The sequence below is a fragment of the Streptomyces sp. NPDC014734 genome (assembly GCF_043083325.1).
In the GTDB taxonomy this organism is placed as follows: Bacteria; Actinomycetota; Actinomycetes; order Streptomycetales; family Streptomycetaceae; genus Streptomyces.
On sequence record NZ_JBIBYN010000008.1, the window covers coordinates 70841 to 186183 of the forward strand.

Annotated in this window: 97 protein-coding genes, 1 tRNA gene and 1 pseudogene (1 of these 99 cut by a window edge); 40 read left to right on the forward strand and 59 right to left on the reverse strand. The window is 71.4% G+C overall.

Annotated elements, in window-relative coordinates:
* Nucleotides 1–51 precede the first annotated feature (51 nt).
* Nucleotides 52–1263 carry a PucR family transcriptional regulator gene (locus ACF1CT_RS15235; RefSeq protein ID WP_391784488.1) on the reverse strand — a complete coding sequence of 404 codons (1212 nt, stop codon included), beginning with the start codon at nucleotides 1261–1263 and terminating at the stop codon, nucleotides 52–54.
* A gap of 186 nt (nucleotides 1264–1449) precedes the next feature.
* On the opposite strand from ACF1CT_RS15235, the gene ACF1CT_RS15240 reads away from it, so the two are divergent.
* The 3 genes from ACF1CT_RS15240 to ACF1CT_RS15250 are packed head-to-tail and all read left to right on the forward strand — an operon-like array spanning nucleotide 1450 to nucleotide 5482.
* Nucleotides 1450–2349 (forward strand): SGNH/GDSL hydrolase family protein, encoded by a 900-nt coding sequence (locus ACF1CT_RS15240; protein ID WP_391784284.1) that lies wholly within the window; start codon nucleotides 1450–1452, stop codon nucleotides 2347–2349.
* A gap of 6 nt (nucleotides 2350–2355) precedes the next feature.
* Nucleotides 2356–4344, forward strand: a complete 1989-nt coding sequence (locus ACF1CT_RS15245; protein ID WP_391784285.1) for a hypothetical protein — start codon at nucleotides 2356–2358, stop codon at nucleotides 4342–4344.
* A 40-nt stretch (nucleotides 4345–4384) separates the two neighbouring features.
* Complete coding sequence (locus tag ACF1CT_RS15250) at nucleotides 4385–5482, forward strand: tyrosine-protein phosphatase (RefSeq protein WP_391784286.1); 1098 nt, start codon at nucleotides 4385–4387, stop codon at nucleotides 5480–5482.
* Between the two features lie 51 nt (nucleotides 5483–5533).
* On the opposite strand, the gene ACF1CT_RS15255 is transcribed toward ACF1CT_RS15250, so the two are convergent.
* Nucleotides 5534–6652, reverse strand: coding sequence for an ADP-ribosylglycohydrolase family protein (locus tag ACF1CT_RS15255; protein ID WP_391784287.1), 1119 nt, complete (start codon nucleotides 6650–6652; stop codon nucleotides 5534–5536).
* Between the two features lie 86 nt (nucleotides 6653–6738).
* On the opposite strand from ACF1CT_RS15255, the gene ACF1CT_RS15260 reads away from it, so the two are divergent.
* Nucleotides 6739–7044, forward strand: a complete 306-nt coding sequence (locus ACF1CT_RS15260) for a DUF6343 family protein (protein ID WP_391784288.1) — start codon at nucleotides 6739–6741, stop codon at nucleotides 7042–7044.
* A 38-nt stretch (nucleotides 7045–7082) separates the two neighbouring features.
* Here ACF1CT_RS15260 and ACF1CT_RS15265 read toward each other — a convergent pair whose 3' ends face one another.
* From ACF1CT_RS15265 to ACF1CT_RS15275, 3 genes are all read right to left on the reverse strand, one after another.
* A complete protein-coding gene (locus ACF1CT_RS15265) occupies nucleotides 7083–7451 on the reverse strand; it encodes a tetratricopeptide repeat protein (RefSeq protein WP_391784289.1) in 369 nt (122 codons plus the stop codon).
* 100 nt (nucleotides 7452–7551) lie between these two features.
* Nucleotides 7552–8157: a dephospho-CoA kinase gene (gene coaE / locus ACF1CT_RS15270; protein WP_391784290.1), complete on the reverse strand. Its 606-nt coding sequence runs from the start codon at nucleotides 8155–8157 to the stop codon at nucleotides 7552–7554.
* Nucleotides 8158–9096 (reverse strand): PAC2 family protein, encoded by a 939-nt coding sequence (locus tag ACF1CT_RS15275; protein ID WP_391784291.1) that lies wholly within the window; start codon nucleotides 9094–9096, stop codon nucleotides 8158–8160.
* Nucleotides 9097–9680: 584 nt separating this feature from the next.
* Here ACF1CT_RS15275 and ACF1CT_RS15280 point away from each other — a divergent pair.
* Nucleotides 9681–10664, forward strand: a complete 984-nt coding sequence (locus tag ACF1CT_RS15280) for a right-handed parallel beta-helix repeat-containing protein (protein ID WP_391784292.1) — start codon at nucleotides 9681–9683, stop codon at nucleotides 10662–10664.
* A gap of 159 nt (nucleotides 10665–10823) precedes the next feature.
* Here the strand turns inward: ACF1CT_RS15280 and rpsA are convergent, their stop codons facing one another.
* Nucleotides 10824–12332, reverse strand: coding sequence for a 30S ribosomal protein S1 (gene rpsA / locus ACF1CT_RS15285; protein ID WP_073788681.1), 1509 nt, complete (start codon nucleotides 12330–12332; stop codon nucleotides 10824–10826).
* A 412-nt stretch (nucleotides 12333–12744) separates the two neighbouring features.
* Here rpsA and ACF1CT_RS15290 point away from each other — a divergent pair, with 412 nt between their 5' ends.
* Nucleotides 12745–13545, forward strand: a complete 801-nt coding sequence (locus ACF1CT_RS15290; RefSeq protein WP_391784489.1) for a class I SAM-dependent methyltransferase — start codon at nucleotides 12745–12747, stop codon at nucleotides 13543–13545.
* A 120-nt stretch (nucleotides 13546–13665) separates the two neighbouring features.
* Complete coding sequence (hrpB, locus tag ACF1CT_RS15295; RefSeq protein ID WP_391784293.1) at nucleotides 13666–16158, forward strand: ATP-dependent helicase HrpB; 2493 nt, start codon at nucleotides 13666–13668, stop codon at nucleotides 16156–16158.
* A 58-nt stretch (nucleotides 16159–16216) separates the two neighbouring features.
* Here hrpB and ACF1CT_RS15300 read toward each other — a convergent pair whose 3' ends face one another.
* The 3 genes from ACF1CT_RS15300 to ACF1CT_RS15310 form a co-directional block, all read right to left on the reverse strand.
* On the reverse strand, nucleotides 16217–17227 hold the full coding sequence (locus ACF1CT_RS15300; RefSeq protein ID WP_391784294.1) for a DUF3068 domain-containing protein: 1011 nt from the start codon (nucleotides 17225–17227) through the stop codon (nucleotides 16217–16219).
* A 67-nt stretch (nucleotides 17228–17294) separates the two neighbouring features.
* Complete coding sequence (locus ACF1CT_RS15305) at nucleotides 17295–17435, reverse strand: SPW_0924 family protein (RefSeq protein ID WP_391784490.1); 141 nt, start codon at nucleotides 17433–17435, stop codon at nucleotides 17295–17297.
* A gap of 134 nt (nucleotides 17436–17569) precedes the next feature.
* Nucleotides 17570–19243: a lytic murein transglycosylase gene (locus tag ACF1CT_RS15310; protein WP_391784295.1), complete on the reverse strand. Its 1674-nt coding sequence runs from the start codon at nucleotides 19241–19243 to the stop codon at nucleotides 17570–17572.
* A gap of 318 nt (nucleotides 19244–19561) precedes the next feature.
* On the opposite strand from ACF1CT_RS15310, the gene ACF1CT_RS15315 reads away from it, so the two are divergent.
* On the forward strand, nucleotides 19562–20470 hold the full coding sequence (locus ACF1CT_RS15315; RefSeq protein WP_391784296.1) for a DUF4184 family protein: 909 nt from the start codon (nucleotides 19562–19564) through the stop codon (nucleotides 20468–20470).
* A gap of 92 nt (nucleotides 20471–20562) precedes the next feature.
* On the opposite strand, the gene polA is transcribed toward ACF1CT_RS15315, so the two are convergent.
* Nucleotides 20563–23274: a DNA polymerase I gene (gene polA, locus ACF1CT_RS15320; protein ID WP_391784297.1), complete on the reverse strand. Its 2712-nt coding sequence runs from the start codon at nucleotides 23272–23274 to the stop codon at nucleotides 20563–20565.
* Between the two features lie 183 nt (nucleotides 23275–23457).
* Between polA and ACF1CT_RS15325 the strand changes: the two genes are divergently transcribed.
* From ACF1CT_RS15325 to ACF1CT_RS15360, 8 genes are all read left to right on the forward strand, one after another.
* Nucleotides 23458–25734, forward strand: a complete 2277-nt coding sequence (locus ACF1CT_RS15325; protein WP_391784298.1) for an FdhF/YdeP family oxidoreductase — start codon at nucleotides 23458–23460, stop codon at nucleotides 25732–25734.
* A gap of 116 nt (nucleotides 25735–25850) precedes the next feature.
* On the forward strand, nucleotides 25851–26708 hold the full coding sequence (locus ACF1CT_RS15330) for a class I SAM-dependent methyltransferase (protein WP_391784299.1): 858 nt from the start codon (nucleotides 25851–25853) through the stop codon (nucleotides 26706–26708).
* Nucleotides 26709–26976: 268 nt separating this feature from the next.
* Nucleotides 26977–27447, forward strand: a complete 471-nt coding sequence (locus ACF1CT_RS15335; protein ID WP_376239163.1) for a PaaI family thioesterase — start codon at nucleotides 26977–26979, stop codon at nucleotides 27445–27447.
* 676 nt (nucleotides 27448–28123) lie between these two features.
* A complete protein-coding gene (locus ACF1CT_RS15340; RefSeq protein ID WP_391784491.1) occupies nucleotides 28124–29338 on the forward strand; it encodes a branched-chain amino acid ABC transporter substrate-binding protein in 1215 nt (404 codons plus the stop codon).
* 111 nt (nucleotides 29339–29449) lie between these two features.
* Entirely contained in the window at nucleotides 29450–30379 is a 930-nt protein-coding gene (locus tag ACF1CT_RS15345) for a branched-chain amino acid ABC transporter permease (protein WP_391784300.1), read from the forward strand.
* 5 nt (nucleotides 30380–30384) lie between these two features.
* Nucleotides 30385–32181 (forward strand): branched-chain amino acid ABC transporter permease, encoded by a 1797-nt coding sequence (locus ACF1CT_RS15350; protein WP_391784301.1) that lies wholly within the window; start codon nucleotides 30385–30387, stop codon nucleotides 32179–32181.
* Nucleotides 32182–32186: 5 nt separating this feature from the next.
* Nucleotides 32187–33125, forward strand: a complete 939-nt coding sequence (locus ACF1CT_RS15355) for an ABC transporter ATP-binding protein (RefSeq protein ID WP_391784492.1) — start codon at nucleotides 32187–32189, stop codon at nucleotides 33123–33125.
* Nucleotides 33122–33838 carry an ABC transporter ATP-binding protein gene (locus ACF1CT_RS15360; RefSeq protein ID WP_391784302.1) on the forward strand — a complete coding sequence of 239 codons (717 nt, stop codon included), beginning with the start codon at nucleotides 33122–33124 and terminating at the stop codon, nucleotides 33836–33838. Before ACF1CT_RS15355 ends, ACF1CT_RS15360 begins: the two co-directional genes overlap by 4 nt.
* A gap of 106 nt (nucleotides 33839–33944) precedes the next feature.
* Here the strand turns inward: ACF1CT_RS15360 and ACF1CT_RS15365 are convergent, their stop codons facing one another.
* Nucleotides 33945–34604 (reverse strand): ANTAR domain-containing response regulator, encoded by a 660-nt coding sequence (locus ACF1CT_RS15365; RefSeq protein ID WP_391784303.1) that lies wholly within the window; start codon nucleotides 34602–34604, stop codon nucleotides 33945–33947.
* 98 nt (nucleotides 34605–34702) lie between these two features.
* Between ACF1CT_RS15365 and ACF1CT_RS15370 the strand changes: the two genes are divergently transcribed.
* Nucleotides 34703–34777, forward strand: a tRNA-Leu gene (locus ACF1CT_RS15370).
* Between the two features lie 109 nt (nucleotides 34778–34886).
* On the forward strand, nucleotides 34887–35651 hold the full coding sequence (locus tag ACF1CT_RS15375) for a transcriptional regulator (protein ID WP_391784304.1): 765 nt from the start codon (nucleotides 34887–34889) through the stop codon (nucleotides 35649–35651).
* A 7-nt stretch (nucleotides 35652–35658) separates the two neighbouring features.
* On the opposite strand, the gene pyk is transcribed toward ACF1CT_RS15375, so the two are convergent.
* Both pyk and ACF1CT_RS15385 read right to left on the reverse strand, forming a co-directional pair.
* Entirely contained in the window at nucleotides 35659–37092 is a 1434-nt protein-coding gene (gene pyk, locus ACF1CT_RS15380) for a pyruvate kinase (RefSeq protein ID WP_391784305.1), read from the reverse strand.
* Between the two features lie 128 nt (nucleotides 37093–37220).
* A complete protein-coding gene (locus ACF1CT_RS15385; RefSeq protein WP_391784306.1) occupies nucleotides 37221–37922 on the reverse strand; it encodes an SIMPL domain-containing protein in 702 nt (233 codons plus the stop codon).
* Nucleotides 37923–38121: 199 nt separating this feature from the next.
* Here ACF1CT_RS15385 and ACF1CT_RS15390 point away from each other — a divergent pair, with 199 nt between their 5' ends.
* A complete protein-coding gene (locus tag ACF1CT_RS15390; RefSeq protein WP_391784307.1) occupies nucleotides 38122–39933 on the forward strand; it encodes a bifunctional metallophosphatase/5'-nucleotidase in 1812 nt (603 codons plus the stop codon).
* Between the two features lie 215 nt (nucleotides 39934–40148).
* Here ACF1CT_RS15390 and ACF1CT_RS15395 read toward each other — a convergent pair whose 3' ends face one another.
* The 5 genes from ACF1CT_RS15395 to ACF1CT_RS15415 form a co-directional block, all read right to left on the reverse strand.
* Entirely contained in the window at nucleotides 40149–41567 is a 1419-nt protein-coding gene (locus ACF1CT_RS15395) for a lysine N(6)-hydroxylase/L-ornithine N(5)-oxygenase family protein (RefSeq protein WP_391784308.1), read from the reverse strand.
* Nucleotides 41564–42964: a pyridoxal phosphate-dependent decarboxylase family protein gene (locus tag ACF1CT_RS15400; RefSeq protein ID WP_391784309.1), complete on the reverse strand. Its 1401-nt coding sequence runs from the start codon at nucleotides 42962–42964 to the stop codon at nucleotides 41564–41566. Before ACF1CT_RS15400 ends, ACF1CT_RS15395 begins: the two co-directional genes overlap by 4 nt.
* A gap of 254 nt (nucleotides 42965–43218) precedes the next feature.
* The gene (gene pepN / locus ACF1CT_RS15405; RefSeq protein WP_391784310.1) at nucleotides 43219–45741 is read right to left on the reverse strand and encodes an aminopeptidase N; all 2523 of its coding nucleotides are present in this window, start codon (nucleotides 45739–45741) and stop codon (nucleotides 43219–43221) included.
* Nucleotides 45742–45936: 195 nt separating this feature from the next.
* Nucleotides 45937–46257, reverse strand: coding sequence for a hypothetical protein (locus ACF1CT_RS15410; protein ID WP_391784311.1), 321 nt, complete (start codon nucleotides 46255–46257; stop codon nucleotides 45937–45939).
* On the reverse strand, nucleotides 46254–46451 hold the full coding sequence (locus tag ACF1CT_RS15415; RefSeq protein WP_391784312.1) for a hypothetical protein: 198 nt from the start codon (nucleotides 46449–46451) through the stop codon (nucleotides 46254–46256). The genes ACF1CT_RS15410 and ACF1CT_RS15415 overlap by 4 nt, the downstream gene beginning before the upstream one ends.
* Before the next feature lie 211 nt (nucleotides 46452–46662).
* Between ACF1CT_RS15415 and ACF1CT_RS15420 the strand changes: the two genes are divergently transcribed.
* Nucleotides 46663–46914 (forward strand): hypothetical protein, encoded by a 252-nt coding sequence (locus ACF1CT_RS15420; RefSeq protein WP_391784313.1) that lies wholly within the window; start codon nucleotides 46663–46665, stop codon nucleotides 46912–46914.
* Nucleotides 46915–47070: 156 nt separating this feature from the next.
* Nucleotides 47071–47526 (forward strand): GNAT family N-acetyltransferase, encoded by a 456-nt coding sequence (locus tag ACF1CT_RS15425; protein ID WP_391784314.1) that lies wholly within the window; start codon nucleotides 47071–47073, stop codon nucleotides 47524–47526.
* A 693-nt stretch (nucleotides 47527–48219) separates the two neighbouring features.
* On the opposite strand, the gene ACF1CT_RS15430 is transcribed toward ACF1CT_RS15425, so the two are convergent.
* Nucleotides 48220–48651: a hypothetical protein gene (locus tag ACF1CT_RS15430; protein WP_391784315.1), complete on the reverse strand. Its 432-nt coding sequence runs from the start codon at nucleotides 48649–48651 to the stop codon at nucleotides 48220–48222.
* A gap of 514 nt (nucleotides 48652–49165) precedes the next feature.
* A complete protein-coding gene (locus ACF1CT_RS15435) occupies nucleotides 49166–50350 on the reverse strand; it encodes a transcriptional regulator (protein WP_391784316.1) in 1185 nt (394 codons plus the stop codon).
* 134 nt (nucleotides 50351–50484) lie between these two features.
* Between ACF1CT_RS15435 and ACF1CT_RS15440 the strand changes: the two genes are divergently transcribed.
* Nucleotides 50485–51042: a flavoprotein gene (locus ACF1CT_RS15440; protein ID WP_391784317.1), complete on the forward strand. Its 558-nt coding sequence runs from the start codon at nucleotides 50485–50487 to the stop codon at nucleotides 51040–51042.
* 174 nt (nucleotides 51043–51216) lie between these two features.
* Here the strand turns inward: ACF1CT_RS15440 and ACF1CT_RS15445 are convergent, their stop codons facing one another.
* Together ACF1CT_RS15445 and ACF1CT_RS15450 are read right to left on the reverse strand one after the other, a co-directional pair.
* A complete protein-coding gene (locus tag ACF1CT_RS15445; RefSeq protein WP_391784318.1) occupies nucleotides 51217–51543 on the reverse strand; it encodes a chorismate mutase in 327 nt (108 codons plus the stop codon).
* A gap of 57 nt (nucleotides 51544–51600) precedes the next feature.
* Nucleotides 51601–52494, reverse strand: a complete 894-nt coding sequence (locus ACF1CT_RS15450; RefSeq protein WP_391784319.1) for a helix-turn-helix domain-containing protein — start codon at nucleotides 52492–52494, stop codon at nucleotides 51601–51603.
* 281 nt (nucleotides 52495–52775) lie between these two features.
* On the opposite strand from ACF1CT_RS15450, the gene ACF1CT_RS15455 reads away from it, so the two are divergent.
* The gene (locus tag ACF1CT_RS15455; protein WP_391784320.1) at nucleotides 52776–54590 is read left to right on the forward strand and encodes a beta-galactosidase family protein; all 1815 of its coding nucleotides are present in this window, start codon (nucleotides 52776–52778) and stop codon (nucleotides 54588–54590) included.
* 122 nt (nucleotides 54591–54712) lie between these two features.
* Here ACF1CT_RS15455 and ACF1CT_RS15460 read toward each other — a convergent pair whose 3' ends face one another.
* Complete coding sequence (locus ACF1CT_RS15460) at nucleotides 54713–55489, reverse strand: S1 family peptidase (RefSeq protein ID WP_391784321.1); 777 nt, start codon at nucleotides 55487–55489, stop codon at nucleotides 54713–54715.
* Nucleotides 55490–55744: 255 nt separating this feature from the next.
* Between ACF1CT_RS15460 and ACF1CT_RS15465 the strand changes: the two genes are divergently transcribed.
* Entirely contained in the window at nucleotides 55745–56671 is a 927-nt protein-coding gene (locus tag ACF1CT_RS15465) for a hypothetical protein (RefSeq protein WP_391784322.1), read from the forward strand.
* A 262-nt stretch (nucleotides 56672–56933) separates the two neighbouring features.
* Here the strand turns inward: ACF1CT_RS15465 and ACF1CT_RS15470 are convergent, their stop codons facing one another.
* The 6 genes from ACF1CT_RS15470 to ACF1CT_RS15495 all read right to left on the reverse strand — a co-directional run bounded on the left by ACF1CT_RS15470 (nucleotide 56934) and on the right by ACF1CT_RS15495 (nucleotide 64066).
* Nucleotides 56934–58508 carry an NADH:flavin oxidoreductase gene (locus ACF1CT_RS15470; RefSeq protein WP_391784323.1) on the reverse strand — a complete coding sequence of 525 codons (1575 nt, stop codon included), beginning with the start codon at nucleotides 58506–58508 and terminating at the stop codon, nucleotides 56934–56936.
* Nucleotides 58509–59279: 771 nt separating this feature from the next.
* A complete protein-coding gene (locus ACF1CT_RS15475; RefSeq protein ID WP_391784324.1) occupies nucleotides 59280–61004 on the reverse strand; it encodes a DEAD/DEAH box helicase in 1725 nt (574 codons plus the stop codon).
* A 294-nt stretch (nucleotides 61005–61298) separates the two neighbouring features.
* Complete coding sequence (locus tag ACF1CT_RS15480) at nucleotides 61299–61502, reverse strand: cold-shock protein (RefSeq protein WP_376239248.1); 204 nt, start codon at nucleotides 61500–61502, stop codon at nucleotides 61299–61301.
* 414 nt (nucleotides 61503–61916) lie between these two features.
* Nucleotides 61917–62528 (reverse strand): TetR/AcrR family transcriptional regulator, encoded by a 612-nt coding sequence (locus tag ACF1CT_RS15485; protein WP_391784325.1) that lies wholly within the window; start codon nucleotides 62526–62528, stop codon nucleotides 61917–61919.
* A gap of 114 nt (nucleotides 62529–62642) precedes the next feature.
* A complete protein-coding gene (locus ACF1CT_RS15490) occupies nucleotides 62643–63188 on the reverse strand; it encodes a pyridoxamine 5'-phosphate oxidase family protein (RefSeq protein WP_391784326.1) in 546 nt (181 codons plus the stop codon).
* 131 nt (nucleotides 63189–63319) lie between these two features.
* Nucleotides 63320–64066, reverse strand: a complete 747-nt coding sequence (locus ACF1CT_RS15495; RefSeq protein WP_391784327.1) for a vWA domain-containing protein — start codon at nucleotides 64064–64066, stop codon at nucleotides 63320–63322.
* Nucleotides 64067–64261: 195 nt separating this feature from the next.
* Here ACF1CT_RS15495 and ACF1CT_RS15500 point away from each other — a divergent pair, with 195 nt between their 5' ends.
* Nucleotides 64262–65185 carry a rhomboid family intramembrane serine protease gene (locus ACF1CT_RS15500; RefSeq protein ID WP_391784328.1) on the forward strand — a complete coding sequence of 308 codons (924 nt, stop codon included), beginning with the start codon at nucleotides 64262–64264 and terminating at the stop codon, nucleotides 65183–65185.
* A 162-nt stretch (nucleotides 65186–65347) separates the two neighbouring features.
* On the opposite strand, the gene ACF1CT_RS15505 is transcribed toward ACF1CT_RS15500, so the two are convergent.
* From ACF1CT_RS15505 to ACF1CT_RS15515, 3 genes are all read right to left on the reverse strand, one after another.
* Nucleotides 65348–66877 (reverse strand): glutamate synthase subunit beta, encoded by a 1530-nt coding sequence (locus tag ACF1CT_RS15505; protein ID WP_391784329.1) that lies wholly within the window; start codon nucleotides 66875–66877, stop codon nucleotides 65348–65350.
* On the reverse strand, nucleotides 66870–71438 hold the full coding sequence (gene gltB / locus ACF1CT_RS15510; protein ID WP_391784330.1) for a glutamate synthase large subunit: 4569 nt from the start codon (nucleotides 71436–71438) through the stop codon (nucleotides 66870–66872). The genes ACF1CT_RS15505 and gltB overlap by 8 nt, the downstream gene beginning before the upstream one ends.
* 539 nt (nucleotides 71439–71977) lie before the next feature.
* The gene (locus tag ACF1CT_RS15515) at nucleotides 71978–72712 is read right to left on the reverse strand and encodes a VIT1/CCC1 transporter family protein (protein ID WP_391784331.1); all 735 of its coding nucleotides are present in this window, start codon (nucleotides 72710–72712) and stop codon (nucleotides 71978–71980) included.
* 263 nt (nucleotides 72713–72975) lie between these two features.
* Here ACF1CT_RS15515 and ACF1CT_RS15520 point away from each other — a divergent pair.
* From ACF1CT_RS15520 to ACF1CT_RS15540, 5 genes and pseudogenes are all read left to right on the forward strand, one after another.
* Nucleotides 72976–74014, forward strand: a pseudogene (locus tag ACF1CT_RS15520) (ADP-ribosylglycohydrolase family protein); the annotation flags it as partial.
* A gap of 83 nt (nucleotides 74015–74097) precedes the next feature.
* Entirely contained in the window at nucleotides 74098–75423 is a 1326-nt protein-coding gene (locus ACF1CT_RS15525) for an ADP-ribosylglycohydrolase family protein (protein WP_391784493.1), read from the forward strand.
* Between the two features lie 174 nt (nucleotides 75424–75597).
* Nucleotides 75598–76482 (forward strand): ribokinase, encoded by an 885-nt coding sequence (gene rbsK, locus ACF1CT_RS15530; RefSeq protein ID WP_391784332.1) that lies wholly within the window; start codon nucleotides 75598–75600, stop codon nucleotides 76480–76482.
* Nucleotides 76479–77678 (forward strand): CaiB/BaiF CoA transferase family protein, encoded by a 1200-nt coding sequence (locus ACF1CT_RS15535; RefSeq protein WP_391784333.1) that lies wholly within the window; start codon nucleotides 76479–76481, stop codon nucleotides 77676–77678. Before rbsK ends, ACF1CT_RS15535 begins: the two co-directional genes overlap by 4 nt.
* Nucleotides 77675–78487, forward strand: coding sequence for an HpcH/HpaI aldolase/citrate lyase family protein (locus ACF1CT_RS15540; RefSeq protein ID WP_391784334.1), 813 nt, complete (start codon nucleotides 77675–77677; stop codon nucleotides 78485–78487). Before ACF1CT_RS15535 ends, ACF1CT_RS15540 begins: the two co-directional genes overlap by 4 nt.
* 126 nt (nucleotides 78488–78613) lie before the next feature.
* Here the strand turns inward: ACF1CT_RS15540 and lgt are convergent, their stop codons facing one another.
* From lgt to hisI, 11 genes are all read right to left on the reverse strand, one after another.
* Complete coding sequence (gene lgt, locus ACF1CT_RS15545) at nucleotides 78614–79648, reverse strand: prolipoprotein diacylglyceryl transferase (protein ID WP_391784335.1); 1035 nt, start codon at nucleotides 79646–79648, stop codon at nucleotides 78614–78616.
* 133 nt (nucleotides 79649–79781) lie between these two features.
* Nucleotides 79782–80753, reverse strand: a complete 972-nt coding sequence (locus ACF1CT_RS15550) for a thioredoxin domain-containing protein (protein ID WP_391784336.1) — start codon at nucleotides 80751–80753, stop codon at nucleotides 79782–79784.
* A 73-nt stretch (nucleotides 80754–80826) separates the two neighbouring features.
* Nucleotides 80827–81639 carry a tryptophan synthase subunit alpha gene (trpA, locus tag ACF1CT_RS15555; RefSeq protein WP_391784337.1) on the reverse strand — a complete coding sequence of 271 codons (813 nt, stop codon included), beginning with the start codon at nucleotides 81637–81639 and terminating at the stop codon, nucleotides 80827–80829.
* Nucleotides 81636–82916: a tryptophan synthase subunit beta gene (trpB, locus tag ACF1CT_RS15560; protein ID WP_391784338.1), complete on the reverse strand. Its 1281-nt coding sequence runs from the start codon at nucleotides 82914–82916 to the stop codon at nucleotides 81636–81638. Before trpB ends, trpA begins: the two co-directional genes overlap by 4 nt.
* A gap of 136 nt (nucleotides 82917–83052) precedes the next feature.
* A complete protein-coding gene (gene trpM / locus ACF1CT_RS15565; RefSeq protein ID WP_391784339.1) occupies nucleotides 83053–83271 on the reverse strand; it encodes a tryptophan biosynthesis modulator TrpM in 219 nt (72 codons plus the stop codon).
* 7 nt (nucleotides 83272–83278) lie between these two features.
* The gene (gene trpC, locus ACF1CT_RS15570) at nucleotides 83279–84088 is read right to left on the reverse strand and encodes an indole-3-glycerol phosphate synthase TrpC (RefSeq protein ID WP_391784340.1); all 810 of its coding nucleotides are present in this window, start codon (nucleotides 84086–84088) and stop codon (nucleotides 83279–83281) included.
* Nucleotides 84089–84203: 115 nt separating this feature from the next.
* Nucleotides 84204–84686, reverse strand: coding sequence for a DUF2752 domain-containing protein (locus ACF1CT_RS15575; protein ID WP_391784341.1), 483 nt, complete (start codon nucleotides 84684–84686; stop codon nucleotides 84204–84206).
* Between the two features lie 70 nt (nucleotides 84687–84756).
* Nucleotides 84757–85005, reverse strand: coding sequence for an HGxxPAAW family protein (locus ACF1CT_RS15580; RefSeq protein WP_391784342.1), 249 nt, complete (start codon nucleotides 85003–85005; stop codon nucleotides 84757–84759).
* Between the two features lie 127 nt (nucleotides 85006–85132).
* Nucleotides 85133–85792, reverse strand: coding sequence for a TIGR02234 family membrane protein (locus ACF1CT_RS15585; RefSeq protein WP_391784343.1), 660 nt, complete (start codon nucleotides 85790–85792; stop codon nucleotides 85133–85135).
* Nucleotides 85793–85911: 119 nt separating this feature from the next.
* Nucleotides 85912–87405 carry an anthranilate synthase component I gene (locus ACF1CT_RS15590; RefSeq protein WP_391784344.1) on the reverse strand — a complete coding sequence of 498 codons (1494 nt, stop codon included), beginning with the start codon at nucleotides 87403–87405 and terminating at the stop codon, nucleotides 85912–85914.
* Between the two features lie 11 nt (nucleotides 87406–87416).
* Nucleotides 87417–87800: a phosphoribosyl-AMP cyclohydrolase gene (hisI, locus tag ACF1CT_RS15595; protein WP_391784345.1), complete on the reverse strand. Its 384-nt coding sequence runs from the start codon at nucleotides 87798–87800 to the stop codon at nucleotides 87417–87419.
* An 84-nt stretch (nucleotides 87801–87884) separates the two neighbouring features.
* Between hisI and ACF1CT_RS15600 the strand changes: the two genes are divergently transcribed.
* A complete protein-coding gene (locus ACF1CT_RS15600; RefSeq protein ID WP_391784346.1) occupies nucleotides 87885–88517 on the forward strand; it encodes a TIGR03085 family metal-binding protein in 633 nt (210 codons plus the stop codon).
* A gap of 289 nt (nucleotides 88518–88806) precedes the next feature.
* On the opposite strand, the gene hisF is transcribed toward ACF1CT_RS15600, so the two are convergent.
* The 8 genes from hisF to hisD are packed head-to-tail and all read right to left on the reverse strand — an operon-like array spanning nucleotide 88807 to nucleotide 94556.
* Complete coding sequence (gene hisF, locus ACF1CT_RS15605) at nucleotides 88807–89562, reverse strand: imidazole glycerol phosphate synthase subunit HisF (protein WP_391784347.1); 756 nt, start codon at nucleotides 89560–89562, stop codon at nucleotides 88807–88809.
* Nucleotides 89559–89957, reverse strand: coding sequence for a RidA family protein (locus ACF1CT_RS15610; RefSeq protein ID WP_391784348.1), 399 nt, complete (start codon nucleotides 89955–89957; stop codon nucleotides 89559–89561). The genes hisF and ACF1CT_RS15610 overlap by 4 nt, the downstream gene beginning before the upstream one ends.
* Nucleotides 89954–90679, reverse strand: coding sequence for a bifunctional 1-(5-phosphoribosyl)-5-((5-phosphoribosylamino)methylideneamino)imidazole-4-carboxamide isomerase/phosphoribosylanthranilate isomerase PriA (priA, locus tag ACF1CT_RS15615; protein ID WP_391784349.1), 726 nt, complete (start codon nucleotides 90677–90679; stop codon nucleotides 89954–89956). The genes ACF1CT_RS15610 and priA overlap by 4 nt, the downstream gene beginning before the upstream one ends.
* Entirely contained in the window at nucleotides 90679–91335 is a 657-nt protein-coding gene (gene hisH, locus ACF1CT_RS15620; protein WP_391784350.1) for an imidazole glycerol phosphate synthase subunit HisH, read from the reverse strand. The genes priA and hisH overlap by 1 nt, the downstream gene beginning before the upstream one ends.
* Nucleotides 91336–91346: 11 nt before the next feature.
* Nucleotides 91347–91514: a hypothetical protein gene (locus ACF1CT_RS15625; RefSeq protein WP_391784351.1), complete on the reverse strand. Its 168-nt coding sequence runs from the start codon at nucleotides 91512–91514 to the stop codon at nucleotides 91347–91349.
* Complete coding sequence (gene hisB / locus ACF1CT_RS15630) at nucleotides 91511–92113, reverse strand: imidazoleglycerol-phosphate dehydratase HisB (protein WP_391784352.1); 603 nt, start codon at nucleotides 92111–92113, stop codon at nucleotides 91511–91513. Before hisB ends, ACF1CT_RS15625 begins: the two co-directional genes overlap by 4 nt.
* Nucleotides 92110–93237: a histidinol-phosphate transaminase gene (locus tag ACF1CT_RS15635; protein WP_391784353.1), complete on the reverse strand. Its 1128-nt coding sequence runs from the start codon at nucleotides 93235–93237 to the stop codon at nucleotides 92110–92112. The genes hisB and ACF1CT_RS15635 overlap by 4 nt, the downstream gene beginning before the upstream one ends.
* Nucleotides 93234–94556 (reverse strand): histidinol dehydrogenase, encoded by a 1323-nt coding sequence (hisD, locus tag ACF1CT_RS15640; protein ID WP_391784354.1) that lies wholly within the window; start codon nucleotides 94554–94556, stop codon nucleotides 93234–93236. The genes ACF1CT_RS15635 and hisD overlap by 4 nt, the downstream gene beginning before the upstream one ends.
* A gap of 138 nt (nucleotides 94557–94694) precedes the next feature.
* Here hisD and ACF1CT_RS15645 point away from each other — a divergent pair, with 138 nt between their 5' ends.
* From ACF1CT_RS15645 to ybaK, 4 genes are all read left to right on the forward strand, one after another.
* Complete coding sequence (locus ACF1CT_RS15645; protein WP_391784355.1) at nucleotides 94695–96296, forward strand: oxidoreductase; 1602 nt, start codon at nucleotides 94695–94697, stop codon at nucleotides 96294–96296.
* A gap of 268 nt (nucleotides 96297–96564) precedes the next feature.
* Nucleotides 96565–97611 (forward strand): hypothetical protein, encoded by a 1047-nt coding sequence (locus tag ACF1CT_RS15650; RefSeq protein ID WP_391784356.1) that lies wholly within the window; start codon nucleotides 96565–96567, stop codon nucleotides 97609–97611.
* A gap of 5 nt (nucleotides 97612–97616) precedes the next feature.
* On the forward strand, nucleotides 97617–98360 hold the full coding sequence (locus tag ACF1CT_RS15655) for an LON peptidase substrate-binding domain-containing protein (RefSeq protein ID WP_391784357.1): 744 nt from the start codon (nucleotides 97617–97619) through the stop codon (nucleotides 98358–98360).
* Nucleotides 98361–98393: 33 nt separating this feature from the next.
* Nucleotides 98394–98897 carry a Cys-tRNA(Pro) deacylase gene (gene ybaK / locus ACF1CT_RS15660; protein ID WP_391784358.1) on the forward strand — a complete coding sequence of 168 codons (504 nt, stop codon included), beginning with the start codon at nucleotides 98394–98396 and terminating at the stop codon, nucleotides 98895–98897.
* Between the two features lie 340 nt (nucleotides 98898–99237).
* On the opposite strand, the gene ACF1CT_RS15665 is transcribed toward ybaK, so the two are convergent.
* From ACF1CT_RS15665 to ACF1CT_RS15680, 4 genes are all read right to left on the reverse strand, one after another.
* Nucleotides 99238–99978 carry an ABC transporter permease gene (locus ACF1CT_RS15665; RefSeq protein WP_391784359.1) on the reverse strand — a complete coding sequence of 247 codons (741 nt, stop codon included), beginning with the start codon at nucleotides 99976–99978 and terminating at the stop codon, nucleotides 99238–99240.
* A 34-nt stretch (nucleotides 99979–100012) separates the two neighbouring features.
* Nucleotides 100013–100765, reverse strand: a complete 753-nt coding sequence (locus ACF1CT_RS15670) for an ABC transporter permease (RefSeq protein ID WP_391784494.1) — start codon at nucleotides 100763–100765, stop codon at nucleotides 100013–100015.
* Between the two features lie 175 nt (nucleotides 100766–100940).
* On the reverse strand, nucleotides 100941–101915 hold the full coding sequence (locus tag ACF1CT_RS15675; protein WP_391784495.1) for an ABC transporter ATP-binding protein: 975 nt from the start codon (nucleotides 101913–101915) through the stop codon (nucleotides 100941–100943).
* A gap of 156 nt (nucleotides 101916–102071) precedes the next feature.
* Nucleotides 102072–103343, reverse strand: a complete 1272-nt coding sequence (locus tag ACF1CT_RS15680) for an NYN domain-containing protein (protein WP_391784496.1) — start codon at nucleotides 103341–103343, stop codon at nucleotides 102072–102074.
* A gap of 224 nt (nucleotides 103344–103567) precedes the next feature.
* Here ACF1CT_RS15680 and ACF1CT_RS15685 point away from each other — a divergent pair, with 224 nt between their 5' ends.
* A complete protein-coding gene (locus ACF1CT_RS15685; protein WP_391784360.1) occupies nucleotides 103568–103747 on the forward strand; it encodes a hypothetical protein in 180 nt (59 codons plus the stop codon).
* A gap of 100 nt (nucleotides 103748–103847) precedes the next feature.
* Here the strand turns inward: ACF1CT_RS15685 and dnaE are convergent, their stop codons facing one another.
* Nucleotides 103848–107387 carry a DNA polymerase III subunit alpha gene (dnaE, locus tag ACF1CT_RS15690; RefSeq protein ID WP_391784361.1) on the reverse strand — a complete coding sequence of 1180 codons (3540 nt, stop codon included), beginning with the start codon at nucleotides 107385–107387 and terminating at the stop codon, nucleotides 103848–103850.
* Nucleotides 107388–107557: 170 nt separating this feature from the next.
* Between dnaE and ACF1CT_RS15695 the strand changes: the two genes are divergently transcribed.
* The 4 genes from ACF1CT_RS15695 (at nucleotide 107558) to ACF1CT_RS15710 (ending at nucleotide 112368) form a co-directional block, all read left to right on the forward strand.
* Nucleotides 107558–108883, forward strand: coding sequence for a DUF2252 domain-containing protein (locus ACF1CT_RS15695; RefSeq protein ID WP_391784362.1), 1326 nt, complete (start codon nucleotides 107558–107560; stop codon nucleotides 108881–108883).
* A gap of 101 nt (nucleotides 108884–108984) precedes the next feature.
* Nucleotides 108985–109707: a hypothetical protein gene (locus ACF1CT_RS15700; protein WP_391784363.1), complete on the forward strand. Its 723-nt coding sequence runs from the start codon at nucleotides 108985–108987 to the stop codon at nucleotides 109705–109707.
* 49 nt (nucleotides 109708–109756) lie between these two features.
* Complete coding sequence (locus ACF1CT_RS15705) at nucleotides 109757–110572, forward strand: DsbA family protein (RefSeq protein ID WP_391784364.1); 816 nt, start codon at nucleotides 109757–109759, stop codon at nucleotides 110570–110572.
* 134 nt (nucleotides 110573–110706) lie between these two features.
* A complete protein-coding gene (locus ACF1CT_RS15710; protein ID WP_391784365.1) occupies nucleotides 110707–112368 on the forward strand; it encodes an alkaline phosphatase D family protein in 1662 nt (553 codons plus the stop codon).
* A 60-nt stretch (nucleotides 112369–112428) separates the two neighbouring features.
* Here the strand turns inward: ACF1CT_RS15710 and ACF1CT_RS15715 are convergent, their stop codons facing one another.
* The 3 genes from ACF1CT_RS15715 to ACF1CT_RS15725 all read right to left on the reverse strand — a co-directional run.
* On the reverse strand, nucleotides 112429–112998 hold the full coding sequence (locus ACF1CT_RS15715) for a dienelactone hydrolase family protein (protein WP_391784366.1): 570 nt from the start codon (nucleotides 112996–112998) through the stop codon (nucleotides 112429–112431).
* A gap of 84 nt (nucleotides 112999–113082) precedes the next feature.
* Nucleotides 113083–114669 (reverse strand): Na+/H+ antiporter, encoded by a 1587-nt coding sequence (locus tag ACF1CT_RS15720; protein WP_391784367.1) that lies wholly within the window; start codon nucleotides 114667–114669, stop codon nucleotides 113083–113085.
* Between the two features lie 323 nt (nucleotides 114670–114992).
* Nucleotides 114993–115343 carry the 3' portion of a GNAT family N-acetyltransferase gene (locus ACF1CT_RS15725; RefSeq protein ID WP_391784368.1) on the reverse strand. Its footprint extends 126 nt past the window's final position, so 351 of the gene's 477 nt are visible here — the last part of the coding sequence; its start codon lies off the right edge, out of view — the gene reads right to left on this strand; it ends in the stop codon at nucleotides 114993–114995.

A 115343-nucleotide genomic window follows, 5' to 3' on the forward strand; every position in this document is an offset into this window, starting at 1 on the left:
TACGGCCCAACGAACCACTCTCCGTGCCCGTTCCCGCACGCGCACCGATCGTCACAACGAGTGACGGGCGACCAGTGCCGCGCTGATGTGCTGCAGATCGGCCGGACGAGACGGGGAGAGGCCCGTCAGCCGGTCGATGCGACGGATGCGGTAGTCGACGGTGTTGGGGTGGATGTGCAGGGCCGCCGCGGTGGTCCGCCGGTCCAGGCCGAGCTCCAGATACGTCTCCAGCGTCTGCAGCAGTTCGGGTTTCGCCTCCAGCGGCGCCAGTAACTGCGCCAGCCCGTGCAACGCCTCGCTGGGCCGGCTGAGCTGGTATTCCAGCAGGACGTCGGCAAGCCGGTACAGGCCGGGCGGCCGGCCGGTGCGGGCCACCAGGTCCACGATCTCGGTGTTCCGGGCCACGGCGGCCGGAACTGCCTCCGGCTCGGCGGTCTCCGCCGCGGCGGAGACGGGAACCCCCGCGGCACGGGCCGCCTCGTCGACAAGGGCGCACAGACCGTCCGGGCCGTGCCACGGCAGCGGTTCGGGGGCGGGCAGCAGCACCGTACCGCCGGACGTGTCGAGGGCGGTGAGCACCGGCGCACCGGCGAATCGGTCGAGGACGGAACGGACCCGGCGGATCTTGCGGCGGGCCGCGACACCGGCGCCCGGCCCCGGCGACTGCCCCTGTTCGTCCGGGTGCGGCGCCAGGGCCAGCGTCAGCGCGAGGTAGCGCGCGGCCGGCCGGGGCCCGGTGGCGCGGGTGAAGCGGTCCAGCGACTCACCGGCCAGCAGGGCGGACAGCAGGGCGTGCCGTCCGTCGTGTTCCTGGCTGTCGAGGATCCGGTGGGCCTCCAGATAGGCGTTGCTGACGGCGGACGTCAACTGGCGCTGGAGCACCATGATGCGCTCCATGATCTCCAGCACCGCGGGGAGGTCACCGGGCAGTGCCCCCTTCGCCGTCTCCTGCCAGCACATGGCCGTGCCGACCTGATAGGCCGTGAGGATCGCGTCGAGCGGGACGCCCTCCTCGGCACGCTGCGCGGCGGAGTCACGCTGCTGGGCGAGTTCGGCCTCGGTGGCGGGACGGCGGTACTCGACGACATCGGCGAAGAGCCGCAGGTTGTGCTGGACGATGTCGGCGATGTCGCCGGAGATCTCCTCACGGGGCAGATCGGCGTAGACGGGCAGATCGGCGAGGAGCCTGGCGACGACCCTGCCCGTCAGGGCGGGGACGCGGGCGCGCAGGTACGGGGCGACCGGCCGTCCCGCGATGGCCAGTGGCCCGGGCACCGGCCGTCCGCAGTCACCCCGCTCGTCCGCCCCGACCGGCCGCCGATTGTCACGCGTCACAAGTTCCCCCGCGGAAGTCTGCGTTACCCACCAGTTAAACGACGGCACCTGAGTCTGCATGATGACCGGCGTCACACGCCATGCCACACCTCCCCCCCACCGCCGGAGGATTCTGTGAACCAGCAGCAGAACAAGGCTTTCCGTCGCCCCGTCAGAACAGTGTTGGGCGCGCTCGCCCTGGCCGGACTGGCCCTGGGGACCGGCGCGGTTCCCGCGTCCGCCGCCGCCGATGACACCATTTCCTATGTGGCGCTCGGCGATTCGATGGCCTCCGGGCCGCTCATCCCGGGCATCACCGGGCCGGTGGCCTGCGGACGGTCGACGCACAACTACCCGCACGAACTCGCCGATCGGCTGGGCGCGTCGCTCACCGACGTCACGTGCAGCGGCGCCGCGTCGAAGCACATGACCGAGAAGCAGTCGCTCTCGCTGCTCGACATCCCGATGGGTTCGGCCCCGCCCCAGTTCGACGCGCTCCGCCCGGACACCGACCTGGTGACGCTGACCATCGGCGGCAACGACGCAGGTCTGGTCGGCATCGCGCAGAAGTGCAGCACCCTCGACCCGAACGCCACCCCGTGCAAGGAGAAGTACAACGAGGGCGGCGTGGACCAGGTGGCGCAGCGCATCGCGGAGTTCGCGCCGAAGCTGGGGGCCGTGCTGGACACCATCCACCAGCGTTCGCCGCAGGCCCGGGTGGTCGTGACGGGCTACGGCCTCTACATCAAGCCCGGCGGCTGCTGGCCGGCGCAGCCGGTGCTCCCGGTGGACGCCGACTTCCTGCAGGGCAGCGTCGACCGGATGAACACGACGATCGCCGAGCAGAGCGCCGCGCACGGCGCCGAGTACATCGACCTGGCCACGCCCAGCAAGGGCCACGACTCCTGCCAGGCACCGTCGGACAAGTGGGTCGAGGGGTACGTCCCGACCTCGGTCGCCGCCCCGCTGCACCCCAACCGGGACGGCGAGGCGAACTACGCGGCCATCATCGGCGCGCACATCCAGGGGAGCTGAACCCCGTTGCGGCAGCGACTGCTGCACGGGCTGGCGGCGGCGCTCTGCGCCGCCGCCGTGCTCGTCCCGTCCGCGCCCCCGGCCCGGGCCGCCGCACCGCACACGCCGGGCTGCGACCCGCTGGCAGCGGCCGAATGCCTGCTGCCGTTCCCGAACGACTGGTACACCCGGCCCGACCCCGGCACCGACACCGGCCGCCGGGTCGCCTTCGGCACCACCGACCTCCCGCGCGCCACGACCGGCGGCGCCATCGATCCGACGGCCTGGAACCGGTCCGACGGCTTCTCCCCCGGCTCCACCCTGATCGCCCAGGTACCCGGCATCGACCCGGTGGCGACCGGCGCGGCCCCGCTCACCGACATCGGCCGCTCCCTCGCGCCGGACGCGCCCGTCGTCCTCCTCGACACCGGGACCGGTGAGCGCTGGCCGTACTGGGCCGAACTCGACGCCAACGCCACCGATCCGGCCCGCCGGGCGCTGCTCATCCACCCCGCCCGCAACTTCCGCGACGGTCACCACTACGCCGTGGCCCTGCGGCGGCCGAAGGACAGTGCGGGACACACGATCCCGGCCGCCGCACCGTTCGCCGCCGTCGCCGGGAAGCCGCTCCCGCCCGGTCATCCGCTGCACGCCCGCCAGCGCCAACTGCGCCCGGCGCTCGCCGCGCTGCGCGGGGCCGGGGTGCGGTCCGAGGGCCTGTACCTCGCCTGGGACTTCACCGTCGCGAGCACCCGCAGCCTCACCGGCGATCTCCTCGCCCTCCGCGACGACGCGTTCCGCCGTCTCGGTGACCGTGCTCCCGATGTCGACATCACCGACGTCACGGACCTCACCGCCGAACAGGACCCGAGGATCGCCCGGGAGGTGACCGGCCGGATCCGCGTGCCCGGCTACCTGGACCGGCCCGGCGGCCCGCCCGGGTCGGTCCTGCACCGGGGACGCGACGGAACACCCCGGCGGCTCCCGCGGAACACCCAAATCGCGACGTTCCGCTGCGAGATACCGCGCGCCGCGTTCCGTACCCCCTCCCGGCCCTCCCTCTACGGGCACGGCCTCCTCGGCCGACGCTCCGAGGTCGGCGCGGGCAACGTCAGGGCGATGGCGGCGGAAGGCGACTTCACCTTCTGCGCGACGGACTGGATCGGGATGGCCGAGGAGGACATCCCCGTGGTGCTCGGCGCGCTCGCGGACCCGAACCTCTTCCCCGCCGTCCCGGAACGCACCGAACAGGGCATGCTGAACGCCCTCTTCCTCGCCCGCGCCCTGATCCACCCCCGCGGGCTGACCGCCGACGCCGCCTTCCGCGACGACACCGGACGCCCGCTCCTCGACGTCCGGCACGGCGTCGCGTACGACGGGAACAGCCAGGGCGGAATCCTGGGCGGCGCCCTGCTGGCCGTCTCGCCCGACATCCGGCGCGGGGTCCTCGGCGTCACCGGCATGAACTACGGCCTGCTCCTCAACCGCAGCGCCGACTTCGCGCCGTTCCAGCAGGTCCTTGACCAGTCCTACCCGGACCGGCTGCGGCAGCAGATCGTCCTCCAGCTCTTCCAGATGGTGTGGGACCGCGGCGAGACCGACGGATACGCGAACCACCTCACCGACCACCACCAGGTGCTGATGCACATCGCGTACGGGGACCACCAGGTCGCGAACGCGGCGGCCGACGTGGAGGCACGCACCATCGGCGCCCGGCTGCTCACCCCCGCCCTCGCCCCGGGCCGCAGCCCGGACACCGTCCCGTACTGGGGCATCCGGCCTCTCGCGCGCGGCCAACTCCCCCACAGAGGCTCCGCGATGACGGTGTGGGACAGCGGCACCCCGTCCCCGCCGACCACCAACACCGCGCCCACCGAACCGGAGTACGGCCACGACCCGCACTCCGACCCCCGCAACTCGTCGGCCGCACGTCAGCAGAAGGTCACCTTCCTGACGACCGGTCGTGTCATCAATGTCTGCGGCAACACGCCGTGCACCGCCGTCCCCACCTCCTGACACCCCCCCACCCCCGACAGGGATGCAGACAAGGAGCACCATGCGTACGCACCGCATCGTCCAGGCAGCCGTCGCGGCCGCCCTCCTCGCCGGTACGGTCCTCGCCCCTCCCGCCCTCGCCGCCGCCCCGGCGGGCGCTCCGGCGACGATCGCCGAGGCCGGCGCGCGGGCCGCCGCCGTGCCGTTCACCGCGGCCACCGCCCAGCGCGCCGCCGACGGCGGCTACACCCTCTCCTGGTCGTCCGCGGCCGGTTCGGTGACCGTCACCGCCGTCACCTCCCCCGACGCCACCACCGGCACCCCGGTGGGCAGCGGCCCCGGTACCGGTTCGCTGAACGTTCCCGCGACCGCTCTCTCCGAGGCCGGACGCTGGTACTTCCGGCTGACACCGGACAGCGGCTCGCCCCTCGTCGTCGCCGAACGCTCGCTCGGCATCGACTCCGCCCGCAACTTCCGGGACGTCGGCGGCTACCGCACCACCGACGGCCGCTGGGTGCGGCCGGGCCTGGTCTACCGCTCCAACAAGCTCGACAAACTGACCGACGCCGAGCAGCAGCGCCTGCTCTCCCAGCGGCTCACCCTCGACGTGGACCTGCGCAACGCGGTGGAACGGCACGACGACCCCGACCGGGTACCGGCCGGGGTGACGTACCAGGTCGCCGACGTGGTGTCGCTCAGCCACGGCATCCGCTTCCACGACCCGGCACTGATGACACTGGCCGAGGCCATCGCCGCCGGCCTGTTCTCCGGATCGTCCAACCTCGGCCAGTCCATCGGCTACCCGTTCATGGTCAACTTCGTCGGTGCCGACTACGCGTTCCGGGACCTGCTCACGGCCGTCGCGACGAACGACTCGGGCGCCACGGTCTTCCACTGCAGCTCCGGCAAGGACCGCACCGGGTGGGGCACGGCCGTCCTGCTCACCCTGCTCGGCGTCCCGCGCGAGACCGTCGAGGCGGACTACCTCGCCAGCAACCAGTACACCGGCAACCCGAAGGCCGTCGAACTGAGCTGGCTGCGCGCGGCGTTCGCGGAGGTGGACCACCTCTACGGAGATTTCGGCACCTATGTGCGCGAGGGTCTGAGGCTCGACGACGCGACGGTGGCCGCGCTGCGCGCCAAGCTGCTGACCGACTGACGGCCCGTCACCACCGGTCCGTGCCGCCGACGGCCGGCCGGCCACCGCCCGTCAGCACATCGGGTACCGGTCGTCCGGCCAGTCCACCGCGTGCGCGAACTCCAGGCACAGGTCGTCGGCCACCTCGGTGATCACGCCCCGGCCCTCGGTCGCCACCAGCCAGGACGGCGGAAGGCGCACGTCACCGTGGCGGACACCGACCAGGTTGCCGCAGATCGCACCGGTCGAGTCGCTGTCGCCGGAGTGGTTGACCGAGAGCAGCAGCGCCCCGTCCACCTGGTCGGCGCCCGGCAGCGCCAGGGCGCAGTACACGGCGATGGCCAGGGCCTCCTCGGCGACCCAGCCCGCCCCCAGCGTCTCCACCTTCTCGGCCGTGGGCCGCCCGTCGGCGGCCAGATCGACGGCCGCGCGCAGCGCCGCGGTGGTCTCCTCGTGGCCCGGGTGCCGCCCCAGCAGGTCCATGGCGCGCAGGACCGCGCCCGCCGTCGAGTCGCCCTCCAGGAGGTGGGTGATGATCGCGGCGAGTGCCCCGGCCGCGTACCCGCCGGTCGGATGACCGTGGGTGATCTGCGCGCACCAGTAGGCGAGCCGGAAGCCCTCCTCGGCGTCCCGCCCCACGAGTCCGAACGGGGCGGACCTCATCACGGTGCCGCAGCCCTTGGAGCCGGTGTTCACGGGACCGGGAGCTCCGAGCCGCCCCACCGGTTCCGGGACGTGACCGGTCGCGAGGCCGGTCAGGCAGGCATTGCCGGGGGCCCGGCGCGCGTACAGCCAGGGCTGCCGCCGGAGCCAGCCGGTCCGCACCTGGTCGTCGCCACCGCGCACCGGCGGGGCGGGGTGGTTCTGCGTGTCCAGCCAGCGCAGATAGGCATTGCGCACGATCCCGGTCTCGGCGCCGCCGATCCCCTTCGCCGCCGCCCGGGCATGGGCCCTGATCAGCCCTTCGGCCGTGAACAGGGTCATCTGGGTGTCGTCGGTGACCCGGCCGACGACCCCCTGGTCGTCCGGGAGCAGTCCCCGCACCCCGTACTCCCCCTGCGCGCGCCGGATACCGGCGAGCGAGAGGAACTCCACCGGATTGCCCAGGGCATCCCCGATCGCCCCGCCCAGCAGACAACCCCGCACCCGCGCCCTGCGGTCTGTGCGGTCCTCCCACGATGCGCCGTTCACGTACGATCCCCTCGACTCGATGTCGACATGTACCCATGTCCCCAAAACACCGTCGTGGGTCCATCCTGGTAGGTGAGGCGATCGCCATGCGTACCGGTAACGAACCGACGACGGCCCGCAGTCCCCTGCGACTGCGGCTCTGCCTGAGTCTATGGGGGCTGGCCTGGGCGGTCTTCGGCCTGACGGTCTTCACCCTGACCGACCACCCCGGCTGGGCCGCCGCCTGCGGGCTGCTCCTCCTGCTGGCCCTCGTGGACCTCGCGGTGATCATCCACCACATCCACCAGGGCCCGCACTACCAGCCGGGCCGCGACATCCCACCGTACGAACCCGATCACGGCGGACACGACGGGTACGGCAGGTATGACAGATACGGCAGGTACGGCCACTGATCCGGCCCGTGCCGATCCGCGGACGACCCCGGAAGCGGTCAGTCCGCCGCGCGGAAGCGGGCCGCCCTCAGATACTCCGGCTTCGGGTCGAGGGCGGCGGCCAGCCGGAAGTGGCGAGAGGCCCGATCGGAACGGCCGGAGCGCTCGAAGGTGCGGGCGAGCGCGAAGTGCGCGAAGGCGTTGTCCGGTTCACGCTCCAGAACGAGTTCGAACTCAAGCTCGGCGGGACGCAGTTGGGCGGCGGCGAAGAACGCGCGGGCACGCAGCAGACGGGCCGCGGTGTTCTCCGGATGGGCCGCGATCACCGAATCCAGCAGTTTGACCGCGCCCCGTGGGTCGCGTGCGGCCAGCAGACGTTCCGCGGCACGGAAGTCGATCACATTCGTTTCCGGGGATCTCTCGGACACGTGGCACCTTCCCTTCGCCTCCGGAGCGTCAACACGGGGCAGCGGCCCGGTATTCCGGCGCCCGGAGCCCGCGCCCGGATTCCATCGGGCGGACGGTCCGTCAGCGGCGGGCCCCGGCCCGCCGTGTCAGTTCCGCCCACACCGCGCGCACCTGCGGTTCCAGTTCCGCCAACGGGCCGTCGTTGTCGACGATCAGATCGGCCACGGCACGCCGCTCCTCCCGGGTCGCCTGTGCCGACATCCGGGCACGGGCCTCGGACTCGGTCATGCCGCGCAGCCGGACGAGCCGGTCGAGCTGGGTCCCCGGACCGGCGTCGACCACGACGACCAGGTCGTAGAGCGGTGCGAGGCCGTTCTCGGTGAGGAGGGGCACGTCGTGGACGACGATCGCGTCCTCGCCCGCGGCCCGTTCGAGTTCGGCGGAACGGGCACCGACCAGCGGATGCACGATCGCATTGAGGACGGCGAGCCGCTCGGGGTCGGAGAAGACGATCGAGCCGAGTTTCGGCCGGTCCAGAGCTCCCTCGGCGGTGAGGACATCGGTGCCGAACGCCTCGACGACGGCCGCGAGCCCGGGCGTGCCCGGCTCGACGACCTCGCGCGCGATCCGGTCCGCGTCGATCAGCACGGCCCCGTGACCGACGAGCAGCCGTGACACTTCGCTCTTGCCGGCGCCGATCCCACCGGTCAGCCCCACCTTCAGCATTCAGACATCTCCCTCGCGCTCCGCGAGGAACCGCTCGAATTCGAGGCCGATCTCGTCGGCGGACGGCAGGTCGACCGGCTCGGCGACCAGGTTGCCCCGGGTCTCGGAGCCCGCGACCGCGTCGTACTGGTGCTCAAGCCCCTCGACGAGCGAGACGAGCTCCTCGTCCCCCTGGCCGATCTGCCGCTCGATCTCGGTCTGGGTGCGATGGGCCTCCGTGCGCAGGGTGTGGGCGACGGCCGGCAGGACCAGGCCGGTCGCGGCCGTGACCGCCTCCAGAGCGGTGAGCGCCGCGTCCGGGTAGGCGGAGCGGGCGACGTAGTGCGGCACATGGGCGGCGACTCCGAGGACGTCGTGTCCCGCCTCCATCAGCCGGTATTCGACAAGCGCCGCCGCGGAGCCCGGAACCTGCGCCTCGTCGAACGGGCTGCGGTGCCCGGGCATCAGGTCCGTACGGTTGCCGTGCGGGGTGATGCCGACGGGTCGGGTGTGCGGGACGCCCATCGGAATGCCGTGGAAGTTGACCGCGAGGCGGACACCGAGGCGCTCGACGATCTGCTCGACGGCGGCGGCGAAACGCTCCCACTCCACGTCCGGCTCCGGCCCGGAGAGCAGCAGGAAGGGGGCTCCCGTGGCGTCCTGGACGACCCGGACCTCCAGCGCCGGGGTCTCGTAGGCCGTCCAGCGGTCGCGGCGGAAGGTCAGCAGCGGACGCCGCGCGCGGTAGTCCACCAGCCGGTCGTGGTCGAATCGGGCGACGACCTGGTGCGGCAGCGTTCCCAGCAGGCCGTCGACGATCTGCTCGCCGGTCTCGCCCGCGTCGATGTATCCGTCGAAGTGGTAGAGCATGACCAGGCCGGCCGACTCCTGGGCCAGCGCCATGTCGACGACGGCCAGCCCCTTCGGCTCCCATTCGTACAAACTCTGCGGATCAGGCACGGTTACCGCTCCTCCTCGTGTTCCTGCACAAGAACGTCCGGCGGGGCACGGGCATTCCCGGAACGTGCCCCCACGCCCGACGGTTCATGCCAGCAACCTATGCGAGAGGGCGGGCCCACGGGGCCGTCCCGCTCTGCGCGCCGGGGCGAACCCCGCACCGCACCGCCGGAACATGCGCGCGACGACGGGACGGTGATCACCACGTTGACCTCGCGTCGACGAACTCGCCTGCTCGAATGCCGAGTTCACGGGTTGCCCGGCGCCCCGTGGACCGGACCCGGCGGCGAGGGGTACGCATGTCCCGCCACTTCCCCCCGCCCGCGTGGGGACTTGGGCGGCGGACGCGGGCCGCCGTTCCTTCACCGCCAGGCCGGTCGGCTCCGTTCCCGCCCGTCCCGGCCGTCGACGCACATCCCGCCCCGCGCACTGGTCCGTACCTTGACACGCTCGCGGGGCGTCCCTACCGTCACTCGGCAGCGAGTTCAGGGACTCGCCCCCGTTCACGTACGAGAACACCGCTGTTCAGGTACGGGAGCGTCACGAACCGGGCGTCTCCCGAACTCCTCCGACGGGAAAGGCCCCCCATGCGCATCCGCGCCCTGCTCCCCGCGCTGCTGACCTCCGCACTCCTCACCACCGGCGGCCCCGCCCTCGTCCCCGCCACCGCCGCCCCGGCCGACGCCGCCGTGATCGGCGCCACCGTGATCGATGTGAGCACCGCCGCCCAGCTCAAGTCCGCCCTCGCCGCCGCGGCGCCGGGGGACACGATCCGGCTCGCCGACGGCAGCTACCGCGGCAACTTCAAGGCGACCGTGCCCGGCACCGCGTCCGCCAGGATCACCCTCACCGGCTCCGCCGACGCTGTGCTGACCGCCGGTGGGGGCTACGGTCTGCATCTCGACGGCGCCTCCTACTGGACCGTCCTGGGCATCACCGTCACCGGCGGCCAGAAGGGCATCATGGCCGACGCCGCCACCCATGTCGTGATCGATTCCGTGACCGTGCACGACCTGGACATGGAGGGCGTCCACTTCCGCAGGTCCAGCAGGGACGGCGTCATCAGGAACTCACGGATCCACGACACCGGACACAACGGCCGCGGCATGGGCGAAGGCGTCTACGTCGGCACGGCCGGTGACCTCTCCGACCGGAGCGACGGGGTCCAGATCGTGAACAACACGATAGGTCCGGGGGTAGGCGGCGAGAACGTCGACATCAAGGAGGGCACCACCGGGGCGAGGATCATCGGCAACACCTTCGACGGCAGCGGACTGACCGGCGCCAATTACGACGACTCCTGGGTCGATGTGAAGGGCAACGACGTCCTGGTCGAGGGCAACAGGGGCTCCCGCACGACGAACAACGGCTACGAGACGCACACCCAGCAGAACGGCTGGGGCTGCGGCACCGTCTTCCGCGACAACGCCTCGGACCTGACGGGTTCCACGGGCGACAAGCGGATCGCCATCAACGTCACGAACTTCGCCGCCGACTGTCCGACCACGGTCCACAGCAGCAACACCGTCACCGGCGGCAAGGGGCTGACCAACATCGCGATCACGCCGTAGCACACCCCCGCGAACCGGCCGCGTACGCACATCCGCGGACACGGGTTCGCGGACACGGGTTCGCGGACACGCATGAGGCCCGCCCCCCGAAGGGGACGGGCCTCACCGTCGTCAGCTACTCCGGTCGGTCACCGACCGGCGCCGCGGAGGGGCAGAGCCTCAGCTCTGGCCACCCGCCAGCTTCTCACGCAGGGCGGCCAGGGCCTCGTCCGACGCCAGGGCGCCGGAGTTGTCCGCGGACTCCGAGGAGTACGAGCCACCGCTGCCGCCGGAGGCGGCCGGGGCACCGCCGGCCGGGGCGGCAGCGCCCTCGGCAGCAGCGGCCTCGTCGGCCTCGCGGGACTTGATGACCTGGGCCTGGTGCTGCTCGAAGCGCTGCTGCGCCTCGGCGTACTGCGTCTCCCACGCCTCGCGCTGAGCCTCGTAGCCCTCGAGCCAGTCGTTGGTCTCGGGGTCGAAGCCCTCGGGGTAGATGTAGTTGCCCTGGTCGTCGTACGACGCGGCCATGCCGTACAGGGTCGGGTCGAACTCGACCGAGGCCGGGTCGGCACCGAACGACTCGTTGGCCTGCTTCAGCGAGAGGCTGATGCGGCGGCGCTCCAGGTCGATGTCGATGACCTTGACGAAGATCTCGTCGTTGACCTGGACGACCTGCTCCGGGATCTCCACGTGGCGCTCGGCCAGCTCGGAGATGTGGACCAGGCCCTCGATGCCCTCGTCGACGCGGACGAACGCACCGAACGGAACGAGCTTGGTGACCTTACCGGGAACGACCTGCCCGATCTGGTGCGTGCGGGCGAACTGCTGCCACGGGTCTTCCTGCGTCGCCTTGAGCGACAGGGAGACGCGCTCGCGGTCCATGTCGACGTCGAGGACCTCGACAGTGACCTCCTGGCCGACCTCGACAACCTCGGAGGGGTGGTCGATGTGCTTCCAGGACAGCTCGGAGACGTGCACGAGGCCGTCGACGCCGCCGAGGTCCACGAACGCACCGAAGTTGACGATCGAGGAGACGACGCCGGAGCGGACCTGACCCTTCTGCAGGGTCGTGAGGAACGTCTGGCGGACCTCGCTCTGGGTCTGCTCCAGCCAGGCACGGCGGGACAGGACCACGTTGTTGCGGTTCTTGTCCAGCTCGATGATCTTGGCCTCGAGCTCCTTGCCCACGTAGGGCTGGAGGTCACGGACACGGCGCATCTCGACGAGGGAGGCCGGCAGGAAGCCACGGAGGCCGATGTCGAGGATGAGACCACCCTTGACGACCTCGATGACGGTACCGGTGACGATGCCGTCCTCTTCCTTGATCTTCTCGATCGTGCCCCAGGCACGCTCGTACTGAGCGCGCTTCTTGGACAGGATCAGGCGGCCTTCCTTGTCCTCCTTCTGGAGAACCAGGGCCTCGATCTCGTCGCCGACCTTGACGACCTCGTTGGGGTCGACGTCGTGCTTGATCGAGAGCTCGCGGGAGGGGATGACGCCTTCGGTCTTGTAACCGATGTCGAGCAGGACCTCGTCCCGGTCGACCTTCACGATGACGCCGTCGACGATGTCGCCGTCGTTGAAGTACTTGATCGTCTCGTCGATCGCGGCGAGGAAGGCTTCCTCGTTACCGATGTCGTTGACCGCTACCTGCGGGGTGGTGGCGGTGGTCTCGGTGCTGCTCGTCATGTGGGAAAGGGCTCCGGTACGGACAGTGAGTCGTAGGTACTGCTACGCCAGGAGCCCGTATCGCCTCTGCAGAAGCCGGACAGCCCGGGAAGCACCGGACCCGCCGAACGGGAGGCGCCTCGTGAACCGAGGGGACATACATGCAGATGCGAGCGCGACCTGCTAGGTCTGAGGCGCGCAGGCTCGCAGCGCAACTTGTAGCATACGGGGGCGGCCGGGCACGGTCAATGCGCGAAGGCACACACCAAGGGCGCACCGGGCCATATCCGGCACATTTCGTGCTCTCCGAGGCCGTGTCGGCCGGGCGAGAGCCTCCGTGAACACGGAACCCCGCCGACGGACGACCCCTTGGTACGCACCGCGTGCGACGGGGTGAAGGCAAACTACAACGACGGACCCGATGAGCCAAGAGATGTACACGCCCGAGCCCGAGGCGACGCGCCGCGAGGCCTCGGAGACCGAGAGCAGCCGGGCCAGTCGCGGCTGGTGGGACCGGAACGCCGACGAGTACCAGGGCGACCACGGCACCTTCCTCGGCGACGACCGCTTCGTCTGGGGCCCCGAGGGGCTCGACGAGGCCGAGGCCGGCCTGCTGGGCCCGGCCGGGTCGCTGAGGGGACTGGACGTCCTGGAGATCGGCGCGGGTGCCGCGCAGTGCTCGCGCTGGCTGGCCGCCCGGGGCGCCCGCCCGGTCGCCCTGGATCTGTCGCACCGGCAGTTGCAGCACGCGCTGCGGATCGGCGGCGACGTCCCGCTGGTGGAGGCGGACGCCGGGGTGCTGCCGTTCCGGGACGGGTCGTTCGACCTGGCCTGCTCGGCCTACGGCGCGGTGCCGTTCGTCGCCGAGCCCGTGCGGGTGTTCCGCGAGGTCCACCGGGTGCTGCGGCCGGGCGGGCGCTGGGTCTTCTCGGTGACGCATCCGGTGCGCTGGGCCTTCCCGGACGAGCCGGGTCCCGAGGGTCTGTCGGTCGCGGCGTCCTACTTCGACCGCACTCCCTACGTCGAGCAGGACGAACGGGGCGAGGCCGTGTACGTCGAGCACCACCGCACGCTGGGCGACCGGGTGCGGGACATGGTGGCGGGCGGGTTCCGGCTGGTCGACCTGGTCGAACCGGAGTGGCCCGCCTGGAACCACCAGGAGTGGGGCGGCTGGTCCCCGCTGCGCGGCAATCTGATCCCGGGCACGGCGATCTTCGTCTGCGTACGGGACTGAACTCGGCTAACGGACTGAGACTCCGCGTGCGGGACCGAACCGTGCGCCGGAGGCCGGTCCCCGGGACCGGGACCGGTCCCGGAGTGCGGCCGTCGCGGCGCCTCGTACGAGACTGGGGGCGTGATCCGTACCGACGCCCTGCGACGACTGCCCGTACGCACCGCCCTGCCCGCCCTGGAGCACGCCCTCGACGGGCAGGGGACCGCGGTGCTGTGCGCACCGCCCGGCACCGGCAAGACCACTCTCGTACCGCTGGTCCTGGCCGGCCTGACCGGTGACGGCCCGGCGCGCCGGGTTCTGGTCGCCGAACCGCGACGGATCGCGGCGCGGGCGGCGGCCCGGCGGATGGCCTGGCTCCTCGGTGAGGGCGTCGGCGAACGGGTGGGGTTCACCGTCCGCGGGGAGCGGGTGGTGGGACGCGGGACCGTCGTGGAGGTGGTCACCACCGGAGTGCTGCTCCAGCAGCTCCAGCGCGACCAGGAGCTGGCCGGGGTCGACGCGGTGATCGTCGACGAGTGCCACGAACGGCACCTGGACGCGGACACGGCCGCCGCGTTCCTCCTGGACGTGCGCGAGACGCTCCGGCCCGATCTGCGGCTGGTCGCCGCCTCGGCGACGACGGACGCGGCGGGCTGGGCCCGGTTGCTGGGCGACGCCCCGGTGGTGGAGGCGCGCGGCGTCTCGCATCCGGTGGAGGTGGTGTGGGCGCCGCCCACCGGGACGGTGCGTCCGCCGCACGGAATGCGTGTCGATCCGGCGCTGCTGGGACATGTCGCCGCCACGGTGCGCCGCGCGCTCGACGAGCGGGAGGGCGACGTGCTGTGCTTCCTGCCCGGTGTCGGCGAGATCGGCAGGGTGGCGGGGATGCTGGCGGGCGTGGACGCCGACGTGCTCCAGGTGCACGGACGGGCTCCGGCGGCGGTGCAGGACGCCGTGCTGGCCGGGTCGTCCGACGGCCGGCGGGTGGTGCTGGCGACGTCGGTCGCGGAGTCGTCGCTGACGGTGCCCGGGGTGCGCGTGGTGGTGGACTCGGGGCTGGCAAGGGAGCCGCGCACGGATCACGCACGGGGGCTGGGCGCGCTGACGACCGTACGGGCCTCGCAGGCGGCGGGGAGGCAACGGGCGGGACGGGCCGGGCGCGAGGCGCCCGGGGTGGTGTACCGCTGCTGGCAGCAGGCGGAGGACGGGCGGCTCGCGCGGTTCCCGTCCCCGGAGATCGCGGTCGCCGATCTGACGGCGTTCGCCCTGCAGGCGGCCTGCTGGGGCGATCCGGACGCGTCGCGGCTGGCGCTGCTCGATCCTCCGCCCGCCGGCGCGATGGCGGCGGCGCGCGAGGTGCTGGCGGCGGTCGGTGCGGTGGACGCCCGGGGGCGGGCCACCGAGCGGGGCGTGCGGATGTCCCGGCTGGGTCTGCATCCGCGACTGGCCCGGGCGCTGCTGGACGGCGCCGCCGAGGTGGGCGGGCGGCGGGCTGCCGAGGTGGTGGCGCTGCTGAGCGAGGAGCCGCCGCGCGCGTACGGGGACGATCTGGCCGCGGCGCTGCGTACCGCACGGCGCGGCGGGGACGGCTATGCGGCGCGCTGGCGGCAGGAGGTCCGGCGGCTCTCCTCGTCGGTCGACGGGACCGCCGGGGGCGCCCCGGCCGACGATGCCGCGGTGGGTCTGGTGGCCGCGCTGGCGTTCCCCGAGCGGGTGGCGCGGGCGCGGGGGGCGGGCACGTTCCTGATGGCGTCGGGGACGGGTGCGCAGGTGGGCGAGGGGTCCGGGCTGCACCGTGCGTCATGGCTGGCGGTCGCGGTCGCCGACCGGCCCGCCCACGCGGCGTCCGCGCGGGTGCGGCTCGCCGCCGTGATCGACGAGGACACCGCCCGCACGGCCGCCGGGCATGTGCGGGTCACGGGCGAGGAGGTCCGCTGGGCGGACGGCGATGTGGTGGCCCGTCGGGTGGAACGGCTGGGCGCGATCGAGTTGTCGGTGCGTCCGTTGCGCGATCCGGCGCCCGCCGCGGTGCGCGAGGCGCTGGCCGACGGGATGCGGCGCGAGGGGCTGGGGCTGCTGCGCTGGACGCGGGAGGCGGAGCAGTTGCGGGAGCGGCTCGCGTTTCTGCGGCGGACGAGGGGGGCGCCCTGGCCTGATGTGTCGGACGACGCCCTGGCGGCACGTACCGGGGAGTGGCTGGAGCCCGAGTTGTCGCGGGCCCGGCGGCGTTCGGATCTGGCGCGGATCGACGCGGGGCAGGCGCTGCGCAGGCTGCTGCCGTGGGCGACGGGCGAGGCGGCCCGGCTGGACGAGCTGGCGCCGGACCGGATCGAGGTGCCGAGCGGTTCCCGGATCAGGGTGGACTACGGGGGGACGCAACCGGTGCTCGCGGTGAAGGTCCAGGAGTTGTTCGGCCTGCGGGAGACGCCGTCCGTGGCCGGGGTGCCGGTGCTGGTCCATCTCCTCTCCCCCGCGGGCCGGCCCGCGGCGGTCACCGCGGACCTGGCGTCGTTCTGGCGGGAGGGGTACCGGGCGGTGCGGGCGGAACTGCGCGGCCGCTATCCGAAGCATCCGTGGCCGGAGGATCCCACGACGGCGGAGGCGACGCGGTTCACGAAGAGGGCGGGGCGGTAGGCGGGGCGGGTGGAGGGGTCCGGTGACGTCCGGATCGGGCTTCCTCCGGCGCCCCTGCTCAGACGGGGGCGGGCGCCGGGCCGGGAGCGCCCCCGGGTGCGTCGTCGGGGCGTTCCGCGTCAGGCCGGCGTGAGCGCGCCTCCAGCCACAGGGCGAGGACGAGCAGCAGCGCACCGAGCGCCAGGAAGCCCCACGGCAGGTACGAGGTGAGCAGCAGGACCAGTACCCGCTGGGACTTGACGAGGGCGACGGTCGAGTCGATGTAGTCCGCGCGCATCTTCACGTGCCCGGCGAACACGGTGACGGTGTCCTGCGGCAGGCCCATCGCCTTGGCGTTGCGCAGTTCCTCGCGGTGGACCTCCTCGCCGTTGACGGGTGCTCCGGTGACCGGGTCGACCCAGAACATCCGCTTGGTGGTGTACCAGCGGGTCATGCCGGTCTTCGCGATCTGGTCCGGGGTGAGGCCCTTGACGGGCATCTTCTTCGGCATCGGGACCTTGGTCCACGGGACGGTCTGTTCGAAGTAGTAGACCTCCATGCCGTGGAAGGTGCGGGTGCCCCGGTAGTGGATGGGCGAGGTGGTGCGGGCCTGGGCGTCGAAATACTCGTAGTCGCGTTTCTCGGTGAGGAAGGGCCACTTGAACTCGATGCCCTCGCGCCTGACCGGGTCGCCGTCGACCATTTCGCCGGTGGCGTGGACGGGTGCCTGGCTGTGGGCGTCGAAGATGTAGCGCTCGGGGATCTCGGAGACCATCTTGCCGTCCGGGCCGGCCACGAAGCTGAGGGCGTCCCAGACGACGACGTCGCGCCCGGCGTCGCGTTCGATCTTCTCGGACTCCTCCACGTTGCCCTTGAGGGTCTGCACGATGGTGACCCGGGGCACCTGCTTGACCTTCATGTTGTCGTTGTAGTCGAGGAGGGTGGCGGGCTTCGCCTCCAGCACCATCTCCTGGTACTGGCTGGGCGGGATCTTCGCCAGCCTCGGGAAGGCGTACCAGCGCAGCAGGGGCGCCATGGCGGTGAAGAAGACGGCGAGGGCCAGGAGTACGAGGCTGGCTCGGCGGCGCATGGTGGTGCCCTCCTTCTGCTTCGTGCTTCTGCGGCTTCGCCGCTTTCGTGGTGCCGACGGCTCGCGGTCACGGGTTCCCGGGGCTCGGGACGGTGGTCAGCAGGGGTTTGGGCGAGGTCTTTCCGGCCGGGGCGCCGATCGCGCTGACGGTGAGGACGAGCGCGAGGGCCGCGGCGAGTCCGATCGCGGCGGCGACGAGGGCACGCATGTCGGTCCTCCCGGTGAGCACGAATCTGATGGTGCGTCAGGATTGGGGCACCGTAGCAACACGGGCGCGAGAGGGGAACACGTGGAGCGGCCCCTCTGCCGGGTGGCGGAGGGGCCGCGGTGGTACGGGGGCCGTCAGGCGGCGGGGGCCTCGACCGTGAGCTCGATGATCAGCGTGGCGCCGCCCTCGGTGGTGAGGCGCAGCTTGTACGTGCCCTCGGTGCCGTCGGCGTGGATCGTCGGGAGTTTCAGCACGCCGTGCTCGTCCGTCCTCAGGTCGGCGAGGGTGCGGACCGCCTTGCCGTCCGCGTCCTCGAAGTACGGACCCTTGTCGTTCTCGACCGGCTCGTCGGCGTCGGTGATCATGGTGGCGGTGACCGCGACACCGGTGGCGGCCGCGTCCTTGTAGGTGGCCGCGACCTCGACGGTGTCGGCGAACTCCGTGCCGGGTGCGGCGGTCAGGACCTTGTCGTCGGTCCTGGTCAGCGCGTCGGCCCGGCGGGCGGTGACGGTCGCGGCGTAGGTGACGGCGGGCAGCGAGCGGCCGGTGGCGACGGCCCGCACGGTGAACGTGCCGGTCTTCTCGCCCGCCTTCAGCACCGGGGCGGTGACCGTCCCGTCGGCTCCGGTGAGGAGGGTGACCGCGGTCTTCCCGCCGGTGAAGGCGGCGTCCGTGTCACCGGTGACCGTGAAGGTGACGGATACCTTGGCGAGTGGGCCGCCGAGGGTGTTCTCGGCCCGCACCTTGATCCGCTCGGCGAACGCGTCGCCCGCGGTGGCGGACAGGGGGCCGGTACCCGCGTTCTCCACCTTGGCGAGGGTCTGGGACGGGGTCGGGGTCGGGGTCGGAGTGGGGGTCGGCGACGGGCCGGTGGTGCCGCCACCTGGCTTCGACGGGTCGGGGCTCGGCTTCGGTTTCGGCTTCGGCTTGGTGCTTCCGGACGGCGAGGGGGACGGGCTCGTGGTGCCGGGGCCCGGGTCCGAGCCGCCGCCGAGGCCGGGAGGTACCGTGCCGGTGCCGTCGGGGATCTCGTGGGTGCCGCGCTTGTAGTAGTCGAACCAGGAACGGACCGTGCGCAGGTACGCGTTCGAGTGGTTGTAGCTCAGCACCGCCCGGTCGAGGTCCGTGGCGAGGGACAGGTCGCGCGAACCCGCGCAGAGGTAGCGGCCGGCGGCGAGTGCCGCGTCGTAGATGTTGTTGGGGTCCCTGCGGCCGTCACCGTTGCCGTCCTGGCCCCAGTTCGCCCAGGTGGACGGGATGAACTGCATCGGGCCGACGGCGCGGTCGTGCGTCGCGTCCCCGTCGTACTCCCCGTTGTCGGTGTCCTTGATCAGGGCGAAGCCCCGGCCGTCGAGCACCGGGCCGAGAATCGGGGAGAACGTGGTGCCGTTCGCGTCGACGCGTCCTCCGCGGGCGTGGCCGGACTCGACCTTGCCGATCGCGGCGAGCAGCTGCCACGGCAGCCGACAGGCGGCGTCGCTGTCGGCAAGGATCTGTTCCGCCTTCTTGTAGGCGGCCAGAACCGAGGCCGGTATGCCGGATTCCGAGCCACCGGTGAGGGGGGACTCGGTCGTGGTACTCGGCCTGTCGGACGTGTTCAGCGGCGGCAGCTCCGTGTAGTAGGGCGAGTTGCCGGTGGCCACGCTGTCGTCCGGCGGGGGCGTCGTGCCCGCCGACTGCGGGTCACCGTCGGCGCTGACCAGCGGTGTTCCGGGTGCCCCCGAGGCGGACAGCGCCGCCACGGCGATGGCGGCCACGGCGGTGGTGGTCGCCCCCTTGCGAAGTCGGCGACCGAACTGCGCTGCCATACCCGTGGTCCCTCCCCGTAGTCGGCTGCCCGCGCTCCCCGGCGCCAGGACTCAGGCGACCCTACGGCAACTCGTACGGCCGGGGCACTGTGTACTGACCGGTTCTTACCTGTTTTTCACGTTCCGGTCGCCAAGTTGTACAGCGGTGGTGCGGTGGCGGACGCCGACTCCGCCCGGTGGGCGACGGCTCTGGGCAGTGGGCGACGGCTCCGGGCAGTGGGCGACGGCTCCGGGCAGTGGGCGACGGCTCCGGGCGACGGGCGACGGGCGACGGGCGACGGGCGACGGGCGACGGGCGACTCGCGCATACTTGCCGCCATGCCGTTCACACTCAGTCATGCCGCGGCCGTGCTACCGGGGATGCGACGCGACGGCACGGGGCGCGGCCCGCTCCTCGCGTCGGCCCTCATCGCGGGCTCGTTCGCCCCCGACCTGACGTACTTCGCGGACTCGGTGATCCCCGGCGCCATGGAGTTCGGGCAGGTCACGCATGCGGTGTGGGGCGTGTTCACGGTCGATGTGCTGATCACCGCGGCGGCGGTGGCACTGTGGCTGCTGGTGCGCGAACCACTGGTGGCGTTGTTGCCGAGGACCTGGCAGGGGCGGGTCCACACGTTCCTCCGGGGGCGTGCCGCGAGCGGCCCTGAGACCCGGAACGGCCGGTCCGGCCCATGGGTCCGGGAAGACGCGTGGGTCCGGGAGGGCGCATGGGTCCGGGAAGCGGCGTGGTTCGCGCTGTCGGCGGTGATCGGGGCCGCCACCCACGTCGCCTGGGACGCCTTCACGCATCACGGCCGCCGGGGTGTGCGGTTGGTCCCGGGGCTCGACGCGAGCGTCGCCGGATACCCGGTGTTCCAGTTGGTGCAGTACGGCAGTTCGGCGGTGGCCCTGGGCGTGCTCGCCTGGTTCACGGCGTCGGGACTGCGGCGCACCGGGCCGCGTCCGGCCCCGCCGGGCGTCCCGGTGCTGAGCCGACGCGGCCGCCGGGCGGCGGGGACGCTGCTGGGCGTCTGCGTACTGCTCGGCCTCGCGCACCGGTGCGCGCGCTGGTACGCGTACTTCGGGCACATCGACACCCCGCTGGATATCATCCCGACCGCCTGCTTCGGTGCCGGGGCGGGACTGGCCGGGGGGCTGGTGCTGTACGGGACGTGGATGCGGCTGCGACGACCGCGCACGCCCGCACCCACCTCCCCCAGCACCGAACGGGCCCGCTCGCCCCGCTGACCCCCGGCCTGCGGCACCCCGGGCCCGGAACAACCGGTGCCGGGCGGGCCGCTTCCGCCCCCGCCCGGCTCCCGCCCCACCGGGCACGCCCGTCAGTGCGCGGCGGACTCCCAGTCCGTCCCCACACCGACCGACACGTCCAGCGGGGCGCGCAACTGCACGGCCGTGGACATCTCGTGGCGGACGATCTCCTCCACCCGTTCCCGCTCGCCCCGGGCGATCTCCAGCACGATTTCGTCATGGACCTGGAGCAGCATCCGGGACTTCAGCCCCGCCTCCGTCAACGCCCGGTCGACCTGGAGCATGGCGACCTTGACGATGTCCGCCGCCGTGCCCTGGATCGGCGCGTTGAGCGCCATCCGCTCGGCCATCTCACGACGCTGGCGATTGTCGCTGTTGAGATCCGGGAGGTACCGGCGACGGCCGAAGACCGTCTCGGTGTAGCCGGTGGCCCTGGCCTCCTCCACCACCCGGTGCAGATAGTCGCGCACCCCGCCGAACCGCTCGAAGTAGGTGTCCATCAGGCCGCGCGCCTCACCCGCCTCGATGTTCAGCTGCTGGGAGAGACCGAACGCCGAGAGCCCGTACGCCAGCCCGTAACTCATCGCCTTGATCTTGCGGCGCATCTCCGGGTCGACCGCCGGCTTGTCGACCCCGAACACCTGGGAGGCGACCGTGGTGTGCAGGTCCTCGCCGGAGGTGAACGCCTCGATCAGACCCGCGTCCTCGGAGAGGTGCGCCATCACCCGCAGTTCGATCTGGCTGTAGTCGGCCGTCATCAGCGACTCGAAGCCCTCGCCGACGACGAAGCCCCGGCGGATGGCCCGGCCCTCGTCCGTACGGACCGGGATGTTCTGCAGGTTGGGGTCGGTGGAGGAGAGCCGGCCGGTCGCCGCCACCGTCTGGTTGAACGTGGTGTGGATACGGCCGTCCGCCGCGATCGTCTTGATCAGACCCTCGACGGTGACCCGCAGCTTCGCCTGCTCGCGGTGGCGCAGCATGATGACCGGCAGCTCGTGCTCCGTCTGCCCGGCGAGCCAGGCCAGGGCATCGGCGTCCGTCGTGTACCCGGTCTTGGTCTTCTTCGTCTTCGGCAGCCCCAGCTCACCGAAGAGGACCTCCTGCAACTGCTTGGGCGACCCGAGGTTGAACTCCCGGCCGACCGCCGCGTGCGCCTCCTTCACCGCCTGCTGCACCGCGCCCGCGAACTGCTGCTCCATGCCCTCCAGATGGGACCGGTAGGCGGCGATGCCATGCCGCTCCAGGCGGGCCAGCAGCACGGACGTCGGCAGTTCCATGTCGTGCAGCAGCTCGGCCGCCCCGACCTCCGCGAGCCGGATACCGAAGGCCTCGCCCAGATCCAGCACCGCCCGGGCCTGCGCCATCAGGGCATCGGCCTCGGCCCGGTCGTCCGCGCCGAAGGCCAACTGGCCGTCGGGCGCCGACGCGGGTACCAGCTCCCGGCCCAGGTACTCCACCGCCAACGCGTCGAGCGCGAAGGAGCGGCGGCCGGGCTTGACCAGATAGGCGGCCAGGGCGGTGTCCATCGTGACACCGCCGACCCGCCAGCCGTGCTCCGGGAAGACCCGCATGGCGTTCTTCGCGTTGTGCATGACCTTCGGCCGCCGAGCGTCGGCGATCCACGCGGCGAACGCCCGCTCGTCACCCTCGTCGAGCTCCGCGGGATCGAACCAGGCGGCGGCGCCACCGGCCGCGGCGAGCGCCACCTCGGTGACCGTGCCGGCGCCCAGCGACCAGGTGTCGACGGTGGCGACCCCCAGCGGCTCCCCGCCGTGCTCGGCGAGCCACGGCGCCAGCTCGCCCGCGCCCAGCACCGAACCGTCCAGCTCGACACCCGCCGCGGGCGCCGGGGACTCGTCCTCGGCCGCGCCCGGATCGACGGCCAGCAACCGCTCGCGCAGACTCGGATTGCGGATCTCCAGCACATCCAGCACCCCCGTCACCGCCGTGCGGTCGTACGGGGCCCGCTCCAGGTCCTGCGCGGTCTTCGGCAGCTCCACGTCACGGACCATCTCCGTCAGCCGACGGTTCAGCCGCACCGCGTCCAGATGGTCCCGGAAGTTCTGCCCGGCCTTGCCCTTGACCTCCTCCGCACGCTCCACCAGCTCCGCGAAGGAACCGAACTGCTTGATCCACTTCGCGGCGGTCTTCTCCCCCACGCCCGGGATGCCCGGGAGGTTGTCCGACGGGTCACCCCGCAGCGCCGCGAAGTCCGGATACTGCTGCGGCGTGAGACCGTACTTCTCCTCGACCTTCTCCGGGGTGAAACGCGTCAGCTCCGAGACACCCTTCGTCGGGTACAGCACGGTGACGTTGTCCGTGATCAGCTGGAACGAATCCCGGTCACCCGTGACGATCAGCACCTCGAACCCCGCCGCCTCGGCCTGCGTGGCCAGCGTCGCGATGACGTCGTCCGCCTCGAAACCGTCGACCGCGAAACGATCGGCACGCATCGCGTCCAGCAGCTCGCCGATCAGCTCGACCTGCCCCCGGAACTCGTCCGGGGTCTTCGACCTGTTCGCCTTGTACTCCGGGAACTCCTCCGAGCGCCACGTCTTGCGGGACACGTCGAACGCCACCGCGAAATGCGTCGGCGCCTCGTCACGCAACGTGTTCGCCAGCATCGACGCGAAGCCGTACACCGCGTTCGTCGTCTGCCCCGACCCGGTCGTGAAATTCTCCGCCGGCAGCGCAAAGAACGCCCGGTACGCCAGGGAATGCCCGTCCATCAGGAGCAGGCGCGGTCGGTTGTCTGCCGTCTTCTTCGATGCCGTCTCAGCCACGCCCCCGATCCTGCCACGGACCACCGACAAACCCGACCGGACCTCGCTCGACCCCCCTCACTGTCAGTGCCGCGTGACAGGATCGGGGAACCAAGGACAATCGAGGGAGAACGGCCGCCGCACGGCGCGCACACCCCCACGGCACGCGCCACGGGACCGCGCCCGACCGAAGGGAAGTCCACCATGGCCACGAAGCCGCCCACCGGTGACCCGGTCCAGGACGCCCCGCGGGTCGAACCGGCACCGCACGCCGCCGCCGGCCTGCCTGCCGTCGCCCACAGCCTCCGCATCGCCCACCAGCAGATGGGCGTACGACGCACCGCGCGGACCCTCCTCAAGGTCAACCAGAAGAACGGCTTCGACTGCCCCGGCTGCGCCTGGCCCGAGGGCGACGCACGACACACCGCGGAATTCTGCGAGAACGGCGCCAAGGCCGTCGCCGAGGAGGCGACACTGCGCCGCGTCACCCCCGAGTTCTTCGCCGCGCACCCGGTCGCCGACCTCGCCGAACGCAGCGGCTACTGGCTCGGCCAGCAGGGCCGGATCACCCACCCGATGTACCTGCCCGAGGGCGCCGAACGCTACGAGCCGATCACCTGGGAACGCGCCTTCTCCGTCATCGCCGAGGAACTGCGCGCACTCGACTCCCCCGACGAGGCAGTCTTCTACACCTCGGGCCGCACCAGCAACGAGGCGGCGTTCCTGCTCCAGCTCCTCGCCCGCGAATTCGGCACCAACAACCTCCCAGACTGTTCCAACATGTGCCACGAGTCCTCCGGCTCGGCACTCACCGAGACCATCGGCGTCGGCAAGGGCAGCGTCTCCCTCGAAGACCTCCACCGCGCCGACCTGATCATCGTCGCCGGACAGAACCCCGGCACCAACCACCCCCGCATGCTCTCCGCCCTGGAGAAGGCCAAGTCCGCGGGCGCCAAGATCATTTCGGTGAACCCGCTGCCCGAGGCCGGTCTGGAACGGTTCAAGAACCCGCAGACCCCGCACGGCATGCTCAGGGGCACCCCGCTCACCGACCTCTTCCTCCAGATCCGCATCGGCGGCGACCAGGCACTCTTCCGGCTCCTCAACACACTGATCCTCCGGGCCGGCGACGCCGTCGACGAGACCTTCGTCCGGGAACACACCCACGGCTACGAGGAATTCGCCGCCGCGGCCCACGAAACCGACTGGGAACAGACCCTCACCGCCACCGGCCTCGACCGCACCGCCATCGAGCAGGCCCTCGCGATGGTCCTCGCCTCGAAACGCACCATCGTCTGCTGGGCCATGGGCCTCACCCAGCACAAACACTCCGTGCCCACGATCCGCGAAATCGTCAACTTCCTCCTCCTGCGCGGCAACATCGGCCGCCCCGGCGCCGGAGTCTGCCCCGTGCGCGGCCACTCCAACGTCCAGGGCGACCGCACCATGGGCATCTTCGAACGCCCCTCCCCCGCCTTCCTCGACGCACTCGACAAAGAGTTCTCCATCACCTCACCCCGCCACCACGGCTACGACGTCGTCCGCGCCATCCGGGCACTGCGCGACGGCGACGCCAAGGTCTTCCTCGCCATGGGGGGCAACTTCGTCGCCGCCACCCCCGACACCCGGGTCACCGAGGCCGCGATGCGCCGCGCCCGCCTCACCGTCCACGTCTCCACCAAGCTCAACCGCTCCCACACGGTCACCGGCACCCGGGCCCTGATCCTGCCCACCCTCGGCCGCACCGACAAGGACGTCCAGGCCGGCGGCAAACAGTTCGTCACGGTCGAGGACTCCATGAGCATGGTCCACTCCTCACGCGGCAACCTCACCCCCGCGAGCCCACACCTGCTCTCCGAACCCGCCATCGTCGCCCGCCTCGCCCGCGCCACCCTCGGCCCCGCCTCGGCCACTCCCTGGGAGGAGTTCGAGAAGGACTACGCCACGATCCGCGACCGCATCTCCCGCGTCGTCCCCGGCTTCGAGGACTTCAACGCCCGCGTCGCCCGCCCCGGCGGCTTCGCCCTCCCCCACGCCCCGCGCGACGAACGCCGCTTCCCCACCACGACCGGCAGGGCCAACTTCACCGCGGCCCCCGTCGAATACCCCGAACTCCCCGCAGGAAGACTGCTGTTGCAGACACTGCGCTCCCACGACCAGTACAACACCACCATCTACGGCCTCGACGACCGCTACCGCGGCATCAAGGACGGCCGCCGCGTCGTCCTCGTCAACCCCGACGACGCCCACGAACTCGGCCTCACCGACGGCGCCCGCACCGACCTCGTCGGCGAATGGAAGGACGGAGTGGAACGCCGCGCCCCGGGCTTCCGCATCGTGCACTACCCGACCGCCCGCGGCTGCGCCGCCGCCTACTACCCCGAGACCAACGTGCTGGTCCCCCTCGATGCCACGGCCGACATCAGCAACACCCCCGCCAGCAAATCCGTCGTCATACGTTTCGAGAACGTCCGGGATTGAGCGCCACCCGCCGCACCACCGGCAGCGACCCGGCCCCCGGGACACCCGAACGCGACACGAAGAACGAGCGCGACAAGAAGTAGAGGACAAGAAGCAGACAGACAGAAGGAAGGCACATGGCGGACGAACGGGCCGGCACACCGGACAACACCGCGCTACGGGTCGCCCTCTGGCGGGCGATGCACGTCCGGATCGATCCGCCACCGCATGTCATCGAGGACGAGATCGGCCTGCGGCTGGCCGCGCCCGACGGCGACTGGCGCCGACGCCCCGACATGGACCCCCACGCCACCAGGGGATTCCGGGCGGCCGTCGTGGCCCGCGCCCGTTTCGTCGAGGACCTCGTCCGTGAACAGGCCGCCCACGGCGTCACGCAGTACGTGATCCTGGGAGCCGGCCTCGACACCTTCGCCCAACGCAGACCCGAAACGGCCTCACGCCTTCGGGTCTTCGAGATCGACAAGCCCGCCACCCAGTCCTGGAAACGCCGTCGCCTTGTCGAGCTCGGCTACGGCATCCCCGATTGGCTGCGTCTGGTACCGGTCGACTTCGAGGCCGGTGACTCCTGGCCGGAGCGGCTGACCGCCGCAGGATTCGACCGGACCCGACCCGCGGTCGTCGTCTCCACCGGCGTCATCATGTACCTCACCGAGGACGCGACAGCCGCCACCCTGCACCGGATCGCCGAACTAGCCCCCGGCACGACGCTCGCCATGACCTTCCTGCTGCCCCCCGAGCTCGTCGCCCCCGCCGACCGCCCCGGCCTTCGCAGGAGCAAGGAGGGCGCACAGGTGTCCGGAACGCCGTTCCTCAGCTTCTACACCCCGCAGGACATGCTGTCCCTGGCCCACGAAGCGGGCTTCGCCGACGCACAGCACGTACCGGGAGCCCAGCTCGCCGAGCGCTACTTCGCCGGTCGCGACGACGGGCTGCGCCCGTCGAGCGGAGAGGACTTCCTGCTGGCCACCGTCTGACCGCCCGCCCCGCCCCGCGTCCGGACCGCTGCCGGAACGGGAAAGGGGAACGGGGACGGGGACGGGGACGGGACCATCGCCAGGACCGGGACCGGGACCGTCGCCGTGGACGGAGCCACGGCCGGAAACGGAACCGCGGCCGGAACGGGGAACGCGCAAGGGTTCGCGGTCCACGGCCGACCCACTAAGCGCCCGCTCAGTCGTCTGATATGAACGACGCAGAAAGCACCGAACCACGAACCAACGCAGACGATCGGAGCCGGACCCCATGGGCGAGCACACCACACCCACGTTCCCCCAGGAGATCATCGACGAGTACGCCGCACTCGGCGTCGACCTCCCCGCCCTCTTCTCCGCCGGCCACCTCGGCGAACGCATGGGCGTCACGATCGTCGAAGCATCCGCCGACCGGGTCGTCGGCACCATGCCCGTCGAGGGCAACACCCAGCCGTACGGGCTGCTCCACGGCGGCGCGTCCGCCGTCCTCGCCGAAACCCTCGGCTCGGTCGGATCCATGCTCCACGGCGGCGCCACGAAGATCGCCGTCGGCGTCGACCTGAACTGCACCCACCACCGAGGCGTACGCAGCGGACTCGTCACGGGCACCGCCACCCCCGTGCACCGCGGCCGCTCCACCGCCACCTACGAAATCGTCATCACCGACGAACACGACAAGCGGGTCTGCACCGCCCGCCTCACCTGCCTGCTGCGCGACGCACCACGCCCCGACGCCGCCTGACCGAAACACAACGCACCACGCCGCACACCCGGCCCACCACTGCCCGACCGGCACACAATCCGGTCGGGCAGTCGCATTCCCTCACACAACCACCAAGTGAACAGGCCCAGTTGAGCAATTTCCTCAGTCAACTCCCTTGACCTCCAAACCCCTTGTATGGCCCACTCGGCACGCCGACAACTTCGACCACTCGCCCCGAACACGCAACACCGCGTCAATCACACCACCCCAAAAGTCACGCTGCGTAATCGCCATGCGATGTGTGCAGGCCACAACACACACCCCGGACCAGGCCCCCACGCCGACCGGGCACCTCGCCGCGCCCGCACCCGCACCCGCCCCCGCCCACCACGCGCGACAGCAGCAAGAACCCCTCAAGCCCCTTAGCAGAGCTGCGTGTTCTCACCATGCGGTCAATTTCGGCGGCCGGTAAAAAACCGTACATGTCCGCACAGCCACCTCAAGCCTTGCTCAAGGGCATAACAAGAAAGTCACATCCTGCGGCGGACCCATCCCCCACCACCACACCTGCGCCTAGAGTCACGGCCAGTCACCGCGCCGCCGGGCGCGTCACCCAGCACGGCCCTGTACCAACCCGTACGGCCCGGCGAACGAAACGGCACCTCATGCAGAGGAGGCCGCGCCAGGGAAAGGACCTTTCGTGCGACACCGTTCTTTGCTCATACTCACCACAGTGCTCACCACAGGAGCACTGACACTCACGGCCTGCGGGTCGCGCGACGACAGCAACAACAGCAGCGGCGGCGACGGCGACACCAAAACCGTCGTCATCGGCCTCGACGCCCCCATCACCGGCGACCTCTCCGCCCTCGGCCTCGGCATCAAGAACTCCGCCGACCTCGCCGCCAAGACGGCCAACAAGGAGAAGCTCGTCCCCGGCATCACGTTCGAGGTCAAGCCGCTCGACGACCAGGCGCAGCCCTCCGTCGGCCAGCAGAACGCCCAGAAGTTCATCGACGACAAGACCGTGGTCGGCGTCGTCGGCCCCCTGAACTCCGGCGTCTCCCAGTCGATGCAGAAGCCCCTCAACGACGCCGGCCTCACCCAGGTCTCCCCCGCCAACACCGGCACCGAGCTGACCCAGGGCGAGAACTGGAAGTCCGGCGACAAGAAGCGCCCCTTCAAGACCTACTTCCGCACCGCCACCACGGACCAGATCCAGGGCGCCTTCGCCGCGAAGTACCTCTACAACAACGCGAAGATCAACCAGGTCTACCTCATCGACGACCAGAAGCCCTACGGCGCCGGCCTCGCCGCTTCCTTCAAGAACACCTTCACCGCCCTCGGCGGCAAGATCGTCGGCACCGACCACGTCAACCCCGACGACCGCGACTTCAACGCCGTCGTCACCCAGGTCAAGAAGTCCGGCGCCAAGGCCGTCTACTACGGCGGCGAATACCCCGCCGGCGCCCCCCTGAGCCAGCAGCTCAAGGACAGCGTCCAGATCCCCCTCATGGGCGGCGACGGCATGTACAGCGCCGACTTCATCAAGCTCAACAAGAAGGCCCAGGGCGACATCGCCACCTCCGTCGGCAAGCCCGTCGAAGAACTCGAATCCGCCAAGAAGTTCATCGCCGACTACAAGACCGCCGGATACAAGGACGCCTACGAGGCCTACGGCGGCGGCACCTACGACGCCACCTGGTCCATCATCGAAGCCGTCAAGATCGCCGTCGCCGACAACAACGGCAAGGCCCCCGACGACCTCCGCGCCAAGGTCCTCGAAGCCATGGCCAAGGTCAAGTTCGACGGCGTCACCGGCCCCGTCTCCTTCGACGAATTCGGCGACACCACCAACACCATGATGACCGCCTACCAGGTCGACGGCGGCAAGTGGGCCTCCAAGCTCAGCGAGGTCTACAAGCCCTGACCCCACCCGCCCCTCCCGGGCACCCGCACTGACACGACACCCAGACCGCGCGGGAGCGCTACCAGCGCCCCGCGCGGTGCCATATCCGAACCACTCCACGGAGGCCCTGCGGTGAACGAACTGCCGCAACAGCTGGCCAATGGACTCATCCTCGGCGCGATGTACGGACTCATCGCGATCGGCTACACGATGGTCTACGGAATCATCCAGCTCATCAACTTCGCCCACGGCGAGATCTTCATGATCGGAGGCTTCGGAGCTCTCACCGTGTACCTCTGGATGCCGGCCGGCGTCTCCCTCCTCGCGATCATCCCACTCATGATCATCGGCGGCGTCATATGCTCCGTCGCCATCAGCACCGCCGCAGAACGCTTCGCCTACCGCCCCCTGCGCGGCGCACCCCGACTCGCCCCCCTCATCACCGCCATCGGGCTCTCCCTCGCACTCCAGCAAGCCATCTGGAAGTGGTACCCCGACGCCAAGAAGGACCGCTCCTTCCCCCAGTTCAAGGGCGAAGCCCTCGACATCTTCGGCGCCCACATCCAACGCGGTGACCTCTTCGTCCTCATCACCGCCCCCCTCTGCATGATCGCCCTCGGCCTCTTCGTCTCCAAGACCCGCACCGGCCGCGGCATGCAAGCCACCAGCCAGGACCCCGACACCGCGAAGCTCATGGGCATCAACACCGACCGCATCATCGTCATGGCCTTCGCCATCGGCGCCGCGTTCGCCGCCGTCGCAGCCGTCGCCTACGGGCTCAAAAACGGCCAGATCGGCTTCAAAATGGGCTTCATCATGGGCCTCAAAGCCTTCACCGCAGCCGTACTCGGCGGCATCGGCAACATCTACGGCGCCATGCTCGGCGGAGTCGTCCTCGGCATCGCCGAATCCCTCGCCACCGGCTACATGAGCAACGTCCCCGGCATGGAACTCTTCGGCGGCGGCGCCTGGAAGGACGTATGGGCCTTCGTCCTCCTCATCGTCGTCCTGCTCCTGCGCCCCCAGGGCCTGCTCGGCGAACGCGTCGCGGATCGGGCGTGATACGGATGACCACCAACCACACCACACCCACCACCGCCCCCCTCCTCCCCATCCCCGCGAACACGGCCCGCATCGGCACCCTCGCCGGCACCGCCGTCGCCCTCGCCGGCACCTTCCTCGCCTGGACCTGGACCAAGGAATTCCCCGGCGACCTCACCGTCACCGGCTACCCCGGCGGCCTCCAGGTCCTCACCCTCATCAGCGCCGCACTCACCCTGCTGATGACCCTCTCCGGCTACGGCATCCGCGGCCTCGGATGGCTCACCCCCGGCGGCACCAACAGCCCCGTCCGCCTCCTCGCCCTCGGCACCCTCGGCACCACCGGCTACGCCGCCGGCGCCATCTCCTACGACCTCGGCGGCGCCGTCAACCTCGAACCCGGCGCCTACGTCAGCACCGCCGGCGCACTCATCGCCGCCATCGCCGCCCTCGGACTCCCCGGCGACCACCCCCACACCACCACCGGCGCCACCACCTGGGAACGCTTCCGCGAAAGCCTCCGCGCCCCCACCGCACCCCACGCCAAGGCCCTCCCCGACTGGGCCGAAATCCTCATCATCATCGCCTCGTTCGGCATCGGTCTCTACGCCTTCACCTACGGCATCGACACCGACTACACCGAACTCTTCATCGGCTTCCTCATCACCACCGGCTTCGCCTTCACCGCACTCCACCGAGCCGGAGTCATCTCCCGACTCACCGCACTGACCGCGAAGCACCGCAACATCACCCTCGCCGCAGCCCTCGTCGCAGCCGTCTGCTTCCCCTTCACCCAGCAGAAAGAGGAATACGCGCTCGTCGGCGCCAACATCCTCATCTTCGGCACCGTCGCACTCGGCCTCAACGTCGTCGTCGGCCTCGCCGGCCTCCTCGACCTCGGATACGTCGCCTTCCTCGGCGTCGGCGCCTACGCCGCAGCCCTCGTCTCCGGCTCCACCATGTCCGCCATCGGCGTCCAGTTCCCCTTCTGGGCCGCCGTCCTCACCGGAGCCGCAGCCTCACTCGTCTTCGGCGTCCTCATCGGCGCACCCACCCTCCGACTCCGCGGCGACTACCTCGCCATCGTCACCCTCGGCTTCGGTGAAATCTTCCGCCTCACCGTCAACAACCTCAACGGCAACAGCGGACCCGACCTCACCAACGGCTCCCAAGGCATCCCCAGCATCCCCGACCTCGACTTCTTCGGATTCGACTTCGGCACCAGACACGACATCCTCGGCTTCACCCTCGGCAGGTCGGCCAACTACTACCTGCTGATGCTCGTCTTCACCGCCGTCGTCGTCCTCGTCTTCCGCCGCTCCGGAGAATCCCGCATCGGCCGCGCCTGGGTCGCCATCCGCGAAGACGAAACCGCCGCCACCGCCATGGGCATCAACGCCTTCCGGCTCAAACTCATCGCCTTCGCCCTCGGCGCCACCCTCGCCGGACTCGCCGGAACCGTCCAGGCACACGTCAACTACACCGTCACACCCGAGCAATACCAGTTCGCCGGCTCCGTACCCCCCAACTCCGCCTTCCTCCTCGCCGCCGTCATCCTCGGCGGCATGGGAACCCTCAGCGGACCCCTCGTCGGGGCCGCACTCCTCTACCTCATCCCGGCCAAACTCCAGTTCATGCAGGACTACCAGCTCTTCCTCTTCGGCGTCGCACTCATCCTCCTGATGCGCCTGCGCCCCGAAGGACTGGTCGCCGACCGCAGGAAGCAGCTCGAATTCCACGAGACCGACCAGCCCGACGAACCGGAACCACGCCAGTCCCAGGAAACCGGCACCGGCACCGGCATCGCCAAGGCGGGGGCGTGACCACCATGACCACCACCACGAAAACCGCCACCACCGTCCTCGACGCCAACGGCGTCACCATGCGCTTCGGCGGCCTCACCGCAGTACGCGGCGTCGACCTCACCGTCAACGCCGGTGAAATCGTCGGACTCATCGGCCCCAACGGCGCCGGCAAAACCACCTTCTTCAACTGCCTCACCGGCCTCTACGTCCCCACCGAGGGCAAGGTCAGCTACAAAGGCACCGTCCTGCCCCCCAAACCCCACCTCGTCACCCAGGCAGGCATCGCCCGCACCTTCCAGAACATCCGGCTCTTCGCCAACATGACCGTCCTGGAGAACGTCCTCGTCGGACGACACACCCGGACCAAGGAAGGCCTCTGGTCCGCCCTCCTGCGCCTCCCCGGCTTCACCAAGGCCGAGAACGCCAGCCGCGAACGCGCCATGGAACTCCTGGAGTTCATCGGTCTCGCGGACAAGGCCGACCACCTCGCGCGCAACCTCCCCTACGGAGACCAGCGCAAACTGGAAATCGCCCGCGCACTCGCCAGCGAACCCGGCCTCCTGCTCCTCGACGAACCCACCGCCGGCATGAACCCGCAGGAAACCCGCGTCACCGAAGAACTCATCTTCGCCATCCGCGACCAGGGCATCGCCGTCCTCGTCATCGAGCACGACATGCGGTTCATCTTCAACCTCTGCGACCGCGTCGCCGTCCTCGTCCAGGGCGAAAAACTCGTCGAAGGCACCGCCGACATCGTCCAGAGCGACGAACGCGTCGTCGCCGCCTACCTCGGCACCCCCTTCGAAGGCGCCCCCGGCGCCGAAGAAGTCGCCGAAGTGGAAGCCGCCGAAGCAGGCACCACCACCGAACCGACCCAACCCGCAGACACCACCACCGAACCGACCGACACCACCAGCACGACCGGCGCCACCACCGGCAACGAGGAGGAGGACGCCCGATGACCGCACTTCTGGAGGTCGAGGACCTCCGCGTCGCCTACGGCAAGATCGAAGCCGTCAAAGGCATCTCCTTCACCGTCGAAGCCGGCCAGATCGTCACCCTCATCGGCACCAACGGCGCCGGCAAGACCACCACCCTGCGCACCCTCTCCGGACTCCTCAAGCCCGCAGGAGGCCGCATCACCTTCGACGGCAAACCCCTCGGCAACGTCCCCGCCCACAAGATCGTCGCCCTGGGCCTCGCCCACTCCCCCGAGGGACGCCACATCTTCCCCCGGCTGACGATCACCGAAAACCTCCAGCTCGGCGCCTACCTCCGCAGCGACAAGGCAGGCATCGAGAAGGACATCCAGCGCGCCTACGACCTCTTCCCCATCCTCGGGGAACGCCGCAAACAGGCCGCCGGAACCCTCTCGGGCGGCGAACAGCAGATGCTCGCCATGGGCAGGGCCCTCATGTGCCAGCCCAAACTCCTCATGCTCGACGAACCCTCCATGGGCCTCTCCCCCATCATGATGCAGAAGATCATGGAGACCATCGTCGAACTCAAGGCCCAGGGCACCACCATCCTGCTCGTCGAACAGAACGCCCAGGCCGCACTCTCCCTCGCCGACCAGGGCCACGTCATGGAAGTCGGCAAGATCGTCCTCTCCGGCACCGGCACGGACCTCCTGCACGACGAATCCGTCCGCAAGGCCTACCTCGGCGAGGACTGACCACCCACACAGAAACACACGGAGAAACGCACACAGAAGGGGCCCGCACCCGGATTCACCGATCCGGACGCGGGCCCCTTCCCCGCACACACCCACAAGCAACCGACTACTCGGCCGCCTTCTTCTCCTCGGCCCGCTTCTCCTCGGCATCCGCGATCAACGCCTCGGCAAGCTGCTGCATCGACAGCCGACGATCCATCGACGTCTTCTGGATCCACCGGAACGCAGCAGGCTCCGACAGCCCGTAATCCGTCTGCAGAATGCTCTTCGCCCGGTCCACCAGCTTCCGCGTCTCCAGCCGCTGCGCCAGATCCGCGACCTCGCTCTCCAGCGCCTTCAGCTCCGCGAACCGCGACACGGCCATCTCGATGGCCGGCACCACGTCACTCTTGCTGAACGGCTTCACGAGATACGCCATCGCCCCGGCGTCCCGGGCCCGCTCCACGAGATCGCGCTGCGAGAACGCGGTGAGCATCAGGACCGGCGCGATGGACTCCTCCGCGATCTTCTCGGCGGCGGAGATCCCGTCCAGGACCGGCATCTTCACGTCCAGGATGACCAGGTCCGGCCGGTGCTCCCGGGCCAGCTCGACGGCCCTCTGCCCGTCCCCGGCCTCGCCGACGACCGCGTAGCCCTCCTCCTCCAGCATCTCTTTGAGATCGAGGCGGATGAGCGCCTCGTCCTCGGCGATGACGACGCGCGTCGTCAACGGCGGAACGTGCGACTTGTCATCGTCGGCGGGCTGGGGCGACTCGGGCGTGGTCACGGGGCTCCTCGTTCAAGAACGGTACTACTGCCAAGCAGCCTACCCAGCTGCGGTAAGGTAGGTGCCCAGCGGGTTGAAGAACACCTTCGATTCGTCGAGCCCCGGTAGTCCAATTGGTTAGAGACAATGGATTCAAAACCCATCCAGTGTCGGTTCGAGTCCGACTCGGGGCACTTTTCCTTCATTTCGAAGGTCGTAAGTCGATAGTGGGACTTCACTTGATCGTGTGACTGTCCCGCGAAGTCCGCTCGCAGGCATGAGGCTCGGACCAAGGTCGGCTGCGTGTACGACCTCGAAACGCGCCGACGAGCCTTGGCGCTCATTGACCAGGGCTTCAGTCAGAACTCTGTAAGCAAGCAGACAGGCATCTCACGCGCCGCCATCCGTTCATGGCAGACGCGGGTGGAACCCTGGCGCCACGGACAGTCCGCAACCTGCCCCAGATGTAGCAACCCACCGAACGACTTCGAAGTCCCCTCCGCCTACGTCTACTTACTGGGGCTCTACCTCGGAGACGGGTACATCATCCGCGCCAAGCGGGATGTGTACTTCCTCCGCATCGCGTGCGCTGATACCTGGCCCGGCCTCATCGAGGCCTGCTCCGAGGCCATGCAGGCTGTACGCCCTGAGAACAAGGTGTTCCGGGTCCAACGCCAGGGCTGCCAATACGTCTCCTGCCACAGCAAGCATTGGCCCTGCTTCTTCCCTCAGCACGGCCCCGGCAAGAAGCACGAGCGCGAGATCACTCTCGAACCATGGCAACAGCATCTCGTCGGCACCCATCCGTGGGAATTCGTCCGAGGCCTCATTCATTCCGACGGCTGCCGCATCACCAACTGGACAACTCGTATCGTTGCCGGAGAAAAACGCCGTTACGAATATCCGCGCTACTTCTTCACCAATCTGTCCTCCGACATCATCGGGCTGTTCACCGGTGCTCTCGACCTCGTCGGTGTCGAATGGAAGCGGGCCAACTCACGGAACATCTCCGTCGCCCGACGGGCGTCCGTCGCGCTGATGGACGCCCACGTCGGGCCGAAGTACTGACACGGTCCTACCGTGCGCCGTCGTCCTCGCCGATGCGGTGCACCCGGACCAGGTTCGTCGAGCCCGGGACGCCCGGCGGGGAGCCGGCCGTGATCACGACGACGTCACCCATCTGACAGCGGCCGATCCTGAGCAGTTCCTCGTCGACCTGGGCCACCATCGCGTCCGTGGAGTCGACGTGCGGGCCGAGGAAGGTCTCGACGCCCCAGGTCAGGTTCAGCTGGGAACGGGTGGCGGGTTCCGGCGTGAAGGCCAGGAGCGGGATGGGCGAGCGGTAGCGGGAGAGGCGCCTGACGGTGTCGCCGCTCTGGGTGAAGGCGACCAGGAACTTCGCACCGAGGAAATCGCCCATCTCCGCGGCGGCCCGGGCGACGGCGCCGCCCTGGGTGCGGGGCTTGTTGCGCTCGGTGAGGGGCGAGAGGCCCTTGGCGAGGAGGTCCTCCTCGGCGGCCTCGACGATGCGGGCCATCGTGCGGACGGTCTCGACGACGTACCTGCCGACGCTGGTCTCGCCCGAGAGCATCACCGCGTCGGTGCCGTCGATGACGGCGTTCGCGACGTCGGACGCCTCGGCGCGGGTGGGGCGGGAGTTGTCGATCATAGAGTCGAGCATCTGAGTGGCGACGATGACCGGCTTGGCGTTGCGCTTGGCGAGTTTGATCGCGCGCTTCTGGACGATCGGTACTTGTTCCAGGGGCATTTCGACGCCGAGGTCGCCGCGGGCGACCATGATGCCGTCGAAGGCGGCGACGATGCCGTCGATGTTCTCGACGGCCTGGGGTTTCTCGATCTTGGCGATGACGGGGAGGCGGCGGCCCTCCTCGTCCATGATGCGGTGGACGTCCTCGATGTCGCGTCCGCTGCGCACGAAGGACAGGGCGATGACGTCGGCGCCGGTGCGCAGGGCCCAGCGGAGGTCTTCGATGTCCTTGTCGGAGAGTGCGGGGACGGAGACGGCGACGCCGGGGAGGTTGAGGCCCTTGTGGTCGGAGACCATGCCGCCTTCGATGACGGTGGTGTGGACGCGGGGGCCGTCGACGTCGGTGACTTCGAGGGTGACGCGGCCGTCGTCGACGAGGATGCGTTCGCCGGGGGTGACGTCGGCGGCGAGGCCGTCGTAGGTGGTGCCGCTGGTGTGGCGGTCGCCCTCGGTGGGTTCGACGGTGATGGTGAAGGTGTCGCCGCGTTCGAGGAGTACGGGTCCTTCGCGGAAGCGGCCGAGGCGGATCTTCGGGCCCTGGAGGTCGGCGAGGATGCCGACGCTGCGTCCGGTCTCGTCGGCGGCCTTGCGCACGCGGCGGTATCGCTCTTCGTGTTCGTCGTAGGTGCCGTGGCTGAGGTTGAGGCGGGCGATGTCCATTCCCGCTTCGACGAGTTCCTTGATCCGGTCGTACGAGGTGGTGGCGGGGCCCAGGGTACAAACGATTTTTGCTCGGCGCATGCTTCGACCCTAGACCTTACCTACGGGTAGTTATTTGGCCGCGTGTGACTACCCAACGTCCTTTGGATGAAAGGTTGTTGACAAGTATTGAATGGGCGCCGGGGTGCTCGGATGAGCGCATTTCGTTTTCAGAGTTCCGGCGGTGACATGTTGAATCGGGCGTTCACCTGGGCGTGGACGGTCTGGCGTTGGGGTTCGAGGTCGAGGGCGGGTGCGGTGTCGGGCGCGGCGCCGTGGCGGGCGCTGCCGCGCAGGCCGCCCGGTGCGGCGGGCAGGGGTGGCGCGGGGGTGGTGTTCTCGGCGCCGAGGTCGGCGAGTTCGACGAGGGCGGTGAGGTGGGAGCCGAGGGCGTCGGCGTATTCGCGGGCGCGTTGGACGGCTTCGTGCACGGCCTGGCGACGGGCGGCGGCGTGGGCGGGCGAGTCGGGGCGCAGGGACCACCAGGGGCCGTCGACGCGGGTCATGTCGAGGTCGGCGATGCGGGTGGTGAGTTCGCCCAGGGCGGTGAAGTCGTTGAGGACGGCGATGATGTGGACGCGGCCGTGGTAGGCGCGGATTTTTTCGTCGCGGCTGCGTGGGGTGAGTTCGGGGGTGATGGAGAGGGTGCCGGTTTCGAGTCTTTCGATGGCGGGTCCGTAGGTGCGGACGATTTCGAGGACGGTGTTGTTGCGGTGGGTGAGGCCTTCGAGGGCGGTGCGGCGGTCCTTTCCGCGGGTGCTGACGGTGATGGCGATGCGGGCTGTTTCGGGGTCGACGTCGATGCGGGCTTCGCCTCGGACGGCGACGCGGGGGTGGTCGGGGGTGCCGTGGGGGGCGGGGGTGTCGGTCATGGTTCCACTGTCGCATCCGGGTCGGACAGCGGGTGGTCATCAGATCGACACGCGTGGGGGGTGTTGCGGGGTGTGGGTCCTGGGTCATTATCTACGCGCGTTGTGCGTGGTGGGAGCCGCGCCGTGCGTGTGTCGATCCGGGCGGTAACCGGGTGGCGCGAGAACCGAGTTGTGCGAGATCCGAGATGTGGGAGACGAAATGCCGCTGAATCGTAGGGCGTTCCTGGGCACGTCGGCGGCTGCCGGTGCGGGTGCGGCGATGGTGGGTGCTTCTGCCGTTCCGGCCGCGGCGCATGGTCGCGGGGGTGGGCACGGGCACGGGCGTCCGGAGAAGCGGTATTCGTTCACCGTGATGGGCACGACCGATCTGCACGGGAATGTTTTCAATTGGGACTATTTCACGGACACGGAGTTCGACGACAAGGATCACAACGATGTGGGTCTGGCGAAGATCTCCACGTTGGTGGATCGGGTGCGTCGCGAGAAGGGGCGTGGCAACACGCTGTTGATCGACGCGGGTGACACGATTCAGGGCACTCAGTTGTCGTATTACTACGCGAAGATCGATCCGATCACGGCGCGGCGTGGTCCGGTGCATCCGATGGCGCAGGCGATGAACGCGATCGGTTATGACGCGGCGGCGTTGGGGAACCATGAGTTCAATTATGGTATTCCGGTGCTGCGGAAGTTCGAGGAGCAGTGTGATTTTCCGCTGCTGGGTGCGAACGCGCTGGATGCGAAGTCGTTGCGGCCGGCGTTCGCGCCGTATGTGATCAAGCGGATGCGTACGCCGCACGGGCGGGATGTGAAGGTGGCGGTCCTGGGGCTGACGAATCCGGGGATCGCGATCTGGGACAAGGCGAATGTGGGCGGGAAGATGGTGTTTCCCGGTCTGGAGGAGCAGGCGGCGAAGTACGTGCCGAGGCTGCGTTCCATGGGTGCGGATGTGGTGATCGTCTCGGCGCATTCGGGGAACAGTGGTACGTCGTCGTACGGTGATCAGATTCCGTATGTGGAGAATGCGGCGGGTCTGGTGGCCGAGCAGGTTCCGGGTATCGATGCGATTCTGGTCGGGCATGCGCATCTGGAGATTCCCGAGTATTTCGTGGAGAACAAGCGGACGGGCAAGAAGGTGGTGCTGTCCGAGCCGTTGAAGTGGGGGCAGCGGCTGACGTTGTTCGATTTCGATCTGGTGTGGGAGAAGGGCCGCTGGGTGGTGGAGCAGGCGGGTTCGCGGGTGTTGAACTCGAACACCGTGGCCGAGGATCCGAAGATCACGAGGTTGCTGGCGGACGAGCACAGGAAGGTCGTGGCGTACGTCAATCAGGTGATCGGTACGTCGACGGCGGCGATGTCGACGGCGGAGGCGGCCTGGAAGGACGAGCCGATCATCGATCTGATCAATGTCGTCCAGACGGAGACGGTGAAGGCGGCGCTGGCGGGTGGCGCGTATGCCGGGCTTCCGGTGCTGTCGCAGGCGTCGTGTTTCTCTCGTACGGCGCGGATTCCGGCGGGGAATGTGACGATCAAGGATGCTGCGGGGTTGTATCCGTTCGAGAACACGCTTGAGGCCCGGGTGCTGACGGGTGCGCAGGTCAAGGAGTATCTGGAGTTTTCGGCGCGTTATTACGTGCAGACGGCTGCGGGGGCTCCGGTTGATCCGTCGAGGCTGACGAATGCGGAGAACACTCCTGATTACAACTATGACGCGGTGTCGGGGTTGACGTACGAGATCGACATTGCGAAGCCGAGTGGTTCGCGGATCGTGAATCTGTCGTTCGGGGGCAGGCCGATCGATTCTGCTGCGGAGTTCGTGCTGGCGGTGAACAACTACCGGGCGAGTGGCGGTGGCAATTTCCCGCATGTGGCGGCTGCGAAGCAGGTGTGGGCCAACTCCGAGGAGATTCGCAACACGATCATCTCGTGGGTGCAGGCGAAGGGTTCGGTGGACGCGTCGGAGTTCGCGTCGGTGGACTGGCGTCTGACGCGGGACGGCGTGCCGGTGTTCTGACGGCGGTGCGGCGGTGCGGCGCGCCACGTCTGTGGGGTGCGTGCTCCGGCTGTGGGGTGCGCTACGGCTGTACGGCGCGTCGCGGCCGTGGAGCGTGCTGTGGCTGTGTGGCGTGCCACGGTTGTGTTGCTGTGGGGCCGTTCGGTTCTGGGGTGTGGCGGCCGTCTTCTCCTGCGGGAGGGGGCGGCCGCCTTGTGCGTGGAGGGGTTGGTGGGTCAGTTGTGGTGGGTGAGGGGGGCGGGGGTGTGGTTCGGGGTGGGGGTGGGGTGTGTGGGGGTGTTGAGGCCGAAGGTGGTGAAGGCGGTGCGTTGTGGGAGGGGGTAGGGGGTGGTGCCGGTGAGGTGGTTGAGGATGGTGGCGCTGCGCCAGGCGGCGAGGCCGAGGTCGGGGGTGCCGACGCCGTGGGTGTGGCGTTCGGCGTTCTGTACGTAGATGTTGCCGGTGATGGCGGGGTCGAGTTCGAGGCGGAAGTGGTGGTCGATGCGGGGGCGGCCGGAGGTGTCGCGGTGGAGGTGGGGTTGGAGGGCGGTGAGGATGCGGTCGAGGGGGCGTTCCCGGTAGCCGGTGGCGAGGATGACGGCGTCGGTGGTGAGGGTGGTGCGGGTGTTTTGTTGGGTGTGTTCGAGGTGGAGTTCGATGCGGGTGTTGTGGGTGCGTTTCGCGGTGTGTACGGAGACGCCGGGGGTGAGGGTGGTGCGGGGCCAGCCGCCGTGGAGGGTGCGTCGGTAGAGCTCGTCGTGGATGGCGGCGAGGGTGTCGGCGTCGATGCCCTTGTGGAGTTGCCATTGCCGGGGGACGAGTTCGTCGCGTACGGGTTCGGGGAGGGCGTGGAAGTAGCGGGTGTAGTCGGGGGTGAAGTGTTCGAGGCCGAGTTTGGAGTACTCCATCGGGGCGAAGGCCTGGGTGCGGGCGAGCCAGTGGAGGTTTTCGTGGCCGGTGGGGCGGGCGCGGAGGAGGTCGAGGAAGATTTCGGCGCCGGATTGTCCGGAGCCGATGACGGTGATGTGTTCGGCGTCGAGGAGGGTTTTTCGGTGGTGGAGGTAGTCGGCGGAGTGGATGACGGGGGTTGAGGGGTCTTCGGTGAGGGGTTTGAGGGGGGCGGGGATGTGGGGTTCGGTGCCGATGCCGAGGGCGATGTTGCGGGTGTGGGTGCGGCCGAGTGCTTCGGCTTCGCCGTCGGTGCCGAGTTGGGTGAAGTCGACTTCGAAGTGGTGGTGTCGGTCGTTCCAGCGGATGGCTTCGATCTGGTGGCCGAAGTGGAGTGTGGGGAGTTGGTGGGTGACCCAGCGGCAGTAGGCGTCGTATTCGGTGCGTGGGATGTGGAAGCGTTCGGCGAAGTAGAAGGGGTAGAGGCGGTCGCGGGTGCGGAGGTAGTTGAGGAAGGTCCAGGGGTTGGTGGGGTCGGCGAGGGTGACGAGGTCGGCGAGGAAGGGGACTTGGAGGGTGGCGCCGTCGATGAGGAGGCCGGGGTGCCAGTGGAAGGCGGGGCGTTGTTCGTAGAAGGCGGTGGTGAGGGGGTGGGGGCTGTTGGGGAGGGTGTGGGCGAGGGCGGCGAGGGAGAGGTTGAAGGGGCCGATGCCGATGCCGACGAGGTCGTGTGGTTGGTCGGTTCGGGGGGTGGGTCGGTCGGTCATCGGCGGGGGTGTCCTTTCGTGAGTTCGTCCGTGGTGTTGTTGACGAGGTCGAGGAGGGTGCGGAGGTCGTGGGGGGTGGTGTGGGGGTTGAGGAGGGTGGCTTTGAGCCAGAGGCGGCGGTCGATGCGGGTGCGGCCGAGTACGGCGTGGCCTCGGTCGAGGAGGGTGCGGCGGATGGTGGCGACGGTGTGGTCGTCGGCGTGGGTGGGGCGGAAGAGGACGGTGCTGATGGTGGGTTGGTCGTGGAGGTCGAGGGTGGGGTCTTTGGTGATGAGGTCGGCGAGGTGGTGGGCGGTGGTGATGGTGCGGTCGATGAGTTCGGCGAGTCCGTCGCGGCCGAGGGCTTTGAGGGTGACGGCGATTTTGAGGACGTCGGGGCGGCGGGTGGTGCGCAGGGAGCGGCCGAGGAGGTCGGGGAGGCCGGCTTCGGTGTCGTCGTCGGCGTTGAGGTAGGGGGCGTGGTGGTGGAGTGGGTCGAGGTGGGTGTGTTGGGGGACGGCGAGGATGCCTGCGGGTGCGGGTTGCCAGCCGAGTTTGTGGAGGTCGAGGGTGACGCTGTGGGCGCGGTCGAGGCCGTGGAGTTTGTGGCGGTGGGTGGGGCTGAGGAGGAGGGCTCCGCCGTAGGCGGCGTCGATGTGGAGTTCGGCGCCGTAGGTGGCGCAGAGTTCGGCGATGTCGGTGAGGGGGTCGATGCGGCCGGTGTCGGTGGTGCCTGCGGTGGCGATGACGAGGAGGTGGCGGTGGTGGTGTCGGATGAGGGTGTCGTGGAGTGCGGTGGGGTCGATGACGCCGGTGGGGGCGGGGACGACGAGAGGTTGGGGGAGCCCGAGGAGCCAGGCGGCGCGGGTGATGCTGTGGTGGGCGTTGGCGCCGCAGATGGTTTGTACGGGGCCGTGGCGTTCGCGGGCGAGGAGGAGGGCTAGTTGGTTGGCTTCGGTGCCGCCGGTGGTGATGAGGGCGTCGGGGGTGCGGTGGTGGGGGTAGATCTCGGCGGCGAGGGCGGCGGCGGTGTCGGCTTCGAGGGTGGCGGCGGCGGGTGCCTGGTCCCAGGAGTCCATGGAGGGGTTGAGGGCTGAGGCGGCGAGGTCGGCGGCGGCGGCGAGGGCGAGGGGCGGTGTGTGGAGGTGGGCGGTGCAGAGGGGGTGGGCGGGGTCCGCGGCGCCTTCGGTGAGGGTGGTGATGAGGGTGCGGAGGGCTTCGTGGGGGCCGGTGCCGTGGTCGGGGATGAGGGGGTGGGTGGTGGTGCGGGTGTGGTGGGTGACGGTTTCCGGGCCGCCGGTGGGGAGGGGGCCGTTGCGTCGCTGGGCACCGTCGTGGAGTGCGGTGAGGACGGTGTCGATGAGGGGCCGCAGTGCGGCGGGGCCGGTGGTGGATCCGGCGAGGGGTGGGGTGGGCACGGGGGTGGGGCCCTTCGGGTGTGGTGCGCGGACATGGGTGTGTGTGCCAGCTTGTCCGGGTTTTCAAGGGCGTGGCCGTGGAGTGCCGTGTTCTGAACTCGTATGGGGGATGTGGGGTGCGTGTGTGATGGGTGTCCGGAGTTGGGGTGGTACGGGCGTGTGGGTGGGCATGGGTGTGCCCGGCGCCTCCCCGCGTGGGTGGGGTGGCGCCGGGCACGGTGGGTGGTGCTGTGCGGTCCTTCGGGTGGGGTCGTTCAGTGGGCGTCGCGCACGGCGAGGGCGCGGCGGAGGTCGTCGATCTGGTCGATGAGTTTGCGGCGCAGGGCCGGTGTGAGGTCGGTGTCGGCGAGTGCTTGTTCGCCGAGGTGGAGGTTGTCGGAGTCGACGGCGTACGCGGGGAAGGCGTGGCGGCCGGCCGCCTCGGCGATGGCGGGGCCCCGGCGGGCGGCGAGGCGGGCCGCTTCGGGGTAGAAGCGGGGGACGTAGTCGCTGACGAGGTCGGTCTGTTCGGGTTGCCAGAAGCCTTGGGCGGTGGCGGTGAAGAGGTAGTTGGAGAGGGTGTCGTCGTTGAACAGGGCGTGCCAGGCCGCGGCCTTGGCCTCGGGGGTGGGGAGGGCGGCGCGGCAGCGGGCGGCGCCTTCCTGTCCGGTGGCGCTGGGGTCCTGTTCGAGTTCGGCGGCGATGTGGGTTTCGTCGGTGGCGCCGAGGACGGCGAGGCGGGTGAGGATGCGCCAGCGGAGTTCGGGGTCGATTTCGGGTCCGCCGGGGACGGTGCCGTTGGTGAGCCAGTCCTGGATGGTGTCGGGTTGGGTGGCCGCGTCGATGAGGTGGCGTACGGCGATGAGGCGGAGGCCGGGGTTGTGGCCGTCCTCGGTGCGGCGGATGAGGTCGCGGCAGAGGGCGGTGAGGGTGGCGAGGGCGGCGGGTCGCTTCTCGGGGGTGAGGTAGTGGCCGGTGATGTGGGTGCCGGCGAAGGCGAGTACGCCCTGGACGAGGGCGAGGTCGGTTTCGTGCGGGAGGTGGGTGCGGGCGACGTCGAGGTAGGTGGTGGGGGCGAGTTCGCCGTCGCGGACCATGTCTCGGGCGGTGTTCCAGATGACGGCGCGGGTGAGTGCGTCGGGGATGCCGGAGAGGCGGTGCAGGACGGTGTCCCAGGAGGTGGTGTCGAGGCGGACCTTGGTGTAGGCGAGGTCGTGGTCGTTGAGGACGACGAGGGCGGGGCGACGGCCGGGAAGGGTGGTGGGGGTGCCGTTGCCGGGGACGTCGATCTCGATCCGGTCGCGCAGGGTGAGGCGGTCGGGGCCGGTGTGGGTGCCGGGGGTGGTGAGCTGGTCGGGGGCGTGGTCGTAGGCGCCGACGGCGATGCGGTGGGGACGGCTGCCGCGGTGGTCGACGGCGAGGGCCCAGGTGGTGTCGGTTTCCTGGATGCGGGAGGTGAGGGTGTCGACTCCGGTGGTGCGCAGCCAGGCGTCGGCCCAGGCGTGGACGTCGCGGTCGGTGGCCGAGGCGAGGTTGTCGATGAAGTCGGCGAGTGTGGCGTTGGCGAACTTGTGGCGGGCGAAGTGGGTGTTGATGCCGGCCAGGAAGTCCTTCTCGCCGAGCCAGGCGACGAGTTGGCGCAGGGCGGAGGCGCCCTTGGCGTAGGAGATGCCGTCGAAGTTGAGGAGTGCGGACGCGGTGTCGGGGACGGCTGCCGGGTCGGGGGCGACGGGGTGGGTGGAGGGGCGTTGGTCGGCGTCGTATCCCCAGCCCTTGCGGGCGACGCCGAAGTCGACCCAGGTGTCGGTGAATCGGGTGGCTTCGGCGAGGGTCTGGTAGCCCATGTACTCGGCGAAGGACTCGTTGAGCCAGATGTCGTCCCACCAGGCGAGGGTGACGAGGTCGCCGAACCACATGTGGGCCATTTCGTGGGCGATGACCATGCCGCGGGTCTGGCGTTCGGTGTCGGTGACGGCGGAGCGGTAGACGAATTCGTCGCGGAAGGTGACGAGTCCGGGGTTCTCCATGGCGCCGGCGTTGAATTCGGGGACGAACGCCTGGTCGTAGGAGTCGAAGGGGTAGGGCTCGTCGAATTTTTCGTGGAAGCGGTCGAAGCAGGCGCGGGTGATGTCGAGGATTTCGTCGGCGTCCGCGTCGAGGTGGGGGGCGAGGGACCGGCGGCAGTGGATGCCGAAGGGGAGGCCGGCGTGTTCGGTGGTCACGGAGTGCCAGGGGCCGGCGGCGACGGCGACGAGGTAGGTGGAGATGAGGGGGGTGGGGGCGAGGGTCCAGTGGCCGTCGTCGTGGTGGTCGGCGATGCCGTTGCCGAGGACGGTCCAGCCTTCGGGGGCGGTGACGGTGAGGGCGAAGACGGATTTGAGGTCGGGCTGGTCGAAGGCGGCGAAGACGCGCTGGACGTCTTCCATGAAGAGCTGGGTGTAGACGTAGGTCTCGCCGTCGGTGGGGTCGGTGAAGCGGTGCATGCCTTCGCCGGTGCGGGAGTAGCGCATGGCGGCGTCGATGCGCAGTTCGTGGGGGCCGGCGGTGAGGGCGGTGAGGGGGAAGCGGTTCTCGACGAGGTCGGCGGGGTCGAGGGGGTGTCCGTCGAGGCTGATGGAGCGCAGCGTGTCCGGCTTGAGTTCGACGAAGGTGTCTCCGGCCTCGGCGGTGGTGAAGCGGATGACGGTGAGGGAGTCGAAGGTCTCCTCGCCCGCGGTCAGATCGAGGTCGATCGTGTAGCGGTGTACGTCGAGGAATTGGGCTCGGGTCTGCGCTTCGTCGCGCGTCAGTACGGACATGTGTCCATGCTGCCGTACGGGTCGGGCGGGGCGCAGGCGGGTTCTCGCAGGGCTGAGCGGTGTGTGGGGCGGGGGCGGATGGTGGTGCGGTCGTGGTGGGGGGTGTCGGCGTCCGAGGGGTGGGGCGCGTGGTGGTGGTGCGGTGGGGGCTGTGTGCGGGTCGCCCGGCCGGGAGGGGGTCAGGCCGGGAGGGGGTCAGGCCGGGCGTCGGGAGTGCCGGGTGGGTGCGGGCCGGGGGATGTAGGAGGGTCTGGTGGGGAACGGTTCGGCCTGTGGGTACAGCGGGTTGCCGGGGGCGGGGGTGACGCGGAGGTACGCGGTGACGATCTCGCGGTATGCGCCGTGCCCGCTCAGGCCGGCGTGGCGCAGTGCCCAGGAGTCCGGGCCGAGTTGTGAGGTGCAGGTCTCGGACCGTTCGCCGCAGTTGACGCATTCGACTTGCCGGATCGGTGGTGGGGCGTTCTCGCTCCGGTCCGCGCCGATCGACCACTCGGCGTACCGGATCACGGTGGTCACCCGGCGTCCTCATCGTCCGGTGCGGCGGTGGTGCGGTGGGTCGCGTAGAGCGGTGCGTGGCCGGGGCAGGCGTAGACCTTGGTTCCGACGCCGGACGCGGCGTACACCTCGTCGACCTTGATCGGGTGGGTGGTCACTTTTCCGTCGTGGCAGCAGCGTTCCGATCGTGTGGACGTGTCGAAGCTTTCCGTCATGATGTCCCTCATTCGCCTGTGAACAGGTACGAATCCAGTATTCCGGACAGGTTCGGGGGCAACGCTCACACTTCCGTGAGTGTCGGTGGCGGGGGTGCGGATGCTGTGGGTCCGGTTCGCGCCGTGGCCTTCGGGGCTCATTTCGGCGTTCCGCTTGAGGTGTTCCGGACAGGCCGGGGGTGCGCGTCCGGCACCGACGGTCGCGGCCCATATGAGCGCCGTCTCCCCGGCGCCGTCGATCAGCGGTCCGTCGATGACCGCGCCGAACGCGATGCTCGCGCAGAACGCCGCCGCCCACGGCGCCGGGGGCGCCACCCGGGCCCCGGCCGGCACGTGGAAACTCGGCGTCAACGCGGTCAGGAACGTGCGCAGGGCAACCGGGTTCACCGGGAGAGCGCGGGTCGTGGCCTTGATGCCGCTCGAAACGGGTACGGGCAGGTCCATGTCGCTCGTGGAGCTTTGAAGTAACGGCCTGCGCAGGGCCTGTTGCGAAAGTCGTTGGTCACGGGTCTTCTTGCTGTGTTTGTATGCCGCGGTGAAGAGCGAGAGCGTGTCCGGGGCGGACGTACCCCCGAGTGCCCGGCAGCGGAGTCATCGCGACCTCGGTGACTGTGTGCGGGTGCTGACAGAGGTCCATGAGCACGACGGCTATCCGGTGAACTGGCCCGACTTCCCGGGGGCATGGCTCACGCCGCCCTCGCTCATCGCCTCGTGGGTGGCGGAACTGGACGGCCGCATCGCCGGCCATATCGGCCTGTCCCGGAGCGACGGGGGAGACGCGGCACCTGGGCTGTGGAGCGCTCGTGCAGGGGTGAGCATCGACGCGACCGCCGTGGTCAGCCGGCTGTTCGTCGCCCCGTGGGCCCGCGGTCACGGGATCGGTGCGCTGTTGATGGCGCGGGCTGTCGCAGAGGCACAGGAGCGCGACTTGCATCCGGTGCTCGACGTGGTGGCTTCTGACACTGCGGCGACAGCTTTGTACGAGCGGCTCGGCTGGCAGTTGCTGGCCACGGTCGAACAGCGGTGGAGCCCGGAGCAGAAGGTGGCCGTCCGGTGCTACGCGGCGGCAACCTGACGCTGCCCCCTCCTGGTCACAGCCGCTCGTTGAGCACGGTCGCCCCGTAGCGGACGGCGGGCTCGTCGTGCCGCGGTGGTTACGGCCCGGTGGCGCTTGAGGCGGTCGATACCGCACTCGACAGCGTGGCGCTCGCGGTAGTCGGTCTTGTCGGACTTCGGCGGTCGCAGGAACAGCCGCGGGTCGGCCGCCGCCGAGGCTGGTTCGGCATCTGATCCGGCAGTCGATCCGTCGCGAGCCGTTCGCGAGGCAACGCCTCGGCGTACGTGTCGCGCGCAAGGACATCGCCGAGCGCCGCATCGCGCGGATCCGGCGGGAGGAAGATCACAAGCCGCACCGGTCAGCGGGTACGCGGGTTCCTGGCCGGCCACGCCTTCACCGTCCTTGCGCAGACGCCCCCCCCCAGGCGGTCACAGCACGATCCGGCCCCGCATGGCCATCTCCGCAGGCACGTCCCGGCCGCTCACCAACTCCCGCAGCTCGGCGGCCTGTTCCACAGAGAGCTCCCTGCCCATGGAACGAGACACACAAGATCCGGCGGCCCGACGCCGGACGGCGGGCGCCCCGAGAGGGGAGATACCACCGGCGTCCGGCCGAAAGCCCCGGCCGCCGCGGAATCCACCGCGGCGGCCGGGGCTCACCCGACGAGGAAGAAGCGATCCGTCAGAAGCAAGCCGTCATCGGACGCGAGCCTCAGGAGGTCACGACCTTGTTGTTCGAACAGTGGGACACGACGCCGCCCTTCGTCAGGCAGGCCCACATGACGTACTTGTGGTGTTCGGGCAGGTTGCCGCTCTTCCACGCGGTGTAAGGCGAATTGTGGCCGGCGGTGCTGACCACACGTTCGGGGATGCTGCCGTCCGGCGCGCTCAGATGGGCGATGACGCCATATCCGTCGGCGGTGGCGTCGAAGGCGCCGAGGCTGTCCCCCAGCACGCCACAGCCGGGGTTCGCGCTCCACTGGGCGGAGCCGGCCCACTTGCCGGCGTCGTTGAAGACATCGATGGACGGGTACCCGCAGACCTCGTCCGTCGCGGCGGAAGCCGAGCCGGATGTCACGGTGGCGAGGCCCCCGGCCATCACCAGACTGGTCAACGCGACGCCTGCCTTACGAGCGATACGCATGATTACCCCCCTTGAACACCGCCAGGATCTCTGGCGGCACTCAGTATGGAATGCGGGGGCGGAGCAGAGCAATGATCTTTCCCGCAGTGGATCAGGGCCGGACAGGCCCTCTGGTGTCCCGTCATCCTGATTGCGGCATTTCGCGTTGTCCTCGACGAGTCTCTTCATGCGGGTCCGGACGAGCCGGACCTCGGCGAGAACTTCGCCGGCGGTCGTGGTCCGGACGAGACACAAGATCAGGCGACGCCGACAGGGTCACGGGACACCAGTAGGGCTTGGTCGGGTCGGGTGGGTACGCGAGGTCCTCCGACTGACCACGTACCGCAGCGATCTCGTCCGGATCCGCACCTTCTCCACGCGGCACCGAGCCAAAAGGAAACGCTCACCATCAGCTACGGCACCTCGCGGCGCTGTCGGGACATCCGCATACATCCAGTACGCGCATGTCCCTCAGCCTTGCGATGCACCGCATCCGGCGCCGCGCACTGTTCCGCCGCGGACTACGGGGCAGCCCTCAGATGCCGATCCAGGCGGCCAGGTGGCCCAGGTTCTCCGGGGGGCGGCGCGAGGTGCGCACCAGGCTCTTGACGGTCTCCCGGGCGCCTGGGTGGTAGCGCGTCTGCTCGGGGGCGGTGCGGCGGGCGGTGTCGATGCTCGCGAGGGCCGCTTCGTGCCGGCCGGTCTCCATCTCGGAGCGGGCCCGGTCGATCAGGAAGTGGGCGCGGCGGGAGGTGGCCAGCGCGGGTGGCAGGGTGATGCGTCTCGCCTGGGTGAGTGCTTCGTCGTACCGGTGCATCTCGACGGCGGTGGACATGCGGTGCAGGGCCACGTTGGCAGGGCCGAAGGACAGCCAGTGGATCGCCGGGACGTCTCCCACCGCCGCGGCGCAGCGTTCGGCTTCCTCCAGGTGGGTTTCGACTGATGAGGCGTGGCCCGCGCGGGCCGCGATGACGGATGCTCCGAGGTGGAGTTGCCCGGTGACGGCGATGGCCTCGGTCGTGGGGCGGGTGTCGCGGGCCAGGCTGTGGCCCGCGTCGATGAGTCGGCGGCCGATGACGTATTCGCCCTCCCGGAAGTGGGCGAGGGCCCGCATGTACTGGCGGATCGCGGCGAGGCAGGGGTCGGACGCGCGCTGGGCGGCCCAGTCCATGCGGTCGAGTGCGACGGAACTGAGGTCGTAGTAGCCGAGTTTGACCGCGATGTCGTGGGCGGTGCGGTAGGTGGAGGCGAGTGCCTGCCACAGTCGGGTCGACGGGGTGCGCCATACCCCGGTGGTGAGGTGGGCGATCGTTCCGGGGAGTCGTCGGGCCGCGGTGCGCAGGCGGGTGGCGCGGACGTCCACGCACAACTGGTCTGCCGCGGAGACGAGTTCGTCGGCGGGGATGTGGGGCAGGGTGTCGTCGGCGCCGAGGTCGTAGAGGTCGAGCGCCTCGCGGATGGGGTGCACGAGTGCGGCGCGGCGTCCCCGTCGCGGTTCGGCCGCGGCCGGTCGTCCCGTCAGCGTCGTGATGTCGACGCGCAGTGCGTGGGCCACCGCCGCGACGAAGCCGGCCCCTGCCGGTTTGGCCCCGCACTCGACCTGGTTGAGCAGGCTGTAGGAGTACGGGATCCGGTCGGACAGTTGGCGTTGCGTCAGGTGCGCCAGACGGCGTTGCTCCTTGATGCGGGTGCCTACGGCGTCGTCGTACGGGCTGCACACACGTGTCTCCGATCGTTGCTGGTCAGCAGGAGGAAGGTACGCACAGGAGACGGGTCCGCGGTGGTGCATCCTCCTGAATGCACTCGTATCGGGGGCGGTTGCGCACGGCTTCACGGTCGTGTGGGATGGCGCTCATGACCGTCAGAACGTTGTACCTGTTCGGTTCCGCCGCTCCCCCGGTTCTCGACGTCTCGCGGGTCATCGGCTCGATGCGGGACCGGGGTTGGGACGTCTGTCTCGGTCTGACGCCGTCGGCGGCACGGTGGCTGGGGGAACAGCTTCCGGATCTCGTGGAGTTGACGGGGCATCCGGTGCGGTCCGAGTACAAGTTGCCGGGTGAGCCGGATGTGTGGCCCCGGGCCGACGCGATCCTGGTGGCGCCGGCTTCGTTCAACACCGTCAACCGGTGGGCGCTCGGCATCACGTCGTCGTTCGTCGTCGGCGTCGTCGCCGAGGGGATCGGCAAGGGGATACCGATGGTGACGATGCCGTGCGTCAACGCCGCCTATGCGCGGCATCCGCAGTTCGAGCGGTCGGTGGAGACGTTGCGGGCGGCGGGGGTCGATGTGTTGTACGGGGAGGGCGGGTTCGTGCCGAATCAGCCCGGTGAGCGGCGGTCGGGGGGCTTTCCGTGGGGTGTCGCGGTCGATGCCCTGGAGGCGGTGGCCGGGGTGGGGTCGCGGTGCGGGTGATCCGGGTGGCGGGCCGGTGTCCGGCGCGGCCCCCGGGGTGCGGACGGGTTGGGGTGGGGCCGGGGCGGTGAGCGGGGCGGCCGGTCCGGAGGGGGCCGGGCGGTGGCGCCCCGTCCGGGGGCGGGCCCGGCCGGGGAGCTCGTGGCTGTCGGCCGCCCCGGGCGTCCGGGGGTGTCAGGCGTCCTGGCCCGTCGCGGACTCCTCGGCGATCCGCTCGTGGTGGCGGATGACCTCCGCGACGATGAAGTTCAGCAGTTTCTCCGCGAAGGCCGGGTCGAGATGGGCGTTCTCCGCGAGTTGCCTGAGCCGGGCGATCTGCCGGCTCTCGCGGGCCGGGTCGGCGGGGGGCAGGTGGTGGGCGGCCTTGAGGTGGCCGACCTGCTGGGTGCATTTGAAGCGCTCGGCGAGCATGTGGACAACAGCCGCGTCGATGTTGTCGATGCTCTCGCGCAGCCGGTTCAGTTCCGTGCTCACGGACTCGTCGATGTCCTTCGTGGTCATGGTCAGCGAGCTTACGACCTGGGGAGCGGCAGCGGCGGACCAGGGAGCGGCGCGGGATCAGACCGCCGGGCCGGGCGGGAGGACCGTGGGCGGGTGTTCCGGGTCCGGGACCCGGTCGCTCCAGCCGCCCGGGACGTTGCGGCCCTGCTGTTCGCGGAACCGGACCGGGGCGGTGCCGACCCTGCGGGCGAAGAGGCGGGAGAAGTAGGCCGGGTCGTCGTACCCCACGCGCCGGGCGACCGCGGCGACCGGCAGGTCCGTGGCGGCGAGGAGTTCCTTGGCGCGGCCGAGCCGGATGCCGAGGAGGTAGTCCTTGGGGCTGCAGCCCGCGCCGCGCCGGACCGCGGTGCGCAGTTCGGCGGGGGTCATGCCGTGCCGGGCGGCGTGCTCGGCGACGGACAGCGGCTGGAAGGCGTCGCGGGCGAGGGCCTGGAGGACCGGGTCGCCGTCGGGGCCGACGTCGGCACGGGCCCGGCGCAGGGCGACGAGGAGTTCGTGGACGGCGGCGCCGGTCTCCACCTCCAGCAGCGGGTTGCCGCGTCGCGCGGCCCGTACCATCCGGCTCACCGCGGCGCGGGGGCCCGCCGTGTCGGAGAGCGGGACGAGGGGGCGGTCGGGTTCGATGTAGCCGAGTTCGGTGTAGGTGGTGGTGGCGGGGCCGGTGAAGTCGACGAAGCTCTCGTCCCAGCCGGTGCCCGGGTCGGCGCCGTAGTGGTGCGGGGTGCCGGGGGTCAGCCAGATCAGGCTGGGGGCGACGACCGGGACCCGGCGGCCGTCGGGGCCGGTGAACCAGCCGCTGCCGGAGCTGATGACGACGGCCACGTGGTGGTCCAGGGTGCGCGGGCCGACGGCCGGCAGGGCGCCGTGCTGGAGCCCCACGCCCAGGCAGACGAGGCCCAGCCGGTGGTGGAGCGGGCTGGGGGTGAAGAAGCGCATCCAGGTGTGGTACATCGGTCTTCCTGCCTCCCCCTCGTCGTGCCGGTCGGCACCGTTCGGGCCGGTCGGGGCGGTCCCGGCCGGCCCGGGCGGCGCCATCGGCCGGAGCCGTCGAATCGCATTGGTCCGAACAATTGTGTCCAAACAGCAGTGATCTTTGTCCATGGACCGGCCGCACGCCAGGGGGCGAGGCTTGGTTGCGACATTCCTCCCGGGTTCGCCCGCTCCGTGGTGCGTGCGCTCGTACGTCCGGGGCCGGCCGCCCGGGACCGCACGCACAGGAGAGTACGAGCACGATGGCTGACTTCACCGTGGGGGACGACCACTTCCGGCTCGACGGGAAGCCCGTACGGCTGCTGTCGGGGGCCCTGCACTACTTCCGGGTCCACGAGGCGCAGTGGGACCACCGGCTGTCGATGCTGCGCGCCATGGGGCTGAACTGCGTCGAGACGTATGTGCCGTGGAATCTCCACGAGCCCCGGCCCGGCCGGCTGAGGGATGTGGGGGCGCTGGGCCGGTTCCTGGACGCGGCGCAGCGTGCCGGGCTGTGGGCGATCGTCCGTCCGGGGCCGTACATCTGCGCGGAGTGGGAGAACGGGGGGCTGCCGGTCTGGGTGACCGGGCGGTTCGGGCGCCGGGTGCGGACCCGTGACGAGGAGTACCTGGGTGCCGTGGAGCGGTGGTTCACGGCGTTGCTGCCGCAGGTGGTGCAGCGGCAGATCGGGCGCGGCGGCCCGGTGATCATGGTGCAGGCGGAGAACGAGTACGGGAGCTACGGCAGCGACGAGGTCTATCTGCGGCGGGTGACCGGGATGCTGCGGGGGCTCGGGGTGACGGTGCCGTTGTTCACGTCGGACGGGCCGGAGGACCACATGCTCACGGGTGGTTCCGTGCCGGGCCTGCTCGCCACGGCGAACTTCGGGTCGGGGGCCCGGGAGGCGTTCGAGGTGCTGCGCCGGCATCAGCCGAGGGGGCCGCTGATGTGCATGGAGTTCTGGTGCGGCTGGTTCGAGCACTGGGGTGCCGAGCCGGTCGCGCGGGGTCCGGAGCAGGCCACCGGGGCGCTGCGGGAGATCCTGGAGTGCGGGGCGTCGGTGAACGTCTACATGGCGCACGGGGGGACGAACTTCGGCGGTTGGGCGGGGGCCAACCGGTCGGGGGCGCTGCAGGACGAGGATTTCCTGCCGACGGTGACGTCGTACGACTACGACGCGCCGATCGACGAGTACGGCCGTCCCACGGAGAAGTTCTGGCGGTTCCGGGAGGTGTTCGCGTCGTACGCGGACGGGCCGCTTCCGGAGGTGCCGCCGGAGCCCGTGCCACTGGCCGCCGGGGTGCGGGCCGAGCTCACGCAGTGGGCGTCGCTGTCCGCGGTGCTGGAGGTGCTGGGCGATGAGGAGCCCGCGGCGTCGGGGGCCGCGCCGACGTTCGAGGAGCTCGGTGTCGACCGGGGTGTGGTGCGCTACCGGGTGGGTGTGCCGGGTCCGCGCCGCCCGTACGCGCTGACCGCGGCGGGGTTGCGGGACCGGGCCGTGGTGTACGTGGACGGGGTCCGGGCGGGTGTGCTGGACGAGGAGAACGACACCCTGGACGAGCCGGTGGCCGGGCCCGCCGAGGTCGAGCTGTGGGTGGAGTCGCTGGGCCGGGTCAATTACGGGCCGCGGCTCGGTGAGCCCAAGGGGATCACGGGCGGGGTGATGCACGAGCGGCAGTACCTGCACGGGGTGCGGGCGCTGGCGCTGCGGCTGGAGGCGTTCGAGGAGCCGGACGCGTTGGCCGCGGTGGCCTTCGGGGGTGTCGGGGAGAGTGGTGAGGCGGGGCGCACCGGGCTGTTCCGGGGGACGTTCGAGGTCGCGGGTGCGGCGGGAACGGGGCATGCGGGTCTCGAACTGCCGGGCTGGACGCGGGGTTTCGTGTGGGTGAACGGTTTCTGCCTGGGGCGGTACTGGTCGAGGGGCGCGCAGCGGACGTTGTACGTTCCGGGGCCGGTGTTGCGGGAGGGCGTCAACGAGGTGTGGGTGCTGGAGCTGGAGGACGCCGGCGCGCCGTGCGTCGAGTTGGGTCCGGGGGCACCCGTCCGGGCGGGTGCCCCCGGTGATGTCCGGGCGTGATGGGGCCGCCCGACCGCGTCCCGGTCCCTGTCCCGTCACCGGCGGTCCGCCTGTGCCGGGACGGGGGCCCGGTCGTCACCGGGCCGGTATCGGGCCGGGCGGTCATCGGGTGCCGGGTCGGATCAGAGTGTGGCCGCGGCGGACGCGATGTCGGAGGCGAACGTCGAGACCTCGGTGTAGACGCCCGGGTATCCGGCCCTGGCGCAGCCCTGGCCCCAGCTGACGATGCCGACCTGGATCCAGGCTCCGGCGTTGTCCTTGCGGAACATGGGGCCGCCGGAGTCGCCCTGGCAGGTGTCCACGCCGCCGGTGTCGATCAGACCGGCGCAGATCTCCTCGCCGGGGACGAGGTCGCCGCCGTAGGCGGCCTGGCACTCGGCGTCGGAGACGAACGGCACGCTCGCCTTGAGCAGGTAGCGCTGCTGGGCGCCGCCCTCGGTGGCCGCGCCCCAGCCGGCGATGGTGAAGGTGCCGTTGTTGTACGCGGTGGTGTTGGCGATCTTCAGGGTGGGCTGGTCGATCGGCTTGGCCAGCTTGATCAGTGCCCAGTCCTTGCCCTGGCCGTTGTAGCCGGGGGCCTGGAGGACCTTGGTGGACTTGACCTTGACGGCGCTGGAGGACTGGAGGTCGACGACGCCCCCGGTGGCGGTGATGGAGGTGTCGTTGCCCGAGCCGTCCACGCAGTGCGCGGCGGTGAGCACGATGTCCTTGGCGTACAGGGCGCCGCCGCAGCCCATCGACAGCCGGACCATGAACGGGAACTCGCCCTGGGCGGCGCGGGTTCCGCCGACGACGGGGGCGGGGGCCGCGGAGGCGCCGGCGGGCTGGAGGCTGACGGCCGCGAGGGCCACGGCGGCGATGACGGCGCATCTTTTCACGGCGCGCAGAAGCTGCTTCAAGAGACTGCCTTCTTTCGTGGGGGGTTGCGGGAGGTCCGTGGAGGGGCCTCCCGTGTGTCTCGCGAAGTACGCGCGTCCTCGTCGTGGGCCGGCCGCCGGACAGGCACATTCGATGGTCATGCTCGCGACAAAGACGTGGTTGGGATTATCGGGAAGTGATCACACGCTCCACAAGATTCAGTTTTCGGCCAAGATCGTCCGTGCACCGCGCCGTTAGAGTGGAGGAGGCCGGACGGCACGGACGGGGGTGGACACGTGACGGGCAGTGGCCGGGGCGGTGGCCGGGGCGGCGGCGGTGGTCCGGTCGTGCACGGTTTCCCCCACCTCGACACCGTCCGCTCGGCGATCACCGCCCTGTACCGCCGGCTGTCGTGCGACGGCGTCCGCACCCACGCCACGAGCCTCACCGCGGCCGATGTCGCCTTCTCCGACCACGACGACCTGCACCTCGGCGCCCAGCGGGTGGCACGGGCCGTGGTCCAGCACCTGAACCTGCCGGACGCCCGGATGATCGTCGGCTTCCGGACGATGGAGCACGCCGCCGCCGTCGAACTCGCCGCGGGGCCCGAGTACTTCGTCGAACTCAACGACCGCTTCCGCACCCATCGCGCGGACGTCGGCGCCGCGCTCGCGCACGAGACCACCCATGTGCTGCTGCACCGGCTCGGCCTGGAGTTCCCCGGCACACGGGACAACGAGATCCTCACCGACACGGTGACGACGTACCTGGGCGCCGGCTGGCTGCTGCTTGACGCCTTCCGCGAGGACGCCGTCTCCAGCCAGAAACTCGGGTACCTCACGCCGGAGGAGTTCGGGTACGTCCTCGCCAAGCGGGCGTTCGCCTTCGACGAGGACCCCTCCCCCTGGTTCACCAGTCCGCAGGCGTACACGGCCTACACACAGGGGCGCGCCCGGGCCCTGCGCGACACCCGGCAGCCCCCGCTCGCCGCCGCCGGCTGGTCGGCCCGGCGCCGCTACGCCCTGGACCGTCGGCACGCCCGCGACCGCCCCGACACCCTCCCCACGGGCCCCGGAGCCTCGTACGCCTTCGAGGGCGACTCTCGGGGACTCCGGGTGTCCTTCCCCTGCCCCACCTGCCTCCAGCGCATCCGGGTCCCGGTGCGCGGGCGGACGCGCGCCCGGTGCGGGCTGTGCCGGACGGTCCTGGACTGCGAGACCTGAACCGGGCGGAGAGTACGGCACGACGGCCACCGGTCCCGGCCGGTCATGGCCTCCGGATTCCGTGGTGCGCGGGGGCCCGGCCCGGAACGGGGACCGAGCCGGAGCGGAGTCCCCGTGGCGTGGTGCCGACCGCGGCCGGGCAGGACACCTCGCTTCCGCTCCTGGCGGGCAGCGGCGGTCCGCGCAACACCCGCGGGCCCTCCGGGGCGGGGCCCGGCAGCCGCCCGGCGAGGCCGCCCGCGCCGGGCCGTGCGCGCGGCGGTCAGTCCGGGTGCGCCCGGAACGTCACGTCGGCCGCCCCGCGCGCGGGACGGCCCGGCCGGCCCGGTGCGGGGCCGGCGAGCGGGCAGTGGGTGCCGGTGTAGATCGTCGGCACGCACTTGTTGCAGTGGATGCAGAGGGAACGCGTCCCCGGCCGGTCCCTCATGCGGTTCACCAGGTCCGGTTCGCGCAGCAGCGCGCGGGCCATGGCCACGTACTCGAAGCCCTCCGTCATGGCCAGTTCGACGGTCTCCCGGCGGGTGATGCCGCCGAGCAGGATCAGCGGGAGGCTGAGCGCGGCCCTGAACTGGCGGGCCGAGGGCAGCAGGTACGCCTCTTCGTAGGGGTAGGAGCGCAGGAACCTGCCACCGGCGAGGCGTATGCCCAGACGCGCCGGCCGGGGGAAGACGGCGGCGAACTCGGTGAGCGGCGCCTCGCCGCGGAACAGGTACATCGGATTGAACAGGGAGCTTCCGGCGGTCAGTTCGAGCGCGTCGACCGTGCCGTCCTCCTGGAGCCGCCGGGCGACCCGGAGGCTCTCGTCGAGCCAGAAGCCGCCGGGCACCCCGTCGTCCATGTTGAGCTTGGCGGTGATCGCGATCGTGTCGCCGACCTCGTCGCGAACGGCGCGGGCGATGCCGAGGGCGACCCGGGCCCGGTTGTCGAGGCCGCCCCCGTAGGCGTCGTCGCGGTGGTTGAGCCGGGGACTGAGGAACGAGCTGGCCAGGTAGTTGTGGCCGAAGTGCAGCTCGACCGCGTCGAATCCGGACTCCACGGCCAGCCGGGCGGCGGTGGCGTGGGCCCGGACGACCCGGGCGATGTCGTCGGCGGTCGCCGCCCGCGTCATCCGCATGCCGAGCGGGCTGAGGAACCGTCCCGGGGCGAGGGCCGGGAGCCGGTTGGAACGCGCGTCGGCGACCGGGCCCGCGTGACCGAGCTGGGCGCTGATCGCGGCGCCCTCACGATGCACGGCATCGGTGAGCCGGCGCAGCCCCGGTACCGCCTCGGGGCGCATCCAGATCTGGCGGCGCTCGGTGCGGCCCTCCGGGGCCACCGCGCAGTACGCGACGGTGGTCATGCCCACTCCGCCGGCGGCGGGGCGGCGGTGGTACGCGATCAGTTCGTCGGTGACCAGGCCCTCGGGTGTCACGCCTTCGAAGGTGGCGGACCTGATGACGCGGTTGCGAAGGGTGAGGGGTCCCAGGCAGACGGGCGCGAAGGGGTCCGGTGCGGGCTGTTCGGGAACGGGGGGCTGAGGGGGCATGCCGGTCTCCGATACGTGTGGGTGACGACGGTGGGCATGGACGTCGAGGCCGGACTCCGCACGGCCGGTGGTGGACTCCGCACGGCCGGTGGTGGACTCCGCACAGTCGGTGGTGGACTCCGCACAGTCGGTGGCGGATCCGCACACGAACGGCGGCGGGCCGCCCCGATCCGCCCCGTACACCGGCCGCGCCGCCTCCCCCGGCAGCCCCGCGCCGGAGCCGGTGCCGACGATCCGGGCGAACGACGAAACGGCCCCCTCCGCCGTGGCGATGGCGCAGGTGCGGGCGACCGCCTCGCCGCCCGCGGCCACGATCCCGTCGGCCTCCTGCCGCGCCGGACCGTCCGGCCCCCTGCCCCGTCGGTGCCGACACCGCGGTCGGCGTCCACGCCCCGTACCTCCTCGGCCGCGAGGGCGAGCGCGCGGGCCCGGCCGAGCCCGCGTCCGGCGCCGGTCACGGCCACCGCCCGTCCGGCACACAACTCCCGCCCGGTCCAACCGGGTTGTCCCGGTGCGGCGCCGCCGTGCCCGTTCCCTTCCGCGGCCATCACGCCTCTCCCCCCGCGGGCGGTGCGGGGGGTGGCAGGCCACCGCCTTCCGCACCTAACAAATGTTTGGTGCGGAAAGATAGCCGATTCGCTCATGGATGTCTCCACCACAAGCACCGGCAGGGGCCCGCCGTCCGGCGGCGGGCGCCAAGGACGCGACGGCGACCACGGCGCCCCGGACGGACCGCCGCACCGGATGCCGCGTACGGAGACGGCTGCCGCGCTCGAACGTGCGGGTCCGGGACGGGTGTCGACCCGGTCGGCGCGCCGGGCCGCGGGCTCGCGCCGGATCTCCGGGACGGGACGGACCGGGACGGGACGGTGCGCTACGGCCTCGTGACGCAACACGGCGGGGGCCCCTCCAGGAGCCGCGGCGACGGGCGGCCCCCTCACGCCGCACCGTCGTTCCGCACAGGGCCCGCGCGTCCCATACGGGAATCCGGCCGGTGTACGGGAATCCGGCCGGAGCACCGGATACGCCGCGGCCCCGCCCGGACACGCCATCGGCGGTCCGGACGGGGCCACAGCACCAGCCCTACGCGGCCCGGCGTCCGCGCCCCGGCCGCTCGGCACCGCCGCGTCCGGCTCCGGACCGGGAACGCCCGGCCCCGGCGCCCCGCGCCGAACCCGCCGTGCCCGCCGAACCACCCGCGCCCGCCGCGCCGGAGCGCCCTGCTCCGCCCGACCGGCCCCCCGTACCTGCGGAACGGGCGGAACCGCCCACGCCCCCGCCGACGGCGGGACCGCCCGTGCTCCGGCCCTCACCGCCCGCGACGCGGCCACTGCCGCCGCGGCGGCGTCGACGGCCGCCCGCACGGGAGCCGGACTCGCCCGGCGCGTCCGCGCCGGACCGGGTGCGCTGCTTCGGCGGGGCCACCGGCTGCGGGACCTCGATGACGACCGCGACACCGGACGGTTCGCGCGCCCCGGTGATCCGGATGAGCTCCTCGTCGCCGGACCTGACCCGGGTGGTCCGCGGCACGATGCCCGCGTCGGCCATCAGCCGGGTCATCTCCCGCTTCTCCTCGGGCAGCACCAGGGTGACGACGCTGCCGGACTCCCCCGCTCGCGCGGTGCGCCCGCCGCGGTGGAGGTAGTCCTTGTGGTCGGTCGGCGGATCCACGTTCACGACGAGGTCGAGGTCGTCCACATGAATGCCGCGCGCCGCCACGTTCGTCGCTACGAGCGCGGTGACCTGGCCGTTCTTGAACTGGTCCAGCGTCCGGTTGCGCTGCGGCTGCGAACGTCCGCCGTGCAGGGCGGCGGCCCGTACACCGCTGGCGAGCAGCCGCTTGGCGAAACGGTCGGCGGACCGCTTGGTGTCCACGAACATGATCACCCGACCGTCGCGGGCGGCGATCCGGGTGGCGACGGCCTTCTTGTCGGTCTCGTCGGCCACATGCAGCACGTGGTGCTCCATCGTGGTGACCGCGCCAGCCGACGGATCGACCGAGTGCACGACGGGGTCGGTCAGGAACATCCTGACCAGGCGGTCGATGTTCGCGTCGAGCGTCGCGGAGAACAGCATCCGCTGTCCGTCCGGCTCGACCTGCTTGAGCAGGGCGACGACCTGCGGCATGAAGCCCATGTCGGCCATCTGGTCGGCCTCGTCGAGGACGGTGACGGCGACCTGGTCGAGACGGCAGTCGCCGCGCTCGATGAGGTCCTTGAGCCGTCCCGGGGTGGCGACGAGCACCTCGGCGCCGCGGCGCAGCGCACCGGACTGCCGGCTGATCGACATTCCGCCGACGACGGTGGTCAGGCGAAGCTGCAGGGAGGTCGCGTACGGGGTCAGGGCGTCGGTGACCTGCTGGGCGAGCTCGCGGGTGGGTACGAGGACCAGGGCGAGAGGAGCACGCGGCTCGGCTCGGCGCCCGGCCGTACGGGCCAGCATCGCCAGTCCGAACGCGAGGGTCTTGCCGGAGCCGGTACGGCCGCGGCCGAGGATGTCCCGGCCTGCCAGCGAGTTCGGCAGGGTGGCGCCCTGGATCGGGAACGGGTCGGTGACCCCCTGTGCGGCCAGCGTCTTCAGCAGGGCCGCGGGCATGTCCAGCTCGGCGAACGCCTCGACGGCGGGCAGGGCCGGGGTCATGGTTTCGGGCAGGGCGAACTCTCCCTGCGGCGGCGTGGCCCTGCGACGGGGCGACGCCTTGCCGGATCCCTTGCCGGAACCCTTGGCGGTCGCCTTTGCCGGGGCCGCGCCGCGCCCCCTCGACGGGCGGTTGCGGGCGGGGCGGTCCTGGCGTTCGGAGCGGGTCATACGGAATTGCCCTCCTGGGGGATTCCTGAGGATTCCCAGGAATCCCCGGAAACCGCCGGGAACCGCTGGGACTGCGGGACTGCTGGAACTACGGGACTGATGGGACCACGGGAACGACGCGGCCCGCGTCGCGGGACCGGCCGGACGCCCGGGACGGGGCGTACCGGAGGGAACCGCTCGGCCCGTCGGGCTCCTGCGGGGCGGCGCGCTGTTCCGTCGCGCGCCGGGGACAGCACAAACCGGGACCCGCACCTTGACGGTGCGGGCCCCGGCTGCGGGTTACGCGTCCGACGGTCAGGCCGGGACGATGTTCTCCGCCTGCGGGCCCTTCTGGCCCTGCGTGACGTCGAAGGTCACCTTCTGGCCCTCGTGCAGCTCACGGAAGCCGGAGGACGCGATGTTGGAGTAGTGGGCGAAGACGTCGGCGCCGCCGCCGTCCTGCTCGATGAAGCCGAAGCCCTTTTCCGAGTTGAACCACTTCACGGTTCCAGTAGCCATGTCATTCTCCTCAAACAGGTGCAGTGCCGGAAATCCGCACTTTACGAATTCCAAATCGCCGCATTGAGCCCCATCCGGAGAAAGCCGGAAAACAATAATGCGCCTGAGGAAGCATTCCCGTCAGGCGCACATAAAGTTCATGGGTACCAAAACTGCAACATCGCAACCTTAGCACGTCCCACGGTCCGCGGCGGGGGTCGCACCGCTCGCCGACCGGCGGTTTTCCGGCCTCGCCCTTGGCACAACTGGCCAGGAGCGGGTCCGGAACTCCGTCGAATTCGTTTGCGCGACGCCATCGGACGGCGTGCGTCCGGTGGCGGAAGGCATCCCTCCGGTGCCGGCACACGCTTCCCCCGTCCCTGGCGCACACCTCCGGGGCCGGATCCCGGTGCCCCTTCCGGCGGGCACTGCCGGTCATGGCACCAGGGCGATGCCGTCCAGGACCATCGAGAGGTACTGGCGGGCGATCTCGTCGGGGCTGTGCTGTCCGCCGGGCCGGTACCAGGACGCCGCGACCCAGACGGTGTCGCGGACGAAGCGGTAGGTGAGGCGGATGTCGAGGTCGGCGCGGAAGGACTTGTCGGCGACGCCGCGTTCCAGCGTGCCGAGCCATGCCTGTTCGAACTTCCGCTGGGAGTCGGCCAGGTACTGGAAGCGCGGCTGGGTCGCCAGGTGCTTGGACTCCTTCTGGAAGATCGCGACGGCGGCGCGGTGCCGGTCGATCTCCCGGAAGGACTCGGTGACGAGTGCCTCGATGGTCTCCCGGGGGCCGAGTCCGGCGGCGAGCACCGTGTCGTAGCCCTCCCAGAGTTCGGTGAGGAAGGTCGAGAGGATCTCGTCGATCATCGACTCCTTGGAGTCGAAATGGTAGTAGAGGCTGCCCGCGAGCATCCCTGCCTCGTCCGCGATCCTGCGGACGGTGGTGGCGTTGTATCCGTGCGCGGCGAACACCTCGGCGGCGGTGTCGAGGAGTTCACGGCGGCGCTCGGGCGAGGGGGTCACCTGGGGCTTCTTCTTGGTAGGCACCCGCCCATTCTCCGCCCCGCCGCACTCGTGGGCGGGGCGCCTTCCTCGTCGGTCCGGTGGCCCGGACGGGCGTCTCCGGCGCCGCGTGCTCCGCCCGCGCGGGAGGGGCGGCCGTCAGGGCTCGGACCGGGCGATGTTGTCCGGGCCCCGGCGGATGGTGCGCACCGGTCCTCCGGGCCGCCACACCCGTACCACCAGGTCCTCGCCGTCCAGCGTCGTCAGGACCACCTCCGCCGGTTCCGCGCGGAAGAGGTGGAACGGTTCCGGCGGCTTCACCTCCTCGACGAAGCGGGCCAGGGTGTCCGGGTCGGTCACCTCCACCGCCCGGCCGGAGACCCGTACGTCCCCGTCCCTCATCTCGGCGTCCGGACCCGGATTCGCCTGCACCGCGAACCGCGGGTCGCGGTGCAGGTCCTGCGCCTTGCGCGAGTACGGCATCATGCCGAGCCACATTTCGCCGAAGCGGAAGTCCACCTCCAGGCCGGTCACCCGCGGCGATCCGTCCGCGCGGAGGGTCGCCAGGACGTGGTGCCGGTACTGCCCGAAGCGGGTGCGAACGGTGTCGGCGAGGGCGGGCTGGGCCGCGTGGAACGCCGCCCAGGAGTTCCGGGAAACGGATGCCGGTGCCGGTGCCGGTGTCGGTGTCGGTGTCGGTGTCATGCGGACATGGAACCGTGGAATCCCGACATCCTCTGTCCGGATTCACGGAGCCGCCCGGCGGGCCCGCCGGAAGCCGCCCCGGACACGTCCCGCCCCCTTCCCTCCCCTCCCCCCTTTCCCCTCCCGGACCGTCAGCCGACGACGATCCCCGCGGCCCGGGCCGCGGCCAGCCACTGCGGGAACTCGCCGACCAGCCGGTCGTACAGTTCGGCGTCCGGTACCCGGCTCGGGTCGGATCCGGCGTGGAAGAAGCCCGCGTTGTCGACGGGACGCTTGGCCGGTACGGGCAGGTCGTCGAGCTTGCGCAGGAAGTCGAACTGGGTGCTGCGCCTGTCGCCGAAGCCGATGAACTGCCAGAACAGCGGGAGCTTCGCTGCCTTGCAGAGGTGACGTTCCGCCGCGTGCTTGCTGATCGGGCCGCCGTCCGTCTGGAAGACGACGAGCGCGGGGGCGGTCGACCCGCTGTCCAGGTAGTGGTCGATGACCGCGTCCATGGCCAGGTGGTAGCTGGTCCTCCCCATGTGCCCGAGGCCCGCGACGATCTCGTCGACCCGGCCGCGGTGGTTGTCCAGGGCGATGTCCGTGACGGCGTCGATGTCGGTGGAGAAGACGACGACGGGCACCCGGCCGTCGTCGTCCAGGTGCGCCGAGAGGCCCAGGACCCGGTCGGCCAGGGCCTGGACGCTGCCGTCCCTGTAGTACTCCCTCATGGAACCGGAGTAGTCGAGCACCAGGTAGACCGCGGCCCGCACCCCGCTCATGCCGTTCTTCGTCAGGGAGACCGACGCGCTCCTGTAGTGACCGACGAGCGCGGGCGCGGTCTCCTCGATCTTCCGGAGGCTGATCGCCGGACCTGTTGCGGTGGACGAGCCGGTCATGCGGGTACCCCGATCCTCGACGTGCCGGGCTCCCGGGCCCGGTCCGCTTCCTCGAACTGTTGCCTGTGTGCGACGCCAGTGTGCAGGCCCGGACCCGCGGCACCCGCGCGCGCCCCCCGCACCGGTGTTCGCTATGTTGATCGCCGCCGCCCTCACCGGCCGCTTCGTGACCCGCCCGCCGTGAAGGAGTCCACCGTGGAGGCTGCGGTTACCACCTGCTACCGCCATCCGTCGTACGAGACGTATGTGAGCTGCACCCGCTGCGAACGCTTCATCTGCCCCGACTGCATGCGGGAGGCGGCCGTCGGTCACCACTGTGTCGAGTGCGTGCGGGAGGGACAGCGTTCGGTCCGGCAGGCCCGCACGGTGTTCGGCGGTGCCGTGGCACGGTCCGCGGTGCCGCTCGTCACGTATCTGCTGATGGGCCTCAACATCCTCGTGTACCTGGCCGAGTTGGTGTTCCCGGACGTCGTCAACCGGTTCGCGATGCTCGGCGCCGGACTGGCCGCCCCCGACGGCAGCCGGTACCTGTACGCGAACGGGAGCTTCATCGGCTTCGACGTGATCGGCGTGGTGGACGGGGAGTGGTACCGGCTGCTGACCGGAGCGTTCCTGCACCTCCCGCCGGACGGGGCGACGCTGGGGCCGCTGCCGTTCGGTGTGCTGCACATCGTCTTCAACATGTACGCGCTGTGGAATCTGGGCCGGGTGGTCGAGGAGCAGTTGGGCCGGGCCCGGTATCTGGCGCTGTATCTGCTGTCCGCGCTGGGCGGTTCGGTCCTGGTGTACCTGATCGCGCCGTTCGACGGCACGGTGGGGGCCTCGGGAGCGGTCTTCGGGCTCGGGGCGGCGTTCTACGTCGTCAACCGGCGTCTGGGGCGCGACATGCAGGCGGTCAACCGGTTCATGGCCGGGTTCCTGATCTGGATGCTGATCTCGGCGGGATTCACCTCGTGGCAGGGCCACCTGGGCGGGCTGCTGACCGGCGGGATCGTCACGGTCGCGTACGCGTACGCCCCGGCGAGGGGGCGCACGGCGGTTCAGGCCGCCTCGTGCGTGGTGCTGCTCGCCGTGCTGGTGCTGCTGGTGGTGCTCAAGACGTCCGCGCTGTCGGGCTGAACGCGCCGCTCCGGCTCCGTTCCGGTACACCGCGTCCCCGTCGGCGCGTCGCGCCGCCCGTCCCCGGACATGCCGCGGCGCCTGCCAGGTGTCCGGTCGGGGACGGGCAGGCGCCGCGTTGAGTTCCGCACGCCGTTGTACGGGACATCCTTGGTGCCGCGATCAGACCATGAGAGCACGGTCCGTCGGGCGGATCGGGGCCGGCAGGGCGCTGGCTCCGGTCAGGTAGCGGTCCACACCGCGTGCCGCGGAGCGGCCCTCGGCGATGGCCCACACGATGAGGGACTGGCCCCGGCCCGCGTCACCGGCGACGAACACGCCATCGACGTTGGTGGCGAAGTCCGCGTCGCGCGCGACGTTGCCGCGCCCGTCGAGCTCCAGGCCGAACTGCTGGACCAGGCCGTTGGACTGGTCGGTGCCGGTGAAGCCCATGGCAAGGGTGACCAGTTGGGCCGGGATCCTGCGCTCGGTACCGGGCCTCTGTTCCAGCTTGCCGTCCTTGAACTCTACCTCGACCAGGTGCAGCGCCTGGACGTCGCCGTTCTCGTCGCCCTCGAAGTGGGTGGTGGAGACGGAGTAGACCCGTCCCTCCTCGTCCGCCCCCGGGCGGGAGGGTCCCTCGTCCGGATCGAGGCCCGCCCTCCTCCGCGCCAGGTACGTGGTCTCCTCGTGCGCGGAGGTGACCTTGTAGAGCATCGGGAAGGTGGGCCAGGGCTGGTTGGTGTTCCGCTCCTCGCCCGGCCTCGGCATGATCTCCAGCTGGGTGACGGAGAGCGCTCCCTGCCGGTGGGCGGTGCCGACGCAGTCGGCGCCGGTGTCGCCGCCGCCGATGACGACGACGTGCTTGCCCTCGGCGGTGATCGGGGAGACCGTCAGGTCGCCCTCCTGCACCTTGTTGGCCGGCGGCAGGTACTCCATCGCGAAGTGCACGCCGTTCAGCTCCCGGCCCGGGACGGGCAGATCGCGGGAGACCGTGGCACCGGCGGCGATGACGACCGCGTCGTAGCGGCGGCGGAGCTTGGCGGCGTCGATGTCGCGGCCGATCTCCGTCTCGGTACGGAACTTGGTGCCCTCCGCGCGCATCTGCTCGATACGGCGGTTGATGTGCGACTTCTCCATCTTGAACGCGGGAATGCCGTACCGCAGGAGTCCCCCGATCCGGTCCGCGCGCTCGTACACGGCGACGGTGTGACCGGCCCGGGTCAGCTGCTGCGCGGCGGCGAGACCCGCCGGACCGGAGCCGATGACGGCGACGGTCTTGCCGGAGAGCCGCTCGGGCGGCTGCGGGGTGACGTCACCGTTGCCCCACGCCTTGTCGATGATGGAGACCTCGACGTTCTTGATGGTGACGGCCGGCTGGTCGATGCCGAGCACGCACGCCGACTCGCACGGGGCCGGGCAGAGCCGCCCGGTGAACTCCGGGAAGTTGTTCGTGGCGTGCAGACGCTCGGACGCCGCCGCCCAGTCCTCGCGGTAGGCGTAGTCGTTCCACTCGGGAATGAGGTTTCCGAGCGGGCAGCCGTTGTGGCAGAACGGGATGCCGCAGTCCATGCAGCGGCCCGCCTGCTTGCTGATGATCGGGAGCAGCGAGCCCCGGACGTAGACCTCGTTCCAGTCCTGGACGCGCTCGGCGACGGGGCGGGTCTCGGCGACCTCGCGCCCGGTGGTCAGAAAGCCCTTGGGGTCAGCCATGGGTCGCCGCCTCCATCATCTTCTCGGTGGTCTCCTGTTCGGAGAGACCGGCGAGCTCAGCGGCGTCCTTGGCGGCGAGCACTGCCTTGTACGTGGACGGGATGATCTTGCTGAACCGGGTCACGGAGGTGTCCCAGTCCGCGAGCAGCTTCGCGGCGACCGTGGAGCCGGTCTCCTCGCGGTGGCGGCGCACCACGTCGTGCAGCCACTGCCGGTCGGCCTCGGTCGGTTCCTCGATCGCGCCGTGGTTGCCGGCGTTGACGTGGTCGCGGTCCAGGTCGATGACGTAGGCGACGCCGCCCGACATGCCGGCGGCGAAGTTGCGGCCGGTCTCGCCGAGCACGACGGCGTGGCCGCCGGTCATGTACTCGCAGCCGTGGTCGCCCACGCCCTCCGAGACGACCGTGGCGCCGGAGTTGCGGACGCAGAACCGCTCCCCGGTCCGGCCGCGCAGGAACATCTCGCCGCCGGTGGCGCCGTAGCCGATGGTGTTGCCCGCGATGGTGGAGTACTCGGCGAGGTGGTCGGCGCCGCGGTCCGGGCGGACGACGATCCGGCCGCCGGAGAGGCCCTTGCCGACGTAGTCGTTGGCGTCGCCCTCCAGGCGCAGCGTCACCCCGCTGGGCGCGAAGGCGCCGAAGGACTGGCCGGCCGAGCCGGTGAAGGTGATGTCGATGGTGTCCTGGGGCAGTCCGGCGCCGCCGAACCGCTTGGTCACCTCGTGGCCGAGCATGGTGCCGACGGTCCGGTTGATGTTGCGGATCGCGACCTGGGCCCGGACCGGCTGGGCGGCCTCGGCGCTCCGGGCGTCCAGGGCGTCGGCGGCCAGCCGGATCAGCTCGTTGTCGAGGGCCTTGGCGAGACCGTGGTCCTGTTCGACGCGCTGGTGGCGGACGGCGTCCTCGGGCAGCTCGGGGACGTGGAAGAGCGGGGCGAGTTCGAGGCCCTGCGCCTTCCAGTGGGTGATCGCCCGGTCGGTGTCGAGCAGCTCGGCGTGGCCGACGGCCTCCTCGATCGTGCGGAAGCCCAGCTCGGCGAGGAGCTCGCGGACCTCCTGCGCGATGAACTCGAAGAAGTTGACGACGTACTCGGCCTTGCCGGAGAACCGGTCGCGCAGGACGGGGTTCTGGGTGGCGATACCGACCGGGCAGGTGTCCAGGTGGCAGACGCGCATCATGACGCAGCCGGAGACGACGAGCGGCGCTGTCGCGAAACCGAACTCCTCGGCGCCCAGCAGCGCGGCGATGACGACATCGCGGCCGGTCTTGAGCTGGCCGTCGGTCTGCACCACGATCCGGTCGCGCAGGCCGTTGAGCAGCAGGGTCTGCTGGGTCTCGGCGAGGCCCAGTTCCCAGGGGCCGCCCGCGTGCTTGAGCGAGGTGAGCGGGGAGGCGCCCGTTCCGCCGTCGTGGCCGGAGATCAGGACGACGTCCGCGTGGGCCTTGGAGACACCGGCGGCGACCGTGCCGACGCCGACCTCGGAGACCAGCTTCACGTGGATGCGGGCCGCCGGGTTGGCGTTCTTGAGGTCGTGGATCAGCTGGGCCAGGTCCTCGATGGAGTAGATGTCGTGGTGCGGCGGCGGGGAGATCAGCCCGACGCCCGGGGTGGAGTGCCGGGTCCTCGCGACCCATGGGTAGACCTTGTGGCCGGGCAGCTGGCCGCCCTCGCCGGGCTTGGCGCCCTGGGCCATCTTGATCTGGATGTCGTCCGCGTTGACCAGGTACTCGCTGGTCACGCCGAAGCGGCCGGAGGCGACCTGCTTGATGGCCGAGCGGCGCGCCGGGTCGTGGAGGCGGTCGGGGTCCTCGCCGCCCTCGCCGGTGTTGGACTTGCCGCCGAGCTGGTTCATGGCGATGGCGAGGGTCTCGTGCGCCTCGCGGGAGATCGAGCCGTACGACATGGCGCCGGTGGAGAACCGCTTGACGATCTCGGAGACGGGCTCGACCTCGTCTACCGGGATCGGCTCGCGGTCGGTGCGGAAGCCGAACAGGCCGCGCAGCGTCATCAGGCGCTCGGACTGCTCGTTCACCCGGTCCGTGTACTTCTTGAAGATGTCGTAGCGCTTGGTGCGGGTGGCGTGCTGGAGGCGGAAGACGGTCTCCGGGTCGAACAGGTGCGGTTCGCCCTCGCGGCGCCACTGGTACTCGCCGCCGATCTCCAGTGCGCGGTGCGAGGCGGAGATGCCGGAGGCCGGGTACGCCTTGGCGTGGCGGGCGGCGACCTCGTGGGCGACGACGTCGAGGCCCGCGCCGCCGATCTTGGTGGCGGTGCCGGCGAAGTACGTCGCGACGAAGCCCTCGTCCAGGCCGACGGCCTCGAAGACCTGGGCGCCGCGGTAGGAGGCGACCGTCGAGATGCCCATCTTGGACATGACCTTCAGGACGCCCTTGCCGAGGGCGTGGATCAGGTTGCGGATCGCCTGCTCGGGTTCGATGCCCTCGATGAAGGTGCCGGCGCGGACCAGGTCCTCGACGGACTCCATCGCCAGGTACGGGTTGACCGCGGCGGCTCCGTAGCCGATCAGCAGCGCGACGTGGTGGACCTCGCGGACGTCCCCGGCCTCGACCAGCAGTCCCACCTGGGTGCGCTGCTTGGTGCGGATGAGGTGGTGGTGGACGGCCGCGGTGAGCAGCAGCGACGGGATCGGCGCGTGCTCGGCGTCGGAGTGCCGGTCGGACAGGACGACGAGGCGGGCGCCGTCCGTGATCGCGGCGTCGACCTCGGCGCAGATCTGCTCGATCCGCGCCGCGAGGGCCTCGGCTCCGCCGCCGACCCGGTAGAGGCCGGAGAGCGTGGCGGCCTTCATGCCCGGCATGTCGCCGTCGGCGTTGATGTGTATCAGCTTGGCCAGCTCGTCGTTGTCGATCACCGGGAACGGCAGGGTGACGCTGCGGCACGAGGCGGCGGTCGGCTCCAGCAGGTTGCCCTGCGGGCCGAGGGTGGAGCGCAGTGAGGTGACGAGTTCCTCGCGGATGGCGTCCAGCGGCGGGTTGGTGACCTGCGCGAAGAGCTGGGTGAAGTAGTCGAAGAGGAGCCGGGGGCGCTCGGAGAGGGCGGCGATCGGCGAGTCCGTGCCCATGGAGCCCAGCGGTTCGCCGCCGGTGCGGGCCATCGGGGCGAGGATGACGCGGAGCTCTTCCTCGGTGTAGCCGAAGGTCTGCTGGCGGCGGGTGACGGAGGCGTGGGTGTGCACGATGTGCTCGCGCTCCGGGAGGTCGCCGAGCTCGATGACGCCGGCCTCCAGCCACTCCTGGTAGGGCTGCTCGGCGGCCAGGGACGCCTTGATCTCGTCGTCCTCGATGATGCGGCCCTCGGCCGTGTCGACGAGGAACATCCTGCCGGGCTGGAGGCGGCCCTTGCGGACCACCTTCGCGGGGTCGATGTCCAGGACCCCGACCTCGGAGGAGAGCACGACGAGTCCCTCGTCGGTGACCCAGTAGCGTCCGGGGCGCAGTCCGTTGCGGTCCAGGACGGCGCCTACCTGGGTGCCGTCGGTGAAGGTGACGCAGGCGGGACCGTCCCAGGGCTCCATCATCGCGGAGTGGTACCGGTAGAAGGCGTGCCGTCCGGCGTCCATGGTGGCGGTGGACTCGGGGCTCTCCCATGCCTCGGGGACCATCATCAGCACCGAGTGGGGCAGCGAGCGGCCGCCGAGGTGGAGCAGCTCCAGGACCTCGTCGAAGGAGGCGGAGTCGGAGGCGTCCGGGGTGCAGACGGGGAAGATCCGGTCGAGACGCGCGTCGCCGAACAGTTCGGAGGCGAGTTGCGACTCGCGGGCCCGCATCCAGTTGCGGTTGCCCTTGACCGTGTTGATCTCACCGTTGTGCGCGACGAAGCGGTACGGGTGGGCGAGCGGCCAGCTCGGGAAGGTGTTCGTGGAGAACCGCGAGTGGACCAGGGCGACGGCGGTGGCGAAGCGGCGGTCGGAGAGGTCCGGGAAGAACGGCTCCAGCTGCCCGGTGGTGAGCATGCCCTTGTAGACGATGGTGCGGGCGGAGAGCGAGGGGAAGTACACCCCGGCCTCCCGCTCGGCGCGCTTGCGCAGGACGAACGCCTTGCGGTCGAGCGCGATGCCGGTGGACTCGCCGTCGGCGACGAAGAGCTGGCAGAACTCGGGCATGGTGGCGCGGGCGCCGTTGCCGAGGATGTCGGGGGCGACCGGGACCTCGCGTCGGCCGAGGACCTTGAGGCCCTCCTCGGCGGTGATCTTCTCCAGCTTCCGGACGGCCTCGGCGGAGTCGTCCGCGGGCAGGAAGGCGATGCCGACGGCGTACGCACCGGCCTCGGGAAGGTCGAAGGCGACCTCCTCGCGGAGGAAGGCGTCCGGTACCTGGAGGAGGATTCCGGCGCCGTCGCCGGAGTCGGGCTCGGAACCGGTGGCGCCGCGGTGTTCGAGGTTGCGCAGTACGGTCAGCGCCTGTTCGACCAGCTCATGGCTGGCCACACCGGTCAGGGTGGCCACGAACCCGACACCGCAGGCGTCGTGTTCGTTACGGGGGTCGTACAGCCCCTGCTGGGCGGGGCGACCGTCCATGGGCGACCAGGCGTCGGTACGCATGGGCTCTCCCGTCGTCGTCGTGGCATGTGCTGTGCCGAGGGACGACGTTGGCCCTCTGCGAAAGTTCGTGCAGATGTACATGATGAGGCGCTTCTCAAGAAGCGGATACTTCGTTCCAACATGCGGACATCGAGTGATGCGATGAGGGTGGTGCGGTGGGGGGTTTCGCAGTTGGAAGATCGGCGCCCGGAGGGGCCGCAGAGAGCAGGCGTCGTTGCCCGCGGTGTCTACGGCTCTTGCCCGGCGGAGAAGAAAATGAAACCGCCGGATCATGGCTACATATGTGCGGCCCCGTATAGAGACTCATTTTACGTCCGGCGGAGCCGCCCCGCCCAGAGGCGGGTGCCAGGACGTACATCACACAGGTGGCGGGACGTGCATCACACGGACGGCGGGCACGGGAAGGGGGCGGGCCCTCGGGTCCGCCCCCCCTTCCCGTCAGGTCCTGGCCGTCTTTCCTCGACCACGGAAGGGGGCGGGCCCAAGGGCCCGCCCCTCCTCCTTCGCCGGTTGCTCCCCGGGCTTCGCCGGTGGGCCCGTCAGCCCCCGACGGCCACGCCGAACAGCGTTCCCAGGCCGTAGGTGACCGCCGCCGCGGTGCCGCCCAGCGCCAGTTGACGCAGCCCGCTGTAGAGCCAGCTGCGCGCCGTCACCCGCGCCACCACCGCCCCGCAGCCGAACAGCCCGACCAGTGAGAGCAGCACGGCCGGCCACAGCTCGCTCGCCCCCAGCAGGTACGGCAGCACCGGCAGCAGGGCGCCCAGCGCGAACGCGCCGAACGACGACACCGCGGCGACGAGCGGTGAGGGCAGGTCGCCGGGATCGATGCCGAGTTCCTCGCGGGCGTGGATCTCCAGGGCCTGTTCCGGGTCGCGCGAGAGCTGCCTGGCCACCTCGCGGGCCAGGCCGGGCTCGACGCCGCGCGACACGTACAGTTCGGCGAGCTCACGTTCCTCGGCCTTGGGGTGCTTGCGCAGTTCGCGCCGCTCGACATCGAGTTCCGCCTCGACCAGCTCGCGTTGCGAGGCGACGGAGGTGTACTCGCCGGCCGCCATGGAGAACGCGCCGGCGGCCAGGCCCGCGAGACCGGTGATCACGATCGTCTGCTGGGAGACGGCGCCGCCCGCGACACCGGTCATCAGCGCGAGGTTGGAGACCAGTCCGTCCATGGCGCCGAAGACCGCCGGACGCAGCCAGCCGCCGTTCACGTCCCGGTGGGTGTGGTTGTCGCGGTGCGCCTCGTGCAGTACGGCGTCGGTCTCGATGATGGCCACGGTTCTCCCCTTCTCCGGAAGCGGGCTCCTGCGCTCCACCCCCGCTCAGCACACTCGAAAATACGCACGAAGAATGGCTCCCGCCAGCAAGGAAGGCCGTACTTACCACCGTGAGTGACCAGGTAGGTACGGCTTGCCTTGCTGTCCGGAGGCCATCATCCGACTGGCCCTTTTGTCGCGGATATCCGCCTCTGCGGGGGCGCCGTGTGGCACAGATCGAGCAAGTACCAGAACTGGCTGGGTGCGAGCGAAGGGTCGACACGATGGAGTTGACTTCAGGAAATCCGGCACGGGCGGGGGTACGGGACGGCGTGGACGAGGGGTCCCGAGGCGGTCCCGGCGACCGGGCCCGCGGCTCGCTGCTCGGTCTCGCGGTCGGTGACGCGCTCGGCGCACCGGCGGAGAACCTGCGGCCGTCCGAGATCCGCCGCCGCTGGGGACGTGTCGAGGGCTTCGTGGACGACGACCCGGCGGGCACGGACGACACCGAGTACGCGATCTTCTCCGGGCTGCTGCTCGCCCGGCACGGCTCGGCGCTGACCGTCGCCCACGTGGAACGGGCCTGGCACCTGTGGATCGCCGACCTCGACGAGGGACCGTTCCGCGGCGCCGGGTTCAGCGAGCGGGGCACGCTGGAGAACCTCCGCCGCGGCCTCGCCGCCCCGATCTCCGCCCAGCACCGGCACGCCTGGAGCGACGGGCTGGCGATGCGGGCGGCACCGTTCGGCGTGTTCGCGGCGGGCCGGCCGGACGAGGCGGCACGGCTGGTCGCGGTGGACGGGCGGGTCAGCCACGACGGGGAGGGCATCTACGGCGGCCGGGCGGTGGCGGCCGGGGTGGCCGCCGCGATGACCGGCGGCGGAGTCGCGTCGGTGATCGCCGCGGCGCTGTCCGTCGTCCCCATGGACTCCTGGACGGCGCGCTCGTTGCGGCGTGCGGTGACCGCCGCGCAGCGCGCGTACCCCGACCGGCTCACCATGGAACGCGCGGTGCGTTCCGCGGTGGTCGTCGGCGGCTACCCCTGGACGGACCTGGCACCGGAGGCGGTCGGCCTCGCCTTCGGCGCGTTCGCGGCGGCGCGCGGGGACTTCCGCACGGCGGTGCTGACCGCCGTCAACATGGGGCGCGACGCGGACACCACGGCGGCGGTGGCGGGGGCCCTGGCCGGTGCGCTGCACGGGGCCACCGCGATCCCGCGCCACTGGGCGGAGGCGATCGGACCGGTCCGGGGCAGCTGCCTGCCGTCGATGCGGGGCTACCACGTCCTGGACATCGCGGAACTGCTCACCCCGGACGAGCCGTGCGACGGTGTCGGGCGCGGGCGCGGCGGGACCCGCGCGCCGGAGCACGGTCCGGCTCCCCGCGGCGCCCCCCGGACCGGTCGCATGGCGCCCGCGCCCGCCGGTCCCTCGACCGCGCCCGCGTCCACACCCCCGAGCGCTTCCACTCCCGCGTCCGCGTCCGCCGCCGCCCCGCCCCGGGACCGTCCGCACGGGTCCGGGACGCCCCGGCGGAACGGACACCGGGCCCGGATCGAGGGGCTGCTGCTCGGTCTCGCCGCCGGGGACGCCGCCGGATGGCCGGCCGCACGGCACCGGGCGGCCCGGATGCCCGAATGGACCCGGCGCCTCACCCGGGAGCTCGACACCTTCGCCGAACAGAACGCCACGACCACGCTGCCCGTCCCCATCGCGCTCAACCAGCCGCCCGAACCCCTACGGCTCGGCCCCTCCGACGACGCCGAATGGGCGGCGTTCGCCGCCGGGACCGTGCTCGCCTCGGCGACCGGTCCGCTGCACGGACTCTCCCCCGGGCAGCGGCTGCGCGCCGCCGTCGACATCGCCTGGAACGCGCTGGCGGCCGAGGTCGCCGAGGCCGCCGCCCGCGCCCCCGAGGTGGAGTCGGCGGTGCTGCCGCTGCGGGCCCGGATCTCGGTGCGGGCCGGACTCGGCAATCTCGCCGCCGGACTGCGCCCGCCCGCCACCGGCCACGACAACCCGCACTACTTCGACGACGCGGCCTGTGTGCGGGCCGCGGTGCTCGCGGTCGCCCACCCCGGCGACCCGTCCGCCGCCGCCGACCTCGCCGAGTTCGACGCCCGCTACACCCAGGACGGCGACGGGGTGCACGGCGCCCGCGCGATGGCGGCGGCCGTCGCCGAGGCGCTGGGCGGTGCGGACGTCGACGCCGCGGTGAACGCCGCACTCGCCCAGCTCCCCGACGGCACCGAGATCGCCCGCAACGCCGCCCACGCCGTCCGGATCGCCCGCGGCTTCGCCGGGGAGGCGGCCGGCGTGTTCGGCCTCGTACCGGTACTGGAGCACCAGATCGTCGACCACGTCTACAGCTACGGCATCGCCGCCGCCGAGACCGTCCCGGTCGCCCTCGCCCTGGCCACCGCCGCACGCGGCCGGATCGCCGAGGCCGTTCCCGCGGCGGCCTGCCTGTCCCGGGTCGCCGACTCGGCGCCCGCCCTGGCCGGCGCGCTCACCGGTGTGCTCGGCGGCATCGACGCCGTGCCGAACGGCTGGCGCGAGGCGTGCCGCACCCTCGCCGGATGCGCGCTGCCCCGGCTCGCGGGCACCGACCTCATCGAACTCGCCGGGCTGCTGGCAGACACGGAACCGAAGCCCGCGGGTGGACAATTCGGTCATGACGTGCACGAGGATCTTCCGGTCCGGAACGGGAGCCGTACCGCCCGCCTCCGGTGAACGGTTCGCCGGGACACCTGTTGGCGACGGACGTCCCGGCGGTACGGTCCGGGACCGTACCGCGACCGGGCCCGGCCCCGCCGCCGCTCCGACGGCCCCTCCCCGCCGGCCGGCCGGCCCCGGCGCACGCCGTGCACGAACCCACCGGACCATCCCCGAGGAGGCACGCCGCCCATGACCGGCATCGCGGTGCTCGGCAGCACCAATATGGATCTTGTCGCATACGTCGCACGGGCCCCACGTCTCGGAGAGACCATCACGGGACGGGAGCTGCGCACCGTACCCGGCGGCAAGGGAGCCAACCAGGCCGTGGCCGCCGCCCGCGCGGGCGGCGACGTGACGATGATCGGCGCGGTCGGGAACGACGCGTACGGCGCCGTGCTCCGGACCAGTCTGGAACACGCGGGCGTCGACACCGACCTCCTGCACACGGCCGAGGGCCCGAGCGGCACCGCGCACATCGTCGTCGACGACCTGGGCGGCAACTCCATCGTGGTGATCCCGGGTGCCAACGGCACCGTCACCGCCCTGGGCCCCGGGGAGATGGCGGCCATCGCCTCCGCCGACCTGCTGCTGCTCCAGCTCGAGCTGCCGCTGACCGCCGTGACGGAGGGGGCGCGGGTCGCCCACGCCCAGGGAGTGCGCACCATCCTCACGCCCTCCCCCGTGCAGCCCCTTCCTCCCGAACTCCTGGACTGCGTCGACCTGTTGATCCCCAACGAGCACGAGGCTGCCGCCCTCACCGGTGCCACGGACCCCCACGCGGCGGCCCGGCTGCTGCTCGCCCAGGTCCCCGCGGTCGTCATCACGCTCGGGGCCAAGGGCTGCCTGTACGCGGCCCGGGGCGGCGAACCCGTCCTCTTCCCGGCCCCCGAGGTCACCGCCGTCGACACCACCGGGGCCGGTGACACCTTCGTCGGCACGCTGGCCGTGGCGCTCGGCGAACGGCGCCCCGTGCCCGAGTCCCTGGCCTGGGCGTCGTCCGCCGCCGCGCTGTGCGTGCAACGGCCGGGCGCTTCGTCGTCCATGCCGTACCGCGGCGAGATCGACGCCGCGTGAACGCGCCCGCGCGACCGCCCCTGACCGGTCTGCGGGTCGTCGACCTCGCCACGCTCTTCGCGGGACCGCTCGCCGCCACCATGCTCGGTGACTTCGGAGCCGAGGTGATCAAGGTCGAGCATCCGCGCAGACCCGATCCCTCGCGCGGTCACGGCCCCGCGAAGGACGGGGTCGGTCTGTGGTGGAAGCTGCTCGGCCGCAACAAGCGCAATCTGACCCTCGACCTGTCCGTCCCGGCGGGGCGCGACCTCCTGCTCCGGCTGGCCGCCGACACCGATGTGGTCATCGAGAACTTCCGGCCGGGAACCCTGGAGCGCTGGGGCCTGGGCCCCTCGGAGCTGCACGCGGTCAACCCGCGCCTGGTCCTGACCCGGGTCACCGGCTTCGGCCAGTTCGGCCCCTACGCGCACCGCCCCGGCTTCGGCACCCTCGCGGAGGCGATGAGCGGGTTCGCCGCGATCACCGGGGAACCGGACGGACCGCCCACGCTGCCGCCGTTCGGCCTCGCCGACTCGATCGCCGCCCTGGCCACCGCGTACGCCGTGATGACCGCGCTCGCCGGGCGCGAACGGACCGGACGGGGGCAGGTCGTCGACATGGCGATCATCGAGCCGATCCTTACCGTGCTCGGTCCCCAGCCCCTCTGGTACGACCAGCTCGGCCACGTCCAGCGACGCACCGGCAACCGCTCCCGCAACAACGCCCCGCGCAACACCTACCGCACCTCGGACGGCCACTGGGTCGCCGTGTCCACCTCCGCGCAGTCGGTCGCCGAGCGGGTCATGTGCCTGGTCGGCAGGCCCGAACTGACCGACGAACCCTGGTTCGGCTCCGGGACCGGCCGCGCGGAGCACTGCGACGAGCTCGACGAGGCGGTCGGCGACTGGATCGCCCGGCGCACCCGGGAGGAGGCCCTTGACGCGTTCGAGAAGGCCGAGGCGGCGATCGCGCCCGTGTACGACGTCCGGGACGTGATGGAGGACCCGCAGTACCGGGCCCTGGACTCCGTCACCGAGATCGACGACCCGGAACTCGGCCCGCTCCGGATGCAGAACGTGCTGTTCCGCCTGTCCGGGACACCGGGCTCCATCCGCTGGGCGGGCCGCCCGCACGGCGCGGACACCGAGGAGATCCTCACCGGTCTCGGTCTGCGGGTGCCGGAGATCTCCGCGCTGCGGGCGGAGGGCGTGCTGTGACGGCGGCGGCCCCGCTGACCCTGTTGTACGTCCCCGGCGACCGGCCGGAGGTGGTGCGCAAGGCGCGCGGGGCGGGCGCGGACGTGGTGATCGTCGATCTGGAGGACGCGGTCGCGCCGGAGCGCAAGGACTACGCCCGGTCGGCCACCGCCGAGCTGCTGTCCGAACCGGCCGGGGACGGCTCCGTACCGCTCCACGTCCGGGTGCACACCGAGGCGGACGTACGCGCCCTCGCCGGTCTGCCGGGGCTCGCCGAGTTCCGGCTGCCCAAGATCACGCACGCGGCATCGGTGCACCACCTCGCGGCCGTGGCACCGGGGGTGGCCCTGTGTCCGCTGCTGGAATCGGCGCTCGGCATCGAGCACGCGTACTCGATCGCCTCGGCCCACCCCCAGGTGCGTTCCGTCGCCCTGGGCGAGGCCGACCTCCGGGCCGATCTGGGGCTGCGGGACGACACCGGGCTCGACTGGTCGCGCGGGCGGGTCGTGGTCGCCGCCCGCGCGGCCGGGCTCGCTCCCCCGACCCAGTCGGTCTATCCGGATGTGCGGGACCTGGACGGGCTGCGCGCGTCCTGCGCGCACGGCCGGGCGCTGGGCTTCCTGGGCCGGGCCGCGATCCACCCCCGCCAGCTCCCCGTCATCGAGCGGGCGTACCGGCCGACGGCGCGGGAGATCGAGGCGGCGGAGGAGATCGTGACGGCGACGGCGACGGAGCAGGGGGCGCTCGCCCTCCCGGACGGCCGCTTCGTCGACGCCGCCGTGGTGGCCACGGCCCGCCGCACCCTGGCACTGGCACGACGGGCGCGGTGAGCCGCGCCAACACGCACGAGTGGGGACCGAACCAAGATCCCGGTCCGGGCCCCACGTTCACGCATACGGCTCAGAGCCTGTCGGGCGACCTTCGATCCGCCAGGCCGGAGGTCACCCGACAGGCTCTCAGGCGTTCTTCGCCGTCCCCGCCTCCGCCTTCGCGGTGTCGGCCTCCCCCGAGGGCTTCGCACCGGATTCCTCGGCGTCGTCGGATCCCTCGGAGTCCTTCGTGCCCTCGGCGTCCGCGGCGTCCTTCGTGCCCTCGGCGTCGTCGGATCCCTCGGAGTCATTCGTGCTCCCGGTGTCCGCGGCGTCCTTCGTGCCCTCGGCGTCCTCGGCGTCCTCGGCCGCCGCCGGTTCCACGATCTCCTCGCGGCCCGGTCGCAGCTTCGCCGAGATCACCATGTACACCACCGCCAGGACGAACACGATCAGCGCGGTCCACACGTTCAGCCGCAGGCCCAGGATGTGGTGGGCCTCGTCGACCCGCAGGTACTCGGTCCAGACCCGGCCCGCGCAGTACGCGGCGACGTACAGGGCGAACGCCCGGCCGTGGCCGAGCTTGAAACGGCGGTCCGCCCAGATCACCAGGAGGGCGACCCCGACGCACCACAGCGACTCGTAGAGGAACGTCGGGTGGTAGGTACCGGCGACGCGGTTGGGGCCGTCACTGATCTTCAGCGCCCACGGCAGGTCGGTCTGCTTGCCGTACAGCTCCTGGTTGAACCAGTTGCCCCAGCGGCCGCACGCCTGGGCCAGAACGATGCCCGGGGCGAGTGCGTCCGCCCAGGCGGGCAGCGGAATTCCGCGCCGACGGCAGCCGATCCAGGCACCTACGGCACCGAGGGCGATCGCGCCCCAGATACCGAGGCCGCCCTGCCAGATCTTGAAGGCGTCGACCCAGTTCTCGCCCTCGCTGAAGTACAGCTGGTAGTCGGTGATCACGTGGTAGAGCCGACCACCGACGAGGCCGAAGGGCACCGCCCAGACGGCGATGTCGGCAACGGTGCCGGCTCTGCCGCCTCGGGCGATCCAACGCTTGTTGCCGAGCCAGACGGCGACGAAGACACCGATGATGATGCAGAACGCGTAGCCGCGGAGCGGGATCGGGCCGAGATTGATCACGCCGGTCGACGGGCTGGGAATGTAGGCAAGGTCCATGGCAAGGTCGACGCTACCCTGCCGGGTGGGGCCTACGGCAACCCACCGGGCAACGTCTGCGTAACGGGCGGGTCATCGATTTCCCCTGCGGCCCGGAGGCGCGGAGCGTCCCCGGGCCGTCACCGGACACGGGTCAGGGAGCCGAAGACGTGGGGACCGCCGACTCGGGCGGTGCGGGGGCCTCCGCTCCGGGCGGTGCGGAGGAGACCGTGCCGGAGTGCGTGGGGGCGACCGTCCCCGAGGGGGCGGGGACGACCGTGCCGGGCGGTGCGGGGGCGGCCGTGCCGGACTTCGCGGGCGTGGCCGTGCCCGGCTTCTTGCCCTTGTTGGCCTCGGCGACCCACTTCTTCAGGTTCTCCACGGTGATCGGCTCGTTCCCCTTCTTCGGGAAGATCGCCTCGTCGTTGAGCAGTACGGTCGGGGTGCCCTTGAATCCGCCGGTCTGGAACGCGTCGTTGGACTTCCGGACCCAGCTGTCATGCTTTCCGTCGTTGACACAGGCGCGGAAGGCCGGGGTGTCGAGCCCCGGGACCTTGCCGGCGAAGTCGATCAGCTTGGCGTTGTCCGCGAAGGTGTCGACGGACTCCTGCGGCTGGTTGCGGTAGAGGATGTCGTGGTACGCGGCGAACTTGCCGGCGTCCTGCGCGCAGGCCGCCGCGTTGGCCGCGCGCAGTGAGCCGGTGCCGCCGAGATTGCCGTCGATGATCGTGGCCAGGTGGTACTCGACCTTGATCTGGCCGGTGCGCTCCAGCTCGTGGAAGGTGTCCCGGAAGACGTTCTCGAACTGGGCGCAGACCGGGCAGCGGAAATCCTCCCAGATGGTGAGCGTGGACGGCGCGTCGTCCGGACCGACCTGGATGGCCAGGGCGTCCTTGCCGGTGGCGCCCGACGGCGCGACGGCCGGGCCCGCCGCCTCGTTCTTCTTGCCCTTGCCGCCGGTGTTCGCGGCGATCACGCCGACGACTGCGGCCAGCGCCAGCACACCGACCACGGCACTGCCGACGATCAGCGTGCGCCTGCGGCGCTCGTGCGCCTTCTCGCGCTCGCGCTGCTGGACGAGCCGGTCTCGCGCGGCCCTTTTTCCCTGTTCGTTCTTCTCGCTCACACCCGCAGCAACGAACCGGGGAGGCACGTGCGTGCCTCCCCGGTCCAGGTCCACCCGTTCGGATGACTCCGATTCAGCGCTTTCGAACGCCTTCGGCGAGTTCTCCCGCCAGGGCGCGGACCGCGGCCAGGCCCGTCTCCTCGTCGGGGGCGTCCAGCATCCCCTTGACGAAGGCGGAGCCGACGATCACCCCGTCGGCGAAGCCCGCGACCTCGGCGGCCTGGCGGGCGTTGGAGACGCCGAGGCCGACGCAGACCGGGAGGGAGGCGGTGGCGCGGGTGCGCGCGACCAGGTCCTGGGCCTGCTCGCCGACGGACTCGCGGGTGCCGGTGACCCCCATCAGCGAGGCCGCGTAGACGAAGCCGGAACCGGCCGCCGTGATGGTGGCCAGGCGCTCGTCCTTGCTGCTCGGCGCGACGACGAAGACGGTCGCCAGACCGTGCTTGTCGGCGTGCTCGCGCCACAGCGCGGATTCCTGGACCGGCAGATCGGGCAGGATGCACCCGGCGCCGCCCGCCTCGGCGAGCTCGGCGGTGAAACGCTCGACGCCGTACCGGTCGATCGGATTCCAGTACGTCATGACCAGGATCGGGGCGCCGGTCGCCTCGTGCGCCTCGCGGACCGTGCGCATCACGTCGGCGATCCGCACGCCGCCGCGCAGGGCGATGTCGTCGGCCGTCTGGATGACCGGGCCGTCCAGGACCGGGTCACTGTGCGGCAGCCCCACCTCGACGACGTCCGCGCCGCCCGCCACGACCTCCTTGACGGCGGCGATCCCGCCGTCGACGGTCGGGAAGCCGGCCGGGAGGTACGCGATGAGTGCCGCCCTGTTCTCCGCCTTCGCCCGAGCGAGGGTGGAACTCAGCAACTCCACATTGCCGCTCATTCGGTGGCCTCCTCGTCCCCGTCGGCCGCATCGGCCCCGACGTCCCCGTCGGTCTCGTCGTACAGCCCGAAGTAGCGGGCGGCCGTGTCCATGTCCTTGTCGCCGCGACCGGACAGGTTGACCACGAGCAGCCCGTCCCCGCCGAGTTCCCTGCCGACCTCCAGGGCCCCGGCCAGCGCGTGGGCGCTCTCGATCGCCGGGATGATCCCCTCGGTGCGGGAGAGCAGACGCAGCGCCTGCATGGCGGCGTCGTCGGTGACCGCGCGGTACTCGCCGCGGCCGATGTCCTTCAGGTACGCGTGCTCCGGGCCGATGCCCGGGTAGTCCAGACCGGCGGAGATGGAGTACGGCTCGGTGATCTGGCCCTCGTCGTCCTGGAGGACGTAGCTGCGCGAGCCGTGCAGGACACCGGGCTCGCCCGCGGTCAGGGTGGCCGCGTGCTCGCCGGTCTCCACCCCGTGTCCGGCGGGCTCGCAGCCGATCAGCCGGACACCGGCGTCCGGGATGAAGGCATGGAAGAGCCCGATGGCGTTGGATCCGCCGCCGACGCAGGCGATCGCGGCGTCCGGCAGCCGGCCCGCCCGCTCCAGGATCTGGCGCCGGGCCTCGACGCCGATGACCCGGTGGAAGTCGCGGACCATCGCCGGGAAGGGGTGCGGCCCCGCGACGGTGCCGAAGAGGTAGTGCGTGTGGTCCACGTTGGCGACCCAGTCGCGGAACGCCTCGTTGATGGCGTCCTTCAGGGTCCGGGAACCGGACTTCACGGCGATGACCTCGGCGCCGAGCATCCGCATCCGCGCCACGTTCAGCGCCTGCCGCTCGGTGTCGATCTCACCCATGTAGATGGTGCAGTCGAGGCCGAAGAGCGCGCAGGCGGTCGCGGTGGCGACGCCGTGCTGGCCGGCGCCGGTCTCCGCGATGACCCGGGTCTTGCCCATGCGCCGGGTGAGCAGCGCCTGCCCCAGCACATTGTTGATCTTGTGCGAGCCGGTGTGGTTCAGGTCCTCGCGCTTGAGGAAGATCCGGGCCCCGCCCGCGTGCTCGGCGAAGCGCGTGACCTCGGTCAGCGCGCTGGGGCGGCCGGTGTAGTCGACCATGAGCGCGTTGAGCTCGGCGGCGAAGGCCGGATCGGCCTTCGCCTTGTCGTACTCGACGGCGACCTCGTCCACGGCGGCGACCAGCGCCTCCGGGATGAACTTGCCGCCGAAGGCGCCGAAGTACCCCTCGGCGCTGGGGATCAGACCCTCCGGGTCCGGGATGAAGAAGTCAGATGACATCCGACGTGCTCCTCGACATCGCAACGGGTGGATTCACCGTATGCGCCGTGCGGAGCGCCGCCGCGACCGAGGGCGGTCGGGCGGTGCGGTCGGGCGTACGGCGGCACGGTGGTGCCGGTGCTCCGACCGGGGCTCGCTACGGCGCGAACCCCGTGCGCCATCGCATGCCGTTGACCTGGCCGGGCTCGTCGCCGATCACGTACCGCACCCGTCGGCCGTGCACGCGGCGCGCCGGGGCGCGGCAGCCGCGGGGCCTGCACCCGCGCGCCAGCGGCGCGTGCGGGTCCCGTGCCGCCGTCGCGGCGGGGCGCACGCCCGGCCGGACTCGGGACGACGCGGGGCGGTCGGCGGGCATGGTGGGGTCAGCCCCGCCCGTGGCGGAGTGCCGGGTGGGCGCCCGCGGCCACCAGGTCGGCGACGGCGGCCCGCGGGTCGCGGCCGGTGACCAGGGACTCGCCCACGAGCACCGCGTCGGCGCCCGCGTTGGCGTAGGCGATCAAGTCGTGCGGGCCGCGGACGCCGGACTCGGCGACCTTGACGATGTGGTCCGGGATCTCGGGGGCGACGCGCTCGAAGGTGGAGCGGTCGACCTTGAGGTCCTTCAGGTTGCGCGCGTTGACGCCGATGACCTTCGCCCCGGCGTCCACGGCGCGCTCGGCCTCCTCCTCGTCGTGCACCTCGACGAGCGGTGTCAGGCCGATGGACCCGGCCCGCTCGATGAGGGAGACCAGGGCCTCCTGGTCGAGGGCGGCGACGATCAGCAGGGCGAGGTCGGCGCCGTGGGCGCGGGCCTCCCAGAGCTGGTAGGAGGTGACGATGAAGTCCTTGCGCAGGACGGGGATGTCGACCTTGGCGCGGACGGCCTCCAGGTCCGCGAGCGAACCGCCGAAGCGGCGCTCCTCGGTGAGGACGGAGATGACGGACGCGCCGCCCGCCTCGTAGTCGGCGGCGAGCCCGGCCGGGTCGGCGATCGCGGCAAGTGCTCCCTTGGAGGGGCTGGAGCGCTTGACCTCGCAGATGACGTTGACGCCCTCGCCGCGCAGGGCGGCGGCCCCGTCCTTCGCCTGCGGGGCGCGCGCCGCGCGTTCCTTGAGCTCGTCGAGGCCGACGCGCGCCTGCCGCTCCGCGAGGTCGGCGCGTACGCCGTCGATGATCTCGTCGAGCACACTCACGCGAGCGGCCCCCTTCCGGAACGGTGCTGAGGGAACAGGATCAACTTGTCTCCATGCTATCCGCAGGAGGGCCGAGGCCCGAATCCTGCCGGTCGGTATCCCATCAGCTGGGCGTTCAGGGGGCCAGCGCCGCACCGAACGGCAGGTTCCGGACGACCGAGAAGACGATCAGCACGGTTCCGACGCCCCACCAGACGACGGGCTTCGCGGCGATGCTCATGGGCCTGCCCCGGGCCGCCCGGGAGATCCAGACCACCCACAGCACGGCGAAGAGCACGTACCCGGCGACGGCCGGGGCGTTCGATCCGAGGGCGGTGGCGATGTCGCCGTGCGCGAAGGCGTGGGCGCTGCGCAGTCCGCCGCAGCCCGGGCAGTAGAGGCCGGTGAGGCGGAGCAGCGGGCAGACCGGGTAGTGGCCCGGCTCGTTGGGGTCCACGGCGCCGACGTAGCCGAAGGCGCCGACGACGGCGGCCATGACGCCGGCCGGGACGGCGATCCGCCGCAGGCGTGAGGCGTGCGCGGGTGCCGGGGGGCGGACCGTCGGTGGGCCGGCGGCGGGGACGGGCGGCCGCGGAGCGGCGGGAGGGGTTGCGTCCACTCGGTGATTGTCCCCGTTGCAGCGGAAAGGCGCAGCCCGGTCCGGGCTGCGCCTCGCGTCCGTACGTGCGTCAGGAGATCTGGGCCTGCGCGGCGCGCGCCCGGGCGGCGGCCATCTCGGGCGACTCCTTCGGCATGCCGAGGCCCGCCGCCTTCATCGCGAGGCCGACGACTCCGCCGAGGAGGACGACGGCGATACCGGCCCAGAAGCCGATCGGGTTGGCCGCGACCATGAAGACGCCCGCGACGCAGAATCCGATGAAGGAGATGATGACACCGGTCCAGGCGGCCGGGGTGTGTCCGTGGCTGCTGCCCGCCATGAGTTGCTCCTTGTTGGTGTTGCGCTGTTGGTATCGCTGTACGCAAAGCTGGTGCCGCTGTTGGTGCCGCTTGCTGAAAGCTCAACTCCATTGTCCCGTACGTGCGGGTAGGAGGTGAGCTGGGGGGTCAACCCTCGCGCGTCGGGTCCTCGCCGCGGTCCAGGGCCTTCCACAGGTCCTCGGGCCGGTCCGGGTCGGGGGCGGTGCGGGCGGCCCTGCGCGGGCGGGGGGTGCCGTCGCGTTCGTACCGTCCCGACATGCTGGGCCAGAGCCTGCCGTAGCGCAGGGCGAGCAGCCCGGCGAGGAGGATCAACAGGCCGCCGACCGCGGTGACATAGGGCCAGGCGGTGTGGCTGAGGGCCTGGATGGTGGCCGAGGTGTCGCCGGTGGTCTGCGCGGCCTTCTCGTCGAGGGCCGCGCTGTCGAAGGCGCCGCGGTACGCGCTCAGTCCGGCGCCCAGGCCGCTGAGGGCGAGCAGGCAGGCGACGATCAGCCGTCCTCCGCTGCGGACGGCGAAGACGGCGACGAGGGCGGCAAGACCGACGACGGCGAGGGCCGCCGGGAGGCCGGTGACGTCCTGGCCGTCTGCGGTCAGCGGCAGGGAACCGCCGCCGACGGCCGCCCGGCCCTCGGCCCAGGTCTGGCCGGAGGCGAGCAGGACGACGGTGGCGCCCGCCGCTCCGAGGAGCAGGCCGGCGGCCAGACTGCGGCGGCTCTCCGAGCCGCCGGGGGCGGCGGCCGTTCGGGCACGGGGCTGGGGTACGGGGACAGCACTCACGTACCCCACTATCCCCCACGGCCCCCACCGCGGCCGGGAGTGGGGTCCCGATGCCCGGCCGCGGGGGAGGTCACGACGGTCTCGGAGCCTGTCGGGCGGCCTTCGGCCGGAGGCCGCCCGACAGGCGCTCACGCGTCGCGGAGCCGGTTGGCGGTGTGCACGGCCCGGAGCACGGCCGCTGCCTTGTTGCGGCACTCGGTGTCCTCGGCGACCGGGTCGGAGTCGGCGACGACGCCCGCTCCGGCCTGGACGTAGGCCGTGCCGTCGCGCAGCAGCGCGGTGCGGATCGCGATGGCGGTGTCGGAGTCCCCGGCGAAGTCGAGGTACCCGACGCAGCCCCCGTACAGCCCGCGGCGGGTCGGTTCGAGCTCCTCGATGATCTGCATCGCGCGGGGCTTGGGGGCACCGGAGAGGGTGCCGGCCGGGAAGCAGGCGGTGAGCACGTCGAAGGCGGTGAGGCCCTCGGCGACGCGGCCGGTGACGGTGGAGACGATGTGCATCACGTGCGAGTACCGCTCGATCGACATGAAGTCGACGACCTCGACGCTGCCGGGTTCGCAGACCCGGCCCAGGTCGTTGCGGCCGAGGTCGACGAGCATCAGGTGCTCGGCGCGTTCCTTCGGGTCGGCGAGGAGTTCCTCGGCGAGTGCCTGGTCCTCCTGCGGGGTGGTTCCCCGGTGCCGGGTCCCGGCGATCGGGTGGAGCATCGCCCGTCCGTCCTCGACCTTGACGAGGGCCTCCGGGCTGGAGCCCACGACGTCGAAGCCGTCGAAGCGGAAGAGGTACATGTACGGGGACGGGTTGGTGGCGCGCAGTACCCGGTAGACGTCCAGCGCGCTTGCCGAGCACGGGGTCTCGAAGCGCTGCGAGGGCACTACCTGGAAGGCCTCGCCGGCCCTGATGCGCTCCTTCACGTCCTCGACGGCGTCCTGGTACGCCCTGCCGCCCCACAGCGCGGTGTACGGGGGCAGTTCGGACGGCGGAAGGGCGACGGGGGTGGTCTCGACGGGGCGCGAGAGGTCGCGTTCCATGGCGTCGAGACGGGCGACGGCGTCCGCGTACGCCTCGTCGACGCCGGTGGCCAGGTCGTTGTGGTTGATCGCGTTGGCGATCAGCAGGACGCTGCCGTCCCCGTGGTCGAGCACCGCCAGGTCCGAGGTGAGCAGCATCGTCAGCTCGGGGAGGCGCAGGTCGTCCGTACCGCTCTCGCCGATCCGTTCCAGACGGCGCACGATGTCGTAACCCAGATAGCCGACCATGCCTCCGGTGAACGGCGGCAGCCCGTCGTCGGCAACCAGGTCGCGGGGGGTGTGCAGGGTTTCGACGGTGGCGCGCAGGGCCGCCAGCGGGTCGCCGTCGACGGGGACGCCGACCGGCGGGGTGCCCGTCCAGTGCGCCCGCCCGTCGCGTGCGGTGAGGGTGGCGGCGCTGCGTACGCCGATGAAGGAGTAGCGCGACCAGGTGCGGCCGTTCTCCGCGGATTCGAGGAGGAAGGTGCCGGTGCGCTCGGCGGCGAGCTTGCGGTAGAGGCCGACCGGGGTGTCGCCGTCCGCGAGGAGCCTGCGGCTGACGGGGATGACGCGCCGTTCGACGGCAAGCTTGCGGAACGTGTCGAGATCCATGGCCCTGGACCCTACTGGTCGAGCGGGAGGACGTCGGCGTCGAAGCAGGTGCGGTCGCCGGTGTGGCACGCGGCACCCGTCTGGTCGACCTTGACGAGCACGGTGTCGGCGTCGCAGTCGAGGGCGACGGACTTGACGCGCTGGACGTGGCCCGAGGTGTCGCCCTTGACCCAGTACTCCTGGCGGCTGCGCGACCAGTAGGTGCAGCGCCCGGTGGTGAGGGTGCGGTGCAGGGCCACGTCGTCCATCCAGCCGAGCATCAGCACCTCGCCGGTGTCGTACTGCTGGGCGATGGCCGGGAAGAGACCGTCGGCGCCGCGCTTGAGGCGGGCGGCGATGGCCGGGTCGAGGGTGCCGGACGGCGGCGGGGTGCTGGGCGTGGGCGCGCTGGTCATGCGCCCATTGTGCCGTGGTCGCGGGGTCGGGCCGGTGTGCCGTCCGCTGGGCGGACGGGCCGCCGCGGCCGTACGCTGGCGGGCATGTCGACCCATGCGAAGCGCGAACGACTTCTGCTCGCCGACCTGTTGGAGGCGGCGGGACCGGAGGCACCGACCCTGTGCCGGGGCTGGACGACCCGGGACCTGGCCGCCCACGTGGTGGTGCGGGAGCGCCGGCCCGACGCGGCGGGCGGAATGGTGCTGGGCGTCCTGAAGAACCGCCTGGAACGGGTGCAGGCCGAGTTCGCCGCGAAGCCGTACGAGGAACTGATCCAGCTGATCCGGACCGGGCCGCCGAGGATGTCCCCGTTCGGCCTGAAGCAGATCGACGAGGCGGCCAACACCGTCGAGTTCTACGTCCACACGGAGGACGTGCGCCGGGCCCAGCCGGACTGGTCGCGGCGCGAACTGGACCCGGTCTTCGCGGATCTGCTGTGGTCGCGCGCGGAGCGGACGGCACGGCTGCTGGGCCGCAGGTCCCCGGTGGGACTGGTGCTGCGCCGCCCGGACGGCCAGACGGTGGTGGCGCACAAGGGCGCCCCGGTGGTGACGGTGACCGGCGAGCCGGGCGAGTTGCTGCTCTTCGCGTTCGGCCGGCAGAACGCGGCGGTGGTGGGGCTGGACGGCGACCAGGAGGCGGTGGACCGGCTGCGGACGGCGGAGCTGGGCATGTGAGTCCCGGCCCGGCCGGGGCCCGCGGTCCGGGCCCCGGCGCACGGGGGACCGTCGGGACGGAGGTCGTACGGCCCAGGTGGGCGGGGTCGGCGACGGTCCGGGGCGGGGCGGGGCACAGGGAGCCGGCGAGCCCGGCGAAGAGCCCGATGCGGGCGGCGACGACGGCGAGCGTGTGGGTGGCGGGACTCCCCGGGCGGCCGGGGCCGCCCGGCCGCGCAGACGCCGATCGCCGGACCGGCCGGTCCGGCGATCAGTGGCCTGCACGGGTCCCGCCGGTGTGTCGCCCGGATCAGCGGACCGGGTGTCCGGCCTCCCGGAGCGCGTCCTTGACCTCGGAGATCCGCAGGTCGCCGAAGTGGAAGACGGACGCGGCGAGCACCGCGTCGGCGCCCGCCGCGATGGCCGGGGCGAAGTCCGCGAGCCGTCCGGCGCCGCCGGAGGCGATGACGGGGACGGTCACGTGCTCGCGGACCGCCTCGATCATCTCGGTGTCGTAGCCGTCCTTGGTGCCGTCGGCGTCCATCGAGTTGAGCAGGATCTCGCCCGCGCCCAGTTCGGCGGCGCGGTGCGCCCATTCGACGGCGTCGATGCCGGTCCCCCGGCGACCGCCGTGCGTGGTGACCTCGAAGGTGCCCCCGGGGGTGCGCCGGGCGTCCACGGAGAGCACCAGGACCTGGCGGCCGAAGCGCTCGGCGATCTCCCGGATGAGGTCGGGGCGGGCGATGGCGGCGGTGTTGACGCCGACCTTGTCCGCGCCGGCCCGCAGCAGTTTGTCGACGTCGTCGGCGGTGCGGACGCCGCCGCCGACGGTGAGCGGGATGAAGACCTGCTCGGCGGTGCGGCGCACCACGTCGTAGGTGGTCTCCCGGTCGCCGCTGGAAGCGGTGATGTCGAGGAAGGTCAGCTCGTCGGCGCCCTCGGCGTCGTACAGCTTGGCCATCTCGACGGGGTCGCCGGCGTCGCGCAGGTTCTGGAAGTTGACGCCCTTGACGACCCGGCCGCCGTCGACGTCCAGGCACGGGATGACGCGTACCGCGAGAGTCATCGCGCACCTGCCCGGTATGCCTCGACCTCGACCTCGACGACCAGGCTCGGGTCCACGAACCCGGACACGATGATCAGGGAGGCGGCGGGCCGGACGTCGTCGAACAGCTCCTTGTGGGCGCGGCCGACCTCGTCGACGTCCCGGGCGTGCGTGACGTACATCCGGGTGCGGACGACGTCCTCGCGGCCCATTCCGAGCTGCTTCAGCGCGTCGAAGGCGACCTTGAAGGAGGTGACGGTCTGCTCGTAGGGGCCGCCCGCGGAGATCTGGCCGTTCTCCACCGAGGTGCAGCCGGCCACCAGGACCAGCCCGTTCGGGAGCTGGACCGCGCGGGAGTAGCCGAATCTCTCCTCCCAGGGGGCGCCGGAGGAGATCCGGTTGACGGAGTCGGTCATCCGGAGACCACCCGCAGCGCTTCTTCGAGGGTGAACGCCTTCGCGTACAGGGCCTTGCCGACGATCGCGCCCTCGACGCCGTCCGGGACGAGCGAGGAGATGGCCCGCAGGTCGTCGAGCGAGGAGACGCCGCCGGAGGCGACGACGGGCTTGTCGGTGGCGGCGCAGACGTTCTTCAGGAGGTCCAGGTTGGGGCCCTGAAGGGTGCCGTCCTTGGCGATGTCGGTGACGACGTAGCGGGCGCAGCCCTCGGAGTCGAGGCGGGCGAGCGTCTCGTAGAGGTCGCCGCCGTCGCGGGTCCAGCCGCGGCCGCGCAGTGTGGTGCCGCGGACGTCGAGGCCGACGGCGATCTTGTCGCCGTGCTCGGCGATGACCTTGGCGACCCATTCGGGGGTCTCCAGGGCGGCGGTGCCGAGGTTCACCCGGGTGCAGCCGGTGGCGAGGGCGGCGGCGAGCGAGGCGTCGTCGCGGATGCCGCCGGACAGTTCGACCTTGATGTCCATCGAACGGGAGACCTCGGCGATCCGCTCCCGGTTGTCGCCGGTGCCGAACGCGGCGTCCAGGTCGACCAGGTGCAGCCATTCCGCGCCCGCCCGCTGCCAGGCGAGGGCCGCCTCCAGCGGGTCGCCGTAGGAGGTCTCGGAACCGGACTCGCCGTGGACGAGTCGGACGGCCTGGCCGTCGCGGACGTCGACGGCGGGGAGGAGTTCAAGCTTCGGCATTACAGCGTCTCGATCCAGTTGGTCAGCAGCTGGGCGCCGGCATCGCCGGACTTCTCGGGGTGGAACTGGGTGGCCCACAGGGCGCCGTTCTCCACGGCGGCGACGAACGGCTCGCCGTGGGTGGACCAGGTGACCCGGGGGGCGCGGATCTTGGGGTTGGTGACGTCCAGGGTCCAGTCGTGCACGGCGTAGGAGTGCACGAAGTAGAACCTGGCGTCCGGGTCGAGCCCGGCGAACAGCTGGGAGTCCTCGGGGGACCGCACGGTGTTCCAGCCCATGTGCGGGACGACCGGGGCCTTCAGCGGGCCGACGGTCCCGGGCCACTCGTCCAGTCCCTCGGTCTCCACGCCGTGTTCGATGCCGCGCTCGAAGAGGATCTGCATGCCGACGCAGATGCCCATGACGGGGCGTCCGCCGGACAGCCTGCGGCCGATGACCCACTCGCCGCGGGCCTTCGTGAGTCCGTCCATGCAGGCGGAGAACGCGCCGACACCGGGCACCAGCAGGCCGTCGGCGTTCATCGCCGCGTCGTAGTCGCGGGTGATCTCGACGTCCGCGCCGACGTGGGCCAGGGCCCGCTCGGCGGACCGGACGTTGCCGAAGCCGTAGTCGAAGACGACGACCTTCTTCTTGGCGCTCTTGCTCTGTTCGCTCATCCGGCCGTACCTCAGTCCCAGAGTCCCTGGATCCGCATGACGCCCGCGACCAGGCACATCACGGACCCGATCCCGAGCAGGACGATGACGCCCCGGGGCATCTTCTGCTTGGAGAAGGAGATGACACCGCCGGCCAGGAACAGGCCGACGACGATCAATATGGTGTTCAGCCCGGTCACAGCGCGCCCTTCGTGGAGGGGATGATCCCGGCGGCGCGCGGGTCGTGCTCGCAGGCGTACCGCAGGGCACGGGCGAGCGCCTTGAACTGGCACTCCACGATGTGGTGCGCGTTGCGCCCGTAGGGCACGTGGACGTGCAGGGCGATCTGGGCCTGGGCGACGAAGGACTCCAGGATGTGCCGGGTCATCGTCGTGTCGTAGGCGCCGATCATGGGCGCCATGTTCTCCGGCTCGGTGTGCACCAGGTACGGGCGGCCGGAGAGGTCGACCGTGACCTGGGCGAGCGACTCGTCCAGCGGGACGGTGCAGTTGCCGAAGCGGTAGATGCCGACCTTGTCGCCGAGGGCCTGCCGGAACGCGCCGCCGAGCGCGAGGGCGGTGTCCTCGATGGTGTGGTGCGAGTCGATGTGCAGGTCGCCGTCGGTCTTGACGGTGAGGTCGAACAGGCCGTGCCGTCCGAGCTGGTCGAGCATGTGGTCGTAGAAGCCGACGCCGGTCGACACGTCGACCGTGCCGGTGCCGTCGAGGTTGATCTCGACGAGGACCGACGTCTCCTTGGTGGTGCGTTCGACTCTTCCCACACGGGCCGCGCGAGTCATGCGTGGTGCTCCTTCTTCAGTTCGCGTGCCGCATCGAGGAACGCGTCGTTCTCCGCCGGGGTGCCCGCGGAGACCCGCAGCCATCCCGGTACGCCGTTGTCCCGGACCAGGACGCCCCGGTCGAGGATCCGCCGCCAGACCGTGTGGCTGTCGTCGAAGCGGCCGAACTGGACGAAGTTGGCGTCCGATTCGACGACCTCGTAGCCGAGTGCGCGCAGCTCCGTGACGATCCGGTCGCGTTCGCTCTTGAGCCGGTCGACGTACCCGAGCAGCGTATCGGTGTGCTCCAGGGCGGCGAGCGCGGTGGCCTGGGTGACGGAGGACAGGTGGTACGGCAGCCGCACCAGCTGGACCGCGTCGACGACGGCCGGGTCCGCGGCGAGGTAGCCCAGACGCAGCCCGGCGGCGCCGAACGCCTTGGACATGGTGCGGGAGAGCACCAGGTTCGGGCGGCCCTCGATCAGCGGGAGCAGCGAGGGGCGGTGGCTGAACTCGCCGTAGGCCTCGTCGACGACGACGATCGACGGCCTGGCCGCCTGGGCCGCCTCGTACAGGGCGAGGACGGTCCCGGCGTCGACGGCGGTGCCGGTGGGGTTGTTGGGCGAGGTGATGAAGACGACGTCGGGACGCAGTTCGGCGATGGCCGCGCGGGCGGCCCCGACGTCGATGGTGAAGTCCTCGTTGCGCGGCCCGGAGATCCAGCCGGTGCCGGTGCCGCGCGCGATGAGGGCGTGCATGGAGTACGAGGGCTCGAAGCCGATCGCGGTGCGTCCCGGGCCGCCGAAGGTCTGGAGGAGCTGCTGGAGGACCTCGTTGGAGCCGTTGGCGGCCCAGACGTTGGCGAGGGCGACCTCGTGTCCGGCGGTGCGGGTGAGGTAGCGGGCGAGTTCCGTGCGCAGCTCGACGGCGTCCCGGTCGGGGTAGCGGTTGAGGTCGCGGGCGGCCTCGCGGACCCGCTCGGCGATCCGGTCGACGAGTGCCTCGGGCAGCGGGTACGGGTTCTCGTTGGTGTTCAGCCGCACGGGGACGTCGAGCTGCGGCGCCCCGTAGGGGGACTTGCCGCGCAGTTCGTCGCGGATCGGCAGGTCGTCGATGCGCACGGGGCGCTCGGGGGAGGTGCTCACCGGTTCGGCACCTCCCATCCGAAGCGTGCCCTGATGGCCGCGCCGTGCGCGGGCAGGTCCTCCGCCTCGGCGAGCGTGACCACGTGGTGCGCCACGTCGGCGAGGGCGTCGCGTGAGTAGTCGACGATGTGGATGCCGCGCAGGAAGGACTGCACGGACAGGCCGGAGGAGTGGCAGGCGCAGCCGCCGGTCGGCAGCACGTGGTTGGAGCCCGCGCAGTAGTCGCCGAGGGAGACCGGCGACCAGGGGCCGACGAAGATCGCGCCCGCGTTCTTCACCCGCTCCGCGACGGCGGCGGCGTCGGCGGTCTGGATCTCCAGGTGTTCGGCGCCGTACGCGTCGACCACGCGCAGGCCCTCCTCCAGGCCGTCGACCAGGACGATCGCGGACTGCCTGCCGCTCAGGGCCGGGGCGATCCGGTCCTCGACGTGCTTGGTGGCGGCGACCTGCGGCTCCAGTTCCGCGGCGACCGCGTCGGCGAGCGCCTCGGAGTCGGTGACCAGGACGGCGGCGGCGAGCGGGTCGTGCTCGGCCTGGCTGATCAGGTCGGACGCGACGTGCACCGGGTCGGCGGTGTCGTCGGCGAGGACGGCGATCTCGGTCGGCCCGGCCTCGGTGTCGATGCCGATGCGGCCGGTGAAGTAGCGCTTGGCCGCCGCGACCCAGATGTTGCCGGGGCCGGTGACCATGTTGGCGGGCGCGCAGCTCTCGGTGCCGTACGCGAACATCGCGACGGCCTGGGCGCCGCCGGCCGCGTACACCTCGTCGATGCCGAGGAGGGCGCAGGCGGCGAGGATGGTCGGGTGCGGCAGGCCGCCGAACTCCTTCTGCGGCGGTGACGCCAGGGCCATGGACTCGACACCCGCTTCCTGCGCGGGCACCGCGTTCATGATCACGGAGGAGGGGTAGACGGACCGGCCGCCGGGCGCGTAGAGGCCGACCCGCTGGACCGGCACCCACTTCTCGGTGACGTTGCCGCCGGGCACGACCCGGACGGGGTGCGGGGCACGGCGCTGCGCCGAGTGGACGATCCGGGCGCGGGCGATCGACTCCTCCAGGGCGGCCCGCACCAGCGGGTCCAGCCCGTCGAGCGCGGCGGTGAGCGCGGCGGCGGGGACCCGCACCCGCTCCAGGCGGACGCCGTCGAACCTCTCGGCGTACCCGATCAGCGCCGCGTCGCCCCGATGATGCACGTCCTCGCAGATGGGCCGCACCTTCTCCAGGGCGGCTTCCACGTCGAACTCGGCACGGGGCAGCAGGTCGCGCAGGGCCGCGCCCTCGGGGAGGGCGTCGCCGCGCAGATCGATTCGAGAGATCACACCGCAATTCTCGCAGACCGCCACGCGCGCCCGGTCGCCCGTATCACTGGCTGATACGTGTCCCGGGTGCCGGGCCGCCCCCTAGCGTTCACGTCGTCACTCAGCGGGAAGAACAGCTCCGAGCGGAAGGGGGTACCCGTGACCGAACCGCACGACAGCGATTTCCCGGACGGTCTCAGCGCGGCGGAGCTGGGCATGTGGCAGTCGTTCCGGAACGGCAGCACCTACGACCTGCGTGCCCGCGATCCGGCGCGGGACGATCCGTTCGCCCCGCGGGTCTGGGGTCCGGAGCGCAGTGTGGACGGGCGCGTCGTCGCCCGGCTGCTGCTGTCCGGCCCCCCGCCGCGGCCCGGCCGGGTGGCAGCGCTGAAGCTCAGGGGCGTGCGCATCACCGGGACGCTCGACCTGGCGGGCGGGCGCGTCGCGCCGTACGTCGAGATGACCGGCTGCCGCTTCGAGAACGAGGTGGTGCTGCCCGAGTGCCACTTCACGACCCTGCGGATCGTCGGCTGCGCGATGCCCCGGCTGGAGGCGGCCCGGCTGCGCACCGAGGGCGACCTGCATCTGCCGCGCTGCCGCATTCCGCGCGGGATCCGGATCACCGACGCGCAGATCGGCACCGATCTGCTGATCAACCAGATCGAGATCGGCCCCGACCGGAGCGGGCGCGCCCTTGCCGCCGACGGGCTGGCGGTCGCCCAGGACCTCCAGGCGGAGCTGATCGAGGCGCGCGGCGAGCTGAGTCTGCGCGGCGCGAAGGTCGGCGGTTCGCTCAGCCTGCGCGGCAGCCGGCTGCGCGGCAGGGAGGGGCGGCGGGCGCTGAACGCGCCGCAGCTGACGGTGGAGCGGACGCTGTACATGAGCGAGGCGTGGGTGAGCGTCGACACCGGGATCCAGGGCACCACTCCCCCGTACGGCATCGTCACGGCGGCGACCCCGGCGCGCGGCACGCGCGCGCAGACCCTGGAGTGCCGCGGCGGGGTGCGACTCGACGACGGGCGGTTCGGCGACGCCGTCGATCTGCACAAGGCCCGTTTCGTGCTGGCCCGGCACGAGGAGCTGTCGCTGCGCCGGATCGTCACCCCGGAGCTGCGGTTCAACGCGGAGCGGCCCCAGGAGGGCCGGGTCGTGCTGAACGGCGCGCGGGTGGTCACGCTGATCGACGTGTCGACGAGCTGGCCGGGGCCGGGCGGGCTGGCGATGGGCGGTTTCGTCTACGAGAGCCTCGTGCCGTACGGGCACTTCCCGCTGGCCCGGCGCCTGGAGTGGGTGGCGGCCGCGACGCCGGAGTACGTTCCGGAGCCGTACGAGCGCCTGGCGACGGTGCTGCGCAACTGCGGGGAGGACGCCGACGCCCGCGAGGTGCTGCTGGCCAAGCAGCGGCGGCGGCGCGAGACGCTGCCGCTCGCCGCGAAGCTGTGGGGGTTCCTCCAGGACTGGACGGTGGCGTACGGCTACCGGCCGGGGCGGGCCGCGGTGTGGATGGCGGTGTTGTGGGCGGCGGGGACGCTGGCCTTCGCCCGGCACGCCCCGGTGCCGATCAAGGAGGACGAGCATCCGCAGTGGAATCCCGCGCTCTACGCGCTCGACCTGCTGATTCCGGTGATCAACCTCGGTCAGGACGGCTACTGGCGGATGGACGGCGCCTGGCAGTGGGCGGCGACCGCGCTCATCCTGCTGGGCTGGGTCCTGGCCACGACGGTCGCGACCGGCGCGACGAGGCTGTTGCGCCGGGGCTGAACGCGATCCGGCCACGGGCGGCCGGGCAGCCGGGCCGCCCGGCCCCGGTCCCGCCGCGCCGGAGCAGCGGGCCCGACGGCCGGGGACCGGGCTCGAACGGCCGGCCGGGCCTCGGTCGGCGTACCGGATATCGACCACGACAACGACAGGAACAAGCCAGATTCCGCGCTTTTCTTTACTTTTTATTGACCGTACGCGATACAACCCGTTCACTCGGCACCAAAGCTTCACAGTGCTGCCCTGGCGCCGCCCCGACCAGCGCTTTTCAATGGTCTGCACCATGTCATTCCTTCGCGCCCTGCTCCGTACCGCGCGCCTGCCCCGGCGCTCTCCCCGGGGGGCCGCCGGGCTGCTCGCGGACGACGCGGTACTGCTCGACGCCCCCGACGAGAGGCTCTCCCCCGCCCTGGTCGCCGCCGCCCTCGGCGAGTACGGACCTGCCGCGAAACTCCTCGCCACCACCCGGGAGGGCGCCGAGTGGGAGAACCGGGACCGGTATCTCGGCCGGCTCGTCGCCTTCGCCCGCAACCGCGACGGCTGGCTGACCGCCTGGCTCGCCGCCGCCCCGCACGACCCCGACGCGCTGCTCGTCAAGGCCGAACTGGCGGTCCGCAGGGCCTGGGAGTCACCCGTGCGGGCCGAACAGCTGCGCGCGGTGGGCCCGCTGATCACCGCGGCGGCCGAGAGCGATCCGCGCGACCCGGTGCCGTGGCGGCTCGCGCTCGACCACGCCCGCGGCACCCATGCCACGCACACCGTCTTCGAGGCGCTGTGGGAGGAGGCGGTCCGGCGGTCCTCGCACCACTACGGCTGCCATGTCGCGGCCCTGCGGTACCTCTCCGCCGCCTGGTACGGCTCACACCGCGAGTGTTTCGACTTCGCCGAGCGGGCCGCCGAGGACTCGCTGCCCGGCTCGCTGGTGCGGGCGCTGCCGCTGCGGGCCGCGTTCGCCCTGATGATCGAGGGACCGGGGGCGCGGACCACGTCGGTCCAGGAGGAACGGATCGACGTGGCGGCCGATCTGGCGATCACGCTGTCCGCCTCGTTCGCGCCGGGCGACCCCTGGCCCGCCGAGGTCCGCAACCTGCTGGCGTTCGTCCTGGTCGCCCGGGGCCGGTGGGAGGCGGCCCTGGAGCAGTTCCGGCGGATCGGGCCCCACGCGGCGTCGTTCCCGTGGTCGTCGGTCTCGGACGATCCCCTCGGACGGTTCCTCGACGCACGGGACGAGACGGTGCTCCGGGTGGTCGCCGCGAGGTCCTCGGCGGGCCGGGCCGACCGGGGCCGGGGCCCCCGTGGGCGGGGCCGTTACGCTTGACCGCTGTGACCACCGCTCGCATGCCCCTGTTCCCGCTGAACGCGGTGCTTTTCCCGGGCCTCGTGCTGCCGCTGAACGTCTTCGAGGAGCGATATCGCGCCATGATGCGCGAACTGCTCAGGACCGGCGAGGACGAGCCCCGCCGCTTCGCGGTGGTCGCGATCCGCGACGGCCACGAGGTGGCCCCGACCGCCACCGGAATGCCGGACACGGTACGCACCCCCCTCGACAAGGGCCCCACGGCCGGCTTCGGCCCCGAACCGGTCCGGTCCTTCCACCGGGTCGGCTGCGTCGCCGACGCGGCGAAGATCCGGGAGCGGCCGGACGGCAGCTTCGAGGTCCTCGCGACCGGGACCACCCGGGTCGAGGTGCTGTCCGTCGATGCGAGCGGCCCCTATCTGACGGCGGAGCTGGAGGAGCTGGAGGAGAAGCCGGGCGAGGAGGCGGGCGCGCTCGCCGAGGGCGTCCTGCGGGCCTTCCGCGGCTACCAGAAGCGTCTGGCCGGGGCGAGCGAACGATCCCTGACGACGGGGGCGGAACTGCCCGACGACCCCTCGGTCGTCTCCTACCTGGTCGCGGCGGCGGCCGTACTCGACGTCCCCTCGAAGCAGCGGCTGCTCCAGGCCCCGGACACCGCGTCCCGGTTGCGCGAGGAACTCAAGATGCTGCGGGCCGAGACCGCCGTCATCCGGCATCTGCCGTCGCTTCCGGCGGTGGACCTGACGCGCGCCCCGACCCACCCCAACTGACCGCCCGACCCACCCCGTCCGAGGACCCCCATCGTGGCGAAGAAGCCCAAGAAGCAGCAACAGTCCGGCGGCACCCCCGCGACGGTCGCGCTGACCGCGGCGGGCGCGGCGTTCACCGTCCACGCCTACGACCACGACCCGGCGTCGGCCTCGTACGGCGAGGAGGCCGCCGAGGCGCTCGGCGTCTCCCCCGACCGGGTCTTCAAGACCCTGGTCGCCGACGTGGACGGCACCCTCACCGTGGCGGTCGTCCCGGTGGCCGGCTCGCTCGACCTCAAGGCACTGGCCTCCGCGGTGGGCGGCAAACGGGCAGCGATGGCCGACCCGGCGGCGGCGGAACGCACCACCGGTTACGTCCGGGGCGGCATCTCCCCGCTGGGGCAGCGCAAGCGGCTGCGCACGGTGCTGGACACATCGGCGCGCTCGCACGGGACGATCTGCGTCTCGGCGGGCCGCCGCGGCCTGGAGGTCGAGCTGTCGCCCGAGGATCTTGCCGCGCTGACCGGGGCGGTGTTCGCGGAGATCGGCCGCGGCTGAGGGCCGTCCCGTAGTCCGCGGTGGAACGGTGCGCGGCGTCGGATGCGGTGCGTCGCAAGGCGGAGGGACATGCGCGCACTGGATGTATGCCGGTGTTCCGGCAACGCCGCGAGGTGCCGTGGCCGTCGTCGCGCGCCCGCCAGGGCTTGCGGGACAGTCCTTGGGGCTGCGGCCTGAAGGGTTCATCGGCCCGCGACGCCCGGCAAACCCTTCCGGTGGCGGCGCCGGACCGTCTCGTCACACCGTTGTCGCCCGGCCGGGGCCGGGCATCCGCCCCGGTCCCACGACCGCGGTCGGCGCCGGGGCCCCGCGGCGCCCGCCACCCGGGCCCTCGGCCCCGCTACGACCCGGCCGGGGGCGTCGGCGGTGCGGCCCCGCTCGCGGGTGCCCCCGGAACCGGTGCCCCGTACCCCGTGCCCGGCACCGGCCCGCCCGCGGCCCACCCCGGAAAGGCGCCCCACTCCGGCTCCGGGTCCCGCGGCCCGAACAGCGCCGTCAGCGCGAGGTGCACCGCCAGCGCCGCCACCGGCCAGGCCGCCCACGCCGCCCACACCGCGCGCAACTGGAGCGGCGCGTCGAAGACCACGCCCTTGCCGACCGCCCGCGCGTGCGCGACCACGTCCTGCTCCGGCCCGAGCCACACCCCGAGCCGCCAGGCCAGCAGCGAACCGAGCACCCCGCCCAGGGCCAGCCCCACCACCAGCGCGATGCCGCCGCGCCGCCGGAACCAGAAGACCAGCGCGGCGGAGAGCGCTCCGAAGGCCAGGGCCAGCAGCACGAACGTTCCGTCGGCGCCGATCGCCTCCTCGCCCTCGCTGTCCTTGAGGAAGACGGCGGTGCCGTCGGAGATCAGCGGGACCTTCGGCGCCAGCCATGCCCACAGGACCCCGAGACCGGCACCGGCGACGGTCACCAGAAGGGTGACGGCCAGGGCACCGAGCAGCTCCCGGCCGACGTCCCCCTCACCCTGCGGGGCGCTCGGGTGGTCGAGGTGGGATCCCCCGGGACCGTCCCAGCGCGGCGGGGTCTGCCAGGGGTCGTTGGACGAGGGTTGGTGGGGCGGCGTCAGAGGTGCGGTCACCGTGCCATCGTGCCAGGCGTCCCTGTGCACCGCCTCATCGGACCGCCGCCCTGCGGTAGGCCCAGGTGGCCACTGCCAGCGAGAGGACGCCGACGGCGGCGCAGACGGCGAGGTCGAGTGCGACGACCGCCCAGTCCGGGTGGGTGTCGAACGACCGCGAGAGCGCCTCGACCCCGTAGGTCGACGGGAGCAGGTCGCGGGCCCAGCCGATCGGCGCGGGCAGCCGGTCGGCCGGCAGGACGCCGAGCAGCAGCGCCGCGGACATGCCCAGCTGCCCGAGCAGCGTGGCCAGCTCCTGCCGGGGCGCGAGCAGGCCCAGCGCGGCGCCGAGACCGGAGAGCGCCGCCCCGGACAGCGGGATGACGGCGACGAGCACCCACAGATGCGTCAGCGGAAGCCCGAACAGCACGCTCCCCGCCACGGCCGTGACGATCGTGCCGGGCACGGTGAAGGAGGCGTACGCCCCGGCCGCGCCGAGCACCACCGCGGCCGGCGGCACCGGCAGGGTGGCGTAGTGGTCGAGCCCGCCGCCCGCCCGCAGTTGCCCGAAGTACTGGGCGAGCAGGTTGAGCGCGACGAAGGCCACCACGAGCACGCTGGAACCGGCGACGACCGCCCGCGCCTCGGAGCCGCCGTCGACGACTCCGCGCATCAGCACCATGATCCCGACGGACTGGAACGTCGCGACGAAGAGCAACGGGATGCGGGCCACCCGGGCCCGGGACATCTGGGCCCGGTACACGGCCGCGAGCGAGGGGAAGAGCCGGGCCCGCGGCGCGAGCGGCACGGGGGCCGCCCCCTCACGGCCGTCGCCGCCTCCGGCGGGGACCTCCTCGGCGGTCCGGACCGGTCCGGTCACCGTACGGGCGGGAACGATGCTCGTCACCTGGTGCTGCTCCTGTTCACTGCCTGCCCTGCCGGGCGTGCGCCCCCGGCCGCTCCGGGCCCCTCGCCCGCCCCGGTCATGACTTCACCAGCCCCTTGGTCGCGTCCCCGCCGAGCGCGAGATAGACGTCCTCCAGGCTGGGCGTCGCCAGCGTGAAGTCGTCGAGCGCGGCGAACGCGGCGCCACCGGTCACCGCGGCGACCGCGGCACGTGCCTCGTCGGGACCGAGCCGCAGCACCCACCGCCGCCCGGACTCCTGCGCCGAGCCGCGCAGGGCGGCCACCTCGGGCACGTCCAGCGGCGCCCGTTCCCGCCACACCAGCTCGACCCTGACCTCACCGGCGACGCGTTCCTTGAGCCCGGCCGGCGTGTCGCAGGCGATGACCCGGCCGTGCTCGATCACCGCGACCCGGTCGAGGACCGTCTCGGCCTCGATGACGTTGTGGGTGACGAGCAGGACGGTGGTGCCGCGTTCGGCCCGGCGCCGGTCCACGGCCGCCCACACGGCGCGCCGCGCGACGGGGTCCATTCCGGTCGTGGGTTCGTCCAGAACCAGTACCGGCCGCTCGCCGACCAGCGCGGCGGCGAAACAGGCGAGGCGGCGCTGCCCGCCGGAGAGTTTCTTCAGGGGACGCCCCGCGATCCCGGCGAGGCCGAGTTCGTCGAGGACCGCGTCGCGCTCGGCCCTGGCCGCCCCCGCCGCGAGACCGCGCAGCCGTCCGGTGGTCTCGGCGGCGAGCGACACGGTCAGCTCGTCGAGGGCGGTGGACTCCTGCCCGAGGTATCCGATCAGCCGGGAGGCCCGCTCGGGATGGCGCACGAGATCGTGGCCCAGCACGGTGACGCCGCCGGAGTCGGGCCGCATCAGCCCGGTGAGCTGACGGACCAGGGTGGACTTCCCGGCGCCGTTGGGGCCGAGCAGACCGAAGATCTCGCCGCGCCGCACGTCCAGGCTGATCCCGTCGGTGGCGCGGACCTCCGGTACGGCCGGTACGCCGCGACGGCCCCGGGCGGGGGGATAGGTCTTGACCAGATCACGCACCGTGCACACGGTTCCGGTATCCGTCTGCGCCTGTGCTGTGCCCGTGCTCACGAGGTATGAGGGTACGGGGTCGGGCGGCCCGGACCGCGCCCGGGGCCACGCCCGTGGGGTGACGCCGCCGTGTCCACCGGCCGCGTCACCCGTACGGGGACCCGCCGCGCCCGGTCAGCCGCCGGACGGGCCCGTGCGCTCGGGCACCGGGGTGTGCTCGGCCGCGGCGCGTACGTCGATCTCCCGCCAGAATCCCGCCCGGATGGCATAGCGGTCGTGCTCGTCGATCTGGTCGTCCTTGTGGGCGAGCAGACCGAAGCGCGCCGCGTAGCGGAGCAGCTCGCCGTCGATCCGGTGCGGGATGCGCGGATACATCGTCGACAGCTTCTGGAGGTGGGCGGTCTCGGGCAGCCGCTCCATCCAGCGGCGGGCGAAGACCTGGCCGACCTCGAAGGGGTCGCCGCCGACGGTGGTGATGTCCTCCTCGCGGTCCGCCCAGCGCTGCTCGGCGCTGGTGAGCTGGGCGAGCGTGGGGAGGGACGCGGTGTCGGCGGGTTCGCCCAGCGGCCCGCCGCGCTCGATCCAGCCCTTGTCCGAGGACCAGCGCAGGGTGGCGCCCGCGGGCGGTGTCTGGGCGGGGGGCTGGGTGCCGGGGCCGCGCAGGCTGCCCGCCAGGTCCTTCGGCGTGGGGACGGCCCTCGGGCCCTGGCCCGGGCGGTCGGCGGCGCTCTCCTCGGCGGTCGGGGCGGCCTCGCGCGCCGCGGCCGCGGCCTGGGCCTCGGACGCCCGTTCGGCGGAGGCGGCGAGGGCCGCCTCGGGCAGCGGCGCGGAGAGGATCGCGGCGATCTCCGGGCGGGGCACGGGCGGCGGGGCACAGACGCCGCCGGTCTCCTTGGCCCGTACGGCAAGGGTGATCCAGCTCCGGTCGAGCACCCTGCGCTCGTCGGCCTCGGCGACCAGGTCCTCGGACTGGTTGTAGTCGCCGTCGGCGGCCTGCACGGCCCACAGGTGGACGGCGACGCCGTGTTCCTTCGCGGACATCAGTCCCGGCAGCAGGTCTCCGTCACCGGTGACCAGCACCACGTCGGAGCAGGCCCGGTTCCTGGCCAGCTCGGTGAGTTCGGCGTGCATCGCCGCGTCGACGCCCTTCTGCGCCCAGCGCCCGTCGCTGCGGGTGAGGGCGCCGAGCCGGACGGTCACCCGGGGCATCACGCGGAGTCTGCGGTGTTCGGGCTGGGGCACGCGGTCGGGCGCGCCGTCGAACCAGTAGATCCGCAGCAACGGCTGCCGGGTATCGGTCTCCGCCAGCTCGCGCAGGCCCCGGATGAGGGCCGCGTGGTCGACGGTGATGCGGGAACGGGCGGGTTCTCCGGCCAGCAGGCTCGCGGCTGCGCCCAGCAAGTAGCCGGCGTCCACCAGGACGACGCAACGGTCCACGCGTTCCACCCTCTTCCAGAAGGTCGGGTGCGGTCTTTGCAAAGGGTTTCCATCGAGTCTGCCCGAATGCGCGGGGGTTGAGGCCGGAATTCGATCATCGGCGTGGCGGAACCGGAAAACGGCGCATGATACCCCCTTCACTACGCACTGTAATCATCCAACATGCATCTTTTACCCCATTATGTGAATCTGAACGCGGTCCTGGCCCCGAGAGTCCCCACAGGAGGAAGACCATGGCCAAGAACAAGAACCGCAAGCAGGGCAGCCGGCAGAGCCACGCGTCCGCTCCGCAGCACGGTACGGATGAGACCAAGCAGACCGCGTACGAGTCGCAGATACAGCCTCAGTCGCAGGCCCAGGGCAGCCCTGCCGATGTTGCGCGTAAGCACCAGCGGCGCTTCGGCCACAACTGACCGAACGGATTTCCGGTCCGCTTCGACGCCCCGGACGGCCGGGAGGGGCGCTCCCGCTTTCGCGGGGCGCCCCTCTCGCACGTGGCCGGGGTGTTCCGGCTCAGCCGGCCAGACAGGCCGGCCCGAGCAGCACCTTCAGGTCACCGAAGAGCGCCGGGTCGGGCTTCACCCGGTGCCGGTCGAGGCGCAGGACGGTGGTCTTGCGCGGGCCCTGGAGCCTGATCCGTACCTCGGTGTCGCCCCGGTGGTTGCTGAGCACCTCGCCCAGGCGGCTGACCATGGGCGGGGTGATCTTGACGGTGGGGATGGTCAGGACCACGGGGGCGTTGGTGCCGGCCATGGAGACGTCCGGGACCTGCATCTCCATGGCGACCAGCCGGGGCACGTCCTCCCGCTTGTCCAGGCGCCCCTTGACGAAGACGATGGTGTCCTCGACCAGCTGGGTGGAGACGAGCTGGTACGTGGCGGGGAAGAACATGCACTCGATGGAGCCGGCGAGGTCCTCGACGGTGGCGATGGCCCACGCGTTGCCCTGCTTGGTCATCTTGCGCTGGAGGCCGGAGATGATGCCGCCGACGGTGACGACGGCGCCGTCGGCGTGCTCGCCGCCGGTCAGCTGGGAGATCGAGGCGTCGGCCTTGTCGGACAGCACGTGTTCCAGGCCGAAGAGCGGATGGTCGGAGACGTACAGGCCGAGCATCTCGCGTTCCTGGGCCAGCAGGTAGGACTTCTCCCACTCGACGTCGGAGAACTCCACGTCGAGCCCGAAGCCCGGCTCGTCGCTCTCCTCCTCGCCCATGCCGCCGAAGAGGTCGAACTGTCCCTCGGCCTCCTTCCGCTTGACCTGCACCACGTTGTCGATCATCGGTTCGTGGTGGGCGACGAGGCCCTTGCGGGTGTGGCCCATCTCGTCGAAGGCCCCGGCCTTGATCAGCGACTCGACGGTCCGCTTGTTGCAGACGACCGCCTCGACCTTGTCCAGGAAGTCCGGGAAGGAGGAGTACTTCCCCTTGGCCTTGCGGCAGCGGATGATCGAGTCGACGACGTTCTGGCCGACGTTGCGCACGGCCGTCAGGCCGAAGAGGATCACGTCGTCGCCCTGTGCCGCGAAGTTCGACAGGGACTCGTTCACATTGGGCGGCAGCACCTTGATGCCCATGCGGCGGCACTCGTTGAGATAGACCGCCGACTTGTCCTTGTCGTCCTTGACCGAGGTCAGCAGGGCGGCCATGTACTCGGCGGGGTAGTTCGCCTTCAGGTAGGCGGTCCAGTAGGTGACCAGGCCGTACGCGGAGGAGTGCGCCTTGTTGAAGGCGTAGCCGGCGAACGGGACCAGGACGTCCCACAGCGCCTGGATCGCCGCGTCGGAGTACCCCTTCTCCTTGGCACCGGCCTGGAAGAGGACGAAGTTCTTCTCCAGTTCCTCGGGCTTCTTCTTGCCCATCACGCGGCGCAGGATGTCGGCCTCGCCGAGCGAGTACCCGGCGACGATCTGGGCGGCCTTCTGCACCTGCTCCTGGTAGACGATCAGGCCGTACGTCAGGCCGAGCGTCTCCTTGAGCGGCTCCTCCAGCTCCGGGTGGATCGGGGTGATCTCCTGGCGGCCGTTCTTGCGCTCGGCGTAGTTCGTGTGCGAGTTCATGCCCATCGGGCCCGGCCGGTAGAGGGCCGAGACGGCGGAGATGTCCTCGAAGTTGTCGGGCTGCATCTGGCGCAGCAGGGAGCGCATCGGCCCGCCGTCGAACTGGAACACGCCGAGCGTGTCGCCGCGGCAGAGCATCTCGTACGTCTTCGGGTCGTCCAGCGGCAGGCCGAGCAGGTCGAGCTTGACGCCCTTGTTGCTCTCCACCATCTTGACGGCGTCGTCCATGATGGTGAGGTTGCGCAGGCCGAGGAAGTCCATCTTCAGCAGGCCGAGCGACTCGCACTGCGGGTAGTCCCACTGCGTGATGGTGACGCCGTCGGTGTGCCGCACCCAGACCGGGGCGTGGTCGACGATCGGTTCGCTGGACATGATGACGCCGGCGGCGTGCACGCCCATCTGCCGGACCAGGCCCTCGACGCCCTTCGCGGTGTCGATGACCTTCTTCACGTCAGGTTCGTTCTCGTACATCCCCCGGATCTCGCCCGCCTCGCTGTAGCGCGGGTGCTTGGGGTTGGTGATGCCGTCGAGGTCGATGCCCTTGCCGAGGACGTCGGCGGGCATGGCCTTGGTGAGCCGGTCGCCCATCGCGTACGGGTAGCCGAGGACCCGGGCGGAGTCCTTGATGGCGTTCTTCGCCTTGATCTTGCCGTACGTGCCGATCATGGCGACCTTGTCGGCCCCGTACTTCTCCGTCACGTACCTGATCACCTCGACGCGCCGACGCTCGTCGAAGTCGATGTCGACATCGGGCATCGAGACGCGCTCGGGGTTGAGGAACCGCTCGAAGATCAGTCCGTGCTCGATCGGGTCGAGGTCGGTGATGCCCATGGCGTACGCCACGATCGAACCGGCCGCGGAACCACGGCCGGGGCCGACCGCGATCCCGTTGTTCTTGGCCCACATGATGAAGTCCGCGACGACCAGGAAGTAGCCCGGGAACCCCATCTGGATGATGACGTCCATCTCGTACTCGGCCTGCTTCTGCCGGTCGTCGGGGACGCCGCCGGGGAAGCGCCGGTTCATGCCGGTGCGGACTTCCTCCTGGAACCAGGTGATCTCCGTGTAGCCGTCCGGGATCTCGAACTTCGGCATCAGGTCGCGCTTCTCGAACATGCCGGAGGTGTCGATCTGCTCGGCGACCAGCAGCGTGTTGCGGCACCCCTCCTGCCAGGCGTCGGAGGAGTCGACGGCGTACATCTCGTCCGTCGTCTTGAGGTAGTAGCCGGTGCCGTCGAAGCGGAAGCGGTCCGGGTCGGAGAGGTTCTTGCCGGTCTGGATGCACAGCAGCGCGTCGTGCGCGGTGGCCTCGTGCGCGTAGGTGTAGTGCGAGTCGTTGGTCACCAGCGGCGGGATGCCGAGCTTCTTGCCGATCTCCAGGAGCCCGTCGCGGACCCGGCGCTCGATCTCGATGCCGTGGTCCATCAGCTCCAGGAAGTACCGGCCCTCGCCGAAGATGTCCTTGTAGTCGGAGGCCGCCTGGACCGCCTCGTCGAACTGGCCGAGCCTCAGCCGGGTCTGCACCTCGCCCGAGGGGCAGCCGGTGGAGGCGATGAGCCCCTCGGACCACTGGGCGATGGTCTCCTTGTCCATGCGCGGCCACTTCTGCAGCCAGCCCTCGGCGTAGGCGTCCGAGGACAGCCGGAAGAGGTTGTGCAGGCCCGTGGAGTTCGACGCCCAGATCGTCTTGTGGGTGTATCCGCCCGAACCCGAGACGTCGTCGCGCTTCTGGTGCGGCTGGCCCCACTGGATCTTCCGCTTGTGCTTGCGGGACTCCGGGGCGACGTACGCCTCGATGCCGATGATCGGCGTCACCCCCGCCTTCTTCGCGGAGTGGAAGAAGTCGTACGCCCCGTGGAGGTTGCCGTGGTCCGTCATCGCGATGTGCGTCATGCCCATCTCGTTGCACGCGTTGAACATGTCCTTGAGCCGCGCGGCACCGTCCAGCAGCGAGTACTGGGTGTGGACGTGAAGGTGCGTGAAGGGCGGCTTGCTCACGGCGCTGTGCCTCCGGGGAACGGGCGAGAGGTGACGGGTGGGGACAGCGTGGAAGTCTACGTCTCCGGGCGACGGGGCGAGGGGCACTCCCGGTCCCGGTCGCGCGTTGGACGTGCGGGGGAGATCCATCCGGTTCGTCCATGCACGTCAGGCAGCAGGAGGCAGTACAGATGTCGGAAGCGCAGCGCGGCGCGGCCCAGCGCGAGGAGCAGATTCTTGAGGTCTTCGACACCGCTTTCGGTGAGCTGCTGGCGGCCGATCCCTCCGCCTTCCGGGTGAAGTTCCGCAAGATGGCGGGCTCCGCCTTCGCCTTCTACCGGGGCACGGCGTGCCTGTTCTACGAGGACCTGGGGCGGGAGCGGCACGGCGGCCCGTATCTGGACGAGCGGACCGGCCGGGTGTGGATCCACGGCGATCTGCACGCGGAGAACTTCGGCACGTACATGGACGCCAACGGCCGTCTGGTGTTCAACGTGAACGACTTCGACGAGGCGTACGTCGGCCCGTTCACCTGGGACCTCAAGAGGTTCGCCGCGTCCGTGGCGCTGATCGGTCACGCGAAGGCGCTGAGCGACGCGCAGATCACGGAGCTGGTCCGGATCTACGCGGTGGCCTACCGGGAGCGGATCCACGCCCTGGCGACGGGTGCGAAGACCGACGAGCTGCCGCCGTTCACGCTCGACACGGCCGAGGGCCCGCTGCTGGGGGCGCTGCGCGACGCCCGGTCGCTGACCCGGTTCTCGCTGCTGGACTCGATGACGGAGATCCGGGACTTCGAGCGCCGCTTCTCGGCGGGCGGCGGCGCGATCGATCTGGACGCGGCGACGCGCTACAAGGTGCTGGCGGCCTTCGACGGCTATCTGGAGACGTTGCCGGATTCGAGCCTGACCCGGCCCGACTCCTACCGGGTGAAGGACGTCGTGGGCCGGCGCGGCATCGGCATCGGCTCGGCCGGGCTGCCCTCGTACAACATCCTCCTGGAGGGCAACAGCGACGCCCTGGAGAACGACGTGGTGATCTACCTCAAGCAGGCGCAGACGCCCGCGGTCTCCCGTCACGTCACCGACCGGGCCGTGCGCGAGTACTTCCGGCACGAGGGCCATCGCACGGTCATCTCGCAGCGCGCCCTCCAGGCGCACGCCGACCCGTGGCTCGGCTGGACCGAGCTGGACGGCGCGGGCCAGCTCGTCGCCGAGGTGTCGCCGTACGCGGTCGATCTCGACTGGTCCGACATCGACGAGCCGGAGGAGATCGCCGCGGTCGTCGCCGACCTGGGCCGGGCGACGGCGACGATGCACGCGGCGGCGGACGACGAGAGCGGCCACTCGCTGGTGCCGTTCTCCACGGAACGCGCGATCGACGCGGCCATCGCGGCGGACGAGGACGGCTTCGCAGACCTGCTGGTGGACTTCGCCCACGCCTACGGTGCCCGGGCCCGCGCCGATCACCAGATCTTCGTGGACCTCTTCCGCAACGGCCGCGTTCCGGGGCTGTAGCCGCCGTGGCGTTCGCGGGTCCGCCCGCGTTTCGGGGGGAGGCCGGGAAATCCGGGCCCATCGGGGCACGCCCACAGGTTCGCATGGCACACTCCTGGACGATGGACATATCCGGGACGCAGCTCAGAGTCGTTCGCGCGGCGCTTTTCACAGCGCTCGTCGTGACGCTCTCCGCCGCGTCCCACGTCCTGCTCTCCCGGGTCGCGCTGCCGTTGAACATCGTCGCGCTGCTGGCCGGTGCGGTCTTCGCGGTGGCGTACGCGCTGGCCGGTCGGGAACGCGGGTTCGGTGCCATCGCCGGGCTGCTGGTTCCGCTGGAGCTGGCCGCCGACACCGTCTTCACCACCGGTCAGCACCTCTGTTACGGCGCGGCGGGCGGCCCGATCGCGGGACCGCTGCGTTCGGTGGGGGTGGATCTGCTGTGCGGCGGGGGCGGGATCGGCGCGGGCGCCGCGCCGGCAGGTGACGCCGGCACCCCGTTCGCCACGGTGACGGACGCCGGGCACACGGCCGCCGCGCTGCTGGCCTCGCCCGGTCCCGCGGTGCCGTGGCTGCTGCTCGGCGCCCATGTGTCGGTCGGGCTGCTCGCCGCGGCCTGGCTCCGGCGCGGCGAGTCCGCGCTGGTCGCCCTGGTGGGGGCGGCCGCCGCCCTGGCGTTCCGCCCGTTGCTGATCGCGGTCGCCGCGGTGCGCGCCGCCGGTCACCGGACCCCGCGCCGGCTGCGGCCCGCCGGACACGGCCCGCGCCCGCTCGTCCGCACCCGTCCGCTCGTGCACTCCGTGGGACGGAGGGGACCGCCGCGCTCGGCCCGCGCCATCGCCTGAGCACGCACGTCCCCGACGACGCACCACCCACACCCATGGAGAGACGAACATGAGCAAGCGCAACACCCAGGCCAACAAGGCGGCGGCCCGCGAGCGTCTGCGCGCCGAGCGCGAGCGCCAGGCCAAGAGAGAGAAGACCCGCCGGCAGATAGTCGTCGGCGTCTCGATCGTCGCCGTGCTGGCGGTGGCCGGTGCCGTCGGCTGGGGCGTCATGGAGATGAACAAGCCGTCCCACTGGGAGGCGGCCAAGGACGAGAAGAACGTCACGGCGCCCAAGAACACCACCGGCGAGAACGGCACCACCGTCGTCATCGGCAAGTCGAGCGCCAAGAAGACCCTGGAGCTGTACGAGGACTCGCGCTGCCCGGTCTGCGCCACGTTCGAGCAGACCGTCGGCGAGACGGTCCACAAGGACGTCGAAGCCGGGAAGTACAAGATCAAGTACGTCGGCGCCACCTTCATCGACAACGCCGCCAACGGCGAGGGCTCGAAGAACGCGCTGAGCGCGCTCGGTGCCGCGCTCAACATCAGCCCGGAGGCGTTCCTCGACTACAAGTACGCGCTCTACTCCGCGAAGTACCACCCGGAGGAGACCGACGACAAGTTCAAGAAGGACTCGTACCTGATCGAGGTCGCCAACAGCGTCGACGCGCTGAAGGACAACAAGGCGTTCCAGAAGGACGTCGAGGACGGCACGTTCGACGCCTGGGCGATGAAGATGTCGGCGGCCTTCGACAAGAGCGGCGTGAGGGGAACCCCGTCGCTGAAGATGGACGGCAAGCTGCTCACCACCGAGGGCAGCGACAACGCCCCCATGACCGTCGAGGACTTCACCACCGTCGTCGACAAGGCGCTGAAGGGCTGAGCCACGCGTCCGCGCCGGGCGGTGGTGCCACCGCCCGGCGCATGGCGAAATCCCGGCGTCGGCTTCCCGACGGTCGGGCGAACTTCCTTCGTTCGCCCGCCCGTTCGCCTTACTCCTCAGTAAGGTGCTGCACCGTGACCAGTCGACACCTTTCCCCGCCGCTCTCCGCCCCCAGCCGCCGCACGGTCGTCAAGGCCGTCGCCGCCACCGCCGTCGCGGCTCCCGTGCTCGGCTCCGCCGCCTCCGCGCGCGCCGCGGACGGGCCCGCCTTCCTGCACGGCGTCGCCTCCGGCGACCCGCTCCCCGACGGCATACTCCTGTGGACCCGCGTCACTCCGGCCCCGGACGCCGTGCCCGGCTCCGGCCGCGGCGCCGACACGGCGGTGCGCTGGGAGATCGCCGAGGACAAGGGGTTCGCCCGGATCGTCGCCCAGGGCTCGACCGTCGCACGGGCCGCGTCCGACCACACCGTCAAGGCCGATGTGCGCGGGCTGGCCCCGGCCACCACGTACTGGTTCCGCTTCTCGGCGGGCGAGGACGCGACGGTCCTCTCGCCGGCCGGCCGCACCCGGACCGCGCCCGCCACCTCGGCGGCCGTCGCCGGGGTGCGCTTCGGCGTGGTCTCCTGCGCCAACTGGGAGGCCGGGTTCTTCTCCCCGTACCGGCACCTCGCCGCCCGTACCGACCTCGACGCGGTGCTGCACCTCGGCGACTACATCTACGAGTACGCGTCGGGCAGTTACCCGGCCGCGAAGTACACGGTGCGCCCGCACGAGCCCCGGCACGAGATCCTCACCCTCGCCGACTACCGCACCCGGCACGGCGCCTACAAGACGGACACCGATCTCCAGTCCCTGCACGCCACCCACCCGGTGATCGCGATCTGGGACGACCACGAGTTCGCCAACGACGCCTGGTCCGGCGGGGCGGAGAACCACACACCGGGCACGGAGGGCTCCTGGGCCGACCGTGCCGCCGGCGCCAAGCAGGCGTACTTCGAGTGGATGCCGGTACGCCCGTCCACCGAGGGCACCGTCTACCGGCGGCTGCGCTTCGGCAGCCTCGCCGATCTCCACCTCCTGGACCTGCGCAGCTTCCGCTCCCAGCAGTCGTCGATCGGCAACGGCTCGGTCGACGACCCGGACCGCACGATCACCGGCCGGGCGCAGCTCGACTGGCTGAAGTCGGGTCTGGCCGCCTCGGACGCCGCCTGGAAGCTGGTCGGGACGTCGGTGATGATCTCGCCGCTGGCCTTCGGCTCGCTGCCCGCGCATCTGCTGGAGCCGCTGGCCGAGTTGCTGGGGCTGCCGAAGGAGGGCCTCGCCGTCAACGTCGACCAGTGGGACGGCTACACGAGCGACCGCAAGGAGCTGATCACGCATCTGCGGGACCGCTCGATCACCAACACGGTCTTCCTGACCGGTGACATCCACATGGCCTGGGCCAACGACGTGCCGGTGAAGGCGGCCACGTATCCGCTCTCGGCCTCGGCCGCCACCGAGTTCGTGGTGACGTCGGTGACCTCGGACAACCTTGACGACATCCTGCACGTCGCGCCGGGAACCCTCTCGGCCGTCGCGAGCGCGGCGGTCAGGGCCGCCAACCGCCACGTGAAGTGGGTGGACATGGACTCGCACGGCTACGGCGTCCTCGACGTGACCGCGGAGCGCTCGCAGATGGACTACTACGTGGTGTCCGACCGGACGAAGCGGGACGCGACCTCCGCCTGGGCGCGTTCGTACCGGACGCTCAGCGGTACACAGAAGGTGGAGCGGGCGGACCGGCCGGTGCGCTGAGCGGCCCGGTGCCGAACGGACGCGGGGCGGGACCGGTCACCGGCCGGGCCCGCCCGGCGGTCACAACGTGGCGAGGAATCCCAGCGCGACCTTCCAGGCGAGCTCGGCGGACGCCTGGTCGTGATCCGGCAGGTCGGGGTCGGTGAAGAGGTGACCCGCCCCCGGGTAGCGGTAGATCTCGACGTCGGCGCCGGTCCGCCGCATCCGCAGGTACCAGGAGTTCAGCCAGTCGGACGTCTCGAACACATCGGGGTCCGCGACGTGCAGCTGCACGGGCAGTTCGTCGACCGAGGCGTTCTCGGCGATGTCCGAGGTGCCGTGGAACAGCAGCAGGCCGCGCGCCTTCGCGTCACCGAGCGCCAGGGTCTGCGCGGTGGCCGCCCCGAGGGAGAACCCGGCGTACACCAGGCCCCGGTCGGAGTAGGGCGCGGCGGCCAGGACGGCCCGGCGCAGCAGTTCGTCCTTGCCCAGCTCCTCCTTGAAGGCGAGGCCCTCCTCGACGGTGTCGAAGGTCCGCCCCTCGAAGAGATCGGGCGTCTGCACCTCGTGCCCGGCGGCACGGAGCCGGGCGGCGGCCGCGTGCACCGCGGGGCGCAGACCGTACATCGAGTGGAAGAGCATGATGTTCATGGGCCCATGGTGCCAGGGCGGCCGGGAGCCCGCCGAACGGCCGTACGTCCGGGGCGGGCGCCGGGCGGCGCCGCGTTCCCGCCGTCACCGCAGGCTGCGCACGTCCAGCTGCCTCAGCACCCGGTCGACGACCTCCGGGTCGGCGCCCGCCTCGTTCCGGGCCGACAGCACCGCGTGGCGGGCGGCCGACATCATCTCGCGCTGGACCCGGCTGACCGCCTTGAAGCGCTCGGCCCGCTGGGCGTACGCCTCGCGGCGCTCGTCGTCGACCATGTCCGGACTGATCCGGGCCCCCATGTCGTACGCGAGGCGCTGCAACCGCTCGGCGACCTCCTCCGGGAACTCCTCGTCCTCCTGGATCTCCTTCAGCCGCAGCTTCGCGGCCTTGGCGGCACGGATCGCGAGGTCCTTCTCCAGTGCCTCCTCGACCGCCGTGTCCGCCTTGACGTGGAGCTTGCGGACCAGCCAGGGCAGGGTGAGTCCCTGGACGACGAGCGTGGCCATGATCACGGCGAAGGCGATGAAGATGACCTCCTCGCGGCCGGGGAACGGCTGTCCGTCGTCCGTCTTCAGCGGGATGGCGAGGGCCAGCGCGACGGAGGCGACCCCGCGCATCCCGGACCACCACATGACGACGGTCTCCCGCCAGCTCGTGGGGATCTCCTCGCTGACGTCGCGCCGGGTGTGCAGCCGCTTGGCGAGCCAGGTCGCGGGCAGCAGGTACAGCAGCCGCACCCCGACGACGACCGCGACGACGGCCAGGCCCCAGCCGAGCATCTGGAGTTCGCGGCCGTCCGCCGTTCCGAAGACGTTGTGGAGTTCGAGGCCGATCAGCCCGAAGGCGATCCCCGTCACGAGGGTGTCGACGATCTCCCAGAAGGTGCGGCCGGTGAGACGGCCGAGCACGTCGTCGGCGTCGGCGGTGTGCTCGGCGAGGAAGAGAGCGGTGGTGAGGACGGCGAGGACGCCCGAGCCCATCAGCTCCTCCGCGAGCACGTAACTCACGAACGGCACGAGCAGGGTGAGACCGACCTGGAGCGTGGCGTCGCCGAGCAGGCCCATGAGTTTGATGGTGAGCCAGCCGAGCACGAGCCCGACCACCACGGCGACCACCGCGGAGAGGATCAGCAGCCCGAACGCCTCGGGCAGGGAGAACGTACCGCTCACCGCGGCCGCGATCGCCACGTGGTAGAGCACGATCGCGGTCACGTCGTTGAACAGGCCCTCGCCCTCCAGGATGGAGACGAGCCTGCGCGGCAGCCCGACCGAACCCGCGACGGCCGTCGCGGCCACCGGGTCGGGCGGCGCGACGAGCGCGCCGAGCGCCACGGCGGCGGCGATGGGCAGTCCGGGGACTATCGCGTTGGCGACGGCGGCCACGGCCGCCGTGGTGACGAACACCAGCGCCACGGCCAGCAGGAAGATCGGCCGCTTGTTGGCGGCGAACTGGCGCCAGGAGGTGCGCTGCACGGAGGCGTAGAGCAACGGCGGCAGCAGCGCCGGCAGAATGATCTCGGGCGGAATGTCCACGTTCGGCACGAAACTCAGGAAGGCCATGCCGACACCGGCGAGCGTCATCAGCACCGGCGCGGGCAGGCCGAGACGCTGTCCGAGCGGCACCGTGACCACGGCCCCGAGCAACAACAGGAGGAGCAGGGCCATTTGGTCCACGGGGTGCCTTCCGGAGCGCGGTGGGCCGACCTCCGCGGCCGACCGGTCTGGACCTCAAGCCTGCCACGCAGGGGGCACTTTCCGGACAACACCCCCCTGCGCCCGGCTTGCGGCCGGGCGACGTCCCCATGGCCGGGCGGACGGGGCGGCGGGCCGCTCGGAGCCCGCCGGGTGACCGCTGACCGGGCGGCCACGTCCCGGCACGCACGCTTCCGGCGCTGCCGGAATGACCGGGCAGCGCCGCCACCGGGCCGTCCAGGCGCCCGGGAGCCGCACGCGCCATGCCGCGTCCGCTCTCCGGCCGAAGGCCACCCGGCAGGTTCTCAGAGGGGGCGGCGCATCGCCCGGTGCGGAATCCCGGCGTCCGGGAACTCCGGGCCGTACACCGCGTATCCGAGCCGCTCGTAGAAGCCGAGCGCATGCGTCTGGGCGTGCAGGTCGACGGCGGTCAGGCCGCGTTCACGGGCCGCGTCCTCGATCGCCCGGACCAGCGCCGCGCCGACGCCCAGGCCGCGCGCGCGTGCGGTCACGGCCAGCCGCCCCAGCGAGCCGACGGCGAGGTCGCCGCCGGTCCGGCCGACGGCCTCCGGGCCGTGCAGCAGCCGGCCGGTGCCGAGCGCGGTGCCGTCCGCGGCGACGGCGAGCACATGCACCGCGACCGCGTCGAGAGCGTC

Bases quoted from the DNA above. Each gene is read 5' to 3' on its own strand.
- ACF1CT_RS15455 (WP_391784320.1), top strand. From the start codon at position 52,776: ATGGCTGACTTCACCGTGGGGGACGACCACTTCCGGCTCGACGGGAAG.
- ACF1CT_RS15305 (WP_391784490.1), bottom strand. From the start codon at position 17,435: ATGCGTGCCCTCGTCGCCGCCGCGATCGGACTCGCCGCGGCCCTCGCG.
- ACF1CT_RS15390 (WP_391784307.1), top strand. From the start codon at position 38,122: ATGCCGCTGAATCGTAGGGCGTTCCTGGGCACGTCGGCGGCTGCCGGT.
- ACF1CT_RS15700 (WP_391784363.1), top strand. From the start codon at position 108,985: ATGGACATATCCGGGACGCAGCTCAGAGTCGTTCGCGCGGCGCTTTTC.
- ACF1CT_RS15445 (WP_391784318.1), bottom strand. From the start codon at position 51,543: ATGACCACGAAGGACATCGACGAGTCCGTGAGCACGGAACTGAACCGG.
- ACF1CT_RS15490 (WP_391784326.1), bottom strand. From the start codon at position 63,188: ATGACACCGACACCGACACCGACACCGGCACCGGCACCGGCATCCGTT.
- ACF1CT_RS15355 (WP_391784492.1), top strand. From the start codon at position 32,187: ATGACCACCACCACGAAAACCGCCACCACCGTCCTCGACGCCAACGGC.
- ACF1CT_RS15705 (WP_391784364.1), top strand. From the start codon at position 109,757: ATGAGCAAGCGCAACACCCAGGCCAACAAGGCGGCGGCCCGCGAGCGT.
- ACF1CT_RS15325 (WP_391784298.1), top strand. From the start codon at position 23,458: ATGGCCACGAAGCCGCCCACCGGTGACCCGGTCCAGGACGCCCCGCGG.
- hisB (WP_391784352.1), bottom strand. From the start codon at position 92,113: ATGACTCGCGCGGCCCGTGTGGGAAGAGTCGAACGCACCACCAAGGAG.
- ACF1CT_RS15430 (WP_391784315.1), bottom strand. From the start codon at position 48,651: ATGCGTATCGCTCGTAAGGCAGGCGTCGCGTTGACCAGTCTGGTGATG.
- ACF1CT_RS15335 (WP_376239163.1), top strand. From the start codon at position 26,977: ATGGGCGAGCACACCACACCCACGTTCCCCCAGGAGATCATCGACGAG.
- lgt (WP_391784335.1), bottom strand. From the start codon at position 79,648: ATGGACCTTGCCTACATTCCCAGCCCGTCGACCGGCGTGATCAATCTC.
- ACF1CT_RS15475 (WP_391784324.1), bottom strand. From the start codon at position 61,004: ATGACCCGCTCCGAACGCCAGGACCGCCCCGCCCGCAACCGCCCGTCG.
- ACF1CT_RS15330 (WP_391784299.1), top strand. From the start codon at position 25,851: ATGGCGGACGAACGGGCCGGCACACCGGACAACACCGCGCTACGGGTC.
- ACF1CT_RS15505 (WP_391784329.1), bottom strand. From the start codon at position 66,877: ATGGCTGACCCCAAGGGCTTTCTGACCACCGGGCGCGAGGTCGCCGAG.
- ACF1CT_RS15250 (WP_391784286.1), top strand. From the start codon at position 4,385: ATGCGTACGCACCGCATCGTCCAGGCAGCCGTCGCGGCCGCCCTCCTC.
- ACF1CT_RS15695 (WP_391784362.1), top strand. From the start codon at position 107,558: ATGTCGGAAGCGCAGCGCGGCGCGGCCCAGCGCGAGGAGCAGATTCTT.
- ACF1CT_RS15280 (WP_391784292.1), top strand. From the start codon at position 9,681: ATGCGCATCCGCGCCCTGCTCCCCGCGCTGCTGACCTCCGCACTCCTC.
- ACF1CT_RS15290 (WP_391784489.1), top strand. From the start codon at position 12,745: ATGTACACGCCCGAGCCCGAGGCGACGCGCCGCGAGGCCTCGGAGACC.
- ACF1CT_RS15450 (WP_391784319.1), bottom strand. From the start codon at position 52,494: ATGTACCACACCTGGATGCGCTTCTTCACCCCCAGCCCGCTCCACCAC.
- ACF1CT_RS15610 (WP_391784348.1), bottom strand. From the start codon at position 89,957: ATGACCGACTCCGTCAACCGGATCTCCTCCGGCGCCCCCTGGGAGGAG.
- ACF1CT_RS15415 (WP_391784312.1), bottom strand. From the start codon at position 46,451: ATGACGGAAAGCTTCGACACGTCCACACGATCGGAACGCTGCTGCCAC.
- rpsA (WP_073788681.1), bottom strand. From the start codon at position 12,332: ATGACGAGCAGCACCGAGACCACCGCCACCACCCCGCAGGTAGCGGTC.
- ACF1CT_RS15480 (WP_376239248.1), bottom strand. From the start codon at position 61,502: ATGGCTACTGGAACCGTGAAGTGGTTCAACTCGGAAAAGGGCTTCGGC.
- ACF1CT_RS15590 (WP_391784344.1), bottom strand. From the start codon at position 87,405: ATGGATCTCGACACGTTCCGCAAGCTTGCCGTCGAACGGCGCGTCATC.
- ACF1CT_RS15650 (WP_391784356.1), top strand. From the start codon at position 96,565: ATGGTCTGCACCATGTCATTCCTTCGCGCCCTGCTCCGTACCGCGCGC.
- ACF1CT_RS15525 (WP_391784493.1), top strand. From the start codon at position 74,098: ATGGCGCCCGCGCCCGCCGGTCCCTCGACCGCGCCCGCGTCCACACCC.
- rbsK (WP_391784332.1), top strand. From the start codon at position 75,598: ATGACCGGCATCGCGGTGCTCGGCAGCACCAATATGGATCTTGTCGCA.
- ACF1CT_RS15685 (WP_391784360.1), top strand. From the start codon at position 103,568: ATGGCCAAGAACAAGAACCGCAAGCAGGGCAGCCGGCAGAGCCACGCG.
- hisI (WP_391784345.1), bottom strand. From the start codon at position 87,800: ATGACCAGCGCGCCCACGCCCAGCACCCCGCCGCCGTCCGGCACCCTC.
- trpM (WP_391784339.1), bottom strand. From the start codon at position 83,271: ATGCCCGCCGACCGCCCCGCGTCGTCCCGAGTCCGGCCGGGCGTGCGC.
- hisH (WP_391784350.1), bottom strand. From the start codon at position 91,335: ATGAGCGAACAGAGCAAGAGCGCCAAGAAGAAGGTCGTCGTCTTCGAC.
- ACF1CT_RS15385 (WP_391784306.1), bottom strand. From the start codon at position 37,922: ATGACCGACACCCCCGCCCCCCACGGCACCCCCGACCACCCCCGCGTC.
- coaE (WP_391784290.1), bottom strand. From the start codon at position 8,157: ATGCTGAAGGTGGGGCTGACCGGTGGGATCGGCGCCGGCAAGAGCGAA.
- ACF1CT_RS15715 (WP_391784366.1), bottom strand. From the start codon at position 112,998: ATGAACATCATGCTCTTCCACTCGATGTACGGTCTGCGCCCCGCGGTG.
- ACF1CT_RS15580 (WP_391784342.1), bottom strand. From the start codon at position 85,005: ATGGCGGGCAGCAGCCACGGACACACCCCGGCCGCCTGGACCGGTGTC.
- ACF1CT_RS15495 (WP_391784327.1), bottom strand. From the start codon at position 64,066: ATGACCGGCTCGTCCACCGCAACAGGTCCGGCGATCAGCCTCCGGAAG.
- ACF1CT_RS15350 (WP_391784301.1), top strand. From the start codon at position 30,385: ATGACCACCAACCACACCACACCCACCACCGCCCCCCTCCTCCCCATC.
- hisF (WP_391784347.1), bottom strand. From the start codon at position 89,562: ATGACTCTCGCGGTACGCGTCATCCCGTGCCTGGACGTCGACGGCGGC.
- trpB (WP_391784338.1), bottom strand. From the start codon at position 82,916: ATGTCATCTGACTTCTTCATCCCGGACCCGGAGGGTCTGATCCCCAGC.
- ACF1CT_RS15260 (WP_391784288.1), top strand. From the start codon at position 6,739: ATGCGTACCGGTAACGAACCGACGACGGCCCGCAGTCCCCTGCGACTG.
- ACF1CT_RS15420 (WP_391784313.1), top strand. From the start codon at position 46,663: ATGAGCGCCGTCTCCCCGGCGCCGTCGATCAGCGGTCCGTCGATGACC.
- trpA (WP_391784337.1), bottom strand. From the start codon at position 81,639: ATGAGCGGCAATGTGGAGTTGCTGAGTTCCACCCTCGCTCGGGCGAAG.
- ACF1CT_RS15440 (WP_391784317.1), top strand. From the start codon at position 50,485: ATGACCGTCAGAACGTTGTACCTGTTCGGTTCCGCCGCTCCCCCGGTT.
- priA (WP_391784349.1), bottom strand. From the start codon at position 90,679: ATGCCGAAGCTTGAACTCCTCCCCGCCGTCGACGTCCGCGACGGCCAG.
- ACF1CT_RS15310 (WP_391784295.1), bottom strand. From the start codon at position 19,243: ATGGCAGCGCAGTTCGGTCGCCGACTTCGCAAGGGGGCGACCACCACC.
- pyk (WP_391784305.1), bottom strand. From the start codon at position 37,092: ATGCGCCGAGCAAAAATCGTTTGTACCCTGGGCCCCGCCACCACCTCG.
- ACF1CT_RS15395 (WP_391784308.1), bottom strand. From the start codon at position 41,567: ATGACCGACCGACCCACCCCCCGAACCGACCAACCACACGACCTCGTC.
- gltB (WP_391784330.1), bottom strand. From the start codon at position 71,438: ATGCGTACCGACGCCTGGTCGCCCATGGACGGTCGCCCCGCCCAGCAG.
- ACF1CT_RS15600 (WP_391784346.1), top strand. From the start codon at position 87,885: ATGTCGACCCATGCGAAGCGCGAACGACTTCTGCTCGCCGACCTGTTG.
- ACF1CT_RS15360 (WP_391784302.1), top strand. From the start codon at position 33,122: ATGACCGCACTTCTGGAGGTCGAGGACCTCCGCGTCGCCTACGGCAAG.
- ACF1CT_RS15300 (WP_391784294.1), bottom strand. From the start codon at position 17,227: ATGCGCCGCCGAGCCAGCCTCGTACTCCTGGCCCTCGCCGTCTTCTTC.
- pepN (WP_391784310.1), bottom strand. From the start codon at position 45,741: ATGTCCGTACTGACGCGCGACGAAGCGCAGACCCGAGCCCAATTCCTC.
- ACF1CT_RS15315 (WP_391784296.1), top strand. From the start codon at position 19,562: ATGCCGTTCACACTCAGTCATGCCGCGGCCGTGCTACCGGGGATGCGA.